At 39.1% G+C, this 115343-nt stretch carries 123 protein-coding genes and 3 pseudogenes (2 of these 126 running past the window's edge); 40 read left to right on the top strand and 86 right to left on the bottom strand.

Features of this window, described 5'->3' with window-relative positions; translation table 11 throughout:
* From MMY79_RS02280 to MMY79_RS02270, 3 genes are all read right to left on the bottom strand, one after another.
* Nucleotides 1-169, bottom strand: partial view of a hypothetical protein gene (locus MMY79_RS02280; RefSeq protein WP_111855003.1) — the start only. Its footprint begins 920 nt before the window's first position; only the first 169 of its 1089 coding nucleotides appear in the window; the start codon lies at nt 167-169; the stop codon falls past the left edge of the window.
* Between the two features lie 769 nt (nt 170-938).
* Complete coding sequence (locus MMY79_RS02275) at nt 939-1328, bottom strand: hypothetical protein (RefSeq protein WP_252611690.1); 390 nt, start codon at nt 1326-1328, stop codon at nt 939-941.
* A 6-nt stretch (nt 1329-1334) separates the two neighbouring features.
* Entirely contained in the window at nt 1335-1592 is a 258-nt protein-coding gene (locus MMY79_RS02270) for a succinate dehydrogenase assembly factor 2 (RefSeq protein ID WP_252611688.1), read from the bottom strand.
* A 189-nt stretch (nt 1593-1781) separates the two neighbouring features.
* Between MMY79_RS02270 and MMY79_RS02265 the strand changes: the two genes are divergently transcribed.
* Nucleotides 1782-2954, top strand: coding sequence for an acyl-CoA dehydrogenase family protein (locus MMY79_RS02265; RefSeq protein WP_252611686.1), 1173 nt, complete (start codon nt 1782-1784; stop codon nt 2952-2954).
* A 51-nt stretch (nt 2955-3005) separates the two neighbouring features.
* On the opposite strand, the gene MMY79_RS02260 is transcribed toward MMY79_RS02265, so the two are convergent.
* The 30 genes and pseudogenes from MMY79_RS02260 to MMY79_RS02115 form a co-directional block, all read right to left on the bottom strand.
* Nucleotides 3006-4496: an NAD(P)/FAD-dependent oxidoreductase gene (locus MMY79_RS02260; RefSeq protein WP_252611684.1), complete on the bottom strand. Its 1491-nt coding sequence runs from the start codon at nt 4494-4496 to the stop codon at nt 3006-3008.
* A 181-nt stretch (nt 4497-4677) separates the two neighbouring features.
* The gene (gene rplQ, locus MMY79_RS02255) at nt 4678-5055 is read right to left on the bottom strand and encodes a 50S ribosomal protein L17 (protein ID WP_002049717.1); all 378 of its coding nucleotides are present in this window, start codon (nt 5053-5055) and stop codon (nt 4678-4680) included.
* Between the two features lie 18 nt (nt 5056-5073).
* On the bottom strand, nt 5074-6081 hold the full coding sequence (gene rpoA / locus MMY79_RS02250) for a DNA-directed RNA polymerase subunit alpha (protein WP_252611682.1): 1008 nt from the start codon (nt 6079-6081) through the stop codon (nt 5074-5076).
* A 17-nt stretch (nt 6082-6098) separates the two neighbouring features.
* Nucleotides 6099-6725, bottom strand: coding sequence for a 30S ribosomal protein S4 (gene rpsD / locus MMY79_RS02245; RefSeq protein ID WP_005301294.1), 627 nt, complete (start codon nt 6723-6725; stop codon nt 6099-6101).
* A 12-nt stretch (nt 6726-6737) separates the two neighbouring features.
* Nucleotides 6738-7124: a 30S ribosomal protein S11 gene (gene rpsK, locus MMY79_RS02240; protein ID WP_001040166.1), complete on the bottom strand. Its 387-nt coding sequence runs from the start codon at nt 7122-7124 to the stop codon at nt 6738-6740.
* Nucleotides 7125-7143: 19 nt separating this feature from the next.
* Nucleotides 7144-7500 (bottom strand): 30S ribosomal protein S13, encoded by a 357-nt coding sequence (gene rpsM, locus MMY79_RS02235; RefSeq protein WP_003653646.1) that lies wholly within the window; start codon nt 7498-7500, stop codon nt 7144-7146.
* A gap of 105 nt (nt 7501-7605) precedes the next feature.
* On the bottom strand, nt 7606-7722 hold the full coding sequence (rpmJ, locus tag MMY79_RS02230; protein WP_000867907.1) for a 50S ribosomal protein L36: 117 nt from the start codon (nt 7720-7722) through the stop codon (nt 7606-7608).
* A gap of 20 nt (nt 7723-7742) precedes the next feature.
* Nucleotides 7743-9062 (bottom strand): preprotein translocase subunit SecY, encoded by a 1320-nt coding sequence (gene secY, locus MMY79_RS02225; protein WP_252613411.1) that lies wholly within the window; start codon nt 9060-9062, stop codon nt 7743-7745.
* A gap of 45 nt (nt 9063-9107) precedes the next feature.
* Nucleotides 9108-9548 carry a 50S ribosomal protein L15 gene (gene rplO, locus MMY79_RS02220; RefSeq protein ID WP_003653650.1) on the bottom strand — a complete coding sequence of 147 codons (441 nt, stop codon included), beginning with the start codon at nt 9546-9548 and terminating at the stop codon, nt 9108-9110.
* A 3-nt stretch (nt 9549-9551) separates the two neighbouring features.
* A complete protein-coding gene (rpmD, locus tag MMY79_RS02215) occupies nt 9552-9728 on the bottom strand; it encodes a 50S ribosomal protein L30 (RefSeq protein ID WP_003653652.1) in 177 nt (58 codons plus the stop codon).
* A 6-nt stretch (nt 9729-9734) separates the two neighbouring features.
* Nucleotides 9735-10232: a 30S ribosomal protein S5 gene (rpsE, locus tag MMY79_RS02210; protein ID WP_003653653.1), complete on the bottom strand. Its 498-nt coding sequence runs from the start codon at nt 10230-10232 to the stop codon at nt 9735-9737.
* A 2-nt stretch (nt 10233-10234) separates the two neighbouring features.
* On the bottom strand, nt 10235-10585 hold the full coding sequence (gene rplR / locus MMY79_RS02205) for a 50S ribosomal protein L18 (RefSeq protein ID WP_005043857.1): 351 nt from the start codon (nt 10583-10585) through the stop codon (nt 10235-10237).
* Nucleotides 10586-10599: 14 nt separating this feature from the next.
* Nucleotides 10600-11133: a 50S ribosomal protein L6 gene (gene rplF / locus MMY79_RS02200; protein ID WP_003653655.1), complete on the bottom strand. Its 534-nt coding sequence runs from the start codon at nt 11131-11133 to the stop codon at nt 10600-10602.
* Nucleotides 11134-11146: 13 nt separating this feature from the next.
* Complete coding sequence (rpsH, locus tag MMY79_RS02195) at nt 11147-11542, bottom strand: 30S ribosomal protein S8 (protein ID WP_005038490.1); 396 nt, start codon at nt 11540-11542, stop codon at nt 11147-11149.
* A gap of 11 nt (nt 11543-11553) precedes the next feature.
* Entirely contained in the window at nt 11554-11859 is a 306-nt protein-coding gene (rpsN, locus tag MMY79_RS02190; RefSeq protein WP_016140109.1) for a 30S ribosomal protein S14, read from the bottom strand.
* A 9-nt stretch (nt 11860-11868) separates the two neighbouring features.
* On the bottom strand, nt 11869-12405 hold the full coding sequence (rplE, locus tag MMY79_RS02185; protein WP_003653658.1) for a 50S ribosomal protein L5: 537 nt from the start codon (nt 12403-12405) through the stop codon (nt 11869-11871).
* 15 nt (nt 12406-12420) lie between these two features.
* A complete protein-coding gene (gene rplX / locus MMY79_RS02180) occupies nt 12421-12738 on the bottom strand; it encodes a 50S ribosomal protein L24 (RefSeq protein ID WP_002116820.1) in 318 nt (105 codons plus the stop codon).
* A 9-nt stretch (nt 12739-12747) separates the two neighbouring features.
* On the bottom strand, nt 12748-13116 hold the full coding sequence (gene rplN, locus MMY79_RS02175; protein WP_001982634.1) for a 50S ribosomal protein L14: 369 nt from the start codon (nt 13114-13116) through the stop codon (nt 12748-12750).
* Nucleotides 13117-13208: 92 nt separating this feature from the next.
* Nucleotides 13209-13466: a 30S ribosomal protein S17 gene (rpsQ, locus tag MMY79_RS02170; RefSeq protein ID WP_001291845.1), complete on the bottom strand. Its 258-nt coding sequence runs from the start codon at nt 13464-13466 to the stop codon at nt 13209-13211.
* On the bottom strand, nt 13463-13660 hold the full coding sequence (gene rpmC, locus MMY79_RS02165) for a 50S ribosomal protein L29 (RefSeq protein WP_000849928.1): 198 nt from the start codon (nt 13658-13660) through the stop codon (nt 13463-13465). The genes rpsQ and rpmC overlap by 4 nt, the downstream gene beginning before the upstream one ends.
* On the bottom strand, nt 13660-14073 hold the full coding sequence (gene rplP / locus MMY79_RS02160) for a 50S ribosomal protein L16 (RefSeq protein ID WP_002049688.1): 414 nt from the start codon (nt 14071-14073) through the stop codon (nt 13660-13662). The genes rpmC and rplP overlap by 1 nt, the downstream gene beginning before the upstream one ends.
* Nucleotides 14013-14829 (bottom strand): annotated as a pseudogene (gene rpsC, locus MMY79_RS02155) (30S ribosomal protein S3). The gene rplP and the pseudogene rpsC overlap by 61 nt, the downstream one beginning before the upstream one ends.
* 1 nt (nt 14830) lies before the next feature.
* Nucleotides 14831-15160, bottom strand: coding sequence for a 50S ribosomal protein L22 (gene rplV, locus MMY79_RS02150; protein ID WP_004639524.1), 330 nt, complete (start codon nt 15158-15160; stop codon nt 14831-14833).
* A gap of 11 nt (nt 15161-15171) precedes the next feature.
* A complete protein-coding gene (rpsS, locus tag MMY79_RS02145; RefSeq protein ID WP_001138119.1) occupies nt 15172-15447 on the bottom strand; it encodes a 30S ribosomal protein S19 in 276 nt (91 codons plus the stop codon).
* Between the two features lie 13 nt (nt 15448-15460).
* Nucleotides 15461-16285, bottom strand: coding sequence for a 50S ribosomal protein L2 (gene rplB, locus MMY79_RS02140; RefSeq protein ID WP_004789629.1), 825 nt, complete (start codon nt 16283-16285; stop codon nt 15461-15463).
* A gap of 11 nt (nt 16286-16296) precedes the next feature.
* A complete protein-coding gene (gene rplW, locus MMY79_RS02135) occupies nt 16297-16617 on the bottom strand; it encodes a 50S ribosomal protein L23 (protein ID WP_003653662.1) in 321 nt (106 codons plus the stop codon).
* Complete coding sequence (gene rplD / locus MMY79_RS02130; RefSeq protein WP_003653663.1) at nt 16614-17216, bottom strand: 50S ribosomal protein L4; 603 nt, start codon at nt 17214-17216, stop codon at nt 16614-16616. Before rplD ends, rplW begins: the two co-directional genes overlap by 4 nt.
* Before the next feature lie 11 nt (nt 17217-17227).
* Complete coding sequence (gene rplC, locus MMY79_RS02125; RefSeq protein WP_004639526.1) at nt 17228-17866, bottom strand: 50S ribosomal protein L3; 639 nt, start codon at nt 17864-17866, stop codon at nt 17228-17230.
* Between the two features lie 58 nt (nt 17867-17924).
* Entirely contained in the window at nt 17925-18236 is a 312-nt protein-coding gene (gene rpsJ, locus MMY79_RS02120; protein WP_000070912.1) for a 30S ribosomal protein S10, read from the bottom strand.
* Nucleotides 18237-18488: 252 nt separating this feature from the next.
* Nucleotides 18489-19217, bottom strand: coding sequence for a type 1 glutamine amidotransferase (locus MMY79_RS02115; protein ID WP_252611680.1), 729 nt, complete (start codon nt 19215-19217; stop codon nt 18489-18491).
* A gap of 168 nt (nt 19218-19385) precedes the next feature.
* Between MMY79_RS02115 and MMY79_RS02110 the strand changes: the two genes are divergently transcribed.
* The 7 genes and pseudogenes from MMY79_RS02110 to MMY79_RS02080 all read left to right on the top strand — a co-directional run bounded on the left by MMY79_RS02110 (nt 19386) and on the right by MMY79_RS02080 (nt 25553).
* Nucleotides 19386-20576: a PLP-dependent transferase gene (locus tag MMY79_RS02110; RefSeq protein WP_252611678.1), complete on the top strand. Its 1191-nt coding sequence runs from the start codon at nt 19386-19388 to the stop codon at nt 20574-20576.
* Nucleotides 20577-20618: 42 nt separating this feature from the next.
* The gene (locus MMY79_RS02105; protein ID WP_252611676.1) at nt 20619-22166 is read left to right on the top strand and encodes a helicase HerA-like domain-containing protein; all 1548 of its coding nucleotides are present in this window, start codon (nt 20619-20621) and stop codon (nt 22164-22166) included.
* Between the two features lie 15 nt (nt 22167-22181).
* A pseudogene (locus MMY79_RS02100) lies at nt 22182-22309 on the top strand (hypothetical protein).
* A gap of 2 nt (nt 22310-22311) precedes the next feature.
* Nucleotides 22312-23076, top strand: a complete 765-nt coding sequence (locus tag MMY79_RS02095) for a globin domain-containing protein (protein WP_174766511.1) — start codon at nt 22312-22314, stop codon at nt 23074-23076.
* Nucleotides 23077-23164: 88 nt separating this feature from the next.
* Nucleotides 23165-23602 carry an Rrf2 family transcriptional regulator gene (locus MMY79_RS02090; protein WP_252611674.1) on the top strand — a complete coding sequence of 146 codons (438 nt, stop codon included), beginning with the start codon at nt 23165-23167 and terminating at the stop codon, nt 23600-23602.
* Between the two features lie 100 nt (nt 23603-23702).
* Nucleotides 23703-24479, top strand: a complete 777-nt coding sequence (gene yihA / locus MMY79_RS02085) for a ribosome biogenesis GTP-binding protein YihA/YsxC (RefSeq protein ID WP_252611672.1) — start codon at nt 23703-23705, stop codon at nt 24477-24479.
* A 123-nt stretch (nt 24480-24602) separates the two neighbouring features.
* A complete protein-coding gene (locus MMY79_RS02080; protein WP_252611670.1) occupies nt 24603-25553 on the top strand; it encodes a metal-dependent hydrolase in 951 nt (316 codons plus the stop codon).
* Nucleotides 25554-25600: 47 nt separating this feature from the next.
* Here MMY79_RS02080 and MMY79_RS02075 read toward each other — a convergent pair whose 3' ends face one another.
* Together MMY79_RS02075 and MMY79_RS02070 are read right to left on the bottom strand one after the other, a co-directional pair.
* The gene (locus MMY79_RS02075) at nt 25601-26866 is read right to left on the bottom strand and encodes a dicarboxylate/amino acid:cation symporter (RefSeq protein ID WP_252611668.1); all 1266 of its coding nucleotides are present in this window, start codon (nt 26864-26866) and stop codon (nt 25601-25603) included.
* Nucleotides 26867-26974: 108 nt separating this feature from the next.
* Nucleotides 26975-27847 (bottom strand): acyl-CoA thioesterase II, encoded by an 873-nt coding sequence (locus tag MMY79_RS02070; RefSeq protein WP_003653674.1) that lies wholly within the window; start codon nt 27845-27847, stop codon nt 26975-26977.
* Nucleotides 27848-28123: 276 nt separating this feature from the next.
* Between MMY79_RS02070 and plsB the strand changes: the two genes are divergently transcribed.
* Nucleotides 28124-30697, top strand: coding sequence for a glycerol-3-phosphate 1-O-acyltransferase PlsB (plsB, locus tag MMY79_RS02065; protein ID WP_252611666.1), 2574 nt, complete (start codon nt 28124-28126; stop codon nt 30695-30697).
* A 46-nt stretch (nt 30698-30743) separates the two neighbouring features.
* Here the strand turns inward: plsB and MMY79_RS02060 are convergent, their stop codons facing one another.
* A complete protein-coding gene (locus MMY79_RS02060; protein ID WP_252611664.1) occupies nt 30744-31727 on the bottom strand; it encodes a putative solute-binding protein in 984 nt (327 codons plus the stop codon).
* Between the two features lie 79 nt (nt 31728-31806).
* Nucleotides 31807-32622 (bottom strand): NAD(P)H-binding protein, encoded by an 816-nt coding sequence (locus MMY79_RS02055; protein ID WP_252611662.1) that lies wholly within the window; start codon nt 32620-32622, stop codon nt 31807-31809.
* A 20-nt stretch (nt 32623-32642) separates the two neighbouring features.
* Here MMY79_RS02055 and recG point away from each other — a divergent pair, with 20 nt between their 5' ends.
* Nucleotides 32643-34688 (top strand): ATP-dependent DNA helicase RecG, encoded by a 2046-nt coding sequence (gene recG / locus MMY79_RS02050; protein WP_252611660.1) that lies wholly within the window; start codon nt 32643-32645, stop codon nt 34686-34688.
* On the top strand, nt 34681-35310 hold the full coding sequence (locus MMY79_RS02045; protein WP_252611658.1) for a phosphoribosyltransferase family protein: 630 nt from the start codon (nt 34681-34683) through the stop codon (nt 35308-35310). Before recG ends, MMY79_RS02045 begins: the two co-directional genes overlap by 8 nt.
* A gap of 5 nt (nt 35311-35315) precedes the next feature.
* Here MMY79_RS02045 and MMY79_RS02040 read toward each other — a convergent pair whose 3' ends face one another.
* Nucleotides 35316-35714, bottom strand: coding sequence for an NUDIX domain-containing protein (locus MMY79_RS02040; RefSeq protein WP_252611656.1), 399 nt, complete (start codon nt 35712-35714; stop codon nt 35316-35318).
* Nucleotides 35715-35728: 14 nt separating this feature from the next.
* A complete protein-coding gene (locus tag MMY79_RS02035; RefSeq protein WP_252611654.1) occupies nt 35729-36310 on the bottom strand; it encodes a TIGR00730 family Rossman fold protein in 582 nt (193 codons plus the stop codon).
* 158 nt (nt 36311-36468) lie between these two features.
* Between MMY79_RS02035 and MMY79_RS02030 the strand changes: the two genes are divergently transcribed.
* Complete coding sequence (locus tag MMY79_RS02030) at nt 36469-37482, top strand: CorA family divalent cation transporter (RefSeq protein ID WP_004789661.1); 1014 nt, start codon at nt 36469-36471, stop codon at nt 37480-37482.
* 72 nt (nt 37483-37554) lie between these two features.
* On the opposite strand, the gene MMY79_RS02025 is transcribed toward MMY79_RS02030, so the two are convergent.
* From MMY79_RS02025 to dxs, 9 genes are all read right to left on the bottom strand, one after another.
* A complete protein-coding gene (locus MMY79_RS02025) occupies nt 37555-37842 on the bottom strand; it encodes an STAS domain-containing protein (protein ID WP_252611652.1) in 288 nt (95 codons plus the stop codon).
* A gap of 10 nt (nt 37843-37852) precedes the next feature.
* Nucleotides 37853-38494 (bottom strand): ABC transporter substrate-binding protein, encoded by a 642-nt coding sequence (locus MMY79_RS02020; protein WP_252611649.1) that lies wholly within the window; start codon nt 38492-38494, stop codon nt 37853-37855.
* Nucleotides 38495-38520: 26 nt separating this feature from the next.
* Nucleotides 38521-39204, bottom strand: a complete 684-nt coding sequence (locus tag MMY79_RS02015) for an outer membrane lipid asymmetry maintenance protein MlaD (protein WP_252611647.1) — start codon at nt 39202-39204, stop codon at nt 38521-38523.
* Nucleotides 39204-39983 (bottom strand): lipid asymmetry maintenance ABC transporter permease subunit MlaE, encoded by a 780-nt coding sequence (mlaE, locus tag MMY79_RS02010; RefSeq protein ID WP_252611645.1) that lies wholly within the window; start codon nt 39981-39983, stop codon nt 39204-39206. Before mlaE ends, MMY79_RS02015 begins: the two co-directional genes overlap by 1 nt.
* Entirely contained in the window at nt 39980-40798 is an 819-nt protein-coding gene (locus MMY79_RS02005; RefSeq protein ID WP_252611643.1) for an ABC transporter ATP-binding protein, read from the bottom strand. Before MMY79_RS02005 ends, mlaE begins: the two co-directional genes overlap by 4 nt.
* A gap of 90 nt (nt 40799-40888) precedes the next feature.
* The gene (locus tag MMY79_RS02000; protein ID WP_252611641.1) at nt 40889-41098 is read right to left on the bottom strand and encodes a hypothetical protein; all 210 of its coding nucleotides are present in this window, start codon (nt 41096-41098) and stop codon (nt 40889-40891) included.
* Between the two features lie 106 nt (nt 41099-41204).
* Nucleotides 41205-43139, bottom strand: a complete 1935-nt coding sequence (locus tag MMY79_RS01995; protein WP_252611639.1) for a DEAD/DEAH box helicase — start codon at nt 43137-43139, stop codon at nt 41205-41207.
* Between the two features lie 407 nt (nt 43140-43546).
* Nucleotides 43547-44377 carry an inositol monophosphatase family protein gene (locus tag MMY79_RS01990; protein ID WP_005038449.1) on the bottom strand — a complete coding sequence of 277 codons (831 nt, stop codon included), beginning with the start codon at nt 44375-44377 and terminating at the stop codon, nt 43547-43549.
* 118 nt (nt 44378-44495) lie between these two features.
* Nucleotides 44496-46400, bottom strand: a complete 1905-nt coding sequence (dxs, locus tag MMY79_RS01985) for a 1-deoxy-D-xylulose-5-phosphate synthase (protein ID WP_252611637.1) — start codon at nt 46398-46400, stop codon at nt 44496-44498.
* A 303-nt stretch (nt 46401-46703) separates the two neighbouring features.
* On the opposite strand from dxs, the gene ribA reads away from it, so the two are divergent.
* From ribA to aroE, 3 genes are all read left to right on the top strand, one after another.
* The gene (ribA, locus tag MMY79_RS01980; RefSeq protein ID WP_252611635.1) at nt 46704-47315 is read left to right on the top strand and encodes a GTP cyclohydrolase II; all 612 of its coding nucleotides are present in this window, start codon (nt 46704-46706) and stop codon (nt 47313-47315) included.
* 118 nt (nt 47316-47433) lie between these two features.
* On the top strand, nt 47434-48384 hold the full coding sequence (hemF, locus tag MMY79_RS01975) for an oxygen-dependent coproporphyrinogen oxidase (RefSeq protein ID WP_252611633.1): 951 nt from the start codon (nt 47434-47436) through the stop codon (nt 48382-48384).
* A 180-nt stretch (nt 48385-48564) separates the two neighbouring features.
* Nucleotides 48565-49353 (top strand): shikimate dehydrogenase, encoded by a 789-nt coding sequence (gene aroE / locus MMY79_RS01970; protein WP_252611631.1) that lies wholly within the window; start codon nt 48565-48567, stop codon nt 49351-49353.
* Nucleotides 49354-49402: 49 nt separating this feature from the next.
* On the opposite strand, the gene MMY79_RS01965 is transcribed toward aroE, so the two are convergent.
* Complete coding sequence (locus tag MMY79_RS01965; RefSeq protein ID WP_252611629.1) at nt 49403-51736, bottom strand: hypothetical protein; 2334 nt, start codon at nt 51734-51736, stop codon at nt 49403-49405.
* A gap of 255 nt (nt 51737-51991) precedes the next feature.
* On the opposite strand from MMY79_RS01965, the gene MMY79_RS01960 reads away from it, so the two are divergent.
* The gene (locus MMY79_RS01960; RefSeq protein ID WP_252611626.1) at nt 51992-53815 is read left to right on the top strand and encodes an acyl-CoA dehydrogenase C-terminal domain-containing protein; all 1824 of its coding nucleotides are present in this window, start codon (nt 51992-51994) and stop codon (nt 53813-53815) included.
* A 73-nt stretch (nt 53816-53888) separates the two neighbouring features.
* Here the strand turns inward: MMY79_RS01960 and MMY79_RS01955 are convergent, their stop codons facing one another.
* Nucleotides 53889-54536, bottom strand: a complete 648-nt coding sequence (locus MMY79_RS01955; protein WP_252613408.1) for a hypothetical protein — start codon at nt 54534-54536, stop codon at nt 53889-53891.
* Between the two features lie 251 nt (nt 54537-54787).
* Here MMY79_RS01955 and MMY79_RS01950 point away from each other — a divergent pair, with 251 nt between their 5' ends.
* Nucleotides 54788-55042 (top strand): PspC domain-containing protein, encoded by a 255-nt coding sequence (locus MMY79_RS01950; protein WP_009388059.1) that lies wholly within the window; start codon nt 54788-54790, stop codon nt 55040-55042.
* A 63-nt stretch (nt 55043-55105) separates the two neighbouring features.
* On the opposite strand, the gene MMY79_RS01945 is transcribed toward MMY79_RS01950, so the two are convergent.
* From MMY79_RS01945 to MMY79_RS01925, 5 genes are all read right to left on the bottom strand, one after another.
* A complete protein-coding gene (locus MMY79_RS01945; RefSeq protein ID WP_252611624.1) occupies nt 55106-56206 on the bottom strand; it encodes an HPP family protein in 1101 nt (366 codons plus the stop codon).
* Between the two features lie 132 nt (nt 56207-56338).
* On the bottom strand, nt 56339-57136 hold the full coding sequence (locus MMY79_RS01940; RefSeq protein ID WP_252611622.1) for a TIGR03915 family putative DNA repair protein: 798 nt from the start codon (nt 57134-57136) through the stop codon (nt 56339-56341).
* 2 nt (nt 57137-57138) lie between these two features.
* Nucleotides 57139-58401: a putative DNA modification/repair radical SAM protein gene (locus tag MMY79_RS01935; protein WP_252611619.1), complete on the bottom strand. Its 1263-nt coding sequence runs from the start codon at nt 58399-58401 to the stop codon at nt 57139-57141.
* Nucleotides 58402-58510: 109 nt separating this feature from the next.
* A complete protein-coding gene (locus tag MMY79_RS01930; RefSeq protein WP_252611617.1) occupies nt 58511-58927 on the bottom strand; it encodes a lysozyme inhibitor LprI family protein in 417 nt (138 codons plus the stop codon).
* A 561-nt stretch (nt 58928-59488) separates the two neighbouring features.
* Nucleotides 59489-60274 carry a tetratricopeptide repeat protein gene (locus MMY79_RS01925; protein ID WP_252611616.1) on the bottom strand — a complete coding sequence of 262 codons (786 nt, stop codon included), beginning with the start codon at nt 60272-60274 and terminating at the stop codon, nt 59489-59491.
* Nucleotides 60275-60411: 137 nt separating this feature from the next.
* Between MMY79_RS01925 and MMY79_RS01920 the strand changes: the two genes are divergently transcribed.
* The 4 genes from MMY79_RS01920 to MMY79_RS01905 all read left to right on the top strand — a co-directional run bounded on the left by MMY79_RS01920 (nt 60412) and on the right by MMY79_RS01905 (nt 65092).
* Entirely contained in the window at nt 60412-60894 is a 483-nt protein-coding gene (locus MMY79_RS01920) for a hypothetical protein (RefSeq protein WP_354669035.1), read from the top strand.
* A gap of 91 nt (nt 60895-60985) precedes the next feature.
* Complete coding sequence (gene glyQ, locus MMY79_RS01915; RefSeq protein WP_002044989.1) at nt 60986-61963, top strand: glycine--tRNA ligase subunit alpha; 978 nt, start codon at nt 60986-60988, stop codon at nt 61961-61963.
* On the top strand, nt 61963-64032 hold the full coding sequence (gene glyS / locus MMY79_RS01910) for a glycine--tRNA ligase subunit beta (protein WP_252611612.1): 2070 nt from the start codon (nt 61963-61965) through the stop codon (nt 64030-64032). The genes glyQ and glyS overlap by 1 nt, the downstream gene beginning before the upstream one ends.
* Nucleotides 64033-64261: 229 nt before the next feature.
* On the top strand, nt 64262-65092 hold the full coding sequence (locus MMY79_RS01905; RefSeq protein WP_252611611.1) for a hypothetical protein: 831 nt from the start codon (nt 64262-64264) through the stop codon (nt 65090-65092).
* Nucleotides 65093-65150: 58 nt separating this feature from the next.
* Here MMY79_RS01905 and MMY79_RS01900 read toward each other — a convergent pair whose 3' ends face one another.
* Together MMY79_RS01900 and MMY79_RS01895 are read right to left on the bottom strand one after the other, a co-directional pair.
* The gene (locus MMY79_RS01900) at nt 65151-65435 is read right to left on the bottom strand and encodes a YciI family protein (RefSeq protein ID WP_252611610.1); all 285 of its coding nucleotides are present in this window, start codon (nt 65433-65435) and stop codon (nt 65151-65153) included.
* Between the two features lie 67 nt (nt 65436-65502).
* Nucleotides 65503-66405 carry a DMT family transporter gene (locus tag MMY79_RS01895; protein WP_252611609.1) on the bottom strand — a complete coding sequence of 301 codons (903 nt, stop codon included), beginning with the start codon at nt 66403-66405 and terminating at the stop codon, nt 65503-65505.
* A gap of 108 nt (nt 66406-66513) precedes the next feature.
* Between MMY79_RS01895 and MMY79_RS01890 the strand changes: the two genes are divergently transcribed.
* A complete protein-coding gene (locus tag MMY79_RS01890; RefSeq protein WP_252611608.1) occupies nt 66514-67380 on the top strand; it encodes a LysR family transcriptional regulator in 867 nt (288 codons plus the stop codon).
* A 234-nt stretch (nt 67381-67614) separates the two neighbouring features.
* Nucleotides 67615-68325, top strand: a complete 711-nt coding sequence (locus MMY79_RS01885) for an amino acid racemase (protein WP_252611607.1) — start codon at nt 67615-67617, stop codon at nt 68323-68325.
* Nucleotides 68326-68360: 35 nt separating this feature from the next.
* Here the strand turns inward: MMY79_RS01885 and MMY79_RS01880 are convergent, their stop codons facing one another.
* Nucleotides 68361-69257, bottom strand: a complete 897-nt coding sequence (locus tag MMY79_RS01880) for a LysR substrate-binding domain-containing protein (RefSeq protein ID WP_252611606.1) — start codon at nt 69255-69257, stop codon at nt 68361-68363.
* Nucleotides 69258-69428: 171 nt separating this feature from the next.
* On the opposite strand from MMY79_RS01880, the gene MMY79_RS01875 reads away from it, so the two are divergent.
* Together MMY79_RS01875 and MMY79_RS01870 are read left to right on the top strand one after the other, a co-directional pair.
* On the top strand, nt 69429-69848 hold the full coding sequence (locus MMY79_RS01875) for a hypothetical protein (RefSeq protein WP_252611604.1): 420 nt from the start codon (nt 69429-69431) through the stop codon (nt 69846-69848).
* A 92-nt stretch (nt 69849-69940) separates the two neighbouring features.
* Nucleotides 69941-70375 (top strand): hypothetical protein, encoded by a 435-nt coding sequence (locus tag MMY79_RS01870; RefSeq protein WP_252611602.1) that lies wholly within the window; start codon nt 69941-69943, stop codon nt 70373-70375.
* 103 nt (nt 70376-70478) lie between these two features.
* On the opposite strand, the gene MMY79_RS01865 is transcribed toward MMY79_RS01870, so the two are convergent.
* Nucleotides 70479-71834 (bottom strand): S8 family serine peptidase, encoded by a 1356-nt coding sequence (locus MMY79_RS01865; protein ID WP_252611600.1) that lies wholly within the window; start codon nt 71832-71834, stop codon nt 70479-70481.
* Nucleotides 71835-71869: 35 nt separating this feature from the next.
* On the bottom strand, nt 71870-72178 hold the full coding sequence (locus MMY79_RS01860) for a hypothetical protein (RefSeq protein ID WP_252611598.1): 309 nt from the start codon (nt 72176-72178) through the stop codon (nt 71870-71872).
* A 585-nt stretch (nt 72179-72763) separates the two neighbouring features.
* Between MMY79_RS01860 and MMY79_RS01855 the strand changes: the two genes are divergently transcribed.
* Nucleotides 72764-73597 (top strand): hypothetical protein, encoded by an 834-nt coding sequence (locus MMY79_RS01855; RefSeq protein WP_252611596.1) that lies wholly within the window; start codon nt 72764-72766, stop codon nt 73595-73597.
* A 60-nt stretch (nt 73598-73657) separates the two neighbouring features.
* Here MMY79_RS01855 and astE read toward each other — a convergent pair whose 3' ends face one another.
* The 8 genes from astE to MMY79_RS01815 all read right to left on the bottom strand — a co-directional run bounded on the left by astE (nt 73658) and on the right by MMY79_RS01815 (nt 85304).
* Complete coding sequence (gene astE / locus MMY79_RS01850) at nt 73658-74632, bottom strand: succinylglutamate desuccinylase (RefSeq protein ID WP_252611594.1); 975 nt, start codon at nt 74630-74632, stop codon at nt 73658-73660.
* Nucleotides 74633-74644: 12 nt separating this feature from the next.
* Nucleotides 74645-75988, bottom strand: a complete 1344-nt coding sequence (astB, locus tag MMY79_RS01845; protein ID WP_252611592.1) for an N-succinylarginine dihydrolase — start codon at nt 75986-75988, stop codon at nt 74645-74647.
* A 17-nt stretch (nt 75989-76005) separates the two neighbouring features.
* Nucleotides 76006-77475 carry a succinylglutamate-semialdehyde dehydrogenase gene (gene astD / locus MMY79_RS01840; protein ID WP_252611590.1) on the bottom strand — a complete coding sequence of 490 codons (1470 nt, stop codon included), beginning with the start codon at nt 77473-77475 and terminating at the stop codon, nt 76006-76008.
* Complete coding sequence (gene astA / locus MMY79_RS01835; protein WP_252611588.1) at nt 77475-78506, bottom strand: arginine N-succinyltransferase; 1032 nt, start codon at nt 78504-78506, stop codon at nt 77475-77477. The genes astD and astA overlap by 1 nt, the downstream gene beginning before the upstream one ends.
* Before the next feature lie 18 nt (nt 78507-78524).
* Nucleotides 78525-79739 carry an aspartate aminotransferase family protein gene (locus MMY79_RS01830; RefSeq protein WP_252611586.1) on the bottom strand — a complete coding sequence of 405 codons (1215 nt, stop codon included), beginning with the start codon at nt 79737-79739 and terminating at the stop codon, nt 78525-78527.
* Nucleotides 79740-79873: 134 nt separating this feature from the next.
* Nucleotides 79874-81148, bottom strand: a complete 1275-nt coding sequence (locus MMY79_RS01825; protein ID WP_005038387.1) for a Glu/Leu/Phe/Val dehydrogenase — start codon at nt 81146-81148, stop codon at nt 79874-79876.
* Between the two features lie 1031 nt (nt 81149-82179).
* Complete coding sequence (locus MMY79_RS01820) at nt 82180-83613, bottom strand: amino acid permease (protein ID WP_252611584.1); 1434 nt, start codon at nt 83611-83613, stop codon at nt 82180-82182.
* Nucleotides 83614-84026: 413 nt separating this feature from the next.
* On the bottom strand, nt 84027-85304 hold the full coding sequence (locus tag MMY79_RS01815; RefSeq protein ID WP_252611582.1) for a hypothetical protein: 1278 nt from the start codon (nt 85302-85304) through the stop codon (nt 84027-84029).
* Nucleotides 85305-85431: 127 nt separating this feature from the next.
* On the opposite strand from MMY79_RS01815, the gene MMY79_RS01810 reads away from it, so the two are divergent.
* Nucleotides 85432-86220, top strand: a complete 789-nt coding sequence (locus MMY79_RS01810; protein ID WP_252611580.1) for a class I SAM-dependent methyltransferase — start codon at nt 85432-85434, stop codon at nt 86218-86220.
* A 26-nt stretch (nt 86221-86246) separates the two neighbouring features.
* Nucleotides 86247-86780 (top strand): hypothetical protein, encoded by a 534-nt coding sequence (locus MMY79_RS01805; RefSeq protein WP_252611578.1) that lies wholly within the window; start codon nt 86247-86249, stop codon nt 86778-86780.
* A gap of 50 nt (nt 86781-86830) precedes the next feature.
* Here MMY79_RS01805 and MMY79_RS01800 read toward each other — a convergent pair whose 3' ends face one another.
* Complete coding sequence (locus MMY79_RS01800; RefSeq protein WP_252611576.1) at nt 86831-87394, bottom strand: hypothetical protein; 564 nt, start codon at nt 87392-87394, stop codon at nt 86831-86833.
* 139 nt (nt 87395-87533) lie between these two features.
* Nucleotides 87534-88001, bottom strand: a complete 468-nt coding sequence (locus MMY79_RS01795) for a Holliday junction resolvase-like protein (protein WP_002116954.1) — start codon at nt 87999-88001, stop codon at nt 87534-87536.
* A 158-nt stretch (nt 88002-88159) separates the two neighbouring features.
* Here MMY79_RS01795 and MMY79_RS01790 point away from each other — a divergent pair, with 158 nt between their 5' ends.
* The 4 genes from MMY79_RS01790 to yccS all read left to right on the top strand — a co-directional run bounded on the left by MMY79_RS01790 (nt 88160) and on the right by yccS (nt 93095).
* Nucleotides 88160-88804 (top strand): ParA family protein, encoded by a 645-nt coding sequence (locus tag MMY79_RS01790; protein ID WP_013196737.1) that lies wholly within the window; start codon nt 88160-88162, stop codon nt 88802-88804.
* A gap of 124 nt (nt 88805-88928) precedes the next feature.
* On the top strand, nt 88929-90047 hold the full coding sequence (locus MMY79_RS01785) for an AI-2E family transporter (protein WP_252611574.1): 1119 nt from the start codon (nt 88929-88931) through the stop codon (nt 90045-90047).
* A 125-nt stretch (nt 90048-90172) separates the two neighbouring features.
* Nucleotides 90173-90742 carry a superoxide dismutase [Cu-Zn] SodC gene (gene sodC / locus MMY79_RS01780; protein ID WP_252613406.1) on the top strand — a complete coding sequence of 190 codons (570 nt, stop codon included), beginning with the start codon at nt 90173-90175 and terminating at the stop codon, nt 90740-90742.
* Nucleotides 90743-90944: 202 nt separating this feature from the next.
* Nucleotides 90945-93095, top strand: a complete 2151-nt coding sequence (gene yccS, locus MMY79_RS01775; protein WP_252611572.1) for a YccS family putative transporter — start codon at nt 90945-90947, stop codon at nt 93093-93095.
* A 37-nt stretch (nt 93096-93132) separates the two neighbouring features.
* Here the strand turns inward: yccS and MMY79_RS01770 are convergent.
* Together MMY79_RS01770 and MMY79_RS01765 are read right to left on the bottom strand one after the other, a co-directional pair.
* Nucleotides 93133-94362, bottom strand: a pseudogene (locus MMY79_RS01770) (MFS transporter).
* Between the two features lie 371 nt (nt 94363-94733).
* Nucleotides 94734-95099: a hypothetical protein gene (locus MMY79_RS01765; RefSeq protein WP_252611570.1), complete on the bottom strand. Its 366-nt coding sequence runs from the start codon at nt 95097-95099 to the stop codon at nt 94734-94736.
* Nucleotides 95100-95341: 242 nt separating this feature from the next.
* Between MMY79_RS01765 and MMY79_RS01760 the strand changes: the two genes are divergently transcribed.
* Both MMY79_RS01760 and MMY79_RS01755 read left to right on the top strand, forming a co-directional pair.
* On the top strand, nt 95342-95929 hold the full coding sequence (locus tag MMY79_RS01760; protein WP_252611568.1) for an NAD(P)H-dependent oxidoreductase: 588 nt from the start codon (nt 95342-95344) through the stop codon (nt 95927-95929).
* 13 nt (nt 95930-95942) lie between these two features.
* Nucleotides 95943-96257 carry a putative quinol monooxygenase gene (locus MMY79_RS01755; RefSeq protein WP_252611567.1) on the top strand — a complete coding sequence of 105 codons (315 nt, stop codon included), beginning with the start codon at nt 95943-95945 and terminating at the stop codon, nt 96255-96257.
* Between the two features lie 45 nt (nt 96258-96302).
* Here MMY79_RS01755 and MMY79_RS01750 read toward each other — a convergent pair whose 3' ends face one another.
* A complete protein-coding gene (locus MMY79_RS01750) occupies nt 96303-96671 on the bottom strand; it encodes a hypothetical protein (protein WP_252611566.1) in 369 nt (122 codons plus the stop codon).
* Nucleotides 96672-96857: 186 nt separating this feature from the next.
* Here MMY79_RS01750 and MMY79_RS01745 point away from each other — a divergent pair, with 186 nt between their 5' ends.
* Nucleotides 96858-97646, top strand: a complete 789-nt coding sequence (locus MMY79_RS01745; protein WP_252611565.1) for a xanthine permease — start codon at nt 96858-96860, stop codon at nt 97644-97646.
* A 66-nt stretch (nt 97647-97712) separates the two neighbouring features.
* On the opposite strand, the gene MMY79_RS01740 is transcribed toward MMY79_RS01745, so the two are convergent.
* Nucleotides 97713-99122 (bottom strand): FAD-binding oxidoreductase, encoded by a 1410-nt coding sequence (locus tag MMY79_RS01740; protein WP_252611564.1) that lies wholly within the window; start codon nt 99120-99122, stop codon nt 97713-97715.
* A 378-nt stretch (nt 99123-99500) separates the two neighbouring features.
* On the opposite strand from MMY79_RS01740, the gene serA reads away from it, so the two are divergent.
* The 3 genes from serA to MMY79_RS01725 all read left to right on the top strand — a co-directional run bounded on the left by serA (nt 99501) and on the right by MMY79_RS01725 (nt 102672).
* Nucleotides 99501-100733, top strand: a complete 1233-nt coding sequence (serA, locus tag MMY79_RS01735) for a phosphoglycerate dehydrogenase (RefSeq protein WP_004789759.1) — start codon at nt 99501-99503, stop codon at nt 100731-100733.
* A 98-nt stretch (nt 100734-100831) separates the two neighbouring features.
* Nucleotides 100832-101716: an EamA family transporter gene (locus MMY79_RS01730; protein ID WP_107880578.1), complete on the top strand. Its 885-nt coding sequence runs from the start codon at nt 100832-100834 to the stop codon at nt 101714-101716.
* Nucleotides 101717-101808: 92 nt separating this feature from the next.
* Nucleotides 101809-102672 carry an EamA family transporter gene (locus MMY79_RS01725; protein WP_252611563.1) on the top strand — a complete coding sequence of 288 codons (864 nt, stop codon included), beginning with the start codon at nt 101809-101811 and terminating at the stop codon, nt 102670-102672.
* 7 nt (nt 102673-102679) lie between these two features.
* Here the strand turns inward: MMY79_RS01725 and MMY79_RS01720 are convergent, their stop codons facing one another.
* The 3 genes from MMY79_RS01720 to truB form a co-directional block, all read right to left on the bottom strand.
* Nucleotides 102680-103123, bottom strand: coding sequence for a hemerythrin domain-containing protein (locus MMY79_RS01720; RefSeq protein WP_252611562.1), 444 nt, complete (start codon nt 103121-103123; stop codon nt 102680-102682).
* A 212-nt stretch (nt 103124-103335) separates the two neighbouring features.
* Nucleotides 103336-104112 (bottom strand): TSUP family transporter, encoded by a 777-nt coding sequence (locus MMY79_RS01715; protein WP_252611560.1) that lies wholly within the window; start codon nt 104110-104112, stop codon nt 103336-103338.
* 19 nt (nt 104113-104131) lie between these two features.
* Nucleotides 104132-105037, bottom strand: coding sequence for a tRNA pseudouridine(55) synthase TruB (gene truB, locus MMY79_RS01710; protein ID WP_252611558.1), 906 nt, complete (start codon nt 105035-105037; stop codon nt 104132-104134).
* A 153-nt stretch (nt 105038-105190) separates the two neighbouring features.
* Between truB and MMY79_RS01705 the strand changes: the two genes are divergently transcribed.
* Both MMY79_RS01705 and MMY79_RS01700 read left to right on the top strand, forming a co-directional pair.
* Nucleotides 105191-106222, top strand: a complete 1032-nt coding sequence (locus tag MMY79_RS01705; protein ID WP_252611556.1) for a lipase secretion chaperone — start codon at nt 105191-105193, stop codon at nt 106220-106222.
* 116 nt (nt 106223-106338) lie between these two features.
* Nucleotides 106339-107280, top strand: coding sequence for a triacylglycerol lipase (locus MMY79_RS01700; protein WP_252613404.1), 942 nt, complete (start codon nt 106339-106341; stop codon nt 107278-107280).
* A gap of 52 nt (nt 107281-107332) precedes the next feature.
* Here the strand turns inward: MMY79_RS01700 and rplS are convergent, their stop codons facing one another.
* From rplS to MMY79_RS01655, 9 genes are all read right to left on the bottom strand, one after another.
* Nucleotides 107333-107701 (bottom strand): 50S ribosomal protein L19, encoded by a 369-nt coding sequence (gene rplS, locus MMY79_RS01695; RefSeq protein WP_016140014.1) that lies wholly within the window; start codon nt 107699-107701, stop codon nt 107333-107335.
* Between the two features lie 219 nt (nt 107702-107920).
* Nucleotides 107921-108676: a tRNA (guanosine(37)-N1)-methyltransferase TrmD gene (gene trmD / locus MMY79_RS01690; protein ID WP_252611554.1), complete on the bottom strand. Its 756-nt coding sequence runs from the start codon at nt 108674-108676 to the stop codon at nt 107921-107923.
* A 42-nt stretch (nt 108677-108718) separates the two neighbouring features.
* Nucleotides 108719-109267 carry a ribosome maturation factor RimM gene (gene rimM, locus MMY79_RS01685; protein WP_004789777.1) on the bottom strand — a complete coding sequence of 183 codons (549 nt, stop codon included), beginning with the start codon at nt 109265-109267 and terminating at the stop codon, nt 108719-108721.
* Between the two features lie 20 nt (nt 109268-109287).
* On the bottom strand, nt 109288-109539 hold the full coding sequence (rpsP, locus tag MMY79_RS01680; RefSeq protein WP_000260334.1) for a 30S ribosomal protein S16: 252 nt from the start codon (nt 109537-109539) through the stop codon (nt 109288-109290).
* Nucleotides 109540-109685: 146 nt separating this feature from the next.
* Nucleotides 109686-110150 (bottom strand): type IV pilin protein, encoded by a 465-nt coding sequence (locus tag MMY79_RS01675; protein ID WP_289781522.1) that lies wholly within the window; start codon nt 110148-110150, stop codon nt 109686-109688.
* The gene (locus MMY79_RS01670; protein ID WP_252611553.1) at nt 110144-110620 is read right to left on the bottom strand and encodes a type IV pilin protein; all 477 of its coding nucleotides are present in this window, start codon (nt 110618-110620) and stop codon (nt 110144-110146) included. Before MMY79_RS01670 ends, MMY79_RS01675 begins: the two co-directional genes overlap by 7 nt.
* A 13-nt stretch (nt 110621-110633) precedes the next feature.
* The gene (locus MMY79_RS01665) at nt 110634-114305 is read right to left on the bottom strand and encodes a PilC/PilY family type IV pilus protein (RefSeq protein ID WP_252611551.1); all 3672 of its coding nucleotides are present in this window, start codon (nt 114303-114305) and stop codon (nt 110634-110636) included.
* A gap of 15 nt (nt 114306-114320) precedes the next feature.
* A complete protein-coding gene (locus tag MMY79_RS01660; RefSeq protein WP_252611549.1) occupies nt 114321-115103 on the bottom strand; it encodes a pilus assembly protein PilX in 783 nt (260 codons plus the stop codon).
* Nucleotides 115100-115343, bottom strand: partial view of a PilW family protein gene (locus tag MMY79_RS01655; RefSeq protein ID WP_252611547.1) — the 3' end only. It continues 794 nt past the right edge of the window; only the last 244 of its 1038 coding nucleotides appear in the window; its start codon lies beyond the right edge, outside the window; it ends in the stop codon at nt 115100-115102. Before MMY79_RS01655 ends, MMY79_RS01660 begins: the two co-directional genes overlap by 4 nt.

Genomic DNA, 115343 nt, shown 5'->3' with positions numbered 1-115343 from the left:
AAACCATTTCAGCATCTTGCATTGCCAGAATAGGCGGAACGACGTGCTTTTCCGTAAAACCTAAAGCAACATTTGCTCCGGTTTTCACGACGTATGAACAACCTGATAAAACTGAAGCTGCAAGAAAACTCATCGCCAAACCTTGGCTTATTTTTTGGACTTTAGACATCTTCCTGTCCTCTATGTAATTTGTTTTTTCCTTTTCAGATGTACATTAGCAGATGCATATCTTGAATAAAAGAGTAATTACTCTAATTGTAGCGCTTATACTTTGACACACTTCACAACAGATAAAATTGACAGTTTTTCAGGGAAACAGAAATTTTAGGCAAAAAAAAGTAGCATTGCGACGGTTCAGCACATGCTACTTATTAACTGAGATAAGCTTTTAACGGCTTATATTATTTTTGTTCTATATAATCCTTAAGTAAAGTTCCTGCTCTTCCTACTACCACAGCCATAACCACTGCAATTAACAGAAACATCCACATTGAAATCTCCATGAGAGACCTCCTTACTACAATCGCACCCAGTCATAAACTAGACACTTGATGGAATTAATCGACTAAACAATTTAATAATTGACTGATCGACGACCTTGCATCCTCTGTCTCTTAACTTTGTTAAAATTAACTCTGTTAAGATGTTCCCTGAGTAAAGTTCCTGCTCTTCCTATCACCACTGCCAAAATTACGGCAATGACCAAGAACGACCATGTTGGCATCTCCATTTTGAGACCTCCGACACACTTTACGTTGGTGTTTGTACTTTAACCGATCAAATTGATACCCATAGGTGAAATTGTCAGACAATTGTATTTCCTTAGCTTTTTTCTATATTTTAATTAGACAATCTTGAACTCGAGCAAAAAAATAAAGACTAAATTATTGTTTCTTATTTATTTTTAATAAATATACAAATGTAGAATTGTCTAACAATTAATGAAGTTTCTGTAAGATTTTTAACTTTTTCCAATGCTGCAAAGAAAGTTGATCAAACCAAATTATGGCTACTTTCATGGGTGCTCCCTCAAAATAAATAACCATAAATATCTGATAATCAATTATTTTAGTAATTTCTAAACGAGAAATAATCTTTTGCGAAGAGTAAGCTACTGACCAAAAATTTTGATCTAAATATGCAATTTGAGAAATTCGTGATTGTTTTAAAAATATTAGAAAACTAATAGAGAAAAGGATGAGCGCTACCAACCACCAGATTGGCGATAACAATTGATAAAGTAGGATTGCTAAACTCAAGCCAATAAAAAGCTGAAATATTATCGAGAAGCGACTATATTTCAGCTCAAAATTCAATTCTTTTATCAAAACAGTTTAGCCATGCACATACTGTTTTAATTTATAAATAAATTCACGTAACTCTGTGCGTGGAGGTTCAGAAACTTCCATGAACCAATCTAGTAAATCTGGATCTTCTTGTTCCACTAATTCTGCAAATAAAGCCTTCTCTGCCGGATCCGCTTGTAGATAATAGTTTTTTACATAAGGGTCAAAATAGACGTCAATTTCTTTCAAGCCGCGGCGTGCTCGATAAACTACTTTACGTTCTTCCAAGGTCATTTCGTCAGACATTTATTTCCCCATCTGCGTTGATAGTGGGCTTAGTTTACCTGATCACATTCCAAAGATCGCTAAAAATATCAAATTGACCAAATTTATCATCTTGTCCTCATAATTGAGCATTCATCACATTGTTAGCCCTGAAATGCTTCCGTATGTTTAAGGAAATAACATCACACCTGAACCAAGGAAGAAATACAAATGCAATCTGGTGCCATCCGTCCTATTCCAAATATGTTACCGAGACAATTATTCAATGAAGAGCATGAGGCTTTTCGCGAGACAGTACGTAAATTCTATGAAAAAGAAGTTGTTCCCAATATTGAAAAATATGAAAAACTGCAACATGTTGACCGAGACCTTTGGAATAAGGCCGGAGAATTGGGCCTCTTGTGTACCACAATGCCAGAGCAATATGGTGGGTCTGGAGTAGACCGTTTGTACAGCATGATCTTAATTGAAGAGCAAGCTTATGCTATGGACTCTAGTACGGGTTTTTCCTTGCACTCAGATATTGTTGCCAATTATGTAAATAACTTTGGTAATGAAGAACAGAAACAAAAGTGGTTACCGAAAATGGCAACAGGAGAAGTGGTCACCGCTATTGCCATGACTGAGCCTGGTACCGGTTCTGATTTACAAGCAGTAAGAACCACAGCCGTACTTGACGGTGATGATTACGTCATTAATGGTTCAAAGATTTTCATTACGAATGGCTACTTATGTGACATGGTCGTAGTCGTTTGTAAAACGGGTAATAACGAGAAAGGTTCAGCGAATTTATCACTTATTATTGTTGAAGCAGACAGAGCTGGTTTTAGCAAAGGTAAGCCTCTTAATAAGATTGGAATGAAAGGCCAAGATACGTGCGAATTATTTTTTGATAACGTTCGTGTTCCTAAAGAAAATCTCTTAGGTATGGAAGGTATGGGCTTTATCATGCTCATGAAAGAGTTGGCTTGGGAACGAATGCTGGTCGCTATTATTTGTCAGGCAGGCGCTGAGGCAGCATTTGCACATACTGTCCAATACACAAAAGACCGTAAAGCATTTGGCAAACCTGTTAGTGCATTTCAAAATACGCGTTTTAAACTTGCTGAACTGAGAACAGAAATAGATTTCTGCCGTACTTATTTAGATCGTTGTATGGAATTACAACTTGAAGAAAAATTAAGTGTAGAAGCGGCCGCAGCTGCTAAATATAAAATTTCAGACATGTTCTCAAAAGTTGTAGATGATTGTCTTCAATTACATGGTGGTTATGGTTACATGCTTGAATATCCAATTGCACGTGCCTACATAGATCACCGAGCAAATCGAATTTATGCAGGTACCAATGAAATTATGAAAGAATTAATCTCTAGAACACTTTAATAACTCCATTATAAAAGGGGCATTACGCCCCTTTTATTTATCTAATATCTATTAAGATACCAGTTTTGGTTTACGCTCATTCGTTTCTGAACGTTTATGAAAATGTAAAACACCATCTTCAAATTTTGAATTTTTTAGTGACTTTCTATCTTCTAAATAGTTATTAGTCACTTGCCATGGAGCATGCTTACCTTGTTTTGGAAGTTCATGTGCCGCACGGCTAATATAACCTGAAGACAGTTTACCCATTACAGTATCTTCTTCCATTTCAGTTTTATCACCAGACGGAACTACTTCATCATAACTATTTTTGTCCATATAGTTTAACAAGCGACAAATATATTCCGCAGCGATATCAACCTTAAGGGTCCATGATGCATTTACATAACCAATAATCATGGCCATGTTTGGTACATCACTCAACATTACACCGTTATAAAGCATATGTTCAGATGAGTTAACAGCTTTACCATCAATAGTAGCCTGAACACCACCCATAATCTGAACTTGCAAACCAGTTGCAGAAATCACGATATCTGCATCAAGATGTTTACCAGATTTAAGTAAAATACCTTTTTCCGTAAATTTCTCAACTTGATCTGTTTCTACACTCGCTTTACCTTCACGCAAAATCTTAAATAAGTCACCATCAGGTACCACGCATAGGCGCTGATCCCAAGGATTATATGAAGGCGTAAAATGCTTCATATCAACTTTACCCTTTAACTGCACTTCAATTGCTTTTAAGAGTAAACGACGTACAGTTTTTGGATGTTTCTGTGATAATGCATAAATTGCACGCTGCATACCAATATTACGTGCGCGAGTAAATTTATAAGCGGCTTCTTCAGACATAAATCTACGCGTTTTTTCATAGATGAAGTCGATAGACGGTACGCTAGCAATATATGTAGGTGAACGCTGCAACATGGTTACATGACCTGCTCCGCCCTTCGCCATTGCTGGTACTAAAGTAATTGCAGTTGCGCCACTACCAATAATAACGACTTTTTTACCCGTATAATCTAAATTCTCAGGCCAATGCTGTGGGTGAATAAGTTGCCCTTTAAATGCTTCTTGATTTGGGAAAGAAGGCGCATATCCTTGATCATAATTATAATAACCAGTACACCCTACAACAAAATTAGCAATCCAAGTCTGTTGTTTTTTCTTACCATCTTCAATTACAACCTGCCATTTCTTTGATTCAGAATCGTAATTAGCAGAAAGCACACGATGACCAAAGTGAATTTTTTCTTTTAACTTATACTCATCAATTACTTCACCTAAATACCCTTTAATAGAAGCACCATCAGCTAATACATTCGCTTTACACCATGGCTTAAAATTAAAACCAAATGTCGACATATCTGAGTCTGAACGAATACCTGGATAACGGAAAAGATCCCATGTTCCGCCAAAAGATTCACGACGCTCTAAAATTTCAAATTGGCGTTGTGGAGAGTTTTTTGACAAATGGGCAGCAATTCCAATTCCTGAAATACCTGCACCAATAATTAAAATATCAACTTGCTTTTCCATTTTATTTTTATACCCATTGTTGAGAATATAAGTTTATTAAAGCACAATTTTGACAATACGCAATGTCAAGTTTGACCGTTTATCCGTTTTTTTATGTCACTTGGGGACATTTTTATAATTTTATCAATTAACAGAAATAAAAAAGACCGGTATAAAACCGGTCTTTTTTGAATAAAATCAATTATTCAGCTGAAGTATTCACTTCACGATCTACAAGCTCAACGTAAGCCATCGGTGCTGCATCACCAGCACGGAAGCCCGCTTTAAGAACACGTAGATAACCGCCGTTACGTTCTTTGTAACGAGGGCCAAGTACTGTAAATAATTTACCTACAGTTGCAGCATTACGAGTACGAGCAAATGCTAAACGACGATTTGCTACAGTATCGTTTTTTGCTAGAGTGATTAAAGGCTCAGCAACACGACGTAATTCTTTAGCTTTAGGCACAGTTGTTTTGATCAACTCGTGTTCAAATAAAGAATTAGCCAAGTTTTGGAACATCGCTTTACGATGGCTGCTTGTACGGCCTAATTTCACACCACTATTACGATGACGCATGGTGATAGTCCTACTTAATTAACGGCTACGATAGGCAAAACGGTCGTCCATACGAAGACTAGCTGGTGGCCAGTTTTCAAGACGCATACCGAGTTGTAAGCCTTTCGATGCCAAAACATCTTTGATCTCTGTTAACGATTTTTTACCAAGGTTAGGAGTTTTTAACAACTCAACTTCAGTACGTTGAACAAGATCACCAATGTAGTAAATATTTTCTGCTTTCAAACAGTTAGCAGAACGAACAGTAAGCTCTAGATCATCTACTGGGCGAAGCAAGATTGGGTCAACTTCTTCACGAGGCTCTTGAGCAACTGGAGTTTGGTCTTTCTGAAGATCAACAAAAATTGCAATTTGTTGTTGCAAGATAGTTGCCGCTTTGCGGATTGCTTCTTCAGGATCAACCGTTCCATTTGTCTCGAGGTCGATTACCAGTTTATCTAAATCAGTACGTTGTTCTACACGCGCATTTTCAACGGTGTAAGAAACACGCTTAATCGGGCTATAAGAAGCATCTAATTGCAAACGACCAACAGGACGTGTTTCACCTTCAGGGAAACGAGAATCAGATGTTTCATAACCACGACCTTGAGAAACCTTCAAGCGCATTTTTAATGAGCCTGAAGCACTCAAAGTACCAATTAGATGCTCTGGGTTAACCACTTCAACATTATGAGGTAAACGAAGATCAGCAGCAGTAATTTCGCCTGGACCTTGTTTCTCTAATGTTAAATATGCTTCATTTTGATCGAACAGCTTAATAGACAATCCTTTTAGGTTCAGCAAGAGCTCGACGATGTCCTGCTGCAAGCCTTCTAAAGTACTGTACTCGTGCTCGACACCTTCTATCTCTACTTCAACCACAGCAGCGCCAGGTAAAGAAGACAATAGAATGCGACGTAAAGCATTACCTAGAGTATGGCCAAAACCACGCTCTAAAGGTTCTAGAATCACTTTTGCCGAGGTCCCGCTAACCGCTTCGACCTTGATCGCTTGCGGAGTTAGAAACTCGTTTGCAGTACGCGTCATTATTGCTACCTCAAGGATTATTTAGAATACAATTCTACAATCAAGCTTTCATTGATTTCAGCAGGTAAATCAGCACGATCTGGTGCAGCTTTAAACGTACCTTCAAGCTTAGAATGATCAACATCGATCCAAGCTGGAATACCACGTTGTGCAGCTAACTCAATCGCGTTTTTAATACGCAATTGTTGTTTAGCACCTTCGTGAACCGCAATTACATCACCAGCTTTAACTTGAATAGATGCGATGTTTACACGACGACCATTCAAAGTAATGCTACGGTGACTTACTAACTGACGAGCTTCTGCACGTGTAGAACCAAAACCCATGCGATAAACAACGTTATCAAGACGGCTTTCAAGCAATTTCAACAAGTTCTCACCTGTTGCGCCTTTAACACGAGCTGCTTCTTTATAGTAGTTACTAAATTGACGTTCTAACACACCGTAAATACGACGGACTTTTTGTTTTTCACGTAATTGTAGTGAATACTCAGATTGCTTACCACCGCGTGCCTGACCATGTTGACCAGGTGCTTTGTTAGCTTTTTTAGTTTTGACGTCAAAAGGTTTAACGCCAGATTTAAGTTGCAGGTCTGTCCCTTCGCGGCGAGAGAGTTTGCATTTTGGACCAATATAACGAGCCATGAATGTTTCTCCTTACACGCGACGTTTTTTAGGTGGACGGCAACCGTTGTGAGGAATTGGCGTCACATCGGTAATGCTGTTAATTTTATAACCCACTGCGCCTAATGCACGAACCGCAGACTCACGACCTGGACCAGGACCTTTTACAAGGACATCCAGATTTTTCAAACCGTAATCTAAAGCTGCTTTACCAGCAACTTCAGCAGCTACCTGAGCAGCAAACGGAGTTGATTTACGTGAACCACGGAAGCCTTGTCCACCAGAGGTGGCCCAAGCCAATGCATTACCTTGACGATCAGTAATCGTAACAATGGTGTTATTAAAAGACGCGTGAATGTGTGCAACACCTTCAGAGACGGTACGAGTGACCTTCTTGCGTGTGCGAGTATCTTTAGCCATCTTTTAGCTTCCAGAAATCTTACTTTTTAATCGGTTTGCGCGGACCTTTACGGGTACGTGCGTTAGTTTTGGTGCGTTGACCACGGACAGGCAAGCTGCGACGATGGCGAAGGCCGCGATAGCAACCCAAATCCATTAAACGTTTAATGTTCATGGAAATTTCGCGACGTAAGTCACCTTCGGTAGGAACCTTAGCAACTTCTGCACGAATCGCATCGAGCTGAGCATCGTCCAACTCACGGATCTTAGTAGTTTCAGTAATACCAACTGCAGTTAAGATATTCTTAGCAGTATGGCGACCGACACCAAAGATGTAAGTGAGGGAGATAACAGCATGCTTGTTATCCGGAATGTTTACACCGGCAATACGAGCCATTCACTTTCTCCAAAAAGGCAGTAGAGATAATCAACCGCCCCACAAAATCTTGAGGGGCGGATATTAACCCAATTCGCCTACTGAAATCAACAGGTCTTGATTAGATTAACCTTGACGCTGCTTATGACGAGGTTCTGCGCTACAAATTACGCGAATAACCCCATTACGACGGATAACTTTACAGCTACCACAAATTTTCTTTACAGAAGCTTGTACTTTCATGATGAAACCTCTAAGTGCGCTTATCCCTTAGGATGAGCAGTCGTTTTTCTCATTAATGTTTGATTATCATATTGATGAGATGTTAAGTGCGCTTGTAGCTGAGCCATAAAGTCCATAACAACGACAACTACGATTAGTAATGATGTACCGCCCAAAGAGAATGGGATTCCAAAAGAACTTTGTAGAATCATTGGCATTAAACAAATGACCGTAATATAAATCGCACCAATAAACGTCAAACGATTAAGAATATGATCTAAGTAACGAGCAGTTTGCTCACCTGGGCGAATACCAGGCACATAAGCTCCGCTGCGTTTTAGATTTTCTGATACTTCCTTAGGGCTAAATACTAAAGCCGTATAAAAGTAACAGAAAAAGATAATTAACGCACCAAAGAGCACCAAATACAAAGGCTGTCCAGGCGACAATACTAAAGCTAAGTCTTGTAAGCTACGCTTAATTAATCCAGCATTTGCATCTGCACTTCCTACCCATTGACCAAGACTTGCTGGGAACAATAGTAAAGAACTTGCAAAAATCGCAGGAATCACACCAGCCATATTAATTTTCAATGGTAAATGTGTCTGCTGTGCTGTAAATATACGACGACCTTGCTGCTTTTGTGCATAGTTTACTGGAATACGACGTTGTGCTTTTTCAATAAACACAATCGCAGCCAATACACCTAAAGACAAGAGACCAAAAATCACAAGACCAATTAAGCTTGTCTGACCATTATCTACTGATGAAACTGATTGCATAATTAATTTAGGCAAACCAGAAACAATACCAGCAAAAATAATCATTGAGATACCGTTACCAATACCTCTTTCAGTGATTTGTTCACCTAGCCACATTAAGAACATAGTTCCAGCGACAAGTGATGTAACTGCTGGCACATAAAACTCAAGCCCAACTGACAGAGTGATACCCTGACCAATCAAACCTGCGCACATACCAACTGCCTGAACCACTGCAAGCAATAATGTACCCTGACGCGTATATTGATTAATTTTACGCTTACCTTGCTCACCTTCCTTTTTCAAGGCTTCTAGTGACGGAATTACCGTAGACATTAACTGCACAATAATTGATGCAGAAATGTAAGGCATGATTCCTAAAGCAAGAATAGACATTCGCTCTAAAGCACCGCCAGAAAACATATTGAATAGCCCAAGAATAGTTCCTTGGTTCGCATGAAATAAATTTTCTAACGCAGCATTATTAATGCCTGGTACTGGAATATGCGCTCCTAGTCGAAAGACCAGCAATGCACCGATTAGAAAACTCATCCGGCGAATAATTTCACGATATTTCACATGAAATGGCTGACCTTTCATCATGTTGACATGACCTGAAGAACTAGGAGACATAGACACTCGAGATTACTCCTCGACTTTGCCGCCAGCTGCTTCAATCGCAGCTTTAGCGCCTTTAGTCAATGCAACACCTTGAACAGTGAATGCACGAGTGATTTCACCAGAAAGCACGATACGAGCACGAATTTGGTCACGACGAACAACATTCGCAGCTTTCAAAGTTTCTAGGCTAACGATGTCGCCTTCAACTTTGCTTAACTCAGATAAACGTACTTCAGCAGTTTTTAAAGCGATTTGGCTAGTGAAACCGAATTTAGGTAAACGACGATAAATCGCTGTTTGACCGCCTTCAAAGCCTGGACGAACGCCACCACTTTTACGTGATTTTTGACCTTTGACACCACGGCCACCGGTCTTACCAACGCCAGAACCGATACCACGGCCTAAACGACGGTTTTCACGTTTTGCACCTTCCGCAGGCGCAAGCTCATTTAAACGCAGAGTCATGGCTTATTCCTCTACACTAACCATATAGTAGACTTTGTTGACCATACCACGGTTAGAAGGCGTATCTTGCACTTCTACAGTATGACCAATACGACGCAGACCTAAACCTTGTAAGCAAAGCTTGTGATTTTTCAAGCGATGTGAAGAAGATTTAGTCTGGGTAACTTTAATCGTTTTCATGATTGATTACCCTTGAATTTCTGCTACTGATTTACCACGTTTCGCAGCGACTTTCTCAGGAGAAGTCATATCACGCAAACCTTTGAAAGTTGCGTTTACTACGTTTGCAGCATTAGTAGAACCATAACATTTAGCAAGTACGTTATGCACGCCTGCAGCTTCTAGAACGGCACGCATTGCGCCACCAGCGATTACGCCAGTACCTTCAGAAGCAGGTTGCATGTATACACGGCTTGCACCATGACGAGCATTCACAGGGTGTTGTAAAGTAGTACCAGCAAGGTCTACAGTAATCATGTTGCGACGTGCAGCTTCAAGTGCTTTAGAAATAGCAGCTGGAACTTCACGTGCTTTACCACGACCAAAACCAACACGACCATTACCATCACCCACAACAGTTAATGCTGTGAAAGAGAAGATACGACCGCCCTTAACAACTTTGGCTACACGATCAACGGCAACCAGCTTTTCAACAAGACCTTCGTTTTGTTCAACTTTAGCCATGATTAGAACTCCAAGCCGTTTTCACGAGCAGCATCAGCCAAGGCTTTGATACGACCATGATATTTAAAACCAGAACGGTCAAATGCAACTTTAGTTACACCAGCTGCTTTCGCGCGCTCTGCGATTAAAGTGCCTACTTTAGTAGCAGCATCAACATTACCTGTAGTACCGCTACGTAAAGATGCATCCAAAGTTGAAGCTTGTGCTAAAACTTTGCCACCATCTGCTGAAATAACTTGAGCATAGATGTGACGCGGAGTGCGGTTTACACACAAACGAGTCGCACCCAATGCACGGATGTGCAAGCGTGTGCTTTTCGCACGACGCAAACGGGTTTGTTTCTTTTCGTTCATAAGAACCTCGCGCCTTATTTCTTCTTAGCTTCTTTACGAAGAATGACTTCATCCGAATAACGAACACCTTTACCTTTATATGGTTCAGGAGAACGATACGCACGGATTTCTGCCGCTACTTGACCTAACAACTGCTTGTTTGCTGATTTCAAAATGATTTCAGTTGCAGTTGGAGTTTCCGCTGTTACACTTTCAGGTAAAGCGTAGTCAATTGGGTGTGAAAAACCAAGGTTAAGGTTTACAACAGTACCTTTAACCGCAGCTTTATAACCAACACCAACTAGCTGCAACTTACGTTCGAAGCCTTCGCTAACCCCTTTTACAAGGTTATTCAATACAGCGCGAGCAGTACCAGCTTGCATCCAAGCATCTTTCGATTCTTTAACTGGAGCAAGTTGAAGTTTACCTTCTTCCTGTTTTAGCTCGACCAGCGCATGCAGGTTGAAAGACAACGTACCTTTGCTGCCTTTCACTTCGACCTGCCGGCCGTTCTGAGTAACTGTTACACCATTCGGTACAGTTACTGGGGCTTTAGCCACACGAGACATGAGGAATCACCTATTAAGAAACAAAAGCAATAACTTCACCACCAACGCCCGCAGCACGTGCAGCGCGATCAGTCATGATGCCTTTGCTTGTAGAAACAATTGCAATACCTAAACCTTGCTTAACGCTTGGAAGTTTATCTTTACCGCGGTATTGGCGAAGACCTGGACGGCTTACGCGCTTAACCACTTCGATAACTGGTTTGCCTTCGAAATATTTTAAAGTAATTGTCAAAGTAGATTTTGTCTCTTCTTGAGCAACTTCTACATTTGAAATATAACCTTCTTGTTGAAGAACGTTTGCAATTGCAACTTTCAACTTAGAAGAAGGCATAGAAACAGTTTGTTTCTTAGCCATTTGTGCGTTACGAACACGTGTTAGCATGTCGGCAACGGTATCTTGCATACTCATTTAGTCGCTCCTTACCAGCTTGCCTTAACAACGCCTGGTACATCACCCTGCATTACTGTTTCACGTAATTTGTTACGGCTTAAACCGAACTTACGGAAGTAACCATGAGGACGACCAGTTAAACCACAACGGTTACGAAGACGCACCGGAGATGCATTACGTGGCAATGCCTGTAACTTTAACGTCGCTTCGAAACGCTCTTCTTCACTTGCGTTTACGTTTGCAATAGTAGCTTTTAATTCAGCACGTTTTGCAGCGTATTTCGCAACTGTTTTTTCGCGTTTCAATTCGCGATTAATCATACCTTTCTTAGCCATATCGACCTCTTATTTGAACGGGAAGCCGAATGCACGCATAAGCGCACGGCCTTCGTCATCGGTGCGAGCAGTCGTAGTAATAGTAATATCCATACCACGAATACGATCAATCTTATCGAAATCGATTTCAGGGAAAACGATTTGCTCTTTCAAACCCATTGAGTAGTTACCACGACCATCAAATGATTTCGAAGAGAAACCACGGAAGTCACGGATACGAGGGATTGCGATTGAGATCAAACGATCCAAGAATTCGTACATTTGGTCGCCACGTAAAGTAACTTTACAACCAATCGGCCATCCATCACGGATTTTAAAACCTGCGATAGATTTACGAGCTAGTGTAATTACTGGTTTTTGACCAGCAATTAACTGCATGTCGACTACAGCACCATCTAATAATTTCTTATCAGTTGCAGCTGCGCCCACACCCATGTTTAGGGTGATTTTTGTGATGCGTGGAATTTCCATCACGTTCTTAACGCTAAGTTCTTCTTTTAACTTTGCTTTAAGTTCATCATTGTAACGTGCTTTAAGTCTGGCCATCGCCTTTTCAACCTATTACTTCGCTACCGCCACTGATTCACCATTTGATTTATAAACGCGAGTTTTCACGCCATCAATCACTTGGTAACCAACACGGTCAGCCTTCTGGGTTGTAGCATTTAAAATTGCCACGTTTGAAATATGAAGCGAAGCTTCTTGAGTAACAATACCGCCTTCAGCGCCAGTTACACGATTCGGCTTTTGATGCTTCTTCACTAAGTTAAGGCCTTCAACCTTAACGCGGTCTTCAGAAACAGACAATACAGTACCCTGTTTGCCTTTTTCTTTACCTGCGATCACGATAACTTGATCGCCTTTTTTAATCTTAGCCATGATTGCCTCTTATAGAACTTCAGGAGCCAATGAAATGATTTTCATGAACTGTTCAGTACGAAGTTCACGAGTCACTGGTCCGAAGATACGAGTAGCAATCGGAGCTTTGTTGTTGTTCAAGATAACTGCAGCATTATCATCAAAACGGATCACAGAACCATCTGGACGACGAATGCCGAATTTAGTACGAACTACAACCGCATTCATCACGTCACCTTTTTTAACACGTGCGCGTGGGATTGCTTCTTTTACAGTAACTTTAATAATGTCGCCAACAGAAGCATAACGACGATGTGAACCACCAAGTACTTTAATACATTGTACGCGGCGAGCACCACTGTTGTCTGCTACGTCGAGCATAGTTTCGGTTTGAATCATTGCCCTACTCCAAAACCGAGCATCACCGGTCACAATTTCGAAAGGCTCAAAGAGTACTCGAAATTGACCGATGATGCAACAAGAACGTCGAATTACTCAGCAGCTGCTTCAACTACTTCCACTAAAGTCCAAGCTTTAGTTTTAGAAATTGGGCGGCTTTCTTTAATGGTTACAACATCACCAATTTTAGCAACGTTATTCTCATCATGAGCGTGTAACTTAGTTGAACGGCGAATTGACTTGCCATACAACGGGTGTTGAACGCGGCGTTCAATAAGTACAACAATAGATTTATCCATTTTGTCACTTACGACTTTGCCGGTTAACGTGCGGACTGTTTTTTCACTCATTGTCCGTTCCCCTGTTTTTCGGTAAGGAGTGTCTTAATACGAGCAATTGTCTTACGAGCAACTTGCACTTCGTGCGATTTACCCAACTGACCAGTTGCTTTCGCCATACGAAGACGGAATTGGTTAAGCTGTTGCTCATCAAGCAAAGCTTTCAACTCTTCTACCGACTTTTCACGTAAATCTTTAGTTTTCATTACATTACCGTCCGAGTCACGATAGTGGTTTTAAACGGAAGTTTAGCAGCAGCTAAAGCAAATGCTTCACGCGCTAATTCTTCGTTCACACCTTCAATTTCGTACAGGATCTTGCCTGGTTGGATCTGGCAAACCCAGTATTCCACGCTACCCTTACCTTTACCCATACGCACTTCAAGAGGCTTTTGAGTAATCGGCTTATCCGGGAATACGCGAATAAAGATTTTACCACCACGCTTAATACGGCGGCTAATAGTACGACGTGCAGCTTCAATCTGACGCGCAGTCATACGACCACGTTCAGTTGCTTTAATTGCAATCGAACCAAATGATACTGTACTACCACGATGCGCTAGACCAGTATTACGGCCTTTGTGCACCTTACGGAATTTGGTACGTTTAGGTTGCAACATGGATTATTCTCCCTTGTCAGCAGCACGGTCACCGCGACGACCACGACGCTCTTGACCTTCACCACGACCACGACCACGTTTAGCTGGACGATCTTCAGCAGGAGCAGGGTTCATGACTTGTTTCATGCCACCTAAAATCTCACCACGGAAAATCCAAACTTTAACACCAATCGTACCGTAAGTTGTTTCTGCACGCACAGTAGCATAGTCAATGTCTGCACGTAATGTATGCAAAGGTACACGACCTTCACGATACCATTCTGTACGAGCAATCTCTGCACCACCTAAACGGCCAGACACTTCAACTTTGATACCTTTAGCACCAGCACGCATAGTGTTTTGAACCGCACGCTTCATAGCACGACGGAACATTACACGCTTTTCTAATTGAGAAGCGATTGCTTCAGCAACTAAACGCGCATCTAAGTCTGGGCGATCAATTTCATTGATACTTACTTGTGCAGGAACACCCATAATGCTGGTAAGTTCGCGCTGTAATTTCTCAATATCTTCGCCTTTTTTACCGATTACGATACCAGGACGAGCTGTGCTAATTGTTACTTTAGCAGCGCCTGATGGACGTTCGATAAGAATATTGCTGATCATTGCATTCTTAAGTTTTTTAGTTAAAAACTCACGAACTTGAAGATCTTTAAGCAAGTATTCAGCGTATTGTTTCGGACTCGCATACCAGTTAGCGTTATGACGTTTCACAACACCTAGGCGGATACCGATTGGATGAACCTTCTGACCCATATCAAACCCCTACCTTAACGGTGATGTGACAAGTACGCTTCGTAATACGATCTGCACGGCCTTTAGCACGTGGCATAATACGTTTAAGGCTAACACCTTCATCAACGTAAATCGTAGAAACTTTAAGATCATCAACATCTAAACTGTTATTGTGTTCAGCGTTTGCAATCGCAGATTCCAATGCTTTTTTTACTAAAACAGCAGCTTTTTTATTGCTGAAGTTTAAGATATTTAAAGCATGCGCAACAGATTTGCCGCGAATAAGATCTGCAACCAAACGTGCCTTTTGTGCCGAGATAGCGGCACCGCGTAATTTAGCAGTTACTTCCATCATGACACCTATTAACGTTTAGACTTCTTGTCAACACCGTGACCACGATAGGTACGAGTTGGCGCGAATTCACCGAGTTTATGACCAACCATATGCTCAGTAACAATTACTGGAACGTGATTACGACCATTATGAACAGAAATTGTTAAACCAACAAAATCTGGAAGGATCATCGAACGACGAGACCAAGTTTTAATCGGCTTGCGAGAGTTACTAGCAACAGCCGCTTCAACCTTAGCGAACAAGTGCGCATCGACGAATGGGCCTTTTTTCAGAGAACGAGGCATTAGTCAGATTCCTTTACTTGACGCGACGGTCGCGAATAATCATCTTAGTCGTACGCTTATTGGTACGTGTCTTGTACCCTTTAGCTTTTTGACCCCATGGGCTTACAGGTTGAATACCTTTATTACGCCCTTCACCACCACCGTGCGGGTGATCAACTGGGTTCATCGCCATACCACGTACGGTAGGACGAACACCACGCCAGCGCGCAGCACCAGCTTTACCCAATGAACGAAGGTTGTTTTCTTGGTTAGAAACTTCACCAATTACAGCGCGGCATTCAACATGAATTTTACGCATTTCGCCTGAACGAAGACGAACAATCGCGTAAGAACCATCACGACCCAACAACTGAACAGAAGCACCAGCAGAACGCGCTAATTGCGCACCCTTACCAATTTTAAGTTCAACGTTATGAAGTGTAGAACCGATCGGCATGTTACGAAGTGGCAAGCAGTTACCTGGACGAATTGGAGCATCGTTACCAGATTGTACTTTATCACCAGCACGTAAGCCTTTAGGTGCAATGATATAACGACGCTCACCATCAGCATATTTCAACAAAGCAATATGTGCTGTACGGTTAGGATCGTATTCAATGCGCTCTACAACAGCTGGGATGCTGTCTTTATTACGTTTAAAGTCAACGATACGATAGTGTTGCTTATGACCACCACCAACGTGACGAGTTGTAATGTGACCGTTATTATTACGACCACCAGTACGTTTTTTTGCTTCAACCAACGGTGAGTAAGGCGCGCCTTTGTGAAGGTGATCATGAACCACTTTCTCTACAAAGCGACGTCCCGGAGACGTTGGCTTACATTTTTGAATCGGCATAATTTTCGTCCTTATTCCGCTGCGCTTTCAGCGGTATCGCCCAAGTCAGCCATTTCAACATCTTGGCCAGCTTTCAGGGTGACGTATGCTTTTTTAACATCAGAACGACGTCCTAATGTTTTACCAAAGCGCTTAGTTTTACCTTTAGTAATAGTAGTGTTAACTTTAACAACTTCTACACCAAAAAGTTTTTCAACTGCTTTTTTAACTTCAAGTTTAGTAGCGTTGATATCTACTTTAAATACTTGAACGCCAACAGTATCACCTAAAACTTGTGCCTTTTCTGAGAAGACTGGTCCTTTAAGGACTTGATAGATACGTTCGTTGTTCATCCGAGTTCTACCTCAATTTTCTTAGCAGCAGCTACAGACATCACAACTTTATCAAACGCGATCAAGCTTACAGGATCGATTGCAGTTGCATCCACCACATCTACATGCGGAAGGTTGCGTGCTGCAAGATATAAGTTCTCATCTACAGCTTCAGTAACGATCAATGCACGAGCGGCATTTAAATCGCCAAGCTTAGCAAGCAATTCTTTAGTTTTTGGAGCTGCAATAGCAAACTCTTCAACTAATACAAGACGATCTTGGCGAACAAGTTCAGCTAAGATACATTGCATTGCACCGCGGTACATTTTGCGGTTTACTTTTTGAGACCAATCTTGTGGACGAGCAGCAAAAGTTTTACCACCACCAACCCAGATTGGGCTACGAGTAGAACCCGCACGAGCACGACCAGTACCTTTTTGACGGAATGGTTTTTTACCACCGCCAGAAACGTCTGCACGTGACTTCTGAGCACGAGTACCTTGACGACCACCTGCTAAGTAAGCAGTAACAACTTGGTGTACAAGGGCTTCGTTAAATTCACGTCCGAAAGCAACTTCAGACAATTCAACAGCAGAGCCGGAAACAGTTTTCAAATTCACGGTATTTCCCCTCAGGCCTTGATGGTAGGACGTACAATCACGTCACCGCCAGTTGAACCAGGAATTGCACCTTTAACAACTAAAACAGAACGTTCAGCGTCAATAGATACGATTTCAAGACCTTGTACTGTTACGCGTTCATCACCTAAGTGACCAGCCATTTTTTTGCCTTTGAACACGCGACCAGGAGTTTGGTTTTGACCTGTAGAACCTAATACACGGTGAGAAACTGAGTTACCGTGAGTAGCGTCTTGGGTACGGAAGTTCCAACGTTTAACACCACCTTGGAAACCTTTACCTTTTGATTGACCAGTTACGTCAACAACTTGACCAACTGTGAACAAATCAACACCAATAGTACCGCCAACTTCACGACCTTCAAGCTCAGCTTCAGTAACACGGAACTCTTTAACCAAACGACCAGCAGCAACACCAGCTTTCGCAAAGTGACCTTTCTGAGCGTTAGTTACGCGAGATTCGCGACGTTCACCAGTAGTTACTTGAACAGCTTGATAACCATCAGTTTCAAGTGTTTTGATTTGCGTAATGCGGTTTGGATCGACTTCGATGACTGTAACAGGTACAGAAACACCTGCATCTGTAAAGATGCGAGTCATACCACATTTGCGACCGACTAAACCAATAGCCATGTGCATAAACCTCTAAAAAAGCGGCCTAATTAACTTAAAAGTTAATCAACCGAAAGCCTTAACCCAAAGCGATCTGAACATCAACACCAGCCGCAAGATCTAATTTCATCAATGCATCAACAGTTTTATCTGTAGGTTGAACGATATCGATCAAACGTTTATAAGTGCGGATTTCGTACTGGTCACGCGCATCTTTGTTAACGTGCGGTGAAGTAAGAACGTTGAAGCGTTCGATGCGAGTAGGCATCGGAATTGGACCACAAACTTGTGCGCCAGTACGCTTAGCGGTTTCTACGATCTCTTGAGCAGATTGATCAATCAGACGATGATCAAAAGACTTCAAACGGATACGAATTCTCTGGTTAGACATACCAGTAAACTCCAAGCCAAACATATAAAGAATCACCCTTGACGCATCTCACCTATCGGTAAGTGTCAAAGGCAGTGAAAATCACTAAGGTCATGATCGATGCCACGACTGTAATGCACATTTACCACTTTCTTCGCAGCAAATGCCCCTCCTCTTGAGGGTCGCTCATTATAACGATTGTTTAAGTCTTATGCAATTCTCTTTTTCTATTTTCTCTACAAAACCTGTTTTAACTGAGTATTGTGAGTTCATCTAGGCACTTATTACAAATTCAATCGCCTTATTTAGAAGTTGATTACCTTGTTCAAACTTTTGTGCTTCGAAATGGTGTAGTTCACGCGTAGATTGAACATATTCCCCATCAAAAATAGACAACTCTTCTTCGTCTTCAAGTAAAAGCGCTAAAGTTGACGGTGTCATCTCTGGATGGAACTGAAAACCCAGCACATTTTTTCCAATCTGATACATCTGATTGCGACAAGCCTGACTTTGAGCCAAATGTATAGCGCCTTTAGGTATTTCAAATGTCTCGCTATGCCATTGCATCACCCTCATCTTCTCTGGTAAAGGAAAGCTTTCTTGAGGTAAATTTGCCACTCGCTGAACTGTTGACCATCCAAGTTCCTGATAGCGATTACGGCTCACCGCCGCACCCAACGCATTAGCAATTAGCTGCCCTCCCAAACAAAGGCCAATAGCTGGTTTTCCTGCTGCTAAATAACGACGCAACCATCTTTTCTCTATTTTTAACCATGGAAAATTCGCCTCATCATTTACACTCATGGTTCCACCCATGACCAATAGCAAATCAACCTCTTCAATTTGAGGTAAAGCTTCTATTTCTAGTGCCCGATCAACCGGAAGTGCAAAGAACTCCGTAGAGCTAATGGTCGCGTGGTGAGCCTTTAAAAATGAATGACAACTCCCAAACCCTTCACCAGCAATGTGTTGAAAATAGTGAACTCGTAAATGCGACTTCATGCGCTTAAACCTATTGTTGTTAGAATGTTGTAGTGGTCTTTGCAAAAATAAAGCCAAGTTTTTATTTTATGGGTCTACTGTAACGAAACGTCTTATAAAACTTCGTAAATCTAGCGAAGAATCTAAATTTCTCTTAATCTAACTTTATTATTTAAAATGCAACGCACTATGAAAAAGCATAACGACTTCCAGACTCGCCTCATTCATGCACCAAGAAAGGCTCCACAATTTATTGAAACCGTTCAACCACCCTTATTTCGTGCATCCACTATTATTTTTAAATCAACTTCGCACCTTTTTGACCGCCATTGGACGGATGATTACGACTATAGTTATGGGACACATGGCACCCCTACTACCTTCACCTTAGGCGACAATATTGCGCAAATTGAAGGTGGATCGCATTGTTTACTTGCACCAAGTGGCTTATCAGCAATTAATGTTGTGAACTCAGCATTTTTAAGCACCAATGATGAAGTTTGGGTACCAGACAATATTTATGGACCCAATCTAGAGCACTTAAATCATCTGCAAAATCAATATGGCATTATTGTTAAAGTATATAACCCTATTGACGCCTCAAGCTTTCAACCAACTGAGAGAAGCAAACTGCTATGGTTAGAGGCCGCAGGTTCAGTGACATTGGAATTCCCTGATCTTAAAAATCTAGTTAAAAAAGCTAAAGAACATGGTGTATTAACAGCCCTAGATAACACTTGGGGCGCTGGCCTTGCGTTCAATGCTTTTAATTTTTCCGATGAACACCTATCAGTCGATTTAACCGTTCATGCTCTCACCAAATATCCAAGCGGTGGCGGTGACATCTTAATGGGCAGCATTGTAACCCGTGATGATAAACTCCATCATCGCCTGTTCCGCACACATGCTACTTTAGGTATTGCAGTTTCAGGAGACGATGCAGCTCAAGTTCAACGTAGTCTTGCTCATATGTCTTTACGTTATGAACAACAGTCAGTCAATGCTCAAACTTTACTCAAATGGTTAAAAGATCAACCTCAATTTGCGCAAGTCCTACATCCAAGCGATGAGACTGCCCCTGGCCATCAATATTGGCAAGAAATCTGCACAGATGGCCAAAGTGCTGGTTTAGTCAGTGTTATTTTCAAACCAGACTATGACATTACAGCAGTACGTCGCTTTTGCGATGCATTAGCGCTATTTAAGCTTGGTTTTAGCTGGGGAGGACCAGTTAGCCTAATTATGCTTTATGATTTAAAAATGATGAGAAAACTTGAAAATACACATTTACAACAAGGATTATTGGTTCGCTTCTGCATAGGACTAGAAGATCCGCAAGATTTAATACAAGATATCGAAAATGCTCTGAAACAACTGTAAAACGACAAGATCATAGTGACTCGAACCAAAGGATAAAAATATATGGGTACACCGATTGTTATTGCTAAAAACATTAATGACACATCCAAAGAAATTGTTTTACTTTCCCAGTTTGCTAACCGTCATGGACTAATTGCAGGCGCCACGGGTACAGGTAAAACAGTTACGTTAAAAGTTCTAGCAGAGAGTTTCTCTCGAATTGGTGTACCGGTATTTCTTGCCGATGCTAAAGGCGATGTTTCGAGTCTCGCAAAAGCGGGAGAAGCTTCAGACAAATTTGATGAACGACTAAAGCTTTTGCAGATTGATAGCGTTCCTTTCGCAGCCAATCCTGTCGTTTTTTGGGACTTGTTTGGTCAACAAGGCCACCCTATTCGCACAACCATTTCCGAAATTGGGCCAATTTTATTAGCTCGTATGCTCAACTTAAACGACACACAAGAAGGCGTTTTGGCAGCAGTTTTCCGGATTGCCGATGACCAAGGTTTGCTATTAGTCGACTTTAAAGACTTAAAAGCCATGATCACTTTTGTAAGTGAACATGCAGCCGAGTTTAAAGCAGAATATGGCAATTTATCTCCAGCAAGCTTAGGCGCTATTCAGCGCAATTTACTAGCCCTTGCCGATCAAGGTGGAGAGCAATTTTTTGGTGAACCCGCCTTAAATATTCTAGATTTTATTCAAACCGATGCAAATGGGCATGGCTACATTAATATTCTTGCGGCTGATAAGCTCATGAATACACCTAAGCTCTATGCCACTTTCCTTTTATGGATGCTTTCAGAACTATTTGAACAACTTCCAGAAGTCGGTGACATGGATAAACCTAAACTTGTGTTTTTCTTTGATGAAGCACACTTGCTGTTTGACAATGCCAGCCAAGCACTCCAAGACAAGATTGAACAAGTTGTACGCTTAATTCGCTCTAAAGGTATTGGCATCTATTTTATTACTCAAAACCCACTCGATTTACCAGAAAGTGTTCTTGGTCAGCTTGGTAATCGTGTTCAACATGCGCTACGTGCATTTACGCCTAAAGACCAAAAAGCGGTAAAAACTGCAGCTGATACTTTCCGTGCCAATCCAGACTTTAAAGTTGATGAGGCCATAACCGAACTTGGTGTTGGTGAGGCACTCATTAGCTGCCTAGATGAGCAAGGTACTCCACAAATTGTAGAGCGTGGTTGGGTCATGCCTCCTTACTCTGCATTTACACCAATTACTCCAGAAGAACGAAAGAATGTTATTTCCCAAAGTATTATTGCTGGCATTTATGAACAGGTCGTAGATCGTGATAGCGCCTATGAAATGCTACAAAATAAAGTCGCTGAACGAGAACAGCAACAACAAAATGCTGAACTTGCCAAACAGCAGGAAAAAGAGCAAGAAACTTTAGCCAAACAACAAGCAAAAGAACAAGAACGATTGGTACGCGAGCAACTAAAAGAAGAAGAACGAGCAGCTCGTGAACGGGCGAAGCTTACGCAAGATATTGTTGGTACTTTTGCAAAAAGTGCTGCACGAAGTTTAGGAGGAAGTACAGGCCAAAAATTAGTGAGAGGTCTGCTTGGCTCACTTTTTGGCAAGTAATTTTCTTAGAGATATATCACTTTTAAATTAGGGAATTGTATATTCCCTAATTTTTTTATGGTTTTTATTAAAAAGCTATTGCCATTACTTTTTTAAAGATGTATTTTAAATACATCTTATATAGCCAGATAAATAAGGTCTAGCCATGACTCCACAACAAATTGAACTCGTTAAATCTACTGTACCTGTTTTACGTGAACACGGTGTTACGCTGACTACATACTTTTATAAGCGTATGCTCAATAACAATCCTGAATTAAAAAATGTTTTTAACTTAGATGACCAAACCAGCTTACGTCAGCCGCGCGCGCTTGCAGCTGCCGTTCTTGCATATGCAGAAAACATTGAGAACCCTACGGTTTTAGCCAAAGCTGTTGAACGTATCACCACTAAACATGTGAGCTTGGATATTCAGCCTGATCAATATGCAATTGTTGGTGACAACCTACTTCACTCAATTAGTGAAGTGCTCAACGTTCCATTTGAGTCAGAGCTTATCGAAGCATGGAAACAGGCTTATCTACAATTGGCAGATATCTTGATTGGCGTTGAAAAACAAAAATATGAACAACTTGAGAGCTTAAAAGGCGGATGGGCTGGCTGGCGTTCATTTGAAATTACACAAATTGATCCTCTTGAATCTGGCAAACGCTTCACGTTAAAAGCGACTGATCATGAGGACGTACTAACTGGTCCAGCAAATGCTTTTATTTCAGTTAAAGTACAAGTTCCAGAGCAACAGCTTGAACAGCCGAAAGCTTTTAAATTTACAGAAGCTCAAGAAAACAACTCATATCATTTTGAAGTTCAGCCTGAAGAAAACCATACTGAATTCTCAGTTTCGAACATCTTGCTTGAACATTATAGAGTTGGCGATCAAGTTCAAGTTTCAGCACCTTTAACGCTCTAATATAAAAACCTCTTGCCTGAAAGTTTTCTTATTTAGACTTTCAGGCTAAGATGATCATCCTTTTTATTCTCTTCCATTTTTGGTGATCATGCAGCTTAATAAATTTACCGATTATGCATTACGAATATTAATGTATGTTGCACGCCCAAGTGATGCACCCTACACGATTGCAGAAATCGCGAAAGATTTGCATGTTTCACAAAACCATCTGGTTAAAGTTGTTCACTTTATGGGCAAACAAGAATGGATTATTACCATTCGCGGTAAAGGCGGTGGAATTCGCTTAAACCCAGATGCACTTCACTCAAATTTAGGTTCAATTGTTCGAATATTGCAGGGCGACAATCAAATTGTTGAATGCAATACACCACCTTGTGTGCTGCGCGCTCACTGTGGTCTAAAAGGTATTCTTGACCAAGCTTTAGAAAGCTTTTATCAAAGCCTAGACCAATACACACTCGGAGAAGTTTTACAGCAATCAAAATCTGCTCCTGCTAACTCCCCTATTGCCTTTTTACAAATCTAGCCTCTATTGATTTTCATAAGTTGATTTATTGAAAATTAGCAAGAATACCCAAGCTCCTTTATACTAGGCGCGAGCCCTCTCATTTAAAAAGTTATTTTTTATGCGTCGTAGTGAAAAATCGAAAGACACCAAAGCCAGACTCGCACCCAAGCAAAAGATCAGCTATGAAAAAGCACCAGATCCAGCGATCACAGCCTATGCTGTGCAATCATTAAACTGGTTGCGCCAAGCTGAGTTTCTAATGAGTGCACCTAAATTGGCACTTTGTGTTGAAGATAGTGGCTACGAAATTGCTTTTGCAGGACGCTCAAATGCTGGTAAGTCTAGTGCCATTAATGCATTAACTAATCAAAAACAACTAGCACGTGCCTCTAAAAAACCAGGCCGTACTCAGATGATTAACTTCTTTAGTCTAGGCAACCCCGATCAGCGTTTAGTCGATCTTCCAGGTTACGGTTATGCAGCTGTACCTGAAGATATGAAAAGGGTGTGGCAAAAAGAATTAGAAAACTACCTAATCCACCGCCAAAGCTTACAAGGCTTAGTTTTACTGATGGATATTCGCCATCCTCTACAGCATTTTGACATGATGATGCTAGAGTGGGCTTATTCGCGTCATCTATTTGTTCATATTCTATTAACAAAAGCAGACAAACTTAATCGTGGTCCTGCAAATAAAGTATTACTTGAAGTTAAACAACAACTTAAAAAAATGAAGCTTGATTTTTCCATTCAGCTTTTCTCTTCACTTAACAAATTAGGTTTGGAAGAGCTTGCAAGTGTCATGGGTGGACGTCTGCATTTTACGCTAGATCAACAGCCAGAATTTGATGTCGATTCAATCCCTGAAGCGACAGATGAAGATGCTGAGAGCTAAATTGTCATAATAGATACAATTTTTTCATTAAATTTATACTCAATTGTCCCCTATTGCTAAACACAAATGTAGGGGCTTTTTTTATACTCGTTATAACTTCATCGAGTTAAAAATCAGGACTAAATGATGAAATTGTTATCTTTTTTGAAGAACAAGGCTTTAGGTTCTTCTATTGATTATAAAATTCTTCCACGTAAAGTGAAATTTGACTGGAAAGATACCCCTGTCGACTGGATTCCTAACCAGCCTTTCGCAAGTTATTTTATTAATGAAATTAATAATATCTTGCCTGCTGGTGAGTTCTGGTTTTGCCGGTTGTATAACAAGGTTTTACCGCAAATCACAGATGAAAAACTCAAGCAGGATGTACAAGCCTTTATCCGTCAGGAAGCTATGCATGCCAATGCACATACCTCTGCAAACAAAGAATATTTAAGCGTACGTAATATTGATATCCAGAGAAATCTGGACATTATGAACTATTTATTTACGACAGCTTTGGCAGATAAACCTTTTGATAAAGAAGTTCCAAATTTCTTACAAGGCCAATGGGATTTATTCCGTTTAGGCGTTGTTGCCACTGTTGAACATATGACCTGTGTATTAGGTAAATATGCACTATATAACAAACGTTGGGAAGAATTAGGCGCTGATCCTGAAATGGTCGATCTGGTTAAATGGCACGGTTCAGAAGAAATTGAACACCGTACGGTCGCCTTTGATTTATATCGTCATCTTGGTGGTGGCTACATTCCACGCTACTATTTAAGCCTTGCAGTGATTGTACTGGTACTTGGTTTATGGGTAGATGGTGCTGCACACATTATGAAACAAGATCCACGTTTTTCAGATGCCGCTAAATCTAGATTTTTCCCAGTGAAGATTGCTTTAGAATGGTACAAAATTAGCCGAAAGGATAATCAGGTTTTACCAAACCCAATCTGGTTAATTGCCCAACAAATTGATTACCTCATGCCTTGGTATGATCCAGTCAAAGAAGGTAGCACTGAAGATGCGGTTAGCTATTTATCGCAATCTCCAGCAGCAAAAAGAGCAGAGCTTCAAGCCGCTTAAAATAAAAAAAGCAGGATTTAAAATCCTGCTTTTTTTATTTAGAGGTATTAAACACTGATATCTTTATCTTTCGTATAACGATCTACGACCACACTAATCATCATATCCCCTTGCACATTTACCACCGTTCTTACCGTATCTAGTAAGCGGTCAATTGGCAGTAGAATAGCAATTGCCTCAGCTGGTAAACCCACCGACTGTAAAACCATAATCATAGTCACCATGCCCGCACTAGGTATTCCAGGTGCGCCAAGTGATGCAATCATTGCTGTTAAACACACAATAATTTGCTGTGTCAGGTTTAAATCCAGTCCCACCAAATTTGCTACAAACAGTGCAGCTGCCGCCTCATATAAAGCGGTACCATCCATGTTTAACTGAGTGCCAAGTGGGATAACAAATCCCGCTGTTTGAGGGCGCACGCCTAAGTTTTCTTGTGCACACTTCATACTAAGCGGCATCGTGGCAGAGCTAGAACTGGTTGCAAATGCTGTAATTAATGCTGTACGTGTCCCTTTGAAAAAAGTCCAAGGGCTCATGCGACCAAAAATCCAAAGTAAGAGGGGTAAAACAACAGCACCATGAAAAATGGTTGTGCCTGTTACAACAACTGCAAACTCAGCCAAGCGACTTAATACTGAAATATCTTCCGTTGCCATTAGTTTTGCTAATAAAGCAAAAATACCTAAAGGCGCTAATTTCATGACCCAGCCAACCAGCAGCATCATCATTTCAAAAAACTGGTGACTCAATGCACGAATACTTTTGAAACGCTCCCCACCCTGCACCAAAGCAACACCAACAAATAAAGCAAAGACCACAACGGCTAAAACGTTACCATCACTAAATGCTTTAAATGGATTGATTAAAGTATTTTGAATAAAATTAGTGAAAAAACTTGCTGGGTTTAAACTATCTGGTGCTTGATAATTTTGCATAGATGTCTGGAAAATAGAAATATCTATGCCACGTCCAACCTCAAATAAATGAGCACAACTGATGCCTAAAATTAAGGCTAAAGTCGTTGTAGTTAAACAGCATAAAAATGTGATTTTCCAGACTGGCCCTAACTGCCCACCCGCTTGTAGGTTTGATACACCTACAACAATCGAACTAAAAATTAAAGGCACCAAAAGCATTTTAAGAAGCCCGATAAAAACACTACTTAATATTCCAAGCCCATACAAACTATGTTTTACAAAAGCTGTATCTGGATACATGGTGAGTAGGAAACCAAAGGCTAAACCTAAAATGGCGGCAATCAGAATTTGTGTATTTAAGTTCATATCAGCATTATTTTTTTCAGTTGGCATACCTATTTACAATATGACATGAGGTTGCTTTTCATTCGAGCAATTTTTTGTCACATCGTTCCCATTAAAAATAAAAAAGCCATCTGATTAGATGGCTATTCAAGAGGTCTATTGGGTTTCAATTTCCCGTAAACGGATTAAACCCTCTTGTACGGTACTGCATACAAGTTGGCCATTTTGCCACATACGACCGAAATTGAGACCTCTTGAAGCCGCACTCACTGTAGCTTCCATGTCATAAAGCATCCACTCATCAGCACGCAATGGGCGGTGAAAATAAATTGCATGATCAATACTTGCACATTGCAAACTTGGAGAAATATAACTTAAACCATGCGGTCTTAAAGCTGTTGTCATTAAGGTAAAGTCTGAATAAAACGCAACAATTGCCTGATGCAAGGCAATGTCATCTAATTGTTTTGGAATACGATCATGGGTGCGGATATAATGCGCATTATAGGGAGCTTCAGGTTGCGGCTGAAACGGATTTACCGGATCAATTGGGCGAATTTCTACATGACGCTCACGCATGAAACTAGCACGTACATTTTCAGGTACAAAGTTTAGAATACCTTGTTTCAGCTCATTTTCAGATTTAAGCGTTTCTGGTGCTGGATACTCAGGTTCTTGATGTTGATAGTTCAAACCTTCTTCTGGATTGGCAAAAGAAACCATCGCTGAAAATATGACTCGTCCATGCTGAATCGCACGAACTTGACGACTTACAAAGCTTTTTCCATCTCGTAAACGGTCTACTTCATAGATAATTGGGGCATTAATATCGCCACCATACAAAAAATATGCATGTAAAGAATGCGCTGGGCGATCAGTTGTATAAGATGCTGCACGTAAAGCCTGACCCAAAACCTGTCCACCAAAGACACGTTTACCGACAAGATTACGGCTCATGCCACGGTAAATATTTTCTTCTAGCTTTTCTAAAGTGAGCAGCTCGACTAGTTCTTGGGTTAACGCATTCATGAGAGATACCTTCATATTTCAGGTAAAAAATCGTATTAAAGGACAGATGTGTATAATCTATTGTGCCATAAAAAACTATTTGAACATGGAACAATCAGTCAACTTCTGACGAACATTGCCCTTAAAACAGCTAAAAATACGATTTTTAACGATAAAATATGCCAAAAGCATTATAATTTATAAGCTATTAGCATATTGTTTTTTTCAATAAATGCCTCAAAATGATTACCCTCCGCATTTGGTGCTGGGATTTATCTTTAAGAAGTAGGAGTTCTTATGTCCAAGAGTGGGTTTGGTCAAATGTATCGTCGGCTTTCGAGTAAGTTACTTGACCTCGTGGTAACACCACATGTTCTTGGGGAAGTTCCTACTGAACCAGTATCAGAAGCAATAGAAACAGAAGCAAAGACTGACCGCCAAAAAGTGGTGTGCTATGTCTTACAAAACCATTCTCGAAGCAATGCTTTGGTGGTAGATGGTGAAACGCGTCGTTTAAATTTAAAACCTGCGTTAGACCCATTAGTTGTTGGCACTCATCAGGAAAAAGCATCAGTTTTATTTTTACAGCACAATGATGAAAATAATTTACTGAATCCGCCTCCTCATGCTTTTCCACCACGCTTATTAAAATTAATTGAAGTCTTACAAGAAAATCCTGAACTTGATATAGAGCTTGTTCCAGTTACCGTTTTATGGGGCCGCTCACCAGACAAAGAAGACTCTTGGTTTAAGCTATTATTTTCAGATACATGGGCTACACCAAGCACTGTTAAGCAATTGGTCAACATTGGCTTACATGGCCGCCAATCTTATTTAGAGTTTCATGAACCGCAATCACTACGTGAACTGGTTGAATATGCGCAACAGCATTATCCAAACCTTTCACCTGCCACTTATATTGTAAGTACGTTAAATGATTACTTAGATCGTCAGCGTGAAGTGGTCTTAGGTCCCGATTTATCGGATCGCCGTAATGTCATGCAGTCAGTTGTGAAGTCTCGCGATGTTCAAGAAGCAATCCGCCGTGAAAGTATTCGCGGGAAAGTCAGTATGCTCGAAGCTGAACGTCGTGCGATTGGCTATGTCAATGAAATCGTATCGGATTATTCACACTCAGCAGTCCGCTTTGCCGATCTTGCTTTAACGCGCTTATGGACCCAGCTTTATGACGGCGTAGATGTGCATAACTTCAGTACCGTTCGTGAACTGGCAAAAGATTATGAAGTGGTTTACACACCTTGTCACCGCAGTCACATCGACTATTTATTATTGTCTTATGTAATTTATAGACGGGGCCTTATGGTTCCGTATATTGCTGCAGGTGATAACCTAAACTTGCCTTTCGTTGGTCAGCTTTTACGTGGTGGTGGTGCCTTCTTTATTCGCCGTTCTTTCCGTGGCAATGGCCTTTATACAACCGTATTTAAAGAATATTTATATAGTATTTTGTCACGTAACACGCCACTTGAGTACTTTATTGAAGGTGGACGTTCGCGTACAGGACGCCTATTACCGCCTAAGACTGGCATGCTTGCTATGACGGTTCATAGTCACTTACGTGGCCGTACAAAGCCAATTGTATTTGTACCAACCTACATTGGTTATGAACGCCTCATGGAAGGCTCAACCTACGTAGGGGAAATGCAAGGTAAACCGAAAGAAGCTGAATCAATTTTTGGTATTGTGAAAACCTTACGAAAAATTGAACGTATTTTCGGTAAAGTCCACGTGAACTTTGGTGAACCTGTTTTTCTTGATGACCTGCTCAAACAACATAATGCAGAAAATGTTTTTATCGAGAAAAATGACGACCCAATTCCTCAAGCGGTTTCAGATGCAGTAAATAGCTCTGCACATGCAATTTTAGAAAATATTAACCGAGCTGTGGTGATTAACCCTGTCTCTTTACTTTCTATTATTCTGCTTGCAACTCCAAAGCATACGCTTGATGAAGAAATCTGTATTAAGCAGCTTGAAGCTTACCGTGATCTGGCATCAAACTTCCCATATGACCAACGTATGGAAGTAACTCCACTTTCTGGTAAAGAAATTATTGCTTATGGTTTAAAGCTTAAACTCATTAAACGAGTTCAGCATGCACTCGGCGATATTATTGCAATTGAAGACAACCAAGCGGTTCTTCTGACCTATTTCCGTAATAACATTTTGCACGCCTTTGTTTTACCATCATTGGTTGCATCACTTGTTGAACATAATGGAAAAATCAGCCGTTCAGATTTAACCAATGTCATCTATACGCTCTACCCATTCTTAAAAGCAGAGTTATTCCTTAAATGGAAGAGCAGCGAACTTAAGGAACAAATTGAGCAATATGCAAATGCATTGGTTCAATCAAACCTTATTCAGCAAGATGATGAAGGTAACTTAATTAGCTCTGCACCAAATACTGAAGAGCATAATCAGCTTGTTGTTTTAGCTACGCCTGTTAAACAAAGTCTTGAGCGTTACTACATGACGCTTGCACTCATTACTCAACGTGGTTCGGGTAATATTTCTGCTAAACAGGTTGAAGAATTAAGTCATTTACTTGGACAACGTTTGTCAGTTCTATATGAATTTAATTCGCCTGAGTTCTTCGACAAAGCTTTATTCCAAAGCTTCTTAAAAGTACTTACACAGCAAAATTACATTCGAACCAATGACCAAGGCCAAATTGAGTTTGATGATAATTTCCGTCAAATGGCTGCTGGCGCACAGTTGGTACTTGATGAAGTAACCTTACAAATGTTGCAGCACATCACGACCTTTACCGACGAAGAGCTAAAAGATGCACTAGAAGCTATGGCATCTCAACAAGCAAAACGACGTTTGAAACGTAAAAAATCTTAAGATTTTGAGCCAAAATAAAAGGCAACTTCGGTTGCCTTTTATTTTATTAGCGAATTGGGCATTCAAAATAGCGCGGATCATCCATACAACGCAGACGCTTCATAAGTTGAACAAAATAAGCATCGTAATAACCTGAAAGAACGTACTGATTACGTATTTTTGCAACCATAACGTCATAGCTCTGCTTTTCATAAAAAGAAACGTCCACCCAGTAATAGGCAGGCAAATGATTTTCCCACTGGGTCGCACGGTTAGTCAGCAATTGGCTATTTTGAACAAACCATCCTCGAATTTTTCGGCCGAAATTAGCAGGATAAGCTTGCGGCTTAATAATTAAATTAACGCCAAAATATGCCAAAGGAAAGTTAATGACTTGGACATCGGGTCCAAATTCTTTTTGTAAGTTATATGGCAATAGTCCATATATGGGAGCTGGAACAATATCGATTTTATTTTGCTTAAACTGAACAATCGCATTAGATAAATCAACATAAACTGGCTGACCACCCACACTTCGTACCAATGCTTGTTGTGGTGGATTGTTGGGTAACACCCCAATACGCTGATTTCTTAATTGAGCGACTTTAGAGATTTTCTTATTTTTTAGGACCATATAGGCAGTGCCGACAGGAATCATTCCTACCGCTTCATAGTCCTTAGAAATTAATCTTTTCTCGACTGTTGGATGATTCAAAAGCTGTAATAAGTTTTTAGCAGTACGATTATTAGGAATAAGCCCGATACCAGCGGTACTCCCCATAAACTGGTTATAACGATAAGTATTAAAATTGGATGCTGCTAAACCTGAACATTTACCACCATCAAAAGCTTGTATGGCCTGTTGTTCTTTTTGATAGGTCACCACTTTAAATTTGACTTGATATTGCAGGGCATATAACCGAATGTCATTTAAACGACGTGTAATATCCCCTTGGGAACCAATCGGATCATATGCACACCACACCTGATCCTCAGCCCAACTCGCAACAGCTGTTATGCTCAAAATAAGAGCTAAACAAATTTTTTTCACTTTCAACCTTTTTATCTTTATCGGCAATTTGACTGCCTCATCAGGTATTTCTGTTCTTATTTAAATTTTAATCAAAATTTTATTTAGTGCTATGAACATTTAAACATAATAAATAGTCATTAAAGCAAATTGGATGCTCTAATTGAAAACCCGTTTCAGGCAAATGTTTCGCATAAATTCGTTTACCTGAAACTTGGTTTGATTCTAAAGTTAACTCTGGCAATCCCAATTGTTTTTGGAACCACATGATAACTTCATGCAAAGGCAATGGTTGGTTATTAGTCACAATATAGCTGGCCTGATAAGTTTCATAGTCTGCCATAAAAGCCAAAAATCTTGCTAAATCATTAATATGTATTCGATTGCTATAATGTATATTTGGATAACTTTGACTATTTTCAGCCATTTTCTTCAAGCGGGCAACGGAAGTTCCATAAATCCCAGTTGGGCGAACAATTACACATTGTGTTGGATAATGTTTTTGCCAAAGGAGTTCCATATTACGCAATATATGGCCTTGTGCATCATTTGGCTGAATTTCACTAAAATCATCAATGATCTCCCCTGCATTTTCACCATATACTCGCGTAGACGACACTACGATTATTTTTTTTACTGGATGTATTTTTAATGCATCTCGAATCGGTTCAATACTATCTACATACGTGTGCTGGTAGCCCTCAACCGTACTCTCGTTTGGAGAAAGTAAAATATATACGACATCCACAGGTTCAATTTTACTTAAATCGAGTTTAAAGATATCTTGAACAAGATGTGTTGCGTAACTATCCGTTTTTACACTACGGCTGATTGTGGTAATTTGATGTTCTTTCTCAAATAGTTGTTTAGCAACACGCTGAGATGTTTTACCATAACCGATAAATAATATATGCATAGAAAACTCGTTGAGGGGACATGACTTCAGTCCATCAGTTACAAGGCGTTGGATCGGCTTCAGCAGCCCTACTCGAAAAACTAAATATTTTTACCACAGATGATTTACTGTTTCATCTGCCACGTGATTATGAAGACCGCAGTACGATTATTGCAATGAATCAACTTGTGGTTGGGCGTAGCTATTTACTTGAAGGTGAAGTCAGATCAATTGATTTTCCTCCGGGAAAAAGAAAATCTATGGCGGCCTTGGTTCAAGATGAATTCGGTAAAGTCACCTTACGCTTTTATCATATTTATAAAAACCTGACTGACAAAATAAAACCGGGTCATCGCTTACGTATTTTTGGTGAAGTTCGTGTCGGCGCTCGCGGGCTTGAGATGTATCATCCTGAAATTCAGCTCATCCATGAACATACACCTCTACCAAAAACTCAGCTTACAGCAATTTACCCAAGTACGGATGGGCTAACTCAACTCAAACTGCGCGAATATGTAAAACAAGCTTTAAAGCATCATAGTGATGCTTTACCAGAGCTACTCCCAAAACAATATACTAATGGCTATGCACTTAAAGAGGCTCTGTATTACATTCATGAGCCTCCTGTTGATGCCAATATGCTCCAGTTGGCCCAAGGTTCACACCCAGCCCAACAACGGCTTATTTTTGAAGAACTGGTTGCACACCAAATTAGTTTACTTAATCGTCGCGCTTATATCCGTCAAATTGCATCTCCTGCTTTTTCAAGCAGTAAAATCTTAGCTAAAAAGCTTTTAGAAGCTTTACCCTTTCAAATGACCAATGCACAGAAACGTGTATCAAAAGAAATTTTGAACGATTTGAAGCAGAACCAACCAATGCTTCGATTAGTCCAAGGTGACGTAGGTGCTGGAAAAACATTGGTTGCAGCTATAGCTGCTTGCCATGCTTTAGAAGCAGATTGGCAAGTTGCATTAATGGCCCCTACTGAGATTCTTGCAGAACAGCACTATCTGAATTTTAAACGTTGGTTTGAGCCTTTAGGTATTACTGTCGCATGGTTGTCTGGAAAACAAAAAGGTAAAGCGCGTGCTCAAGCAGAGCAGCAGATTAAAGAAGGCCACGCTGAACTTATTATAGGTACACATGCTTTATTTCAAGATAACGTTGGATTTGCAAAATTAGGTCTAGTGATTATTGATGAACAACATCGTTTTGGCGTAGATCAGCGTTTAGCTCTACGTAATAAAGGTGCTGAGCAGTTCACCCCGCACCAACTCGTCATGACAGCTACCCCTATTCCAAGAACACTAGCAATGAGTGCGTATGGAGATTTAGACACTTCAATTATTGATGAGTTACCACCGGGTCGTACCCCAATTCAAACGGTTACGATTCCCCTTGATCGTCGTGAAGAAGTACTTCAACGAATTGCTTCAAACTGTAGAGATGGGAAACAGGCATATTGGGTATGCACACTGGTTGAACAATCTGAGACTTTAGATGCTCAAGCCGCCGAAGCCACCTATCAAGAAATGAAAGAGCGCTTTCCTGAGCTTAATATTGGTTTAGTGCATGGCAAAATGAAAGCTGACGAAAAGCAAGCGGTCATGCAAGCGTTTAAGAATAATGAATTACAGCTTCTTATCGCAACCACGGTAATTGAAGTTGGAGTAGATGTTCCCAATTCCTCTATTATGGTCATTGAAAATGCTGAACGCCTAGGGCTTTCTCAGTTACACCAATTACGGGGTCGCGTAGGTCGAGGCGCTCAAGCCAGCTTTTGCGTACTTTTATACAAAACACCTCTTTCACAAAATGGGCAAGAGAGACTTTCTATTTTAAGAGAAAGTAATGATGGATTTGTGATCGCAGAAAAAGATCTTGAGTTACGCGGACCAGGTGAATTACTAGGTACTAAACAAACTGGGGATATGGGGTTTAGAGTTGCTCGTTTAGAACGAGATGATCACTTACTCAGTCAAGCTCATTATGTAGCTCAGCAAGTCTTAAAAGACTACCCTGAACAAGCAGATGCATTATTAAAACGCTGGCTTCCAGAAGCGCCTCGCTACGCGTATGTTTAATTTCTTAAATCCGCAGCATCTTATTCAATTGCTCTCACCTTGTTTGTTATGTGAGTCAGGTGTCCGAGAAAAACATTCTCTCTGTAAGGACTGTTGGAAGCAGTTACCTTGGCTTAAACAAACAATTCAACGTAATAATCAATCAGTTCTTGTGGCCTGTGATTATGCTTATCCAGTGAGCCGGATCATTCAGCAGTTTAAATATGAACAAAAACTACATTATCAAATCCTGCTAGGTGAAATTTTACAACAACTCAAATTTTCCAAGGCACAGGCTATCGTACCTATGCCTATTTCGAATCAACGTTTAATCGAACGTGGTTTCAATCAGTCGTTGTTACTCGCAAATATTTTAAGCAAACAATTAAAAATACCTGTTTGGCAGCCGGTACAACGTCTTGCTGAACATTCGCAAAAAGGGCTTTCTCGACTGGAACGCTTTGAGAACATTGAACAACAGTTTATTGCGCTTACTCAAGAAAAACAACGTTATCGCCGCGTTCTTATTATTGATGACGTAATAACCACGGGAAGCTCTATTCATGCGCTCAGTCAAGCACTTAAACAATTAGGCTGCACATCCATCCATGCCGCTTGTGTAGCGGCAACTTTGACTAGTTAAAATGATTAAACGGTAGATAGATGCTGCTCACACCAAGGAATAACAATTTCACGGGTTAATGGTGCGAGGTGCGTTTCTGAATCATTTAAATCAACCCATTTCATTTCTGCAATTTCGGCTGCAATTTTAGGAGCCTGATCGAGCTGGACAAGATATAAATGACTGACCAGAATATGGTCTGGCTCATTCGCTGTGGCTGTTTCGAAACGACCAAGAAATTGCTCAATTACACAAGAACTTCCAACTTCTTCTAAAATTTCTCGCTGCATTGTGACATCTGGCGCCTCATTGGGTTCCAGTTTGCCACCCACTTGCATAAAAGCATGGGTATTACGCTTTCTTACAAGCAACAACTGATTTTGCTCGTTCAAGATCACTGCAGCAGCAACCGTAATTGTTTTCACTTATTTAACCTCGTTTATGGTTGAACATCTGCATTTATCCATTTTGGAGCAGGAGCCTGATATTGCTCAAATTGTTGAAGAATATCTTCAATTTTGTCTGATGCGATCAATTTATCAACGAATCGCGCTTGGCTAAATCCATTATCTACCGTTCCTTGAATCATTTTAAGTAAATCTTCATAAAAGCCAGCTACATTTAAGAAAGCACATGGCTTTTGATGAATACCTAATTGCGCCCACGTCCATTGTTCAAAGATTTCTTCCAATGTACCCGCACCGCCAGGTAAAGCAATAAAACCATCAGAGAGGTCTGCCATTTTAGTTTTACGCTCATGCATATTTTCGACCACATATAATTTAGTTAAGCCCGGATGAGCTAACTCACGATCGACCAAAGCACGAGGAATCACGCCAATGACTTGTCCACCTGCTTGCAAGGCACTATCAGCGACAACACCCATTAAGCCTGAACGACCACCACCATAAACCAAGGTTTTACCCTGCTTTGCGATAGTCTCACCTGCAATTTTGGCAACTTGTTGGAAAATTGGGTTTGAACCAAGAGATGAACCACAGAAAATACAAATTGAATTCATAGTGTAAAAAACCGTTTTATTGAACTGTCATGCTGACAAACTAAACTATCGATAGAGTTTTTTTTTGCAAAATAGCGTATTGGCAAGTGTTTTTCGGCAAATCCTTGTCTAAAATACACCCATCCATTTCCATCAGACTGCGTGAGGAAAAAAGACACATGCTTGAAGCCTTTTATGCCACAGAACGCGGAAGTCTGGAAGATGCCACCATCAATGGTGGATTTGATCTACATCCCGAATTAGTCTGGCTTGATCTTATTGCACCCTCGCAAGAAGAGCAACAATGGGTACTAGATGCCTATGACCAAAATTTACCTACACTGAAATCGCTTGAAGATATTTCATCCTCAGCACGATTCTACCGTGATGATGATGGTATTTTGCATATCAGTACTTATTTTTTAACGAAAAATAAAAACTATCAAGTGGATGGTGATGCAGAAGATTCATCACACATTTTAGCGATGGTACAAACAGTCGCATTTATTTTACATAAAGACCGTCTCTTTACGATGCGGGGAGAAAAATTAGTTGCCTTTCGTGCCTTTCGTGCCCGTGCTCGCCGAAATGACTATGACATGGACTATAAAGATCCAACATGGATTTTATTAGGCCTTCTTGAAGCAAAACTCGATGAGCTTGCGGATATCTTAGAAGATATCCACAAAGATTTAGAAAAATACTCTACAGAGGTTCTTAACAATCACCAACGTGAACAAATTCTAGATCTAGATGACATGATTACACGCCTAGCTCAACAAGAAGACATGCTAGGAAAAGCTCAGCTCTGTTTAATTGATTTACGACGCGTACTTACTTTTTTATCACGTCCACGCGCATTAGGCAGTCATATTTACGATGCTGATATTCGAGAACTGAGTGAAGATGTTCGCTCACTCGTAGAACATGATGCATTCCTATTTCAAAAAGTACGATTCTTGCTAGATACGACGTCTGGGTTCATTAATACCGAGCAGAATGACACGATCCGTCGATTCTCGATCTTACCAAGTATGTTAGCTCCTCCAATGCTTATTGCCAGCATCTATGGGATGAACACGGATGTATTGCCATTTGCACATGGTACGACTAGTTTCATCATTGTTTTACTGATTATTATCGGTTTCTTTATTGGCCCTATTATTTATTTCCGCTGGAAAAAATGGATTTAAGCTTTGTAATAAAATGCTAGTCCAAAGCATAAAAAAGCACCTATATTTAGGTGCTTTTTTATATCTTGCATATCAGATCAAATGTAGATCTTCCTGCAAATGGCAGGCTTGAATGATCTTCAGCATTTTTTCGGGTACATTTTTAAAATGCAAACCAGCTTTTTGTGGAGTCACTCGTAACCATTGAACCAAAACAGCCAATGCCAAGGTACTCCCATGCTCAAGCTCTGCTAAATCTACCACTAGAGGAAAGCTTTGTTGCTTCTTGATGATAGCTAAACCTGCTTGATACTGTTGTTCCGCATTTTCAAAATCAATTTTTCCCGAAACAACCAATTGTTGGTTGAGATACTGAACCACTCTTCACCTACTATTTTTGTTTGTTCTGATTAACGGCAGCGTCTGCATCCGGTTGGAAGGTTGCAATTGCTTTATTCAAATCGCCGCCATTACGTTTCACTGTAGCAGCAAATTGATTACGGAACTGTAACCCCAAATCAATACCAGAAACATTGATATTACGGATTTTCCATTGAGTACCTTTATCAGCTAACTGGAAAGATACAGGAATTTTGTCGCCGTTATGAGTGAAGTCCAATGTCACTACTGGGTTTTTACCCGCAGTTGCCTTGTAAGGGCGCATGGTATAGCTTTGGTTCGTATATTTAGCAAATGCGCTACCGTAATTTTCAATTAATGTATTACGGAAGTTAGTTTCGAACTGAGCACGCTGTGCTGCTGTACTATACTGATTTGTTGCATAAGTACCCATTACAATGCGAGTAAATGCTTGTGAATCGACATACGGGTCTAAATTCTGACGTACGATACTCTTCACTAATGCTGGATTACTTTGCAATTTTGCATGATCAGCTTTCAAACGAGTAATCAAACCATCAGCAACACGCTTGATAAAATCAGGTGGTGCTTCTGAAGGTGCAGCAAATGCTGTACCTGCAATCATGGTAGACAAAAGACTTGCTGTCAGGGTTTGTTTAAACAACGTATTCACCAGGAACCACTCCTTCAAATAATCTTTTACTCAACAAATGAGGCTTGTGCACTATCTTTATCAGTGCTTGCAGGAGCACTCGCTTCTGTTGAGCCTGAACCGGCAGCAACTTTACCAGCCCCACCACCAGTAATAAATTTACTAATTAAATCTTCTAAATCCATAGTTCCTTGAGTGTTTGAAATTGTGTCACCTCGTTTCAAGTAGTTCACACCACCACCAGGTACGACTTTCAAATATTTCTCACCCAACAAACCATTGGTTGCAACCATTATATAAGCATCTTCATCAATACTTGTGATGGAGGTCATGTTACTGGTCAGTTGCTGTTCCATTGCTTTTTGTTGCTCTGGAGAAGCCTGCGTATAATCCGAGCTATAACGCAATTCTTCCAATGCATTTTTCTGAACTTCTTTTAATTGTTCAGGATTGAAACTTGTCAACTTTCCATCTAAACCAAATGTTACGGTAGCCAAACGCGTAACAGGATCAAGCGTAATTGAATCGACACGACCAATTGTAACACCACTCATTGTTACTTTAGCGCGCGGCTTTAGCCCATTGACGTTATCAAACTGAGCTTTCATGGTATAACTATCACTTAAGTTCGTACCAACAAGACCACTGACTTTCATCGCTAAAAAAAACAATGCAATACCGAAGATAATAACAAAGACACCAACGGCCAGTTCACTACTACGTGATTTCATTAAATCCCTCCGAACATGACCGCAGTCAACACGAAATCAAAACCTAAAACACATAATGAAGAATACACAACCGTCCGGGTCATTGCCGTTGCAATGCCTTCTGGTGTCGGATCACAGGCATAGCCTTGATAAACAGCGACCCATGTACAAATCAAAGCAAAAACAATACTTTTAATAATCGTGCCATTGATAATGTCATGCCCGAAACGCACAGTATTTTGCATACCACTCCAGAAGGAGCCTTCATCAGCACCTAAAAAGTCAACACCGACCATCTTGCCACCAATAATACCAATGGCTGCAAATATCACAGTTAACATTGGCAAACTGACAATACCTGCCCAAAGACGTGGTGATACGATTTGCTTTAAAGGGTCAACACCTATCATTTCCATACTGGCAAGCTGTTCGCTTTGCTTCATTGAACCAATTTCGGCAGTCAATGCAGAACCTGCTCGTCCTGCAAATAGCAATGCAGCAACTACAGAAGCAAGCTCACGGAGTAGGGTTAACGAAATCGCTGTACCCAACATCGACTCAGCACCAAAAGTGACCAAAATGCTATACATCTGCAAGCCAAGAACTGCGCCAATAAACAAACCAGAAACGGTAATAATAAGTAAGGACATCACACCTACGCGGTGCATTTGGTAACCAAAACGACCAAAACCACCCTTGGTAGGAAATGAAAAAATAATCTGCAAGAGCATATGTGCCGCTGCACCAATGCCTCGAATCCGCTCAATAACGAGTCTACCTAACCAGGCAATCGTATTCATGGACGAACCTCGTTATTTAAATAAGCTTGATGACTAAACTGGTATTCAACGGGTCCTTCTTCCGAACCTGTTAAGAATTGGTGCACAAATGGAGAAGCATGTTTTTGCAACTCTTCAGGTGTACCCTCTCCCTGAATTTTTCCTTCAGCTACCACATAGATGTAGTCAGCAATCGATAATGTTTCTGCAACATCATGCGAAACAATAATTGTTGTTAAATCTAACGCTTCACGTAGGGAACGAATTAAACGTGTCAAAACGCCTTTCACAATTGGGTCTTGACCAGCAAAAGGTTCATCGTACATGATTAAATCGGGATCAAGTGCTATCGCGCGAGCCAATGCCACACGACGATTCATACCACCTGAAAGTTCTGTCGGCATTAATTGTTCAGAACCACGCAAACCCACCGACTCAAGTTTTAATGCAACGAGTTCAGCAATGAGATTTTCAGGAAGCTTTGTGTGCGCTCGGATTGGAAACGCCACATTTTCATAAACGGACATATCCGTAAATAGAGCTCCACTCTGAAATAACATTCCCATACGTGCACGAGCGGAAAAAAGTTCCTGACGAGACATTTTGGCAATATCTTTAGCGTCGAGTAAAACTTCCCCCTGATCTGGAACTAACTGTCCACCAATCAGACGTAATAAAGTTGTTTTACCTGTACCAGAAGGTCCCATAATGGCCGTAATCTGGCCTCGACGTATATTTAAACTAATATTGTCATAAATGACGCGTTCCCCTCGATTAAAACTCAAGTTCTTCACTTCAATAAGCGGTTGAGTCGAGAGAGGAGTTTTATTATTCATAATGGCAATCGTTCCTGCACTTTTATGCACGCATACTATAACACTGAAAATTAGCAAACTTGTTGTAATTTTGACAAAAGCAAATCTAACTTACTTAATAGAAGTCGAAGAAGTATGCTCGTAAAAAGAGGTCAATTCAGAAGCTTGGAATTGCTCAACAGAACTTCCATTTATAAAAGCGTAGGCGAAGTAAACACCATTACACAAAACGAGTGCAATAAAAAGATAAGGCAATCCATGCTGAACCAACAGGTTCCTCAATTGTGCCATTACAGTCTCTTTTCGCTTACTTTTACGCATTATTTAATAAAAAATTGAACCAATTCACATTTTGTTAGTTTATAACAAAACTGAAAAATAAAAAAGGCCAGTATTTTTACTGGCCTTTTTTTAAACTAAATATTGATTAGCGGTCGAATTTACGACGCGGCGGCTTGTCATCAAAACTACGACGCGGACGATCTTCACCACCAAAGCTACGTTTTGGACGATCTTCACCAAACGCTGGACGTTCACCACGTGGTTTATCATCGAAGCTACGACGTGGCTTATCGCTGAAACCACCTTCACGACGTGGACGATCTGAGTTGAACTCGCGACGCGGACGATCTTCACCACCGAACGCTGGACGTTCACCACGTGGTTTGTCATCAAAACTACGACGTGGACGATCTTCACCACCAAACGCTGGACGCTCGCCACGTGGCTTGTCATCAAAACTACGACGCGGACGATCTTCACCACCGAAGCTACGTTTTGGACGGTCACCAAAACCACTTTCGCGACGTGGTTTATAATCTACGCGATTACCACGGTTGTCATCATTCGAGTCAAAACGCGGTTTATCATTGAAACCACCTTCGCGACGTGGACGATCTGAACCGAACTCACGACGTGGACGATCTTCAAAACCACCTTCACGACGTGGGCGGTCTGCATTGAACTCGCGACGTGGACGATCTTCACCACCAAATGCTGGACGCTCACCACGTGGTTTATCATCGAAGCTACGACGTGGACGGTCATCACGACCACCTTCACGGCGCTTGAAGTTGCTTTCGCCTTCAAAACGACGACCGCCACCGAAACCGCCGCCACTACGACGACCATCACGGCTACCGCCATTACCACCACGACCACGACCGCCGCCATCACGACCTGAACGAGCAGGAGGTGGAGATGGCTCTAAGCCTTCAATTTCAGAAACACTTAAACGAGCTTCTAAATATTCTTCAAGTGCACGAATCTTACCGCGTTCACGATAAGTCGCTAAAGTAATTGCTTGACCAGTACGACCAGCACGACCTGTACGACCAATACGGTGTACATAATCTTCATGCTTCATCGGAAGACCGAAGTTAATTACGTGAGAAATAGTGGGAACGTCAAGACCACGAGCAGCAACGTCAGTTGCAACTAAGATTTTTGCGCGACCTTCACGAATACTACGTAAACGACGGTTACGAACTGTTTGTGGCATTGCACCGTGAAGTGCAACAACAGAGTGACCTGCTTCAGCAAGTTCTTCTGCCAACATATCTGTATCTTCTTGCGTGCTAGCAAAAACAACAGCTTGATCTAAGTTTTCATCACTTAACCAATGGGTAAGTAATTTTTTCTTATGTTCAAAGCCATCAGTCCAATGCAATGTTTGCGTAATATCTGTATTGGTTGAATGACCTGTTTCAATTGCGATACGCATAGGATCCTTCATCATGCATGATGCAAGACGAATGATACGATCAGCAAATGTTGCAGAGAACATTAATGTTTGTTTACGGTTAGCCGCTAATTCGCTAATTGCTTCTAAGTCTTCAGAGAAACCTAGGTCAAGCATACGGTCAGCTTCATCAACGATTAAAGCATCTACTTGATCTAATTTAATTTGACGACGATTTACCAAGTCAAGTAAACGACCAGGTGTTGCAACAACAACTTGCGCGCCTTTTAATTGTTGAATTTGTTTTGCAAATGGCATACCGCCCATAATGGCAGCAATACGAACACCTTTCATGTGACGTACAAATGCAATTGCATCTTGACTTACTTGCTGAGCCAATTCACGAGTTGGTGAAATTACCAAGATATTCGGTTGAGTTACTGCTTTCATACGGTCTTTGAACGGTACAACAGTCTCTTGACCAGCTAAAGCATTTAATGTTGGGAGTAAGAATGCAGCAGTTTTACCAGAGCCAGTTTGGCTTGATACGAGAAGGTCTTTACCTTCTAAAGCAGCAGGAATTGCTTGTTCTTGCACAGGAGTCGGGGCAGTAAAACCTAAACCTTCAAGCGCTTGTTGTAAGGTTTCATGCAAAGAAAATTCGGCAAAAGTTTTGCTCATAGAGAGTTTCACCCTTGTGGGTGCTCCATTTTTAATAAATACAAAAAAATAGACATCGGCAAAAAGCGGCAAAGCAAAGTTAGCTGAAACGTTTTTTCAGCAGCAATCCGAGTAACGACGATGTGGACTAAACGCACGCTTGATTACGGCCGAACCTGAAGAATCGCTGAGCGATTGGGGCGCAAGTAATGGTCCTCTCTATGGACAGCGTGCGCTTACAATGAATAGAACAGAATGTTCAGGTAATGAACGGAAATTTAAGTGCGTTGGCGGATTATAGCAGAAATAATTTAAAAGTCACCTGTTTTAATCAACTTTATGCATCTTTCTTGAATTAATTTAATTTACTCTTCACTAAAAACATAAAACCCTCTGATTAAAGAGGGTTTTATTTAGAATAAGCTAAATTATTTTGCAGCTTTATCCCAAGCAGGAACAACAGTTTGCATTAAAGGTTTTAACAGTTTAAGCGAACATGCGAGTACTTGACCATTTTCAAATGAGTTATTACCGCCACGCGCGTCAACAACTACACCGCCCGCTTCTTTAAGAATAAGTTCACCGGCAGCAATATCCCATGGCTTTAAACCAAGCTCAAAGAAACCATCAAAACGACCTGCAGCAACATATGCTAAATCTAGAGCAGCTGAACCACCACGACGGATTTGTGCACCAGCTTCAGTAACAGCTAATAATGATGCGAAATGCTGCTCTGCATAAGATACGATTTCGCCAGCACGTTTAGCACGGTAAGGATGGCCTACTGCTAAGAATGTATTTTCTAAACTATCTTTTACATTTACACGAATACGGCGTTGATTCATAACTGCACCGCGACCACGGCTAGCAGAGAATAACTCATCACGTACTGGATCGTAGATTACGCCGTGTTGAGTAACACCTTTATGCTGAACTGCAATTGAAATACAGAAATGAGGGAAACCATTAATAAAGTTTTGTGTGCCATCAAGCGGGTCAATTACCCAGCACCACTCTGCATCATGGCCTTTGCCTTCTTGTAAACCAAACTCTTCACCTAAGAAGCTATGGTTTTTATAACTTTTACGCAACGTATCAATCGCTAACTGTTCTAAATAACGATCTACACGTGTTACTGGGCCATCAATGCCTTTCTCTTCAACTTGCAAATCGAGTTTATGACGATTTTGATGCGCTTTTAAAAGCTCTTGACCAACTGTTTGAGCCGCACGCGCAGCCATAACCACCATAGGTTCCATTGAACACCCACTAGACAAATTTGAAGATTTTGACAAAGAATAATGCATAAAAGCGCAGATATTTTAGCAAATATATGCGCTTTTAGGGGGAAAATGTTTCAAAAATTTTATTGGAAGTCTAAACCACCTGATTTAGCTTAAGCCAAACTTTCTCAATTGAGCTCAAAATACCTTTAGCATCTAACCCACAATCTTGTAACATTTGTCCGTGTGAAGCCTGTTGTAAGAACAAATCTGGTAAGCCTAAATTAATGATAGGTTTCACAATTTGTTCTTGCGCCATGAACTCATTTACCGCACTTCCGGCACCACCCATAATGGCATGCTCTTCAACAGTGACAAATAAATGTGTGTGCTCAGCCAAATCACGAATCATTTTTTCATCAAGTGGTTTCACAAAACGCATATTTACAACGCGCACACCCACATCATGTTTTTGTGCAAATTGCTCAGCAGCTTCTATGGCAACCATAACGCGACTACCAAATGCCAAAATTGTAATTTGTTCATCACAAGTAGATTTAATTTCAGCAACGATTTCAGCTTTCCCTAATTCAATAGCGGTCAACTCTTGCTGAATTTCAACACCCACCCCTGCACCACGTGGGTAACGCACCGCAGCTGGTCCATTATAGGCATAGGCTGTATGAAGCATCTGACGGCATTCATTTTCATCTTTTGGTGCCATGATGACCATGTTTGGAACTGTACGCATGTATGCATAATCATATGCACCTGCATGAGTTGGACCATCTTCACCAACTAAACCTGCACGGTCAATTCCGAAAGTCACATCAAGGTTTTGTAATGCGACATCATGAATAAGCTGATCATAACCACGTTGCAAAAACGTTGAATAGATTGCAACAACAGGTTTTAAGCCCTCACAAGCCATTCCTGCTGCAAGTGTTACTGCATGCTGTTCAGCAATCGCGACATCAAAAAATCTCTGCGGAAATTCTTTAGCAAACTGAACCATACCTGAGCCTTCACACATCGCTGGTGTGATCGCAAGTAGACGCTCATCTTGTGCTGCCTCATCACATAACCACTGACCAAATACATCAGAATATTTAGGTGGTGTCTTACCTGCTGAAGTCGCATTAATTTTGCTAATTGCATGATAGGTAATCGGATCCGCTTCTGCTGGAGTGAAACCTTTACCTTTTTTAGTATAGACGTGGACTAACCGTGGGCCTTTACGCTTCTTCAGAGCATTGAATACTTGGGCCAGTTGATTTACGTCATGGCCATCGAATGGGCCAAAATAATCAAAACCAATTGCTTTAAATAAATTATCTGCCGCATCTGTTGCTGATTGATGCAACCGGGAGTTATACGTCCATTTTGGATGTGGCTGGATATAGGCTTCGCCATCTTCGTTAACGTTAACTAAATGGCCTTTTTCCCAAATTGCAGCCAAATGTTTAGCAAAACCGCCTGTGCTACAAGAAATTGACATGTCATTGTCATTCAGCACAACAATTAAATCAGCATCATGTGCAACAGCATCGTTCATGGCTTCAAACGCCATACCTGCTGTCATTGCACCATCACCAACAATACAAACGACTTCACATGGATCGTTTTGATAGCGACGTGCTAACGACATTCCTAAACCAGCTGAAATTGCTGTTGATGAATGCCCTACGCCGAATGTATCAAAAACGGATTCTTCTCTGGCTGGAAATGCTGCTAAACCATTTTTAGAACGAATCGTCGTCATTTGCTCACGACGGCCTGTCAGGACTTTATGCGGATACGCCTGATGTCCCACATCCCAAACTAATCGGTCATTTGGTGTATTAAAGCAATAATGCAGCGCAACCGTCAGCTCAACCACGCCGAGATTAGCACCGAAATGGCCACCACTCTGGCCTGCTGCATATAAAATATATTGACGCAACTCATCAGCCACTTGAACCAATTGGCTATGCTCGAGCTGACGTAATTGTTGAGGATGATCAATTGCATCTAACAATGGCGTAACAGGGCGTTGAGTTGGAATTTCGGTATACAACATATGTGGCAAAGCCTTTATAAGCCTGGCAAATCCTAAGCTGGGTCAAAATGGGTCGATCATACAATCGAATGAAGTCACCTTCAATCAGCCACATTTGCGAACGAGGTCATGCAAAGCAGTCTCTCATACATCATGGGTATGGTTGGCAGATTATCCTGAATAATCTGACTATTTATCAACTATTATCGTCATCTTTATACAAAAAAGAAAACCTTAGTGTGCAAAATGATTATGACAATTCGACCAATCTCCCAGCATTACGCTATACTTTAAACCGTTTTCGGTTAAAAGATGAGTTAATCTGTGCCTATAGAGTTCATTGCAACATCAAAACTCCCGACCGCTTTTGGTGAATTCAATATTTCTGTGTTTCAAGATCCAGTATCAGGTGAAGAACATGTGGCACTTTCTAAAGGGTTAGAAAATCCACCTACAGGCCCTGTTTTGGTTCGTGTACATTCAGAATGTTTAACAGGTGATGCTTTTGCGTCATTAAAATGCGACTGTGGTCCTCAATTGCAGGCAACTCAAAAGCTCATTAACGAGGCAGGTCAAGGCATTATTTTATATTTACGTCAAGAAGGCCGTGGTATTGGGCTTACAAATAAAATTCGCGCCTATGCTTTACAAGATCAAGGTCATGACACCGTAGATGCTAATTTACTTTTAAATTTACCTGCCGATGCACGTCGTTACGACATGTGTAGCATCATGCTCGATCATTTAGAAGTAAAAGAAGTTAAATTAATTACCAACAATCCTTTGAAAATTCAGGCACTCAAAGATCAAGGAATTAATGTTGTTGACCGTGTTCCATTAACGGTTGGACGTAACCCTTTTAATGAACAATATTTAAAAACTAAACGTGAACGTATGGATCACCTTTACCAAAAAGATGATTTTTTAAAAAAATAAATATTAAAAAAGCAATCGCAAGGGATTTTTGAGACATTTCTTAAAAATCCCTTACTTTTTTTATGGTTTTGTGTTTTGATGTACCTATCTCCTATCTCAATCATCTTTGAGGGTCACTATGCAACATCCGACTTCCACAGATATTCAACGTGTCCACGAATTTCTCCTCGATTTACAAGCTCGTATATGTGCTGGTTTAGAACAACAAGAAAAAGCTGGCGGCGGTACGAGTGAATTTATTATTGATGATTGGGAACGTCCTGAAGGCGGTGGTGGGCGTTCACGAGTACTGCAAAATGGTACAGTGATTGAAAAAGGTGGTGTGATGTTCTCTCACATCAACATTAGTAAACTGCCCGCTTCTGCTACAGAAAGACACCCTCAAATTGCTGGAGCTAAAGCTCAAGCCCTTGGCGTGTCATTGGTGATTCATCCTAAAAATCCAAATATTCCGACTTCTCATGCCAATGTACGTTTATTCGTTGCAGAGCCTGAAGGACAAGATCCAATTTGGTGGTTTGGCGGTGGTTTTGACTTAACTCCTTTTTATCCAGATGAGCAAGATGTTATTGATTGGCATCAAGCCGCTCATGACTTATGTCAGCCTTTTGGTGACCATGTCTATGCTGAACATAAAAAATGGTGTGATGACTACTTTTATTTAAAACATCGTGATGAACAACGTGGCGTCGGCGGTTTATTTTTCGATGATCTCAATGGCTGGGATTTCGAAACTTGCTTTAAATATATTCAGGCTGTAGGTAATGGTTATTTAAATGCCATTCTGCCAATTTTTGAAAAACATCGTGAACAGCCTTACACCGAAGCTCAACGTGAGTTCCAAATTTACCGTCGTGGTAGATATGTCGAATATAACTTAGTCTATGACCGCGGAACATTGTTTGGCTTACAAACAGGTGGACGTATCGAATCTATTTTAGTCAGCCTCCCTAACCTTGCAGGTTGGTCGTATCGTCCTGAATGGGATGAAGACTCGCCAGAGAAACGTTTAACTGACTATTACCTAAAACCACGTGACTGGCTAAATCTAAAAGAAAAAGTCGCTTAATTTTTTTGCTTTTTGGAGATTCTTTGGCTTCCACCCTAAAGAATCTCCTTTTTTATTTTCATTTTTTGAACCTCATTCAAATATTTTTTCTTATTCCAATTTGACTTATAGTGAGGCCTGCTGAATATTCAGCACACGTTTTTAACTGCTTCATGCCATTTTAAAATTTTGGATATAAGAATGACCAAACAGTTTGCAGTAATTGGCAACCCAATCGAACAATCGCGCTCTCCTGAATTGCATCATGCCTTCGCTGAAAAAACAGGTGTTGACCTCGATTATCAAAAACGTCTTGCCCCTCTTGATGGTTTTGAACCGAGTATGCGTAGTTTCTTTGCAAATGGCGGCACTGGCATGAACGTTACCGTACCGTTTAAAGAACAGGCTTTTGCTTTGTGTGATGTGTTAACTGAACGTGCTCAGATTGCGAAAGCGGTTAATACATTATGGATGCAGAATGGCAAATTGCACGGCGATAATACTGATGGCCAAGGCTTAGTGGCCGCAATTCAAGCCTTAGACTGGAACCTAGAAAATACAGCTATTTTAATTTTAGGGGCTGGCGGTGCAACTCGTGGTGTTATTTACCCACTGGTACAGGCTGGCGCTAAAAAAATTGTGATTGCAAACCGCACTTTAGCGCGTGCTGAACAGCTGGTAGATGACTTAAAAGCAGCAGTTTCCCAAGCTCAATTACAAGCAATTTCTCTAAACGCGTTAGAAGGGAATTTTGACATTGTGATTAATGCAACTTCTGCAAGCCTTTCAGGTGACGTATTACAATTACCTGAAAATTTAGAGTTCAAATATGCCTATGAAATGGCTTACGGAAAACCATCTAGCTTCCTTGACCAAGCTAAACAACGCAATGTGCCTTATGCAGAAGGTTTTGGGATGTTAGTGGGTCAGGCCATTGAAGCTTTCTATATCTGGAATGGTGTGAGACCTGAATTAAAAGATTTTCTATAAAGCAAAAAGAACCTACTTTAAGTAGGTTCTTTTTTGACTGTATTATTTATTACTTTTTAGTTGTAACCATTTGCTGGTAAACATCGCGGAAAATCTCATAATCAATAAATTCATTATGTTCAGGTTTTAAATTCTGAATTGTCTTTTCCGTAAGTTGCTGTTTACGTGCAGCAGCATAAGCCTTACCTAAAATATCAGCTGTTTCTGACAACAATTGTTTTTCTTCAGCAGAAGCACCATTTTGTTGTTCAAATTTTAATTGATATTGTTTCGAGAAAAGCTGCTCAGGCTGCTTATATTGTTTCTGTAATTTTTGCCATGCTTCACGCCCTGCCTCACCTTGTATTGTCGTAATCACAATATGGTCCACAGCACGACCTAAATCATTATCAAATTGCTCTTCTTGCTCAAGGTGATGCTTTTTCTGCAATGCCTCTATACGCTCTAAAGCCTTACCTTGAGGATTATAGGTTTCTTCTTCAGAGAACCAGTAAGCATAAACTTCGGCAATTTCTTGCAACTGTTGAACTGAATAATAATTAATATATGAGGGTTTTTCGGCAGTCAATTTTGCAATAAACACAGCCTTATACGTTTTATCATAGGCACGTGTTGCATCATAAGTTTGGTTAGCCAACAGCGCCAGACTCGAATCTAAATCTTGTACATCACTATGTAAGCCAACCGGATGTTCAGAAACATCACTCTGCCCAAGTTTTTCACTAAAGACTTTTACAAAGTTTTCAAATAGCGAACCTTTGCTTGCTTCAGCAACTGATTTAGCTTGTTTAAGCTGCTGCTGGTCAATTGAAGTGGCTTTACCATAATTTAGAATTTGCATGTCTGCTTTAATATTAAAGCGATGGTTAAATTCAGCTGGTGTATATGCAACATCGTAATCTGCGTTGACTAAACGGCCTTTTTCATCAAGTCCAACATCAATCGTAATTGGATTTCTTTGTTTTGGTAAAGCTTGATCAATCTCTGCTTTATGTTTTAACCATAAAGCTTTGAATGCATCATCATTCACAAACTGGTTCTGATCATAAGCTGCAAAAGTTTGTTTTAATGCAGCTCGACGAGCTTTAATCTGAGTTTTTTCGGTATTTACAGCGCTCCGATCAAGTACATCAATACCGTAAATTTGGCAGTAATTAATATCGCCTAACGCAACTGGTTTATTAAGAGCCTGTAATTCAACACATTGATCTTCTGTAAGTGAAGCGACTTCTGCGGTTTGCTCATCATCTGCTACAGCAACGTCTTCGGCTTGAGCTGAATCAGAGGCTGCTTCTGCTGCTGCCACATCTTGAGCTGCACTTGCTTGGTCTTCATCACCTTCCTCAGAAGCCAATGTATTGCCAAAATGAGCATTAATAAGCGAATAAAGTTGCTGACTGACAGCTGCGGCATCCTCAGAAGAAACTTTCTGCCCCTCAGCACTGCCCGCTTTTTTCTTAGCTTCCGAAGCAGCTAATTCTGTTGCTATAGATTCAGCAATCTTTTGGTCGTCAAACCCTAAAACACTTTTTTGCAAATATTTTTCATTAACTTGACCATAAAGTTCCGATTGCAGCAATAACTCCTCAACCGTATCTTTTAATCGAATTTTCTCTACAATTCCGGCTTTACGCTCAGCATCACTAACGGATAAACGTTGTAAATTTTGTGGTTCAGCTAAACGATAAGACACAGCACCAGAAGCTTTTGCATATTCAACAAACTTCTTCATATCGACGTTTGTAAACAGATTTTTATACTTTGAAAAATCGACATATGCCAAGTTATTTTGATTGTCTTTATTGACCAGATAAGGCATTAATCCGAAATAATTAACGTAAAATTTATAGTCTTTCAGATCAAGTACCATTGGCAATTTTGCCTGTACCAGTAAGGTCGGTTTCTCATATCTTGCAGTGAGATTTAACGACCCCACTTTTTGTCGGTAATGAACTGAACCATCGTAACTAAATTGGAGATCATTTAATAAATTAATTAATACGGCATTTACTTTTTCTGAACGTGATTCGTCAGATACACCCGAAACAGATTGCTCATTTGCAATTGCGGCATAAAGCGCCTGCTTCTGTTTTTTATTCAAATTAGTTTTTTGTTCACGTAAATATTGATCTACTTTTTTTTGCACTCCAGCATCAAGCTGAGCCGTTTTCTCTACAGCGCTTATTTTCTTGGGCTGATTTTGATCAACATTAACTTTAAAATGCCCACGGTAGTCATAGCTTGGGTATTCATACATTGCATTCATACCCTGAATGACTTTTTGATCTAAGTTGGCAGATGCCACTGATGGACGTAGGTTATGCTGCGCACACGCGGTCAAACCCAAACTAAATAAACATAAACTGAGATATTTTAAATGCATAACCTTTTTTAAAACCTTATAGCTTTATCTTTTTAGCAAAACTTGCTAAAAATAAAAAATAGTTGTTTTTTCACATAAAAGTATAAGTCCTGAATGTAGCAGAAAATGTATTTTCAGGTGTATTTATTTTCGACAAAATTCGCTTTTCTGACATTTCTTTCGGATGTGATTATCATTGTATTTTTATCAGGTGAGTGAATAATCAAATCATCGATTCAGATAATCCCACAATGATTCAAAATTAGGATTAAAGCCATGCCAGCATATAAAGCCCCGCTACATGATATTCGTTTCTTAATGAATGAAGTATTAGATTACCCTGCTCACTATAAAACTTTATCAAATGGTGAAAATGCAGATCCAGATACAGTTGATATGATTCTTGAAGGTGCGGCAGATTATTGTGAAAACGTATTGTCACCACTTAACCAATCTGGTGATGAAGAAGGTTGCCATTTTGACAACGGCGAAGTAACCACGCCTAAAGGCTTTAAAGAAGCTTATGACCAATTCGTAATGGGTGGTTGGCAAGGTCTTTCTTATCCAGAAGAATTTGGTGGTCAAGGCCTACCAATGTCATTAAATCTGATTAAATCGGAAATGATGGGTACTGCAAACTGGTCATTTACTATGTACCCTGGCCTAAGTTCAGGTTGTATGAATACTATCTTACAATTCGGTACTGATGAGCAAAAACAAACCTATATGCCTAAACTTGTTGAAGGAACTTGGAGCGGCACAATGTGCTTAACCGAACCTCAATGTGGTACGGACTTAGGTCAAGTTAAAACTAAAGCTGAACCTCAAGCAGATGGCACTTATAAAATCTCTGGTACAAAAATCTTCATTTCTGCCGGTGAACATGACTTAACTGAAAATATTATTCACATCGTCCTTGCACGTCTTCCAGATGCTCCTGCTGGTACTCGCGGTATTTCATTATTTATCGTGCCTAAATTCATCCCTACCGCTGATAGTGGTATCGGTGAACGTAATACAGTGACCTGTGGTTCAATCGAACACAAGATGGGTATCCGTGCTTCTGCAACTGCAGTACTCAACTTTGATAATGCAACTGGTTATTTAATCGGTGAAGTTAACAAAGGCTTACATGCAATGTTTACCTTCATGAACACAGCACGTATTGGTACTGCTGTTCAAGGTATTGCACACGCTGAGTTATCTTTCCAAGGTGCTTTACCTTATGCGAAAGATCGTATGTCTATGCGTGCACTTTCAGGCAAAAAAGATCCAGACAAAGTTGCTGATGCAATCATTCATCATGCTGACGTACGTCGCCTATTGTTGACTCAAAAAGCAATTGCTGAAGGTGGCCGTTCAATGATCTATCATGCTGCAAAACTTGCAGACAAAATGACAGATGCATTAACTCGTGGCGACCAAGCTGCTTACGAAGACTACGATGACAAACTTGGTTTCTACACCCCAATTTTGAAAGGTTTCTTGACTGAACTTGGTTTAGAAGCTGCAAATAACGGTATGCAAGTTTACGGCGGCCATGGCTACATTAAAGAATGGGGCATGGAACAAATCGCTCGTGATGCTCGTATCTCAACGCTATACGAAGGTACAACAGGCATTCAAGCACTTGACTTGATTGGTCGTAAAGTATTGCTTAGCTCAAAAGGCAAAGTGGTTCGTGACTATACTGCTGAAATCTTAAAATTCTGTGCTGCACACGCACGTAATAAATACTTACGTCGTTTTGCTTGGGACTTAACTAAGCTTTGTGCTCAGTGGAACACTTTAACTGTTCGTATCATGCTTGCTGCACGTAAAGACCGTGACATTGTATCTTCTGCCTCTGTAGACTTTTTAATGTTCTCTGGTTACGTGATGATGGCTTACTTCTGGGCTCAACAAGCAGTCATTGCTTCTGAGAAACTTGAAGCAGGTGACGGCGCAGAAACACCTGAATTCTATAAAGCAAAAATCAAAGTTGCGGACTTCTACTTTGACCGTATGTTACCTCGTACCCAAGGTCATGCAGAGTCAATGGTGACAACCTCTCGCACCTTAACATCATTACCAGTTGAACACTTCAGCTTCGACTACTAATGATTTTTAAATAGAGAAATGAAAAGAGCGCAATTTATATTGCGCTCTTTTTTATTCAAGTAACATTTAATATTTATTCTTTAGTTAAAACATAAGCTTGGTTTGGAACAAAATAATTTTGCTCTAAAAATTCACGATTTTTACCATAATCGCTATAAAACAGTTTTTCCAGATTCATAACCAATCTTTTATTTGAATCAAAATTAAAATAAAAATTAACTTTAGATAGAGGACATTGAATGGTTAACTCATGCTCTTTTTCATCTACTTTCCAATTTAAAGAAGGACACAATTCATTTACAGCGGCACTTTTCGCCCCATCTTTACTTCCCACGCGGCCAAAATGAACAACATTCCAATAAGCCGATCCATTGGGTAATAGATTTAAAATGTACTCAGCTTCACCCGATTCACAATCGGCAAAAGCATCCTCACATGAAATTCGAGTGTGATATCGTCCTACATATTGCAATAAGGTTCCGCTTAACTTTTTGGTTTGATCTAAACTTTCTTCGGGTAAAAAAGTACGCCCTGCCACATAATCTAATGTTTTTGTAGATGTACTATTTTTTATTAGATTTTCTTCATGCGTAGAATTAGAGCTCGCACTAGAGTGATCTTTTGAGTTGGCATGGTTTATGTCGCAAGCACCAAGTGTCAGGCACATCATAGCCCCTAAAACTAAATGCTTAACTAAAAACCTAGACCGCTTCAAAGACATATACATTATTCACAGATAACAGCAATAGCCATGTTTATATTCATTTTTCAGGTCTAATTAATTGCTGCAAGAAAGCTTTAAGCCCTGAAAAGGTGCATTTTAGTTGATGTTGGTTTCCTTCATTCCAATCCTTTACATATTTTAACCATTTTACTTCTGCGAGGACTTTAAACCTTTTATTTCACCTCCATATTTTTATTAAGCAAGAGCACAATAGCTTCTTGTAATTATTTATCTTTAAGGAGAATTAGATGGCCAGTTCTGGTTTATATCGCTCGAACCGACACAGCATGATCGCCGGTGTAATGGGTGGTATTGCTGAACGTTTTGGTTGGAACGTGACTTTATTACGCATCATTTTTGTTGTTATCTCAGTTATGAGTGCGGCCTTTCCAGGAATTTTAGTTTACTTAGTTTTATGGTTAGTCATTCCGAAAAAACAGCCAGAACATATTGAAGGCTATAGCTCCTCCGTTCGAACAGTAAATGAAGAACGAGTACGTTAATTAATAACTTTGGTCGCTACGGTTGCATCCCCTAATCAACCGTAGCTTTTTTTATTCTACAAATTATAGCTTTCGATTTAACTGTTGTTGTAATGCAGCAATCATATCTGCTCGGCTAATCATTCCAATAAGTTTCCGCTCTTCAACCACTGGAATATAGTTAAACGATTTTTCCACAAAATACGGCACCAGATCTTGAATAGGTTGTGTTGGCAGTACCGTGACCACTCGATGACTCATAATTTGTTTTACATAGTGCTGCCAAGAGTTTCGTGGGTCGGCTGCACCTTTAAACCACTCTACGACTTCATATAACGCTAAAGTTCCCACCAAATGGTTTTCTGCATTTACAACAGGTAGGCTCATCAAGTTCACTTGTTTAAACTTATCTAGTGCCTGATGAATATCATCATCTTCATGTAGTTTGAGGACATCACGGCTCATAATATCCTGACAGGTATATTGATTGACTATTCGTTCATTGGCATGTTCTTGAGCTTCTAAAATGATCTTTTCTAAGTCGTACTGACTAATATCTAAAAGCTCAGTGTGATGCCCTAATGCGTACTCAATATCTTTCGGCTGAATTGATACTTTTTGAGTCGGTGTAGGATCTTTACTACGGTCATTAAGATGAGCAGTAACCGGATAATGCCGCCCAATTAATCTATTAAAAAAGACGGCGAAACCGAGTAAAAGAAGCGAGTTGAGTAAAACTGGATAAAAAATAAAATAAAAGCCTAATTTATGAATTGCCGCCCCACCTAATACCGCCGTTATGGCTACAGCGCCACTTGGTGGATGCAAAGAGTCGGTGGTCATCATTAAAAATATGGCAAGTCCAACAGCCACACTAAAAGCCGTGGTTAAATCAGGAATCCACTGCGCACAGGCAACACCAATAATTCCAGCTAAGGTATTACCAACAATCACATTCCATGGTTGAGCCAAGGGACTGGTCGGCACAGCAAACAATAGAACAGATGAGGCGCCCATTGGGGCGATATACCAAGCATTAATTCCACCCAGAACATACCAGCTAATTAAGGAAGAAATTGCTAAACCACACAACGCTCCAATGCCGCAAAGCAACCTCTCTTTTAAAGGTAAAACCTTAAAATTCGGCTTTAAAATCTGTAACCATTCTCGCTGTATAACACTCACAGTACACCTTTGGGGATATGCCGTTATTTATAACGGGCAAAAGTATACGCGCAAAGCCACATAAAGTGCATTTAAATTATATCTTTAAACAACAAGAAAACTTGCTGAACTATTTTTTTTGATTTTAAAACTTTAATATTCCATCAATTTTTCATTTAAGTAACGCCAGTAACGTTTTGGTAAATATTGCACATGAAGTTTTATATTCTGGCGTTCAGTAATATTAACGCTGTTAAAATAATCTTTCCAAAGTTGGTCATACAAAACTTCCTGCTCATCTAGTTCAAGTTGAAAGCTTTGACTCATTCCATTTTTTAAATTACGGTCAACTTTCGAGGCTTCGAGCAAAACTTCATGCATTTCTCGCAAGTCATAATATAGCCCCAATTTACGTTTCTCATCATAAATGAGCCAACGTTGATCTTGATAACGCCGTTTAAAATGCGGCTGAATAAGCGGTAAAACATTAAAATCAGGACGAACTAAACTCAAAAAAAGCTCATCTTTGGTTTTCTTAAACCGAATAAAAGCTTCCATTCGATGCTTCTCTCGCCCGACCTTTTTCGTCCACTGTGAAATTGCTAAAACACTTGGGTGCAAATAATCTTTTTCTACTGATGAATGACTAGTAAACACATAAATACAGTAGTTAAATAAGTGTTGATAAGCATCTAAAGATTCAGATAAATAAGCAAAATAAAATTGTTTTAACGAAGAAGATGAAAGCTTTTTTTGTAGTGCAGACCAAACACGCTCGGCGTGTTGCTCGTTATTTGAAACCTCAATTTTATCGGCAAATAAACCATGTTGAGCCATATCATTCAAACAAAGCCTGACCTGTAATTCTTTAAATTGAAATGCACGAAAAACACAGCTCAGTAGCCCAACCATTGAACCATCAAAGTAGTAAGCCACTTCATTATTAAACATGGCTAAAACCCAAGGCTTAATTGTGGCGAGAGTTGCTGCCCATATTTCGAAGATCCCTGCGTTAAAATCTGCTGCCGAATGTAGCCAGAAGATAATTCTTTTTGGAATTTCGGACTGTCTTCACAGCGAATAAAGAATTTTGCACGCTGGTAAGCCACGCCTAACTTTTTAAGTAAATCGATATGAATTTTTCCAAAACGGCGAGCCTGCACAATTTTCTTCGCCGATTTCACCCCAATACCGGGCACACGTAAAATCATTTGATAATCAGCAAGATTTAAATCTACTGGAAACTGTTCAGGATGCCTTAAAGCCCAGCTTAATTTCGGGTCTACATCAAGATCTAAGTTTGGGTGTTTTTCATTGACGATTTCATTGACCTGAAAACCGTAAAAACGCATCAGCCAATCGCTTTGATAGAGTCGGTTTTCTCGCAATAATGGCGGTGCAGAACCCACTGCGGGCAAGTAATTATTTTCGGTATTAATTGGAATATAACCCGAAAAATAAACGCGTTTGAGCTTAAATTCTTTATAGTGCTTGTCCGCCATAAACAAGACATCTTGGTCTGACTCTTGATGAGCGCCCACTACCATTTGGGTGGTCTGCCCTGCTGGCACATATTTCGGCACATGCTTAATGATTTGTCGCTCATCTTTAAGCTGAATGAGCCTGTCACGGACTAAACCTAAATCTTTTTGCACTTCCTGATGTGATTTTTCTGGTGCAAAAGTTTTTAGGCCAACCTCGGTCGGCATCTCTAAATTAATACTCATACGGTCAGCATATAAACCTGCTTCATGGATAAGCTCAGGCGATGCCCCCGGAATAGTTTTTAGATGAATATAGCCATTAAAATTTTCTTCAAGGCGCAGCTTCTTTACGACTTGAAGCATGCGTTCCATCGTATGATCCGCAGATTTAAAAATGCCCGAGCTTAAAAATAAACCTTCGATATAATTACGACGGTAAAAATTAATGGTTAAGTCTACGACCTCTTGTACCGTAAATGCCGCACGCTGAACGTCATTAGAACGACGTGAAACGCAATAGGCGCAGTCAAAAATACACACATTACTAAATAGAATTTTTAAGAGAGACACACAGCGGCCATCTTCGGTATAGCTATGGCAAATACCTGAATGGCTGGCATCGCCTAGGCCTTTATCTTTATTTTTACGGTCACTGCCACTTGATGAACAAGACACATCATATTTAGCAGCATCAGCAAGAATCTGTAATTTTTCTCGAATGCGATCAGACATATCAAACGACTCATTTATGGCATCGTTTAAAAAATATCATTTTACATTCTTAAATTTAATCCAGTGAAGTACGCTCGGCGTCATGAGGTGACGTTTAAAATAATCCGTCTTAATTAACGTACTCTTCAAGTTGCTTTACACGCGCTGCATACTCTTGCATTGGGCAATATGAATACATCGGCGAGCCAATATATGAGCCTGCATTACTACATTCCTGATCTACATAAGCTTTCCAAAGTCGCTGAGATTTTAAAATATCTTGGTAACATTTTGGCTGTTTGTATTCTTCGCTTTGTGTACGAATTTGATCAATGAGAGCCACAATTTTTTCTTCATAAGTCTTTTTAGCTTTTTCAGAACAGCTATGCACGACCATGTTATTAATGCTTTCAAGCTGCATTTCCTTAATGGTCTGGTCTACACATTGATTATATTCATCTTGCTCATCAGTTTCGGTCTGCGCATAAAGCCATGTACTACAAAAAAGACTGGATAAAACAATGAGTTTGCAGCAAAATTTCAGCATAACTAATTCTCGATTCTATAATTTTTAATATGCTTCAATATAACAAAAATTCTGTAACGATTTCCTATCAGTATTTAGACATTATAAAAAGTCTGTTACTCGCGCCCATACCAGTACTCATTATTTTAATTTCAACAAATCCTATACTTTATTTTTTAATCATTATATATCTGTTCTTTTCACCATTCTTTATTGCAATATCCTTACTACTAAATAGATTTAAGCTATTAAATTCTCTAACAATACTATTAACGACATTTGGGGTACTCATTTTCTTTAAAGAGCTGATTTATATACCTTTAGAATCCTTCTTTTCTGAGTTGGTTTTTAGTTGGGTTGGAATCTCTACCTTAATTACAGCTTTTAATTTTTGGGCATTATTGACTTGGTATAACTACAAGGATAATAAGGCCAAAGAGCAGAACATTAACATTGAATAAACGTTCTGCTAATTGAATATAAAACCCTTATAAGTTGAACTTTCTTCAGCAATAGAAAACTATTCATTTCTTTTATTTATGAAATAGTCCCAACCATTCTATATGGTGGCAGCTTAAAGTTTTACTGATTTTTACAGGTATTCGGATAGGTTTCATCAACTTTAAGATCAATATTATAAACTGGTTGTATTGGTATCTCCTCTGTACGGTAAGAGCACATATCACGCCATTTCATTGCTTCCTCTTTATCCTGAGGTAGCCCATTTAACCCAGAATAATAATTTTGAAACATATTTTCTTGACCATCCGCATAACCAAGATTGGCGGCTTTAATATACCACTCTGTTGAAACCTTACCATTTTCTGTTACGCCTAACCCTTGTTGATAAAGAACCCCTATATTATTCATTCCTGCTGGATTACCTTGCTCAGCAGCTTTTGTATACCAATACATTGCTTTTTTATAATCTGTATCTACACCATAACCTAGATGATAAAACGTACCTACCCTGAACTGAGCATCTGCATTGCCTGCTTGCGCTGCCTCTTCAGATAGTTTGAACATCTTAGGTACAAAAGTACTTAAGTCTTCTTTCCGATAATAAAGCGTAGTCAAATTCAATTTAGCTAAAGCACTCCCTTGTTCAGCCGCTTGTTGAAAGAGCTTTTCAATTTCTAAGGCTTTTTTTGCTTCAGTGGCCTCACCACCCTCTTTACTTCGAATCCAATCATTTCTATTTTTATAATATAATAATGCAGCATAATTATTCAGCTCATCTGCATTTAACTCATTGAAATTGTAATTATATTTAGCTGAATAATAAATCCAATTATTCTTTAAGTAGTAAAAACCAATAAAGCCTAAAAATAATATTAAAATTCCAAAATAATATTTTTTCAAATTCATTCTAAAATAATCTAATTCAAACTATGAAAAATCATCCTATCAAAAGATGTATTAAATACAAAAGATAATAATCTTATTTTAATGGTTCATGGACATTATCAACAGATCATTTTAGAATTTAAAAAACATAACCTACTATGATTAAGATGAATCCGACAACTCCAAATATCGAATACCAGCCTAAAATTGCTCTTATTATTACCCCTCTTATCCCGATCAGCATCTTAATTTTATTGTCCGTAGTTACTGGCAAGTTTGGACTTGATCTCCTCTATATTATTGGAATCTTTGTCGGTACTTATTATATTGTCTTATTCCCATTACTACTTTGGATATGCCAAGTACTCATTACTAAAAACCGCTTTATCTTTCCATTAATGTGGTTAGGTGCACATGTATCATTTAGCTTGATTTATTTCTTCTTAGCGATCTATGAAAATATGTCTCATAATTTACCAATATTTGATTATGTATTCCCAACAGTTGGACGTACTTTGATCTCAACCTCTACATTCATTGTAAGCTTTATTCTTAGCCTCATTTTTTGGTTTTTTGCATCATTTCAACCTCGATTAAAAGCAAAACATGCAGGAAAATCCCAACTAAATGACAGCCAATAATTTTTTATAGCTATAGAAACTAGTCTTTGCCACTCCCCCACAAAATCCTTATACTTAGGGGCAATTTTTCTCATAAATTCGTGGATGCTACATGAGTCGCGCCATCTCGCACATTGATACATTTCAGGGTTTAATTCTTGCCCTACAAAACTATTGGGCCGAACAAGGCTGCGTCGTACTACAACCGTACGACATGGAAATGGGCGCTGGAACATTCCACACCGCAACATTCTTACGTGCTTTAGGGCCTGAAACTTGGAATGCTGCATACGTTCAACCTTCACGTCGTCCAAAAGATGGCCGCTACGGTGAAAACCCGAACCGTTTGCAACACTACTACCAGTTCCAAGTGGTACTTAAGCCAAATCCAGACAACATCCAACAGCTTTATCTCGATTCTTTAAAAGCAATCGGGATTGATACGCTTACTCACGACATCCGCTTCGTAGAAGACAACTGGGAATCTCCGACGCTTGGGGCTTGGGGCTTAGGTTGGGAAGTTTGGCTTAACGGTATGGAAGTGACTCAGTTTACTTACTTCCAACAAGTCGGTGGTGTTGAATGTTACCCAGTAACAGGCGAAATCACTTACGGTTTAGAACGTCTTGCGATGTACCTTCAAGGCGTTGACTCGGTTTATGACCTTGTTTGGACCAAAGGCCAATTTGGTACTGTGACTTACGGCGACGTATTCCATCAAAATGAAGTTGAGCAATCGACTTATAACTTTGAATACGCTCCAGTTGAAAAACTATTCGAACTGTTTGATTTTTACGAATCAGAAGCAAACCGTTTAATTGAAGCAAAACTTTCTCTTCCTGCTTATGAGCAAGTTGTTAAAGCATCTCATACCTTTAACTTGCTTGATGCACGTGGCGCAATTTCCGTGACTGAGCGTCAGCGCTACATTTTACGCGTACGTACTTTGGCACGCGCAATTGCACAAAGTTATGTACAAGCACGTGCAGAGCTTGGCTTCCCAATGGCAGAACCACACTTACGTGATGAAGTATTGGCACAGCTAAAAGCACAAGCTGAAAGTGAAGCAGCAAAGGCGGAGAAAAACTAATGAGCAAACATACTGTTTTATTCGAACTTGGCTGTGAAGAACTTCCACCAAAAAGCTTGAAAACTTTACGTGATGCATTACAGGCAGAAACGGTAAAAGGCTTAAAAGATGCGGGCTTAAACTTCGCATCAATTGAAGCTTATGCAGCTCCACGTCGTTTAGCACTTAGAATTGTTGACATCGATGCTGCTCAAGCAGACACACAAAAACGTTTTGACGGCCCTGCAGTTCAAGCAGCTTACGATGCAGAAGGCAAACCGACTAAAGCACTTGAAGGCTTTATGCGTGGTCAAGGCATTACTGTTGATCAGCTTTCTACTTTCCAAGCAGGTAAAGTTGAAAAAGTTTGCTATTTAAAAGATGTGAAAGGACAAAGCCTTGACGCTTTACTTCCACAGATTTTACAAACTGCATTAGACAATTTACCAATTGCTAAGCGCATGCGTTCTGCTGCAAGCCGTACCGAATTTGTACGTCCAGTGAAATGGGTTCTCTTACTCAAAGATGACCAAATTGTTGACGCAACTATTCAAGATCATAAAGCTGGCAATGTGACTTATGGTCATCGTTTCCATGCACCTGAAGCTGTGACGTTAGCGCATGCAAATGACTACTTAGCTGCTTTAGAAAAAGCTTACGTTGTTGCGAACTTTGAAAAACGTCAAGCAACCATTCAAGAACAAGTGAAAAAGTTAGCTGATGAAGTTAACGCGACTGCAATTGTTCCAGCTGACTTACTTGATGAAGTAACAAGCCTCGTTGAATGGCCAGTTGCTCTTCGTGCAAACTTTGAAGAGCGCTTCCTTGCTGTTCCTCAAGAAGCACTCATTACGACAATGCAAGACAACCAGAAATATTTCTGCTTGATCAATAGCGAAGGTAAATTACAGCCTTACTTCATTACTGTTTCAAATATTGAGTCTAAAGATCCGATTCAAATTATTGAAGGTAATGAAAAAGTTGTTCGCCCGCGTTTATCTGATGCTGAATTCTTCTTCTTACAAGATCAAAAGCAACCGCTTGCATCTCGTAAAGAAAAACTAGCAAATATGGTATTCCAAGCACAGCTTGGTACGCTTTGGGACAAATCAACACGTATTGCTAAACTTGCTGTTGCGTTGTCTCCAATTACTGGTGCAAACCCAGCAGATGCAGAAAAAGCGGCATTACTTGCTAAATGCGACTTAACCTCAGAGCTTGTTGGTGAGTTCCCAGAACTTCAAGGTATTGCAGGTACTTACTATGCACGCATTGAAGGCGAAAACACTGAAGTTTCAGAAGCTTTAGGCGAGCAATATTTACCAAAATTTGCTGGTGATGTTTTACCAAAAACCAAAACAGGTACAACGATTGCTCTAGCTGACCGTTTAGATACGCTCGTTGGTATTTTTGGTATTGGACAAGCGCCAACAGGTTCTAAAGATCCGTTTGCACTTCGTCGTTCAGCAATTGGTATCTTACGTTTAATCATTGAAAATGAATTAGATGTAACGATTGAAGAGTTAGTAAATCTTGCACTTCAAGGTTATGGCAACATCGTTAAAGATCACGACAAGACTCGTACTGATGCTGTTTCATTCTTGGAAGGTCGTTACCGTGCCAAGTATGAAGACCAAGGTGTTGCTGTTGACGTACTTCAAGCAGTTCAAGCACTTGCACCAAAATCTCCACTTGATTTTGATAAGCGTGTAAATGCTGTAAACCACTTCCGCGCATTACCTGAAGCTGCCGCACTTGCTGCTGCAAACAAGCGTGTTGCTAACATTCTTGCAAAAGAAGCTGCACCAGAAGGTTCTGTAGTCGAAGCGAACTTGGTTGAAGATGCTGAAAAAGCATTATTTGCCGAGCTTCAAGCAGTTACCCCTGCTGTTGAACCATTACTTGCAGCAAAAGACTACACAGCTGCTCTTTCTAAGCTTGCAGCACTTCGCGCGCCGATTGATGCATTCTTTGATGGCGTAATGGTAATGGCAGATGATGCTGACCTGAAGGCAAACCGTTTACGTTTATTGGCTCAGTTGCGTAACTTGTTTACCGCTGTGGCTGATGTGAGTGTGTTGCAGGGTTAAAATTATATAGAAATTAATTTTTATATAATTAAGCTTTTTTAAAACCATGTTTTCGATCTAGATTGGAAACGTGGTTTTTTAATGGTTTTAATTTCTAATTTTATTTAAAATGACAGGTGATTAATTTTTGAACATTTAATAAATAACGATTATTTACTTTTATTTAAGTTCATCCATAATTCAGTCAGCTTTAACAAATAATTACCAAACTTAATAAAGAATGATTGCAATGAAAAACTTAAATTTATTACTCATATCAACATTACTATTTACTGGGTGTGCAACCACTAAATCGATTCAATATCCAGCTACGGGTAAACAAACCTCTATTTCTGTTTCTTCAGAACAACTTTCTTCAATGACTGAATCAGGTGCAGGCGATTACTTTGTAAAGGAAAGTCAAATATTAGTTGGTGATGCAAGTAGTGCTTCAGCCAGCCCAGTTTCTGGAATGTTTGGCCTTATCGGGGTAGGTGTTGCAATGGCAATTGACAAAAATGCCAATAGTTCAGCTATTGAAAAAAGTTCTTTAAATCAACCTATTAAATTTGACCAGCTAATACAACAAAAAATTACCGACTCTTTCACCCAAAATAAAGCAGATCCTACACTCAAATTGCTAGGTTTAAATCAGACATCTGAAATTAAAATTGTGCCTTATTCACGTCTTTCTTTCCGTGAAAAACCAATCGTAAAAGTAAATTTTGGTTTAAAAACTCAATTCAAAAATGCGGCAGACAATAATGCAGATACAAAACGCCTATATCACTATGTAAGTAAGGAACGTATTTCTTTATCTGAATGGGATTCTCAAAATAATTTATTATTTATGCAAAAAGCAGATCAGGCATTTAGCGCTCTTAGCCAAGTATTCACTTTAGATTTACAACATCAATTAAATTTAACAGCATTTGATGAGAACAAACAAAAGAATTGTAAAACTAATGCAGATACATCTCTAGTTTCTTTTATTCAAACTCCTGACAATTTATGTGTTGGTGTAGTTAAAACAAGTAAAGGAGATGTATTCCAAAATAGTATTTATATTGTTGAGCAGTAATAAATATTAACTGAATAGATTGGAGAACTACTTAAATTTAAGTAGTCCTCCAATGTAATCAAACAAACGCTTTAATTTCTTCTAAACTTTTCGATGGCTCAAACCACATAAAATCATAATCAGCTACATCATGAATATAAAACGGATCATTTTTCATGATTTCTTCAGCTTCTTGAACCGAAGAACTTAGAACTAAAATCACCCCACCCGCTCTATTTTCTCGACGTCCTGATGCTAGAAACTTCTTTTGCTCATAGTAATGATCTAGAAATGCAATATGCTCTTTTAGTACTGCATCAACTTCGACTAATGGTTTTTTATAGGTCAGGGTAACAACAATCATCTCATTCTCTTAAAGCAAGTAGCGCATGACGTAGCATCAATCTACAGATCGTTTAATTATCTATAGCTTACTCGATAGTACGCCTATTCCCCCAATTCATCCACACCAAACTCCCCACAATAATTACTCCACCTAACAACACAATCATTGATGGTTTTTCATTTAAGAAAAGAACTGCCAAACTCATAGCGACAATCGGCGAGCAATACAAAAAATTCGATGCAATCGTTAACGGCATATTTTTAAGTACATAGCCCCAAAGTACATAAGCCATCGCACTTGGGAAAATACCCAACAAGACAACCGACATATTGGCTTGCCAAGTGGCATGTAGAATTTCACTAGGCAAATGAGCACTATAAAATAGTAAAGGAATGGTCCCGAACCAAATGATGTAGCACATCATGCTCAAGGCATCATAATTTAAGGCAAATTTTTTATATAAATTAAAATAAAGGCCCCAGGCAATTGCGGCTAAAACAATCAACAAACTATAAGGACTTGGTACACCAAAACCATGATCTCCACTGACTACCAATACGGCGCCACAAAGTCCCAGTAAAATACATAACCATTGTTTGAAACTGATTTGTTCCTTAAAAAGCAAAGCTGAAATAATAAAAGTGAATAGCGGAATAGATTGACTCAAAATACTAGAAGCGACTGCACTCACATACTGCTGTCCTGTATTTATAAGCAAATGATGTAGCGTTACAGAGAAAAATCCTAATACAGCAAGTGCAGGGACATCTTTCCACTTTAAAGGCTGAATGCCTTTTTTCATGACCAAAAGCAGTAAAAAAACCGATGCGATCAAAAAACGGAGCAAGGCAATATGCTGCGGTGTATATGAATGTAAAGCACTATGTATACCAATAGGTGAATAGCCCCAACAAAAGACAGTCACTGCAATACATAAATAGAGTTTAAATGCGGGAGGTTGGGTTTCGGCAGCAAGAGAAATTGCCATGTTAAATCTGCACTAATGAAATGGAACTCTTTCATCATATGCGCATGGATAGTTGAATAAAATTAACTTATATTGAGTTAAATATTCATTAAAAGTGAATGATAAAATATGGATATCGCACAGCTAAAAATGTTTCAGACCGTGGTTGAGTGCGGAACAATGGCTAAGGCATCAATGCAACTGCATTGCGTACCATCTAACATTACGACACGCATTAAACAACTTGAAGAAGAACTAGGATCACCGCTATTTTATCGTGAAGGAAAAAGTTTGAAACTCACTCCCTCTGGAGAAATTTTTCTCAATTATTGCCATAAAATTTTGGCGTTGTGTGATGAAGCAAAACGTAGTATTCACCCTGATGCTCCTCCATCTGGCCCATTAAAAATTGGGGCTATTGAATCTTCCGCCACGACTCGCCTACCTAACTTACTGGCGAAATATCATCAACGCTATCCTGAGGTTTCCATTCAAATTATTACAGGTACATGGAAGCAACTATTAGTCGATATTTCTCAACATAAACTCGATGGTGCGATTGTCGCGGGAAGTATTGAATTTCCCATGTTAAATAGGCTTAGTATTTATCAAGAAGAAATTATTTTAATTGCCCCTGAATCTTTCGGTGAAATCCACTGCCAAGAAGACTTGATTGGTAAGGAAATTTTTATGTGGACAGAAGGCTGCCCTTACCGAGCTGCTCTTGAAGAATGGCTTAAGCTCAAAAATATCTCGCTTCCAATTACGAGTATTACTAGTTATGCCACTATTATTGGTTGCGTAAGTGCAGGCTCTGGTGTGTCTTTAGTACCGAAAAGTCTTTTTGAACAATATAAAAATTTAACCAATATTCGAGGCTATAAATTTGAACACCTTGCCTTTATGCAAAATCAATTTTTTTGGCACAAAAATGTGAGTAACCATAAAGCTCGAGATATGTTTTTAGAATTGATTAAATCTGAATTTATCATTTAGATTTTTGCCTGCAACAAACCATCTATGCAAAAATCTATGCTTTATATAAAACAATGATGCATGAGAAGCATAGCTAAATTTAAGTTTTTTAAATTTTATTAATATAAAACAATATTTTAAATAAATACCAACTATAATTTTAGAAATAAAGTCTGCATAAGCCATCCGTTTTTTGCAACGACCTCAATAAAAATACGCTCATTCTAAGCATATAGTTTTTTTGAGTCGCTCAACATGAATAAAGCAATTGGAATCCTAGGTGGCATGGGGCCACAAGCTACGATTGATGCTATGAATAAAATTATTAAAAATACACCAGCACATTGCGATCAGGAACATATTCCTGTCGTTACAGTTTCTATCCCAGATATTCCTGACAGAACTCAATCGATTATAAATCAGGATAATAAACCACTCGAAAAAATGGCTGAATATCTTAAAATCTTAGAAGCAGCAGAAGTCGGTTGTATCATTATTCCTTGTAATACTGCCCATTTCTGGTTTAACCAATTACAAAAGCGCACCCAGACCAAAATGATCAGTATTATTGAATCTGCGGTTCATTTTATTCAAGATCGCCAAATTGATGAGGTGTGTATTCTTGCTACATCTGCCACAATAAACACCGAGCTTTATCAAAGCCAGTTTATTGAAAATAGTATTGGTTTCTCTACTCCTTCTGCTGAAATGCAAAATAAAGTAATGCAAAGCATTTACCAATACAAATCTGGAGATATTCAAAAATCTAAACAAACGATGAAGGAAATTATTAATTTTTACAAGGAAAACAAAAACATAAAATTTTTATTGGCTTGTACAGAAATTCCACTCATTTTAGAAGAGAGTATTGAGGCTTACCCTGAACTATTCATAGATACAACTGATGTACTCATTAAAAATGCAATTGCGTGGTATCAAAATGCTCCCACAGCAAAAGTTGCATAATTAAATAAAATATAATGCGATTTATGCATAAAAATTTAGGCAATTGTCCAATCAATTGCCTTCACAAAACTCCATAAACTTTCAGAAGCTGTATTAAGCCTCGCACTGCTACGATATAAGTAAATATCTACAGATAAGACTGAATCTTTCATAGGCACAATCATGAGTTGATTTTTTTCAAGCTCATCCTGAATACTGTAATGAGGTAACCACCCTACTCCATACCCCCCTTTGATCATGTCTTTAAGCAGTAAACTCATTGAAGACACAAAGTTTGTCTCAAATTTGCCTGAATGATGCTCTTGTAGAAACTTATTTACTTTTTTACCCATGTAACTGTCGTCGGTGTAATTCATGAGCGGAACTGAAGCATCTTCAAGTGAATATTTAGGACGACCTAAATGATTAGGTGCGGTGACTAAATAAAGCTTTGCTGAAAATAATTTATGACACAAAAACTGTGGATTCATAAGATCATCATCATAAAAAGATGCAATAAAGTCACATTGGCCATTTTTAAGAGAATCTACGGTTTCATTTACGTTAATGGCTTCAACATGAAAAATCTTTTCTTGATAGTTTTTTAAATTCCCTAAAATTTTAGGGAAAATATAACCCGCCAATGAGTGAGCAGACGCAATAGTGACTTTACTTCTAACATGATTATCACCTTTAATTCGATCTATATTGAACTCAAAATCATCTAGCAAATTTCTGGCGTGTAGAACAAAAAGCTTACCCTTTTCTGTCAGCTGTAACGGCGAAGTTTCTCTGTCAAAAACCTCGAACCCCAAACTATTTTCTAGAGCCTGAATACGGCGACTTAGTGAAGATTGTGAAATATTTCTAATATCAGAAGCTATTGTAAAATTTCGGTATTTTTCTAGAATGATCAGATCATATAACCATTTTAATTCTATATTTTGTATCACCTGAAGCTCCAGATCATTCTAGGAATTTAGATATGCTATTTCATTATATTTGAAATGATGATTTATCGTAATCAAATCGTATGGGTTTTATCTCATTGCAGTACAAGCTTTATTTTTAACAGTAAGATCACCACTTCATCTTTTGATTCTGGTTGGGGAGATTTATCCAAAATGAAAACCATATACATTTTATGTATTGCGACCTCTATGTTGGCTTCATCAACCTTATTTGCAGAAACGACGCAACCACAACAAGTGGCTGAAACAACGTCTAAAGCACAACCTTATGGTGATAACCCAAGTTTAGGTCGTGTATTGTTATATAAAACAGGAAAAGGTATACAAAATTTAGGAGACTCTATTCAAGGAGCTTCTGAAAAGACCTCAAATAAAATTAGTGAAAAATGGCAAAACACCAAAGAATTTACGGCTGAAAAAGCAGAAGTCGTTCAGCAAAAAGCAGATACAGCCAAAGCTTTTACAGAAAATAAAATAGATCAGGCGAAGCAAAATATTACCAGTAGCCGAAATGGTGAAAATATTCCGATAGAGCAAGGTCAGTTAAGTAAATCGAGCACAACAACTAACTAACTTGGACAGCGCGATAAATTCGCGCTTTTATAAATACAAATATTCATCTAAAACTAATGATCATCAACTATAAAGAGCTAGGAATCTGCCTTATGAATAGTCAAAAACTTCTCTTTTCATCACTATGCTGCTTAGCATTAACTGCATGTGCGACCTCTGCACCTCCTTCTTCGTCTTATTCTTCGGCACAAGTTTTAGAGCAAGATACGAATATTGAAGCTTATCCATCGACTACAGGCAATGTAGCCAAACTCATTAAACAAGATAAGCAAGCTTGTATGATTGAATTTACGGGATATTTAGGGGGTGGACACGTTACTGAACACTGGGTATTTAATGATAAAGGTCTAATTTCAGCCACATCATTCACCCAACAATACCCTGATGATTCAGGCATATTAAATCAGGCAACTAACTCTACAACCAAAAGCTCGACCACTTTTAACATTCAAGATCCAGAAATTCAGAGTAATTTCAAAAAACTTCAAAATAACTTTAATCCAGCAAATTTAGAAAAGTGCCATTAATACTTATCCATAGAAAACCCGTTGCAGAAGCTACCTGCTGCAACGGGTTATCGCTATTTTAAAAATTTCTTGGACCTAATTTAAAAAATTATAAATAAGCTATTTAATTAATGGTTAAACCATTTGTTGCTGCCAATAAATCAATACGCGGGAAAACCAAGCCCGTTCTTGAGTCAGTAATTGGTTTACCTGTCGTTTTTAAACGGCTGATGGTTTGATCAATACTTTCCGTTGGACTCACACTATTTGCTCGCAACGAAGCAATTGCACCTGCCACATGTGGTGTCGCTTGAGATGTACCTCCCATGGTGTAACCACCCGCCGTAATCATTGCACCCGGTGCCAATAAAGTCACAAGGCTACCACCATTACTAAAGCACGCCACTTTGTCTGCTGCTGTTGTTGGGTCAGAACATTTCACAGGATTCCCCCATGACACACCACCAATATTACTGTCATAAACAGCACCCACTCTTACTGCGCCAGCAACACAAGCAGGAGATGATATTCCATCTGAAAATGCATCATTACCTGAAGCTACAACCGGAACCACACCAGCAGCTCGCGCATTAGCAAATGCTGTTGCATAACTGCTATTACTACATTCTGAAGTGTATTTAACTCCTGGTACACCAAGGCTTAAATTCACTGCTTTAATGTTATAAGTCTGGGCATTATTTGCAGTCCAGTTTAAAGCCGCCAAAATATCGCTGTCATAAGCAGTACTCCCCCACTGACCATTCACCCGAACACGTCGAAAGGTATCAATACCAATAATTTTGGTCTTGGTGGCAACCTTGGACACAATACCTGAAACATTACTACCATGCCCATCATCATCTAAAGCGCCATCATCTGGTGCACTATCAAATGAGTAAGCAACCCGACAAGTATTTGATGGTGTATTTACTGCCGTACACCCAAAATCAGAATGAAGATAATTCACCCCTGTATCAATCACTGCCACACTAGAGCCTTCACCTGTGAAACCATTATTGTTGGCTTGTGGTTGGTTGATTAAAGGTAGACTTTCATTGGTCGTGGTTTGATTAATACGATTTGGATATACCGCTTTAACATTAGGGTCATTGAGTAAAGAGACCAAAGCTTCGCGGTTACTAATCCGATAAAAAGCTAAAGGCAAATTATTGTAGTCCCGAAGTACTTGAACACCACCAGCACGGTTAAACCTTGCCTGTAAATTTTTCTTATTTGTTGCAATAAAACTTCGCCGTTCTAAACCGGATGGGACGCTCACCGAAGAAATATTGTATTCAACAATTAAATCATTCGAATCATTATTAACCAAGGCATTTAAATCGATTTTACCCTGAAATACTTTTTGTTTTGCTGCCTGATTTAATCGCTGTTTAGCACCTTTAGAATCTAAAGGAAGAGCTGATGCAGTTGTACTTAAAATCGTACATAGACCTAATAGAAATAACGTTTTACTTTGCATTATTTTTCTCCGTAGTTTTTCAACTAACAATTTACTTATTTCGCTTTTATTTCATTTGCTGGATCTTTTTCTGGATCAATCGGTTGAATAGAAAGATCACTTTTTGTGTCATAAAAAGGAACAGTATCAGCTGATACCGATTGTGGATGAGTTGAATGTTGAGATAGATTTTTAGGTTGAGTAGGCTCCTTAAGTTTAGAAAGAAAAGACGATGTGTCTGGTTGTGGCGAATTCGACTCATGTAAAGCAGAATCAAACACATCAGATGCACCACTTGTGTGCTTTAAATAAAGGACAACGGCGACCAAGCCGACTAGTACAAGAAGGGAAGCAATAATTTTCATCTCTCATATCTCTGTTTTTTTGTTTATAGATATCTATTTTTATTTTTGATTATTTGAAATAAAGCAGCATTTCTTTATATATTTTTCATGTGAAAAATCTATTTAATGAAATACATAAGCACTAAAAAGTTAAAATAACTTTATCCCGAATAAGCAAAAATACAGTTCTGCCCTTTACGTTTATATTTCTGGCAGAAGATGGTTCAAAAGAGTGCTAAAAAGCGCCTTATTCTCATAATAAGCAATAACTATGCCGTTTACTCTAATAAATAATGAGATTTACATCGCATTTAAAGATATAGAGGGAAAACTAGAGAACTCGAAATGGACAACATTAAAGGACATTTTTAGAAAAGATAAGACGAAGATTAATTTAGTTAGAATATCTAACAAATAAATGTTCTTTTTCACTTTATTATTAATTTTTATTCATCTCCACAATTCATCCCTAATGTGTTTAATCAACGTAACACTGTTGTAACATTTTGCTGAAGTTAGTTCCCAACGCTATATTCCCTTGGCTATGATTCGTTTGCGTTTATGAAATACCTCACTAAAAAGGTATATTCTTTGAAGGATATCGCAATGAAAATGATGAAAACAGCTATCGTTACTGCAAGTGTTCTTGCTTCTGCTTCTATTTTTGCACAAAGTGCGGGTGTTAATGCAGATGCTTCTGCTCAAGTAAATGTACAACCGGGTGGTCTTGTTAGTGGCGTAGCCAATACAGTCAAAAATACTGCATACACTGTAGGTAACACAGCAAAGCATGCTGGTCATGTCGCTGCTGACACTACAGTTAAAGCAACTAAAAAAACAACAGGAAAAGTGACTGAACTTTCTTCTAAAGCTGCAAATGGTACAAAACATATAGCAACTGAAGCTGCAACGGGTACCAAACACTTTGCTACCGAAGCTGCGACAGGTACTAAAAATGTAGCGACTAAAGCTGCAACTGGTACTAAACATTTTGCTACCGAAGCAGTAACAGGTACCAAAAATGTAGCAACTAAAGCTGCAAACGGTACTAAAAATCTAGCAGTTGAAGCTAAAGCTGATACAAAAGCAGGTTTTGATGCTGTAAAAACTAAAGTTGCTGGAAACCAAGCTGACCAAAAAGAATTTACTGCTGAAAAACAAGCTGATGCTCAAGCGCGTGTAGATGCAGTGAAAACTCGTGTAGCTCAAAATCAAGCTGAGCAAAAAGAATTGGTAGCAGACACTAAAGCTGATGCCCAAGCACAGTTGAATGCAGCTCAACCAGCACATGCAATTAATGCTCAAACAGGCGTAAATGTTGGTGTTAACGTTGGCCCTGTTGGAGTTAACACAAACGCAAATATAAACGCTGGTGCTCAAACATCTACACAAAAAACTGAAAAGAAATCTTGGGTTAAAGGTCTTTTCGGTACGAACTAATATCTTATAAATAAAAAAGGGCAATTCATTGCCCTTTTTTTATTTCTTAAAATCAAATATTCAGCTGGTTTCAGTTAAAACCAAACCTGCACGTAAACCAAGTTTCACATTTGGATTTGGAAATAAAATCCAGACTTGATCTTGCTCAACAACATAATTACCAGAAGGCTGAACCGCAATGATTTCATCTTTGGTAAAAGTCGAAAAATTTGGTGCTTCAGCCGATAAGTTCATCTGAAAATCTTCGTCTTTTTTAATTAAAGAGTCCGATACTTTAAAGACCCGAATTTTTGTTTTACTACGTGGTGGCAAGGCTTGCTTAGAAACCACATGACGAATAACTTCATCAATTGCAGCAAACTGGCTCAAATCATTTTGTCCAAATGGTAAGGCTTTGCCTAACTCTAAAGTTGCGCTCGCAGCTTTAAAATTTTCACTGGTAAAATGCGTAAATGTTTTACCCACTGCATTGTGATAAACCAAAGCGTCCAAGTCAGCTGCTTCAAGGCTCGCTGTCAAATCTGCATCATAAGCATGTGTTTGATAGGGAAATAAAGCAAACGTTGGCAACAAAGAGGCACGAATGGCGGTATGCAAATCATAGTGATAACGTTTTGCTTGGCTTGAACTTTCCTGAAAAAAAGTCGTGACCACTTGCTCTAAAACTTCAGCACGTTTTGATTCGTCAGTCACGGGTAGAGTTTTATATCCACCACAAAACATACGGTTTACATCATCATGCACATAGCGTTTACCTTGACGCATTGCATAGGGGTTACCCAATACAAACAGCAACCTCACAGCAAGGTTTAAACGTCCCGCAAATAAATCTGTGCAAAGATGAGATAACAATTCAATTGGTGCTGTTTCATTACCATGTACTCCAGCTGACAGTACGACAGCTTTGTCGTACTGTGCGTTTGGCGTACATTCAAGAAGTCCCTCACCTAACCAACGCCAAGAAAAATTATCTTGTTTACCTTCACGTGTTATAGGCTGCTCACCTTGTAAGGTTAATGCTAGAAAATCTTGCATGTCACCTCCTCATTATTTTTGGAAAGGATAAACCGAACCTAAACCTAAAATTTTAGTAAGCTCATCAAGTGCCATACGGCTTTCCATGAGTAAATGCGGATCAGCTAAATCTTCTTGTGCTAAACGATCACGATAGTGTTTATCGACCCATTGATTGAGTGTGCCAAACAATTGATCATTCATTAATACTTTTGGATTTACAGCATTTAACTCAGTTTCGTTTAAAGCTACGCGTAAACGTAAACATGCCGGACCACCACCATTACGCATACTTTCACGTAAGTCATATACCTGAATAGCATCAATTGGTGTACCCATCTGAACCATATCGTTCAGATAACCCCAAACTGCCTTATTCTGGCGAGACTCTTCTGGCACCACAATGGTCATTCCACCATCTGGACGAGTTAAAATCTGGCTATTAAATAAATAAGTTGCTACGGCATCATCAACAGTAACGCGGTTTTCAGGAACTTCAATCGAGATAAAATCTTCACCGATGCTTGCCATCTTTTGACGAATTTCAGCAAAAGCCTGATCTTGATTTAAAAATGCATGTTGATGATGGAATAAAACCTGTTGGTTACTTACCGCAATCACATCGTTATGGAAAACGCCTTGATCAATTACATCCGGATTTTGTTGAATAAAAACGGTATGCGCATCATCTAAACGATGCAAACGAGCAATTGCTTCACTTGCTTCACGTGTCTGACGAGCTGGATAGCGTTTTGGTCCCGGTAAGCCATTGTTTAAATGCTGTTGACCATAAACAAAAACTTGAACTCCACGTTTAGCATAATCACCACCTAAACGGTTGTGGTTTGCTGCACCTTCATCACCAAACAAAGCCACTTGTGGCAATGCTTCGTGGTGTACAAAGTGGCGTTCATTTTTAAAGATGGCTTGTAAAACTTGACTTGTAGTTTCAGCTTCAATTGAACGGTGAAACTTATTATTCAAGTTCGCTGCGGTAAAATGCACGCGTTCATCTTGGCTATCTGCCGAAGGTGAAACTGTTGCCGCATTTGCAGTCCACATTGGCGAAGCCGAACTTAGCGATGATAATAGTTCAGGTGAATGACGCATTGCTTGAGCAACTACGCTAATGTCATCTCCTGTAAAACCTAAACGGCGTAACATTGGAACATGTGGACGCTCATGCGGAACAAGCACGCCTTGTTTCATTCCCATGTCAGCCAAAGCTTTCATCTTTAGCAAACCTTGTTTGGCTGCTAATTTTGGATTCGAGGCATTATTACGGTTTTTTGTCGATGCTTCATTACCAAACGACAAACCCGCGTAGTGATGTGTTGGCCCCACTAAACCATCGAAATTTACTTCATATCCTTTCATTTTTCTTTCCCTAGTGTTTAAGGCAACACAATCCCTGGAGATAATTTTTCTGGTAAGGTTAAGCTGTCACTTTCAAGTGAAGCCATTGGCCAAGCACAATAATCAGCTGCATAAAAAGCACTTGCGCGGTGGTTACCAGATGCTCCCACACCACCAAACGGCGCAGCACTTGAAGCACCTGTTAATGGCTTATTCCAATTCACAATACCAGCACGCGCTTCAATAAGTACTTGATCAAACAGTTCACGTTTTGGTGAAACCAGACCAACTGACAAGCCAAAGCGAGTTGCATTCGCAATTTTTAATGCTTCATCAAAGTGGTCATAACGCTGAATGGTTGTAAGTGGACCAAAATATTCTTCATCTGGAATATCTGTTACGCCTGTTACATCAACAATGCCTGGAGTAAGTAGCGAACTGTCATCTTGTGGACGCGTCATTGGCAACAAACTTTTTGCACCAAGCTCAAGTAATTTTTGCTGAGCACGTATCATGTTTAATGCAGCAACCGACGAAATTACGCCCCCCATAAATGGTTGTTGTTCATCGTTCCAGCGACCAACTTTTAGATTTTTAGCAACTTCAACGAAACGTTGAATAAATGCATCACCTTCTGCGCCATTTTTCACCAAGATACGGCGTGCACATGTACAACGCTGACCCGCCGAAACAAAGGCTGATTGAATAGTGAGATTAACCACAGCATCGACATCAATAATTTCATCAATAATCAATGCATTATTGCCGCCCATTTCAAGCGCAAGGATTTTCTCAGGAGCACCCGCCATTTGCTTATGCAAGTGATAACCTGTGTTTGCACTTCCGGTAAACAATAAACCGTCAATTTCATGTGAGGCAGCTAGCGCTTCACCAGTGGTACGACCACCTTGCACCAAGTTCATCACACCATTTGGCAAACCAGCTTGCTGCCAAAGTTTCACAGTTTCTTCAGCAGTCCAAGGCGTTAATTCACTTGGTTTAAATACCACGGTATTTCCTGCAAGTAATGCAGGAACAATATGCCCATTTGGTAAATGGCCCGGGAAGTTATATGGGCCAAAAACTGCGAGCACACCATGTGGGCGATGACGTAAAGATGCTACACCATCGGCCATTTCAGTTGAGCTTTCACCTGTACGCTGGTGATAAGCACGGATTGAAATTGTAACTTTGCCAATCATTGACTGAACTTCAGTTAATGTTTCCCAAAATGGCTTACTGGTTTCTTGGCTAATCACTTCTGCTAAATGCTTTTTATTTTCTTCAAGCAAAGCCGCAAATTTCTCAACAATCGCTACACGCTCTACAAGTGGTAAACGTGCCCATGCTGGAAATGCAGTTCGCGCTGCTTGGCAAGCTTGCTCTACATCAGCAGCAGTTGCCTCAGCACCTGACCATACAGTTTGGTTATCAACTGGATTTGTTTTTTCAAATGTTGTGCCGCGGCCTTGTAACCAGACACCGTTTATAAATAAAGAATTTGACATCAGGATACTTCCATTGGATTTAGTGATAGCACACGAACGACGTGACCTTCTTGTACACCGAGTTTTTCAGCTTGTTCATGTGTTAAATTTATAGTTTTATCAACAAGATCAAGCTTCATTAACATTGCCTTATAGTCATGATAATTATCATTAGCAATGAGATATTGGGTCTTACCGACCGCAGCTTCACTTGTAATTTTGACGTTTAAGAACTGACTTTCTTTTACTGCGCGTAATTCATCAATATTGGCTTCAATGGTTGGACCCGCATCAAAAATATCGACATATCCTTGATAGCGTAAGCCTTCCGACTCAAGTACATGATAAGCAGGCAAAGTTTGTGGATGCATTTTTCCAATCACCTCTTGCGCATCTTTTGGCAAGAGATCTACATAGACTGGAAAACGTGGCATAAGCTCTGCAATAAATACTTTTTGCCCAATTCCACTCAAATAGTCTGCTGTCGAGAAATCCATATTGAAGAAATGGTGACCAATCGCATCCCAAAATGGAGAACATCCATTTTCGTCTGAGAAACCACGCATTTCAGCAATTAACTTTTTCTCGAAATATTGCTTAAAGGCAGCAATAAACATAAAACGGATTTTCGATAAGAACTTACCGTTTTGATTTTCACGACGCTCTGGATCTAAAAATAATGTACAGAGTTCGCTACTACCCGTTCTGTCATTACTCAAAAATAAGGTAGGTAGTGACTTATAAACGTTTAATGCTTTTGAAGCGTGTACTTGAGTACCAACATGAAAGTTGTACCAAGGCTCAATGAGTCCTACAGCAACTTCAATTGCGCTTAAACCAATAACACGTTGAGCTTCTGTATCTTCAAGAACAAACAGATAGCCTTGTTCACTTTTATGGACATTGCCATTTAAAGTATTGCGAGTACGTGAAATTCGAGCCGAAAGTGTATCCATATTTTGTGGCAAGGAAGTCAGGCCTACACCCGACTTACCCGCTAATTTATAAATATCTTCAAGGTCTCGAAACTCGGCATGACGGACGATCATCATGGCTAGCTTTCCTTTTTTTTATTTAGCCAATTTTGCCAATGCTCTTTTTAAACGAGCAATCCCTTCATCAATATCTTGTTCAGGAATGATAAGCGACGGAGTAAAACGAACCACATTCGGGCCTGCAATTAAAGCAAGTAAACCTTCTTCACCCGCCCAAGTCGTAATATCTTTAGCTTTTCCTGCATACTCAGCTTTTAATTCACAACCAATCAATAAACCTTCACCACGAATTTCTTCAAAAATCTGATGTTCAGCGTTTAATGCATTTAGTGCATCGAGGAAATATTGATGACGATGCTTCACACCCTCAAGTACTTCAGGGGTATTAATAAATTCAAATACCGCACCTGCAACTGCACTTGCTAACGGGTTACCACCGTAAGTCGTACCGTGCGTACCCACTGAAAAATGCGGAGCAAACTTATCTATTGTTAACATTGCACCCACTGGGAAACCGCCGCCTAATGCTTTTGCAGTGGTTAATACATCTGGAATAACGCCAGAGTTCATGTAAGCATAAAGTGCGCCTGTACGGCCTACACCCGTTTGCACTTCATCAAAAATAAGTAAGGCACCAAACTCATCACACAGTGCACGCAAACCTTTTAAAAATTCAATGTCAGCAAGAATAACACCGCCTTCACCTTGTATTGGTTCAACAATGACTGCACATGTTTGCTCATTAATCACCGCTTTTGCAGCGTCTAAATCATTAAAAGCAACGTGGTTAATGCCATTTGGAAGTGGTGCAAAGTCTTGTGAATATTTCGGTTGACCACCCGCTGAAACGGTAAATAAAGTGCGGCCATGGAAAGCATTATTAAATGCCACAATGCCACTTTTACCAGCAACGCCACTGTCTAGACCGACTTTACGAGCTAGTTTTAATGCAGCTTCATTCGCTTCAGCACCTGAGTTACAGAAGAAAACTTTATCTGCAAATGTATTTTCAGTAAGTTGTTTTGCAAGACGTAGAACGGGTTCATTTGTATAACCATTGCCTACATGCCAAAGTTTTGTTGCTTGTTCTGTTAAAGCATTTACTGCCACTGGATGCGCATGACCTAATGCGTTTACTGCAATCCCGCCTGCAAAATCAATATATTCTTTATTTTCTTGATCCCAAATACGTGAACCTTCGCCACGTACCGGAATGAAATTTGCCGGTGCAAAAACTGGAACCATCCAGTCATTAAAGTTGCTTCGAGTTACAGAAATTGGCTGTTCCATGCTTACCTCAGTATTTATTTAATATATTCGATATCACTTGAATTTTAATAATTCAGAAAAGGGGCTGAACAAATAACCCTATAACATCCTTAATATTTGTTCAGACCACTTTTTCTAAAAGTAATTTCCGCAGATTAGCCCGGGAAAATACCACGCTCTTTACGAGCTTTTAAAATACGCTCACATGCCAAGATGTAAGCTGCTGTACGTAAAGTACAAGCGTTGCTGTTCGCTGTATTCCAAACGTCATCCATAGCCTGAACCATCAATTTGTCTAAACGCTCATTGATTTCTTCTTCAGTCCAGAAGTAGCTCGCCATGTCTTGAACCCATTCGAAGTAACTTACAGTTACACCGCCGGCGTTACATACAACGTCAGGTACTACAACAATGCCACGCTCAACTAATACGTCTTCAGCTTTAGGATAAGTCGGGCCGTTTGCGCCTTCTAAAATCAACTTAGCTTTAAGTTTTTGAGCACGCTCAACAGTGATTTGACCTTCCAATGCAGCAGGAACAATAATGTCAACTTCTGCTGTCCAGAAATCTTCATCAGCAATTGATTGCGCGCCAGCGAAACCGCCAATACCGCCTTGATTTGCATTTACGTGATCACGTAACGCTTCAAGATCAATACCATCAGCATTGAAAATAGTGCCTGTATGGTCTTGTACGTGTGTAACTTTTGCTTTTGATTCAACAAACAAGAAAGCAGCTTCACTACCTACGTTACCAAAACCTTGAATAGCGACTTTCGCACCTTCAATTGGTAAATTGATTTTTGCAGCTACTTCACGACCTGTAACGAATACACCACGACCAGTCGCTTTTACACGACCTAAAGAACCACCTAAGTGAACTGGCTTACCAGTTACAACACCAGTTACTGTGTAACCTTGGCTTGTAGAATAAGTATCCATCATCCAACCCATGATATTGGCATTTGTACCAACGTCTGGAGCCGGGATATCTTTTTGAGGCCCGATAATGTGACCGATTTCAGTCGTATAACGACGAGTTAAACGCTCTAATTCACGATTAGATAATTTACGTGGATCAACACGGATACCACCTTTCGCACCGCCAAATGGCAAGTTCAAAACAGCAGTTTTAATTGTCATCCATGCAGACAACGCCATAACTTCGTTTAAATCAACATTTGGATGGTAACGAACACCACCTTTACCAGGACCACGAGACAAGTTGTGTTGTACACGGTAGCCTTCAAAGTGCTGAATAGAACCGTCATCCATTACAATTGGCACGTCTACAATAAGTGCACGCTTTGGACGTTTTAAAGTATCGATAAACTCAGCTAAGTGGTCTAAGTACGGAGCAACACGGTCAATCTGTGCCAAGTAAGTTTGCCATGCATCGCTGTGTTCGTTTACGTATGAAAGATCTGACATCTTTTTTCCTATATACCTTCATAGATTCAGATTTGATAAATCTGCAATCTTTATTATTTAGCAACTAAAACCCTGAAATAACAGTATCTTAGTTTATTTACTAAATCTTTTGCTCTTCTAAAGCATCAGATTTTTTAAATTCCATTTGTTGATACTAAAAGTACGATCTACTTTTATATACCGATATCTTTTACAAGTTTTCTTTTGTCTAAATTGCTTTTATAAAGAGAGCTTTATGAAAGCAAAAACTAACCACAACCAACTAAAACCAGCCGGCTGAAATATAAATACAAAAGAAGTGACATAACCGTTTGGGAGTTAAAAAGAACTATGATTTACAAAAATCATGAGTCCATAAAATTATTTTTGACTAATCGATAGATCCCTCCATTAGTCTTTTTAAAAATAAACTTTGTTCAATAATCCTACAGATTAATTATTTCCACACATACTGCTTAAAATTAAGCCGCAACATAGATATAAAATCTTCCAATGAATATAGCATAGAGCACGCTCATTTAGAACATTTTAAAATAAATAAGCAGAGAAAAAATAATCAAATCGTACTAACACTTATAATAAAAAAACAACAAATATTAAAAAACCCTTAACTCTAATAAAAAAAATTTATATAAATTAAACCACCATAAATACAAAAAATGTAAATATTTTAAATGTTATATAACAGCAACTTAATAAATTTATTTTTCTAAAAAATCATCAAAAAACTATCTACTCTCCACATTAAATCCATATTAAGCCCATTCCACTCCTCTATTCTAAAAAAACAAAAACAGCTCCTTATTAAATAACAAGACTAAACATAGACTTAATCAAATAGTTATAATAAAAAAATATTAATAAAAATCCGATCAATGGTGAATTTATAAAACAATATTTGTTTTTATGATTAAAAATAAAAATTCATTTTAAAAAAAAATATATAAAATCCATTCTTCTTAATTTACTACAAACCACAAAAAAGGCCCCAAATGGGGCCTTTAGACTACGCATGAGAACACATACTTTAGTTAGTTCTGCACCACATCTTTCTTGTGATAAAAAATGAAGTAGCTCGCATAACACAAAAGAATAAAAACAATACAACAAATAAAGCCTACCTGCATCGAAGGATCAAATACCATGCTAATGCAAGTAATGGCGCAGAACAGACCGCCCACAATTGGAGTTAAAGGAAATAATGGAGCAGCAAAACGCAAATCTTTTGCAGTTCTACCAGATTTATACCACTGTCTACGGAAATTAAATTGAGATACGCAAATTGCAATCCACACGACAACCATAGTGAAAGCAGCAACACCCAATAAGTTTTTAAAAATAGTTTCAGGTGCAAATTGTTCTGAAAGTAAACCTGGTATAGCGCCCAGCATTGTGACCACAATAGCTACAATCGGTGTTCCGGAAGGTGTAAGTTTTGAAAATATTTTTGGTAATTGGTTTTTTGCTGAAAGCGACCACATCATACGTGAAGCAGCAAATAAACCTGAATTTGCAGCAGAGAGTAAAGCCGTAATAATTACAAAGCGAATAATATCTTCCGCATATGGAATACCAATGTAATTAAACACAGTCACAAATGGACTATTACTCACCTCATTACCACTCAAACCAGCAAGCTGGAATGGTAACAATGAACTAATTACAACAATTGTGCCGACAAAGAAAATCAGTAGTCGCCAAATAGCAGCATTGATTGCTTTAGGAACAGTTTTTTCAGGATTTTCAGTTTCACCAGCAGCTACACCAATTAATTCTGTACCCGAAAAAGCAAAATTAACAATCAGCATGGTTGCAAAGATTGGGAATAAACCATGTGGGAACCAACCTTGAGCGGTTAGATTACTAAATAACGGTGCAGTTTCGTGTCCGTGATAAGGAATAAAACCAAAAATTGCCAACAAACCTAAACCAATAAAACAGATAATCGTAACAACCTTGACAAGTGACAACCAAAACTCTGACTCGGCAAATAATCGTGTTGAACTAACATTTAGAAAAAAAACCAAGGCACCAAAACACAGTGTCCAAGCCCAAACAGACGTAGAGGGAAACCACTCTCGAACCAGTAAAGCTGCGGCGGTAAACTCAGTTCCTAAAGTCGCGGTCCAAGTTAACCAATAGAGCCAAGTGATCATATAACCTGTACCCGGACCAATATAACGACGAGCATACTCACCGAATGATCCTGATTCTGGTACATGTACTGCAAGTTCACCCAGACATAACATCACGGTATAGGCAATTAAACCGCCTAAAAAATAAGAAATAATTGCGCCAATTGGGCCAGCTTGGGAAATTACATCACCCGACCCTAAAAAAAGACCTGTTCCTATAGCACCGCCAAGGGAGATCATCACCAAATGCCGAGTACTCATTGCTCGTTTCAAAGGTGCAGAACTTCCATGTTGCGATGCATCATTATTCCGATAATTTAATGATTGCATATAAAAAACTGTAACGACAATTTAGTAAAAAATCATTTTAGGATAAAAAAATAAATATGCAATTATCTTTAAATAGTGAACTTATTTTAAGCAGGTCTTTTCACACCAAATAAAATAAACAACAAAAACAAAATCTTATATAAAAAATTAGTTATTTATGTATTTTAATTAACCTCACACTATTTCTATAATTTATATATCAATAAAACCCATTTATTTTAAAATATAGTATTTATATTCACCATTAGTTATATCAACTTTTAATACAACAAATATTCGCAGAATAAACACACCATTTATTTAAATAATGAATTTCAAATTAATATACAAATAAGTTTATGAAAAAATATTTTTTTAGCAAAAAATAAAGCTCAAACCTAAAGGTCTGAGCTTTATTTAACCACTATAAAGTTTTAAAAGCTGATAGAGGTTAGTTGTTCAGTCGGCTGAATTGAACCTTCTATAAATTCACACATCCCGTGTTCATCACAAGATAAATTTAATTGCTTATAGCTGATTGCAAAAAATTCGGAATATTTTTTGATTACAAATGGGTTCATATCAGATGTTAAAGGCTGTTCGTACTTAAACAATTTAATGACTTTGCGATCATTCATTCCTAACAAATAGGTTTCATCATTTAATTCAATGTGAACTACACCAGTGTGTTCAGCCACAATTGGAATCAAATAAGACTTATTTGCCAACAGAACATCTAGAGCATAACTCTCAAACTTTGAATTAATGAGGTTAAATACCAAAATTGAGCCAAAGCTATTCTGTAACCCTTCTGTATAACTCGCCTCTTGCTGAGTTTGTTGTACCTTAATACCCAGTTTTTGAAAGTCTAACTCAGTTGCCTGCTTTGCTTTCATAAGGCTACGAGTAATAGCCTGTTTAAGTGGGTTATCAAAATAACGCTCATCAAGCTGAAAATCATTTTGGCGTAATATTTTTAACAGCATGTCATCATGATGCGAAAGAACATGCGCAAGTACATTACGGAAATAAAATTTACTTTGCTTTTTGACCTTTCGAACCTGTTGATAAAAATAAATTTCATCAAAGTCATGTTCAATAAAATCATGCAATAAACTTGAGCTTGCCAGTACAGACAATGCTTCATGACCAGTAAATGGCAAATGAATCGTATGTAAGTTTGGTAATAGCTCTTTTATTTTTAGATAATGTTCACGGTCGGTCGAAAAATAAGGGTCATAAACAATGACGTATTCACGTGCTGCATCCACATCTTGCGTCTGGATCTGCATCTCTTTATTTGCTACAGCATCGAAAAATTCAGCATAGCGTCGATCCTCAACTTGATCAGGATCAATTGAATATTGAGGCACAAATGCAATCACACGGTTCATATTCAATAAATTAGAATATTTGATTGCTGCATAGCCGCCCATCGAACCGCCATAACCCACAATATTTTTAAAACCCTGAAGAACAGACGAAATTGTTTTCGCCAGCTCAATCATGCTCGCTTGAGGAAACCATGATTTTTGTTTTGGCATTATTCCAATAACATTGTATTGGTATTTAATTAGGGACTTTTCAGCATTGATAGATAAGCCACTCGCTCGGGTAATCAAATCGCCAAAAGAGAGAACCAATGTATTAGAATCGCCTGGTAAAAAAATGGCTCTAATGTGTTCGTCTTCAAAAATAATTTGCTTATCCATGCTCACACCGAAAGAAAATTTACTCCCACATACAACGTCAAAAATGAAACAAAATAGGTGTTTTGCCAATTTATGATTGCGGAGTATCTTATTTTATAGATGCCAGTCAGATTAAAAAGCGCAAAATATGACACAATCCTTACATCCTGCCGCTCAAAAAGGCTTCAGCTCAGCTGCTGAACTTTATCAGCAAGTTAGACCTAATTATCCCGCAGAAATAGTGAGTTGGCTGCAAAATTGCCTACAAATACAGGAAAACTCTGCTGTTATCGATCTTGGATCAGGTACTGGCAAATTCTTACCCTACTTAAAACAAACACATGCAGATGTTATTGCGGTTGAGCCAATTGGCGAGATGTTACAGCAGCTGCAACATGTTTATCCGGATATCAAAACATTACAGGCTTTTAGCCATTCAATTCCTGTAGCAGACCATAAAATTGATGCCATTATTTGTGCGCAATCTTTCCACTGGTTTGACAACACAGACACCCTAACAGAAATGTATCGGATATTAAAACCACAAGGGCATTTAGGCCTTGTTTGGAATCAACGCGATGAACATACAGACTGGGTCAAAGCCTTAGCTGATTTTCTGCTTCCACTAGAAGGAGACACACCTCGTTACCATAGTGAAAATTGGAAACGTGTGTTTGAACAACAAGATTTATTTGTATTTGATAGCCTACAAACTTTTACTCAGTCACAACGCGGCCCTGTCGAACAAGTTGTGAGTAAACGTTTGCTCTCAACAAGTTTTATTGCTGCAATGACCGAAAAAGATCAACTACAACTCAAAGCACAGTTTGAAAAAATTGTTTATGATTTTACTGGATTGGGTCCTCAAGATCATATTGATTTTCCATATGTCACATATGCATATCACTTTCAGAAAAGTACGTTACCCGTTAAATAATTAGTGAATAGGTTTGGTTGAAAGTTATGAAGAAGAAAACACCTCAGGTCATATTAATGTCTTTGCTTTGCTCTAGCCTATTACTTACTGCTTGTAAAAAAGCGGATGAGCCTGCAAAGACTGAGCAAAACTCAGCGACATCATCTACCGATCAGGTTTTAGAAAAACTAAATGAAAGACCTGTTAAGACATTCCCTGCCACTGCTGATGATGTACACGACATTGCGCTCTTAGAGGACTATGACCGACGCTTTACAGAAATGAGCGATGAGATGGAAATTGAATTAGCAAAAATGCATGAAGCAGGAACGCTAACTACAGAGTTTGAGCAACAGCGTACGCTTGATAATGTGCGCTCTGCTCTTACCATGTTAAAAGATCTAGATTTAAAAACTGAGCAAGGCCGTTATGTACAAGGCCTACTTTATCAATATTGGGAAAACCAAGAAAAACACTATAGTGATAAGCATGCGACTAAAGATGAGCAGATCAATGATCTTGCTGACTATTTACAAGCACAAAATCAATTAAAATATTGGAAAGCATCGCAACAGAAATAAGAACGGCATTGCTTACTAAAAAGCCTTCATATTCATGAAGGCTTTTTAAATTATATATTTTGCTTTTCAACCCAATGAATAGATTGCACACGGAATAGTTCACAAGCACCATCGCCTGTATCGGTTGGTGTAAGTGAAGATTTCCAGACTAAGTTTTTATCCTTAATCTCGACAAGATCACCTTTTAAATAGACTAAATCACCACGTTTAACCTGTTTAATCTGCTGAGCAATTTCAGGGTTTGCAGGAATGATGTGCATGTTAGACACCATTTGCATTGCTTGCTCTGCCGGAACAGGTAATCTAGGAATTTTCCAGTTTAAATAACGGTCATATTGTTTCACTGAAATATGGCGTGCAATTTCAGGCTGTGCAAATAATCCCCAACTTACAGCATAGTCGATAGGAGAAAACTTAGCTTGCTCATCACTGTGATATATTTTTGAACCAAGTATTCTGAAATTCCCCTGAAAAGGTTGCAATACAGAAATTGACTGGTCTTTTTCAACGGGGCTCAAACCTTTGGCAATATTATATTCACTTGAGGTCGATGCAAATGCTGAACTCATGCTAATAGCAGCTAATAAGCCCATCATTAAACGTTGTTTTTTCATCGCTTTATACCTCGAATATTGCTAGATCAAATTAAAAAGATCTTCAATTTATAGTAGCCATAAGTGATGAAAAAAATATCGGAATTTAGTAACAATACAGATCAATTTCGTCTATTTTTGTGCTGAATTAAATAGCTTCTTAATCTTCAAAATCGATTCTCAAAGTTTCAAAACGAACCTTACCTTGCTGTACAGCTTGCGCAATGGCCTGCTGGCCTTTCGTGAGTCTTGCACCACCACTTTTTACATCAAGTAAAATAATATTGATGTCTTCTGCCGTACCATCACCATCACGAAAATCGGTATATCCATCAAAGATAATATAGTCCACCGGATCGCCCATGAATTTGGCATCGCTTGGTAGATACTGAAATTCAGGCAAAACTGGAGCAAATTGTTCTGCCATTTTTCCTTTCAACACAGCACGGCTTGTATTTACACTTCTCTTTTGTGCTTGAGTGAGGGCTTGTTGATGCTCTAATTCAAGTTCAGCAATATATTGCTCATATTCAGCTTTAATTCGGCCATTCCGAGTGTTTGATAAAATAAGAGTAGTGATAATGATGCCAATTCCAGCCCCAATAAGCATGGCAAGCCATACAGACATAAATTTTCCTTAAAAAGCGCGAATCAAGATTACAGATCTAATCATATCTAAAATAACGAAACAGCTTAAACTTTTGTCAAATGTGGTCATCTCCTTCACATAAAAAGATGCTAAGGTATAAAACATAAACAAATGTGCTGCTGAAAATAATTGGATTTATGAAAACGATACTTATTGCAAATCAAAAGGGCGGATGCGGAAAAACCATGACGGCCATTACGTTGGCAACAGCATTGGCACAAAAAGGATATAAAGTAGCATTAGCAGATTCGGACAATCAAAAATCGGCTTTACAGTGGTTAAAACAGCGCCCCGATGGCGTCGCAAAAATTCAAAGCCTCGACTGGCGTCATGAAAAATCAATTGGTGACGCACCTAAAAATCTGGATTATTTAATTATTGATGCGCCTGGTGCACTTTCAGGTGAACATGCTGAGCAACTCATTAGTGAAGCTCATGCCATTATTACCCCACTTCAGCCTTCATTTTTTGATATAGACAGTACTCGTCGCTTTTTGAAGCATTTACAAGATATTAAACGTATTCGTAAAGGCAAAGTTCAGATTTTACTTCTTGCTAATCGTGTAAAACCGAATAGTGCTAGCTCAAAAGATATTCAACAGTTTTTTGAAAAAATTGAACAGGAACCTGTTGCGTGGATTGCTGAACGTACGGCTTATGGTAGCTTAGCGATGCAAGGCTTAAGCATTTTTGATAAACCTCAAAAAAACTTTATTACGATTCAAAATCAATGGCAACCTGTTCTAAACAAGTTAGTTGAAGATAAAGCTGAGTGGTTTTAAAGAACTTTTAGTCTCTAAAAAGAGATGTATAAGGTTCTTTACATTACGGCCTTAAAATTTGCCTCAGGTTATTTTTCAGTTAATATGACTTTATTCTATGTAGAAAATTAGAGAAATATTGTTCGTGCATCCATACGCTCCTAATTTACAGCGCGTTTTATTGTTTGGGCTGTTTTTTATTTTGATTTTTTTAGGATTTAATATCCTGAAATACTTTATTGTTCCTGTACTTTGGGCTGCCATCATTGCTTATATGACTTGGCCTATTTATTTAAGAATTCAACGTTTTTTTGGAGAAACCCGTAATACTTTAAATGCAACTCTAATGATTAGTCTGGTCATTCTGGTTGTTGGCGTCCCTTTTACATGCGCTATTTTTATTTTGCAGCATGAAGGCCGCAATTTATATTTTGACTTGCAACGTCAGGTTTTTTCAGGTCATTTAAGTGTTCCTGATTTTATTCGCGAACTTCCTTTTGTTGGAAAAGAAATTTCTCGCACACTCAATGAAATAAATACTGATCCAAATAGCACTATTCAGAATATCGCAGCTTGGGTTCAAAGCCATTTAAGTTATGGTCGAATGCTGCTCGGTGAAATTAGTAAAAATGTTGTCAAATTTGGCTTTGCCGTATTTAGCCTATTTTTCTTCTATCGTGATGGTCAAATGATTTTATCTCAGGTGAGCAAAGCCTTAGAAATGGTTATAGGCCCTCGTATTCACCATTATCTCGATACGATCTCTGAAACGACTCGTGCTGTAGTCTACGGCGTGGGTTTAACTGCAATTGCTCAAGCTGTTTTAGCTGGATTAAGTTATTTCGTAGCAGGTGTCCCTAACCCAATGGTGCTTACCATTGCTACTTTCTTGTTAGCTTTAATTCCATTTGGTACACCAATTTCCTATTTAGGTGTCGGTCTATGGTTGTTCTCTCAGGGACAAACGATGGAAGCAATTGGTGTAGTGGTTTGGGGTGTAGTGATTGTGAGTAGCTCAGATAATGTGATTCGACCACTTGTGATTTCTGGCGCTACAAAAATTCCATTCTTATTAATTATGTTTGGTGTGTTAGGTGGTATTGCAAGCTTCGGATTAGTAGGTTTATTTATTGGACCTGTAATTCTGGCTATTTTACTGGCAATTTGGCGTGAATGGTTACATGAAACCATTGAGCCTGAACCTATGCCTAAAACGACTATGATTTATGATTCTGAAAGTGAATCTTCCAGCTATAAAGATTGACATATTTATTTAATTTAAAAATGTTTCTAGATACAAATTAACTATTTAAATTAACTTGTAGGCTAGACCTGCGTTTGTTTGAATCTAACAATCATATATATTTATAAGGACATCCAATCATGCAGATGTTTAATAAAATTGGCGCAGTCTGTGCGCTTACAGCTTTTTTTACGGTTGGCTGTAGTTCAGTCACAAAAACTGTATCTGATACAGCTCAAGCATTAACGACAATGCATACGAAAAAAGTAGTTGATGTAAATGAAGTAACTGCCGCTGGTATTGGTAAAAAATTAGGTACGATTAGCTTTCAAGATAGTGACAAAGGTTTAATTATTACTCCTGCTCTAGCTGATTTACCAAGCGGTACTCGTGGTTTCCATATTCATGAAAATGCCTCTTGTGAACCAGCTGAGAAAGATGGGAAAGCTGGTGCTGCTTTAGCTGCTGGTAGTCACTATAACCCGAATCAAGCCCCTCATCACGGTACTCCAACAACTGGCCACTTAGGTGATTTACCTGCTTTAGTGGTCGATAATACTGGTGTTGCAACGACTGCTGTGATCGCACCTCGATTGAAACTTGCTGATCTTCAAGGTCGAGCTATTATGATTCATGCGGGTGGCGATAACTACTCAGACTCACCTTTGCCTCTCGGTGGTGGCGGAGCACGAATTGCATGTGGTGTGATTAAATAATTTATGTCTTTTCAAATTGTGGGTATCTAAAAAGATATCCACAATTTTGTTAATTTATTGATCGTTACAACTTGATTTAAGCCTAATAAAATCTTAAAAAATGACTGACTTTTGTAGATAAAAAGAATAATATTTTTGAAGTAATAAAAATTTAAAGTTACATACTGCTTTCTCACGTATTCTCTAATTTAGAACAAAAGCCGTGAACTATCTGACCCAAATATTTAATAGTTTTAAGACGAACTCCATTTTAATTTATTGCCTGCAAATTTTGATTGTACTCACAGGCACAACTTTAGGTTTACTTTGGCTAGACCATAACGAGCTCATCGTTCCTGTAACTTTAGGCGCGATTGCAGCAGCGTTAACCGACTTTGATGATCGCTTAAGTATTCGATTACGCAACTTGGTTTATGTCTGCCTCCTCTTTTTTACAGTCAGTAGTATTCTGGGCTTTTTAGCCCCTTACAAAATTTTCTTTATTTTATATCTTTCTCTTTCGAGTGCTTTTTTCATTTTATTAGGCGCTTTAGGGCAACGTTACGCCACAATTTCGTTTGGCACTATTTTGCTTTCCATTTATAGCATGTTCGGTTTAGGAGAATATGTACACTGGTACCAACAACCCACCTACTTTGTTTATGGTGCTTTGTGGTATGGCTTCACATCTATCTTGTTTTTTATTATTAAACCGACACTTCCCTTACAAGATAAGCTTTCACAAATTTTTAAAGAAATTTCTGTTCTACTACAAGCAAAAGCACGTTTGTTTGATCCCGACAATAAAGAGAACGTAGAACAGCTTTTATATGAATTATCGCTACAAAATACACAAGTTGCCCAAAGCCTCAATCAAATACGCAGTTCCTTGCTCACTCGACTCAAGGCTTCACGCGTCAGCAATAAAAGTATCTATTGGCTAAATTTATATTTTTTTGCGCGGGACATTCACGAACAAGCAACTTCAAATTATTTACATTACGAACATATTCAACAGAACTTTAGCCGTAGTGATCTTATTTTCCGTTTCCAGAAAAATTTACGCGTACAGGCTCAAGCATGCCAAGATCTAGCTCAGTGTATTTTGCATAATCGACCATCTCAGCCATCGCAAGAAAGCCGGACGGTATTGAACCATTTGGAAAGTTCTTTAAAGGACTGGATACAACAGCATCCACAAAACTTTGAAGTTAAAAACTTAAGACTTATTTTTGATAATTTAAAAGGAATGCATGAACAGTTTGAACAACTACAATATGCACAGCCCTTCCCTGAAAATAATACCCAAACAAGACAAGAACACTTAAATTTACTTGATGATGATATTCAAGGGTTTTCAGATCTGATCTTAAAACTCAGGCAACAGATTACACCGCAGTCGGCCTTATTTAGACATGCCATACGAATTGCAGTCGTTTTCGCCGCAGGTTATGCCATTTCATTATTACCCTTTGCTCAGCATGGCTATTGGATTTTACTGACCAGTTTATTTGTCTGTCAGATCACTTATTTTGCAACTAAAAGCCGTCTTAAACTAAGAACTATTGGTACTTTGCTGGGTGTTTTATTAGGAATACCTATTCTATATTTTGTACCGAGTATTGAAGGTCAACTCATCATTACGATTATTTGCGGAGTCTGCTTTTTCTACTTACGGCAAAAGAAATATGCATTGGCTACGCTTATGGCCACCCTGATGGTGCTGTTAATTTTTAACTTAAAAGGTGCAGGCTACAGCATTATTTTGCCTCGCCTGATAGATACGCTATTGGGCTGTTTTATTGCATGGCTTGCCGTAAACTTTATTTGGCCTGATTGGAACTTCCGCAATATTCCTAACAATATTAAGAAAAGTAGTAAAGCGACCTTAGATTATTTCAATGTGATTGTTGAGCAATATCAATATGGCAAAAATCAGGATATAGAGTACCGTCGAATTCGTCGTGCTGCCCATAATGCTCAAATCGAGCTGTCGAACATGATCTCGAGTTTAAGTGCTGAACCGAATCCAAATCCTCAGCTCATTCATTACGCTTTTCGCTATTTAGTTTATAGCCACAGCCAGCTAAGTTATGTGGCAGCGTTAGGTAGCCAACGACAGAGAATTGATGAAGAGCAGGTTTTGCAATTATTACTACACTGCCAAGAAATTTTGAGCCAGAGTGTCCTTGAGCAAACCCTACCCGACCACACGCTCATTTCTCAAATATTAATAGAAATTCAGGACTTAACAGCTCAAGAACAACTATCTGAGAAATACACCCTAGTTTTAAAACAAATCAGTTTATTGTTAGAAACATTACCAGAATTGCTGATGCTTAAAGATAAGCTGTTAGAGCAAGAAATTACCTAATATTAAAAAAATACCGGAATATAAATTCCGGTATTTTTTAGTTGTTGCCCTGTTGTTGTCGCTCTTGCATTTCCTGCTTTAAAGCACTTCGCGGTTGAGTAAACCAAAGAGCAATAAAGGTAAATGCAGATAATACAAAGGCCAATAAATGAAATTGCGTATAGAGGTAACGTACCAGCTCAATCATTGCAAAAAAGCTCATCATCAATAGCATCGAAACTGCCGCTGCAACAGTTCCTTTTGATACTTCAGATGACATGAGTGCAAAGCGATATAAAACTGAAAAGCTAATTCCCTCACCAAAACAGATGAGCGTCATGCCTGTAAGCAAACAAGGAATTAAATAGGTTTGCCAAACTACACCTAATATTAAAATAATTGTTCCAATCAGCATAATCGGTAAGCCAATCAGGATGGTTTTACCTAAAGCGAGACGGTCAGTAATTTTAATTAAGACGATGTTGCCTACAATGAGACCAAGAAATACTGGAAATTGAGCCAAGCCATATTGCACACTGGAGAGCTTTAACTCATCTACCAAAATGATTGGAGATAAAGCAATCCAAAGCATTAAAGGCATGCCCACCAACGGTAAAGCAAGACTTAAACCTAAAAAACGGCGGTTAGTAAACACCTTTTTAAAATCATCAAAAAGATAACTAAAAGGTTGTCGAGTTACACTGGCCTGCTGACTTGGCATCTGTTTTTTCAAACCGACCCAACTGAGTAATGCTAATACAGCAATGGCGACAAATCCCCAATGCCAAGACACATAATCAATTAAAAAGGCTCCAAGTACAGGCCCCAGCAATGGTGCAAGCAATGAGATATTTGCCATGAGTGCCATAACTTTAATTGCATCACGCTCAGCAAAACTCTCTTGAATAGCGGCATAACCGACTGCGGAGATTACAGTTAAGCCAATTCCCTGCAAAAATCTTAATGCCAGAAACTGTTCTATTTACCGCGTTAGTAAAATTAAGAAGCAGCATAGAGCAAAAAACAAAACCCCTGCTAGCAGTACTTTTTTACGTCCGAGACGATCCGACAACGGTCCAAGTAACCACGCAACTGTAGCGCCACCTAATAAATAAAATGACATTGAAGATGGTGCCCAAGTTGCACTTACACCAAAATCTTCAGTAATTGCCAACATTGCTGGCTGAATAAGGTCATTGCCAATATAAACCGCAAATTCAAATAGCACTAAAGCCAAAGGAAACATCAACGTTGTACGGTTCAACGTTGTCGTTTGAATATTTTTCATGAGTTGTACACTTCAAAATAGCGGCCAAAATGTCTCAGCAACTACATATTGAAATAAATAATGTAGTCACGATGATGACAGTACGGTCTATCAATCTTTAGTTAAGTTTTTATATGCTGTGAGAGTGCATGTTTAGAATGTGAAACACCGTATTCACAAGGTGTCTAAAACGAGAAAAAATGTATGACGTGAGATTCGGTAATTTTTACCAATTGGCACAATTGCCGAGCGCAACAATAGCACTTTTTAAATTGATCAGCAATCACGCAATTTCAAGAAGCTTAAATTTCAGTTTTTTGCACAAAAAGACCTGCAAATTCTTGTTGTGCACAAACTCAAAGTTATCCACATATTCGATAAAAAATTAAGCATTAAGGACAAGGACTAACTTGAAAGTCTGGGGCATCTTGTCCTTGTGTACATTGATAGCTTTGCTTTTTATTTACAATTTTCCAGACTTGCTGGTCTCGTTTTAATAAATATTCTGTACGGACTTTTGTTATCGCATCTTCGCTCGGATCTGTCTGTAAAATAGTGACTTGAGCATTAGAGGGATCATCGGCAGCATTCATTTGCTGTGAAATATCCAAATTGTTTGCATCATTTAAAAGATCGGGCTGATCAAGTAATACCGCTTGTATCGGGCTATCAGCAAGTTGAGCAGAAGAGTTTTTAGTTGGTGCACAAGCCGTTAGCATTACAAGGCTAAAAGCAATCAGCAAACTCATTTTTCTCATACGTGATCTCTTAGATTTACTCAAACTTAATGCTAAAGAATACAAATACTTTTTTCCGTTCAACATTGTAAACGGATTTATAAATATAAAGTTTTTCTTCAAAGCAAATAACTCAGAATGAGATAGCAACCCAATATTATTGATTATTAGTCAACAATATTTTTCCAATTACTACATTTTTCTCTAAGAGTAAGTTCTTTAAAGTATGCATCAAATTTAGGAATTTAATTAGAGTAACTCTCATGAGCAATATTTTAGTGATTAATGGCGCCAAACAATTTGCCCATTCAAATGGTGAATTAAATGACACGCTCACGGCATTGGCAACTGACCATCTCACTGAACTAGGCCATGAAGTTCAAGTGACTCGTGCAGATAGTGACTACAATGCAGAAGCTGAAGTAGAAAAATTCTTATGGGCAGATGTTGTTATTTATCAAATGCCAGGTTGGTGGATGGGTGCACCTTGGACTGTAAAAAAATATATTGATGATGTATTTACGACAGGTCACGGTTCACTTTATGCAAGTGATGGTCGTAGCCGCTCTGATGCTTCAAAACAATATGGTTCAGGTGGTTTAATTCATGACAAAAAATATATGCTGTCACTCACTTGGAATGCACCAATGGAAGCATTTGACGATGCAGATCAGTTCTTCCACGGCGTAGGCGTAGATGGTGTTTATTTACCATTTCATAAAGCTAATCAGTTCTTAGGCATGGGCACATTACCGACTTTTATTGTAAACGACGTGATTAAAATGCCTGACGTTGATAGTTATGTTGAAGAATATAAAGCACACTTAAATAGTGTATTTGCAGCAGCCTAATAAGGAGAAATCCATGCTAACCATTATTGCAGAAATTCGCACCAAATCAGCTGGGCAGCATCGTCAAAACGTGTTGGATGCTTTTCAAAAAATTATTCCAACTGTTTTAGCAGAAGATGGTTGTCATGGTTATGAACCTTTAATTGATCACAAATCAAATGCGAGCTTCCAAACCCACGAACCTGACACAATTGTGATGTTAGAAAAATGGAAAAGTGTTGCTCATCTTGAGGCACATTTGGCTACACCTCATATGCAAGCACATCATGAAGCAGTTAAAGATGATGTCATGGATGTCAAAATTAAAATTTTAGAAAGCGGCGTATAATTTAGCCCATAAAAAAAGACGATATATTTATCGTCTTTTTTATTTTTAAGAGCAAAGCTGTGTTTGGAAACCTCTAGAGCCTTTCCCTCTCGCACACTGATAGCTCTTTTGCTTATTTTGCAATTGCCACTTTTCATCCACTAATTTAAATGCATATTCTGTTCGAATTGCAGAGACAGAGTCATCCATTAAACCTGTTTGAATGACAATAATACGAGAAACAGTTGGAGATTCTACTCGGTTAAACACTTGCTGAACTGAGGTGTTATTGTGCTCTTTTGCAATCTCTGGTTGAGCTTTAAGTACTTGTTGCATTGGGGTCTCGGAACCCACAAAAGGAATTAATTTACTGGTCGTTGCACACCCAGTGAAAAGTCCAGCACAGAGCGCTGAAATTAAAAATAAACGTTGCATTTTTATCACCAAAAACAAAAGGCATAGCTTTATGATGCTATGCCTTGCTCAGTTACTCTGTAGAAACTATGTAGTTCTAAGGATGGCTACCCTTTTACAGACCAAATAATTGTTCTTGCTCAATCAACTTTAACGACAATCGTTTGATAAAATTAATTTCTATTACACATAACAAATAGGACCATTATGCAACTGACTTATGCGGGGCAAGTTTTCTTGGTGGTCGTTGCAGTTTTGATGATTTGGTCATTTGTACTCACTAAGTTTTGGATCAAGCGTTTAGCTAAAAATCGTAAAAGTAGTAAGTTTGAATTCGCTTATTTATTTGCCGTGGTTTTTAGTATTAGTGCTTTATTTTTCCCATTTACTTACTGGGTTTCTCAGGCAGTCTACGGCTTAGCAACCAAACCAACTTACGATGCAACGGTAGTGAACTATACTTCTGAATGGGTAGATACTGAACGTACCGACTCAAATGGACGTAAATATAAAACTAAGACACTCATGCATACTGCTCAGGTTCAATTTAAAGATAATCAAAATAAAACTCAAACTTTAGATAATTCAGTTCGCTCTGGTGATGTGCCTGTAGTTGGGCAACATATTACTGTTGTTTATGAATCAGGTGATCACACCGCGCAAGAAAAGAGCTGGCGAACAATTCTATTATTTGCAGCCGCCTTATTTATGTTGTTTATTTTAGGTTATGTGTTGCTCATGATTATTGCTTATAGTCTAAAGCGCGACATGGAACCCTACAAAACATTTGCTAGCACGTTAATTTTTAAAGTCACACTTCCACTTGGAACAATGGCGATGTTTTCGATGTTGTCTTATTCTATTTTTGCCTATTTCTTTTTAGGTAATCCAAGGAATTTACCTGTGTGGGCCATTGGGCTTTGTAGCTTTTTTGCCCTTAGTCTTTTACCGTTGATTTATCATATTCTGACGGGCTGGAAAGCGTACAGGAAATAGAAATTTTAATAAAAAAGCGCATCTTATGATACGCTTTTAACAGAGATTCTTTTATTCAATCAAGCATTAAAGATCAAATAATTTACCTGGGTTCATAATCCCGTTCGGGTCAAACGTCAACTTCAAAGCTTTCATATATTCAATTTCTTCAGGCGAACGTGAATATTCCAAATATGGTTTTTTCGTCATACCTACGCCATGTTCAGCAGAGATTGAACCATCGTATTTTTTAACGGTATCGAACACATATTTATTGACGACCTGACACTTCGCAAAGAACTCATCTTTGGTTAAGTTTTCAGGTTTCAAAATATTTAAGTGCAAGTTGCCGTCACCGATATGACCGAACCAGCAAATTTCAAAATCAGGATAGTTTTCTTGAACAATTGCATCAATCTCACGAATAAATGCAGGCACGTGAGTAATTAATACTGAAATATCATTTTTGTATGGAATAAACGGAGCGATTGATTCAGAAATATCTTCACGTAAACGCCATAAACTTTCTACTTGGTCAAGACTCTGGCTCATTACCCCATCAAGTACCCAACCCTGCTCCATACAATGCTCGAAGATTTCCATTGCTTTATCGAGAATCGGCTCATATGGCGCTTCAAACTCAAGCAATACATAGAATGGACATTGAGTTTCAAATGGGCGTTGTACATGCCCATGATCTAAAACTTTTTGCATTGCAAGTTCACCAAAGAACTCAAATGCAGTCAAATCAATATCTTTTTGGAACGCATGTAATACAGGCATCACTGCGTCAAAATCAGGAACGCCTAAAACTAAAACTTGTAAGTTTTGTGGTTGACGCTCTAGTTTAATTTCTGCTTCAGTCACTAAACCTAATGTACCTTCACCACCAATAAACAAATGCTGCAATGCATAACCAGTTGCATTTTTAACCATGCCTTTGTTTAAACGTAAAATATCACCTTTACCAGTGACAACAGTTAAACCAAGCACCCAATTACGTGTCATGCCGTATTTAATGACTTTAATACCACCAGCATTGGTACCGATATTACCGCCAATCTGACTAGAGCCCGCTGACGCAAAGTCAACTGGATAATACATCCCTTGTTCTTCAGCATAGTTTTGCAATTGTTCAGTCACAACACCAGCTTGTACTCGTACCATACGATCTGCTGGGAAGAACTCAAGAATCTGGTTCATTTTGTCCATGCTAATGACAATTTCACCATTAGTTGCTACAGCACCCGCAGAGAGACCAGTACGACCGCCTGACGGTGTAATCGCGATATTAAACTGGTTCGCAAGCTTTACAACTGCCTGAACTTGTTCAGTGGTCGATGGAAAAACGATGACCGATGGGTTCGGATTAAAATGCTTGGTATGATCTTTACCCCAGTTTTCGAGACTATCAGCATCGGTTTTAATACGGTTTTCACCGACGATTGCTGTTAATTGGGTGAGTAACTCAGGTGTTAAAGCGACTGGAGCATTCATCGTTTGCAGACCTAGCAAGAAGTAAACTATGGTGGGACTATGGCTTCATATTTTCAGGTTTTTCACCTGAGCAAAGCCATAATGTCCAAGGAACTCCTATATTCTACATGCAACAGCTCAAGCGATAAAGTTCAGAATAGAGATACAGTCACTACAAAACATGTTTAACGCAAATAAATGCTTTTCTATGAGACTTTCAGAGAAAAAATACATTTAAATCCCATACGAAGCATATTTTAAAGTACTCACAAGCCATAAATAGAAGTGATTAGACATAGATAAAATTGCCATAAGACGATGGCGCAAACGAAATATCTATAGTACCGACCATTATGTTATGATAGCGCCACCAAATTTGGCCTTTGTAGCGGAGCCGTAATGAGCCAACATCTTTCACTACCTAAAGATAAAATCCGTTTCCTGTTGTTAGAAGGCGTTCACCAAAACGCAGTCGATACTCTAAACGCTGCGGGTTACACCAATATTGACTATCGTAAAACTGCTCTTGAAGGCGAAGCGCTAAAAGAAGCTGTTAAAGATGCTCACTTTATTGGTATTCGTTCGCGTACCCAATTGACTGAAGAAGTTTTCGAAGCTGCAAATAAATTGATCGCAGTGGGCTGTTTCTGTATCGGAACAAACCAAGTTGATCTTAAAGCAGCTATGGCACGTGGTATTCCTGTATTTAACGCACCATATTCAAATACGCGTTCGGTTGCAGAGCTTGTACTTGCTGAAACAATTCTTCTTCTTCGCCGTGTTCCTGAAAAATCGGCGGCTTGTCATCGTGGTGGTTGGGACAAGTCTGCTGTCGGTTCTTTCGAAACTCGTGGCAAAACTTTAGGTATTGTAGGTTACGGTTCCATCGGTTCTCAGCTTTCTGTTCTTGCTGAAAGCTTAGGTATGCATGTGATTTATTACGATGCAGTAACTAAATTACCAATGGGTAATGCTCGCCAAGTTGGTTCGTTAGACGAACTTTTAGCGACTGCTGATGTAGTTACATTACATGTGCCTGATGTTCCATCTACACGAAACTTCTTCACTAAAGCACAATTTGCAAAAATGAAAGAAGGCGCAATCTTCCTCAATGCTGCACGTGGTACATGTGTAGTGATTGAAGATTTAGCAGATGCAATCAAATCTGGTCATATTGCTGGTGCAGCCGTTGACGTATTCCCTAAAGAACCAAAAGCAAATGGCGAAGAGTTTGTTTCTCCACTTCGTGGCTTAGACAATGTGATTTTGACTCCTCACGTTGGTGGTTCAACCATGGAAGCGCAAGCAAACATCGGTTTAGAAGTTGCAGAGAAATTTGTTGCTTACTCTGATAAGGGTATGACGCTTTCTGCGGTAAACTTCCCAGAAATCGCGTTACCATTGACTGCTGGTCAACACCGTTTATTGCACATCCACAAAAACGTACCGGGCGTATTGTCTAAAATCAACAACTTGTTTGCTGAGCAAGGCATCAACATTTCTGGTCAATCACTCATGACTAAAGGTGACATCGGTTACCTCGTAATGGACGTTGACGCTTCAGCTTCTCACGAAGCTTTAGATATGTTGCATGAAGTTGAAGGTACAATTCGCGTGCGCGTATTGTTCTAATACGAACTGTAAATTTAAAAGCCACAGCATTGTCTGTGGCTTTTTTATGGACATTTACATTATCATGTGAAAAGTATACCAATCGATCAAATAATAAAATGTCCAGTTCGAACCAGAAATCTCAGCTACATGCGTTGGGTTTTCTTATTCTCGCTATGCTGAGCGTACAAAGTAGCGCATCTTTAGCTAAATTTCTGTTCCAGAGCTTTCCCACCCTTACCGTTTCAGCAATGCGCTTATGCTTAGGTGCAATTATTCTTGCCTTTATTTTTAGAATTTGGCGAATTAATTTTAGTCAGGTCCGCTGGAAAGCTATTTTAGCGTATGGCTTTGCTCTTGCAGGAATGAACGCACTTTTTTATCTGTCAATTGAACGGTTACCGATTGGTATTGCAGTTGCTTTTGAATTTATTGGCCCCTTAAGTGTGGCCTTATATCACGCACGCCAAAAATATGATTTTGTCTGGGTCAGTTTAGCGATTGTTGGCCTCATTTTACTTTTCCCTTTCAATCAGGCTCATAGTCTGGATTGGATCGGAGTATTATTTGCAGTTAGTGCAGGCGCGTGTTGGGCACTTTATATTATTGCTGGACAGAAACCTTCAGGTATTTCGGGCAATCACACTGTGTGTTTAGGAATGAGTGTGGGTGCATGCATCTTATTACCCATTACTTTTTTCTCAGGCTCAATAGGGCAAGTTATAGAGCTTCCCTATCTTTTTTATTTTATTGGTTTAGCAATTTTAGCCAGTGCATTACCTTTTTCTTTAGAAATGCTGGCCCTACGTAATTTAACGCCCTTAAGTTTCGGAACATTGATGAGCCTAGAGCCCGCAGTTGCTGCACTTTCTGGCTTTATCTTTTTAGGTGAATATTTGTTATGGAACCAATGGTTAGCACTTGCAACAATTATTGCAGCTTCGGTCGGTTGTACCATAACTACCCAAAAAGCACGTCAGGAACGTGAAAAAATAGTAAGTTAAATCGACTAAAACCACGAGTTAAAACATGGCATTCGCTATAATTAACCCTTGTTAGTTTTAAATAATATTAAATGAGGCCCTAGGGTATTTCCATGCAGAATCTTCCCATTATTGCTGTGCTATATATGATTCTGTCGATGGTCTCATATCAAATCAGTGCTTCATTTGCTAAACAGCTCATTGCAATATTAGACCCTCTTACCGTTACAGTTTTAAGGCTGAGTTTTGCAACGGTTATTGTCGCTATTATGTTCCGCTCATGGAAAATCTGGTCACGCTTACCCTATTTAAAATGGCGTGATTTATTGATGTACTCTGCATCTTTGGGTCTCATGAATATTTTATTCTATACGTCGCTTGGAAAGTTACCTCAAGGGATTGCCGTGGGCTTAGAGTTCATTGGTCCATTAGGTCTAGCTCTACTTTCTATTAAACAAAAGAGTGACTACATTTGGGTGGCATTTGCGATGTTAGGTATTGCATTGATGGTGCCTTGGCAAGACCCAACGCAGCACCACTTTTCCTATGTCGGTGCTGCCTGCGCGCTAGGTGCTGGATTTTGCTGGGCATTCTATATTTATTTTGGTCAGAAAGTTGTGACCCAAAATATAGGGATGCATGCTTTAACCATTGGAATTGGATTATCTGCTCTAACCTTACTACCGATTAGCATCTGGCATAATGCTCCTGCATTACTTGAAACACAGTATTGGGGTAAAGCATTAGTTATTGCTATTTTAGCGACGGCTATTCCATATGCACTTGATTTAATGGCACTCAAACAACTCAATAAATTAACTTACGGCACCCTAACGAGTTTAGCACCAGCATTGGCAGCATTAACGGGTTTCTTATTACTTCACGAAGAAATCAGCATGCTGCAATGGGTGGCTTTAGGTTGTGTAATGCTGGCATCAATTGGCGTGACTTTAAGAAGTACTAAAAAAGTAGCATAGTTAAATACTATTGCTGCTTTTTATACTTTTTATATTCCTTTAAATATTTATTACCCAACGTTTCTTTTTCACTGTCTTTAAGAATTTTTCCCGCTTGTTGGAAAAATTTATGCTCTTCTTCTTTTAAATGATGATGGACTATTTCACTCAACTGTTTGGCGATTGCTAACCAGCTTGGGCTACTCATATCGGTTTTTTCGAGCTGTTCGACTAACTCATCCATTTCATGATGTTCAGACAAAGCATGTCTTGTAATATCTAAACCGACATCATCAAACATTAAAGGAATATAGAGATAACGGTCTTCGGCAACGGAGTGAGCATATAATTCATTTTTTAATGCATCAAATAATTCTTTTCTTTCTTCAGTTAAACCATGTGTCTGAACAAGTTGTTCAGAAAGGTTACGTTGATTTTCATGGCTTTCTCTTAATGCTTCGAAAATATTCATTCTCTTCCTCATTTTTAGCTAAAAAATCTTTTTTATTTCAAGGTTTATCATACGTTGAAATTTATATTATTTAAGTAGCTTAAAATGAGACTGTTTTTTATACAGTTTTCTTTCTAGTAAACTTCTGTAATTATTTTTATATGCATGATTTTGAATCACAGCATAAAAAGTATGAACTCCCCCCTAAGATCAGCTCATACTTTTTATTTCATTTAGCCTGTTACAAACAGTTGATAGCCTAAACGACAAATTAAAACACTGACTAAAATTAAGAAGATGATACGAACAAATCCACTACCATATTTTAGAGCAGTTCTCACACCCACAATTGAACCCAATACATTCGCGACTGCCATCATTAAGCCGATGTGTAAAATAGCGTGACCTGTCGGGATAAAGAAACTCAATGCAGCCAAATTGGTCATAAAATTACCAATTTTTGACAAAGCTGAAGCATGTAAAAAGTCAACTTGTAAAAAGCGGATAAAGAAGAAAATAAAGAAACTACCTGTACCCGGACCAAAAATACCGTCGTAGAAACCAATTGCTAAACTACCAATACCAGCCAAAACCAGCATTTTATTAGTAATTTTTTGCTCAGTATGGACCTGTCCAAAGTTCTTTTTAAGTAACGTATAAACTGCTATCACAATCAACATTACAAATACGAAAGGACGTAATACAGATTGAGGAATTAACGATAAACAAGCAGCACCCGCAAATGAACTAATCAGCGCACAAACAGCAATGACTGCTAAAAGCTTCCATTGCAACTTCACTCTTTTTGCAAAAGTATAAGCAGCCGATGCTGTACCAAAAATTGAAGAAAGCTTATTCGTACCAATAACCGTTGCAGTTTGCATGGTCGGGAAAGTGCTCATAAGACCTGGAATCTGGATAAGTCCACCACCGCCAACAGCAGCATCAATCGCTCCCGCAGTAAACGCAAAAAAGATCAAACTCAGGATAACATCCCATTCCATGCCCATGCTCTATACTCTACATCTACTACAAATTTAAGATACGTTTAGGTACCAACCGTTTTTTATCGGTAATCTCGGCTAAACCTAAACAGCGCTCACCCGAAAAAACTAAAACTTCTGCTTCTGCAGAATGCTCAATATTGCTTTCTAAACCATTGCAGAAATACTTTTCACGCCCTTCAGGCACTTGAATTTTTAAGAAATGATCAACTGGAGCATAAACTGGGAGTAATAAAGCTTCTCTTTGCTCTTCTGTCAGGCCTTCCAGATATTCAATGGTATAACTCGGAATAAGCTCAAAATGTCCTGTTTGAGTCCGGTTTAACATCGTTAAATGCCCACCACAACCAAGTGCCTCACCAATATCTTCACCTAATACACGAATGTATGTTCCTTTAGAACAAGTTACGTCTAGGGTGATACTATTTTGGGTAAACTCAACTAACTCCAAGGCATAAATTGTGATTGGACGTGCTTCACGCTCAATTTCGATACCTTTTCGGGCAAGCTCATACAACGGCCTACCTTCTTTTTTCAAAGCCGAGTACATTGGAGGAATTTGTTGAATATCACCTCTAAATTTTTCTAAGGTTTGTTCAATAAGCTCTTGGTTAAGCACGGGGACAGAGCGCTCTTGTAGAATTTCCCCTTCCACATCACCTGTTGTTGTAGTTTGTCCCAATCGCACGGTGGTTTGGTAGCGCTTTGTTGAGTCCAGCAAATAATGTGAAAACTTAGTGGCCTCCCCCAAACAAATCGGGAGTAAACCTGTCGCCAAAGGGTCTAGCGCCCCAGTATGACCTGCTTTTTGGGCGCGATATAACCAACGCACTTTTTGCAAAGCCGCATTTGAACTGAGCCCTAATGGTTTATTTAATAAAAATACACCACTAATATGGCGACGAGAAATTTTTTGATTTTTTGTCGTCATTTTTACTGGAACACAAAGCTGGAAAAAAGTGCCGACATGTTAGCAAATTCGGCAAGATATTTTCACAATATTTAGGTGCCTTTTCACTTATTTTATGGCACATTAATGATCGAGTAAAAAAACAACAAATTAAAACTTAAGGAAGATATCTTTATGCAAGGGATGCAGAAGAAGGTATTGTGGTGTGTGCTCGGATTTTTTATTTTGAGCCTCATTGCATGTGTCTATTGGTTAAGCCCTGACTCAAAAAATACATCAGCTCAGATAAATGAAAATAAAGCTAAAAATTTAGCATCGGCTCCTCAGACAGATCATTCATCACGAAATGAAGATACTTACCATAGTAAAAGTCAGCAAGACACAGAAGTTAACTGCCAGTTAAAAATTGATAGTTCCCAGCATTTAGTCGTTAACAGTCAAACACGCGACTGCTTTGAATATTTCATTACTCAATATGGTGAAAATGATTTAGAACAGATCAAAAATCACTTTGGGAAATTTGTTCAAGGACAATATTTAGAGCCAGCCCGCTCACAGATTATGGATTTATGGGCTCGTTATTTAAAATATCGTGAACAGCTTGCTCAAATCCAAACACCTTCAGCAAAACAACAAGATAAAAATTATTTTCAAAAGATCTTTAATTCAATTCAAGATATAAGAAAACGTTTCTTTTCAACCTCTGAAATTGAAGGACTTTTCTCTAGCGAAGATATCTATCAAAACTACACGCTAGATCGAATGCAGATACTTGAGGACTCGTCTTTAAGCGAAATTGAAAAAGCACGAAAACTTAAAGAACGTTTTGAAGAACTTCCCGAAGACTGGCAACAAAACCTACAAGAACTTTCTAAACTTGATGATTTACATACGCTAACTAAACAAATTAAAGCTCGTAAGGGTTCAGCAGAAGAACTTCGGCAAATGCGTACAGCACTTGTTGGGGCCGAAGCGGCTCAAAGGTTAGAAACTTTAGATACACAACGAAATGCTTGGCAACAAAAGGTCACCAGTTACCTCGATGGTCGAGATGAAATTATTAAAAGCAATATGAGTGATAGCGCCAAAAATCAAGCCATACAGCAATTACGCCAACAACAATTTAACTCATCACAAGAACAACTAAGACTTCGAACTTATGAAACGGTCCACGATCAGGGAGGTGAACTGCCATTTAATTACTAAGCCATTCCTCTTTGGGAACTGGCTAAACATTCACTAGCAGTAAGAAGCTGCTTTTCATACAAAATAAAAATAGTGAGTAAAAAATGAAAAGGAAGTTAATGTTTTTATGTGCTGCAATGCTCTCAGGACTGAGTATTTCAGCGGCCCATGCAACAAATGCTGAACAAGTTAAAAGCTCGTTCGTATATTCATCTTATGCACAAACAAAATATCCAATGGTTTTTAACCATGGTATGGCGGGTTTTAACAGAATTGGAACCGATACGCTTGGTCTCGATTACTGGTACCAGATTCTTCCTGATCTTGCCCGCAATGGAGGAAATGTCTGGGCGACAAGAGTCTCACCATTTAACTCAACAGAAGTGCGTGGAGAACAACTTGCTCAGCAAGTAGAAGAAATTATTGCCATTACCGGCAAGCCTAAAGTTAACTTAATCGGTCATAGCCATGGGGGTCCAACAATTCGCTATGTGGCCGGTATCATGCCAGAAAAAGTTGCCTCACTTACCACGATTGGTGCACCTCATAAGGGATCACCCATGGCAGATGTCATTCTGAACGTTGAGGGTACTCCTCTGTCTGGACTGGCAACGTTAGTAAATTGGTTCTCAGCAGCAATTACCTGGGCAGGAGGCCTAGATCCAACGAGCTATCCGCACGACTCTTTAGCAGGTGCCCATAGCTTATCAACTAAAGGTTCAGCTCAATTTAATAGTCAATTCCCTATGGGTGTACCTACCACTTCTTGTAGCGAGGGAGCATATCAAGAGAAAGGTATTTATATGTATTCCTTCTCTGGAAATAAAGCTCTGACTAATCCATTAGATCCATTTGATATTGCCCTTACAGGCAGTAGTTTGGTGGTCGATCCATTTGGTGATAACGATGGACTGGTTTCCCGATGCAGCGCCAAATTCGGAAAAACAATTCGTGATGATTACAACTGGAATCATTTAGATGAAGTAAATCAAGTACTGGGAATACGTTCTATTTTTGCCTCAGATCCTGTCTCGGTTTACCGCCAACATGCAAACCGTTTAAAACTACAAGGACTATAGTTTTTAAACAAAAAAATGCGCCAAAAGGCGCATTTTTTTACTCGGTATAAGCTTACGCTTTACGAGCTGGTAATTTTTCACGAATACGTGCAGCTTTACCAGACAAGTCACGGAGGTAGTAAAGTTTAGCACGACGAACGTCACCACGACGTTTCACTTCGATTTTAGCAACAACTGGTGAGTGAGTTTGGAATACACGCTCAACACCAACACCGCTAGAAATTTTACGAACTGTAAATGCAGAGTTCAAACCACGGTTTTTCTTCGCGATTACAACGCCTTCAAATGCCTGAAGACGCTCACGCTCGCCTTCTTTTACTTTAACTTGGACAATAACAGTGTCACCAGGAGCAAAAGCAGGGATATCAGTTTTTAACTGTGCATTTTCAATAATTTGAACTAAAGGATGTTTACCACTCATTGTGGGAATCTCCAATATGTGCGGAGTCAGAAGAGGTCTGAGGTTCCGCTGGGGATAGAGGCTAAAGCGCATATCAACCCGTTTATCTTTCCCTTTACGACAACATGTCTATAAAGAGCCTTAGAATATACATAAAACTATTCATTAAATAGAATCATGCTTTAACTCGAAGCATTGCTTCTCGTCTTGTTGCAGAACTTTCGTTCCTGAGCATAGCGGTTAAGAATTACCACCATCCCCTTTAGCATCTTTTAGCCATTTTTTCTGCTGCTTATTCAACTCTACTTTTTCAGCCAACTCTGGTCGACGTTCTAAAGTTCGTTGATAGCGCTGTAAAAAACGCCACTTTTCGATATTGCCATGATGTCCAGATTTTAAAACTTCCGGTACATCCAGCCCCTCAAAATGGTCTGGCTTTGTATATTGTGGACAATCTAAAAGACCATCAACAAAAGAATCTTGTACTGCTGACTGTTCATCTGACATTACATTCGGCAAACGGCGAATAATACTGTCAAGTAACACCATAGCGGGCAATTCACCACCGGATAATACGTAATCACCAATTGACCATTCCTGATCAACATAATGCTGGATCAAACGTTCATCCACTCCCTCATAACGTCCACACAGTACAATTAAGCCGTCGTAATCAACAAACTGCTGTACTGCCTGTTCATTTAAGGTTTTGCCTTGTGGAGACATGTACACCACAGGAACATGAACATATCCTGCTTGTGAGGCAAGCTGTTTGGCATGCGCAATAGCTTTAGCCAAAGGCTCAGCCATCATCACCATCCCAGGGCCACCACCAAATGGACGTTCATCCACTCTTCTGTAGTTTCCCTCAGCAAAATCACGAGGGTTAATACAAGTAACTTGTACGATATCCCGTTTTGCCGCACGTCCGCTGATGCCATAGGCTGTAATCGCTTCAAACATTTCAGGAAAAAGCGTAATGACTGCAAAAAACATTACAGACTCCTCTATTTTCCTGCTGTATTAATCCCAGAAGGATTAATAATCTACGCCCCAATTGACGTAAATACGACCAGCTTCAAGATCAACACGTTGTACTACATCTTTATGCCAAGGAATCATGCGTTCTTCTGAATCAACGCTGTCTGGGGTAGCATGTACCACCATCACATCATTGGCTCCAGTTTCAAACAATTCATGAATTTTACCTAAGTTTACTTCCTGCTCTTCATCATCAAGACCAAACACTGTTAAGCCTTTTAAATCTGACCAGTAGTACTCATCTACATCTGCTTTTGGCAGTTGAGACTTAGCAATCCAGATATTAGCGCCAACCAAGTTTTCTGCTCCAGTGCGATCACTCACACCTTTCAAAGCAACAACTAGACCTTTGCCATGTGGTTTCCAACGTTTTACATCTATTGTTTGCCAACCGGCCTTGGTCTCAATGTACCAAGGCAGGTAGTCAAACATGTTGCTCATAGGTTCTGTATTTGAATACACCCAGAGCCACCCATTCAATCCATAAGCTGAACGTAACTGTCCAATCTGAATACGATCTTCGGGAACATTCTGTGTTGATGTCATGGGCTACCTACTACAAAAAATTATGCAGTAGCTTTTTTAGCTTGAGCAGCTAAAGAAGCAACACGTTCAGAAGGTTGAGCACCTTGAGAAACCCAGTGAGCAAAACGGTCTGCATCTAAACGAAGTTTTTCTGCTTGACCTTGTGCAGTCGGGTTAAAGAAACCGATACGCTCGATGAAACGACCATCACGTGCATTGCGGCTGTCAGTCACAACGATTTGATAGAATGGACGTTTTTTTGCGCCGCCACGTGCTAAACGAATAACAACCATGATAAAAGCCTTATAATTCTTACGGATTATCCCTGCGCCGACCATCGGCAACACTTCAAACCCCTTTCATAGAGGGCAACATTCTACGTGATTTCCGCCCTGAAAGAAAGATTATTTTTTGAGTTATCCGCAGTTTTGAATTTAAATTAGCGTCCATCCCAATTTGATGCTCCAGAAGGAACACAAGCTGTACCACTGTTAATATCGGTCTCCTTTGTCCAGCAGCGCTCGCCACGATAATTTAAAACGATATCTCCATCACCAGACTGTGAAGTTTTTACAATTGGTGTTGCAGTTAACACCCATGTTTCAGCAGTTAAAGCACCAGAAGTAACGGGTGCTAAATTGACCGCATATAGAGGAGTTCCCTGTTCTGGATAAGATTCTGCAATATTTAAATCAGAACTTGTTGCACCTGTGACTTTAAAATTTGCGATTTTGTAGCGTTGAATCTGCATAGCAATTTGTTGCAATGTAGTTTGCATCTCTACACGTTTGGTACGACGAATATGTTCCTGATAAGAGGGATAAGCTATCGCTGCTAAAATCGCAATAATCGCCACAACAACCATTAACTCAATTAAGGTAAAGCCTTTTGTTTTAATTACCACGACTCCCCTCCAGTACCACAAGTTGTATAAGTAACATTGTTAGTGGTTTTGTTCTTACATCGCAACCCGTTACTATTAAATAAAAAAGTAAAATTATTAGGGTCTGAAGCCTCTGCCCTGATAACCCAGTTTTGCCCTAAAGCAATAGTATCCGTTAAGTTTTTCGTCGTATCGTCACCATCTCGTACTGTTATTTGATATTTAACAGCACTACCAATCGCTCCAACAGGCAAAAGTACTGGTGCGGTAGCACCAGTAGAAAAACCTTTATAATTAAAATTTCTAGATTTCTGACGCGCGAGTTGTATGGCGATTTGTTGAATTTGTTGTTGTGCACGTGAAGCATCAGCGCGCAGAACATATGCTTGATATGAAGGGATTGCAACTGCCGCAAAAATCGCAACAATCACTACCACAACCATTAGCTCAATAAGAGTAAAGCCGAAAGAATATGTGAATTTACTTTTCATCACCCATCCCTTCTTAACGGACATACCAACGTTGTGGTATTAAACACATTTTACTACTATTGGATGCAATAATCCCCCCAATAGTTGTGACACCGCGATTTCCCATATTTACACAGTAATTTTTATTATTAGTACTTCCTCCACCATTACTGCCTCCACCGCCACTGCCGCTATTACCACTATCATCAACCACTGCAGTATCTTGAATACCTGCCCCCTGTGAGCAATCTGCACCAGGCGCACACTGAACACTACCATTTTCAGCTGTTAGGGTCGATTTACTACATTGTCCAAAAGGCATACAGAACTGAGTTAAAAAGCTTTCTCCTTTTACCCCCGCTCCACAATCTCCAGACATACCAGCTTTTCCGCCATCAAAAGTAGAAACGAAAATACGGTGATTTAATACGATTGGTGTTGAAAACACTTTTGCATCTTGAATATTGGTTGACTTAAATCGATAAATCCATCCACGGGTAGCAGAAAGTAAAGCAACTGCACCATCATCATAAGCATTCCAGTTTGAATTAGTAATTTCGCCCAATTGATTAGTATTTGTGATTGGGGTTTGATATACGAAATCAGTTTTATATAAATTTCTATCCGCTACATCTTTATCATAGATATTATATACCGCATCATAATTATAACCTTGGCCTGATGCATACTGAGCTAAGGGTTTACTACGATTACCACTACCAATAGAAACAACAGCAAACGTGGTGCCATTATAGTCATATACTGAAAATGCTGGCATTTCATAAAACCGTGGACTAGCAGCACCATTATTTAAATTCAATAACAATTTTGGGGGCTTGGCAAAATTTGCATTTGTTGCTGCAGTATTATCTAAATCAATACGGAATAATTGTCCACCTAGATCACCAAAATAAAGATGGTCAATCAAACCATCACCATTCCGGTCTTCCGTACGAATTTCACTGACGACACTATATTTTAAATTATCAGATTGAGTATAAGCTTCCGCACCTTGAGCTGTGGTTGCTTTAGCACTGGCCCACCAAAGCAACTTACCATTATCAGCGTCAAACATGTATACACCAGCACCCTGACTAATACTAGGGTTGTAGGTATCACTCTCATAGCCTTCATCATAGCCACCGCCAACAAACATTACTCGTTTGCGTTCAGTAGTTTTACCATCGCTTTTCTTCCAATTTACCCAGCCAATACTCGGTTTAGACCAACTTTGACCCATATTGTCTAACGCAGGATAAGTATTACTTGAACCGTTATAATAGGTTTTTTGTTCATCAGGGGATATTTGGAACAGCAACTTTGGATTACTCATATCTTGCAAATTGAGTGCATAATAACTACGCCCTCCCATTCGTAATCCGCCATATACGATCTGTTTACCTTCTTCAGAACCATAACCTTTACCGACAGTAAGTCCTTTTCGACTACTATCTAACACATACTGAGTATAGCTAGCCCAAGGTCCATCAACGCCATAATATAATTTATCGATGCCTCCATTCATGGCATCATTTTTCAAAAATGCTTCAGGTTGCTTTTCGATCATTTCATTTGGTACAAAGGTAAATATCTCTTTCCCACCGTCACTGTCCAAAGCAGTACTATCATTTTTGCCAGCTTTGACTAGATGCAAAACGCCTTGTGTTGTACCAAATAACACATAGTCTTCACGATTTTGTGTATCAATTACACCATTCGTATAAGTAATTTGGCCACTATTAGTAATTAATAGTGGTGAAGAATGCATTAACGCACCAACTTGACGTAAAGCTGTAGTTGCGGTGGCATTTAGAACTAAGTGGTCAGGATCCTTTGCTTGAGTCACAGTCATAGGATACCCTAGCAATGCCATTAAATAACCACGCTTACCATCATTTTGGTAAGTTGTGTCTGTTAGATCCGTCTTTTTAATTTGTCTTAGAGTTGTTGTCGTTGAACCGTCTGCACTTCGATTTGTAAAAAGTTTACGATTCTCTTGTGTTGTTTGATTCATTGTTAATAGTAGTTGTGACCATGCCCCCCCTTTAAAAGTATAACTATTACTTCCAGGTGTATTAGAATCAGCACTATCATTCGTACTATCACTATCGGCATATGCCCAAAAATCACGATTTGGAAGTATTTGTCCCTTTGTACTAGTTGCAGTACTAATTAAGGTATTATTATCTCGGTCTTTTAAAACTCCATTAACTACTGCATATTTTTTGAGGTTACCCGCCCAAAGTTGATAGTTTTTATCTGGGGTAGGTTGAAACTGAGGAAAATAAGCTTGCTTTTGTAATACAGCAGGGTTAAGACTATCTTTAGGAATCGTAGGTGAACCCGTAGTTACAGCTGGAATCTCAGATCCTAAATCTCCAAGAAATGCATTTACACTACTTACAACATCTTGAGAGCTTGAACCAGAATACCAACCACCACTGGCATTGACACCCCATTTTGCAGCTTCTTTTTGATTCGCTGATGCAGTAGAGTTATTAATATTTGCTAAATTTTCTGCTAAAGAAAGTGACCTATTAAAAGATGGAATAATATTAAAATCACTCCCAAAACCGACCACAGCAGTTTTAATCTTTAATCCAACAGGATTACTGCCATTATTTAGTAAAAACTGTGAAAACTGCTGAATACAATTCCAGCCTGTGTCACTATCTGTACAAGCAAATGATTTACCGCTTAAAGCTTTCGACATTAATCCTGATGCAGAAGAGTTACCATTTGGATCTCCATCAGTTAAAACATAAATACCTTGGCCACTACACTGTGTAGTAGTTCCTGTCATTTGTTTAGTAATACTATCGGGACGTACATAGTTTCCCCCACTGGTTGCACCTACACCAGCATAGTCAAAGCCACTATTAGTTAACCCTTGAGTGGTCGTCCCCATTAAAGAGGCTGCTGCCTCCGCATAAGCATTAGCCGTCGGGGTACCGCCTCTAGCACCAAGTTTTGCAATTTCTTCTATGAGTATTCTTCTTTGGGTTTTACCATTTATTACTGTATCCAAACGACGAGCAGGAATACGAACTTGACCTCTTAAATTATCTGCTGAGGTCGGCTCACCAGCACTATTAAATTGCGTTGGACGAGAGAAAGTTGTAAGACCAATCAATTTATCATCTGAAATAGGCAAAATTCCTTTACTACTATTACCGTTAAGCAAATCAATCATGCCATCTTTTACACGAGTAATACGGTCAGGATATTGTGTATCTGGGCCTGCTTTATAGTAATAAGTATTATAGTTTGACGATATTGAGGTCAGACCACTTGTAGATGGTTGACTCTTCAACTTAGTTATACAATCATTTTTCGAGTTAGAATTACCACAGCTATACCAAGATGTCCCAGACTTCATATAATAATAAGTTGGAGCTGTTGCGGTGCAGTAATAACGCTTATATTCTGCGACTCCATTACTAGATAACACATTACTATAACCAGTTTGCACAACATTGCTTGGGATGTCGCATGCACCAGTATCATTTTGAAGCTGTGGATACCCCATAGAACCAGAAATATCTAATACAAACATTAAAGAAATATCACCAGCCTTTGCTTTTTGATAAATATCAATATCACTGGCCTGACTTACGCTACTCGCTACTAAGCTTGTGCATAACGCGGCTACCGCACTTGTTAGAAGCTTTGGATGACATGAAAACCTTAAGTCTTTCTTATCCATTATTATTTCCCCCAATTAATTAAAATCTTGTGCAATAGTGTATTCAGTGACATTGGTGGTAAATGGAACATTTAAGCTGGTTAAGCACTCTGCTACTGACTTTAAAGGATTATCTAAGTCGGATTTATTGGTAACGTCTGGCGCTGCTGTTCCATCTGGAAGCGTAACTTCACTCATATGCTGTTGTAGACATTTATTAATATCAGCACGGTTAACGTTACTTAAACTTGGCATCAATGACACAGCAAAGACCTTGACTCGTTTAGCCTCTTGGACCTGTCCTTCTTTTTCATCGAGACCACGAGTTCGAGCATAAAATGGGTCATCCTCTCCTACAGTCGAAAATTTAACTGCAACCTGAGTCATTACTGTTTTACGACCACTTGTAAACCAGTTATTGTTTGTATCAACTGCATCGCAATATCCATCTGTACCTAATGCGTTATTGGTCGGTGCACTATTTCCGTCTACCCACTGCATTAAGCTGGCACGTCCAATATTAAAAAAGTCGCTTTGATCTCCGCGATAACAAAATACTAATTCCTTATTTTTGTCATTTGCATTACTGATATAACCAAAGAGACCTGTTGCACTTAAACTCTGAATCAGATTAGTTGGATTCTCTATTTGAAAAAAAGAGGCATCTGAATTTTGTAATACCAATTGTTGCACTTGACTAGTAGTTGCGATATTCAAACCAATCAAACCTTTACGAATCGCTATTGTGCCAATAATCATAATTGCGACTAAAAAAATTAGTACCATAATTAATGCTGAGCCACCCTGCTTCAGTTTCATTCACCACGCTCCCCGATTACATTACGCAAGGCAATGGTTTGTGATATCACTTGTCGCACATATTTTTTTGTCGAATTCTCAGGCTTTTTGACTGTGATAGTTTGATCCAATACTGAAAATTTCTGGTCATCTTTAATTGCTACTTCTGGGCCTACCGATTGCAATGAACGAGTTAATAATCCAATTTGTACTGAAACAATACGTGGTCGAGGAGCTGTTAAATTCAAATAATCATGTATT

Origin of the sequence: Acinetobacter sp. XS-4, from assembly GCF_023920705.1 — a bacterium.
Lineage (GTDB): Bacteria > Pseudomonadota > Gammaproteobacteria > Pseudomonadales > Moraxellaceae > Acinetobacter.
Note: the sequence above shows the minus strand (reverse complement) of the source record. Positions and strands in the feature narration are given on the sequence as shown.

Coding starts and splice junctions, on each gene's coding strand:
- MMY79_RS02270 (WP_252611688.1), bottom strand. CDS start 1,592: ATGTCTGACGAAATGACCTTGGAAGAACGTAAAGTAGTTTATCGAGCA.
- MMY79_RS02265 (WP_252611686.1), top strand. CDS start 1,782: ATGCAATCTGGTGCCATCCGTCCTATTCCAAATATGTTACCGAGACAA.
- MMY79_RS02260 (WP_252611684.1), bottom strand. CDS start 4,496: ATGGAAAAGCAAGTTGATATTTTAATTATTGGTGCAGGTATTTCAGGA.
- rplQ (WP_002049717.1), bottom strand. CDS start 5,055: ATGCGTCATCGTAATAGTGGTGTGAAATTAGGCCGTACAAGCAGCCAT.
- rpoA (WP_252611682.1), bottom strand. CDS start 6,081: ATGACGCGTACTGCAAACGAGTTTCTAACTCCGCAAGCGATCAAGGTC.
- rpsD (WP_005301294.1), bottom strand. CDS start 6,725: ATGGCTCGTTATATTGGTCCAAAATGCAAACTCTCTCGCCGCGAAGGG.
- rpsK (WP_001040166.1), bottom strand. CDS start 7,124: ATGGCTAAAGATACTCGCACACGCAAGAAGGTCACTCGTACCGTCTCT.
- rpsM (WP_003653646.1), bottom strand. CDS start 7,500: ATGGCTCGTATTGCCGGTGTAAACATTCCGGATAACAAGCATGCTGTT.
- rpmJ (WP_000867907.1), bottom strand. CDS start 7,722: ATGAAAGTACAAGCTTCTGTAAAGAAAATTTGTGGTAGCTGTAAAGTT.
- secY (WP_252613411.1), bottom strand. CDS start 9,062: ATGAAAGGTCAGCCATTTCATGTGAAATATCGTGAAATTATTCGCCGG.
- rplO (WP_003653650.1), bottom strand. CDS start 9,548: ATGACTCTGCGTTTAAATGAGCTTGCGCCTGCGGAAGGTGCAAAACGT.
- rpmD (WP_003653652.1), bottom strand. CDS start 9,728: ATGAAAACGATTAAAGTTACCCAGACTAAATCTTCTTCACATCGCTTG.
- rpsE (WP_003653653.1), bottom strand. CDS start 10,232: ATGGCTAAAGTTGAACAAAACGAAGGTCTTGTTGAAAAGCTGGTTGCC.
- rplR (WP_005043857.1), bottom strand. CDS start 10,585: ATGAACGAAAAGAAACAAACCCGTTTGCGTCGTGCGAAAAGCACACGC.
- rplF (WP_003653655.1), bottom strand. CDS start 11,133: ATGTCTCGTGTGGCTAAAGCCCCAGTAACTGTACCGAATGGTGTAACA.
- rpsH (WP_005038490.1), bottom strand. CDS start 11,542: ATGAGTATGCAAGATACCGTTGCCGACATGCTAACACGTGTTCGTAAC.
- rpsN (WP_016140109.1), bottom strand. CDS start 11,859: ATGGCTAAGAAAGGTATGATTAATCGCGAATTGAAACGCGAAAAAACA.
- rplE (WP_003653658.1), bottom strand. CDS start 12,405: ATGGCCAGACTTAAAGCACGTTACAATGATGAACTTAAAGCAAAGTTA.
- rplX (WP_002116820.1), bottom strand. CDS start 12,738: ATGGCTAAGATTAAAAAAGGCGATCAAGTTATCGTGATCGCAGGTAAA.
- rplN (WP_001982634.1), bottom strand. CDS start 13,116: ATGATTCAAACCGAAACTATGCTCGACGTAGCAGACAACAGTGGTGCT.
- rpsQ (WP_001291845.1), bottom strand. CDS start 13,466: ATGAGTGAAAAAACAGTCCGCACGTTAACCGGCAAAGTCGTAAGTGAC.
- rpmC (WP_000849928.1), bottom strand. CDS start 13,660: ATGAAAACTAAAGATTTACGTGAAAAGTCGGTAGAAGAGTTGAAAGCT.
- rplP (WP_002049688.1), bottom strand. CDS start 14,073: ATGTTGCAACCTAAACGTACCAAATTCCGTAAGGTGCACAAAGGCCGT.
- rplV (WP_004639524.1), bottom strand. CDS start 15,160: ATGGAAGTAACTGCTAAATTACGCGGTGCCGCTATCTCGGCACAAAAG.
- rpsS (WP_001138119.1), bottom strand. CDS start 15,447: ATGCCTCGTTCTCTGAAAAAAGGCCCATTCGTCGATGCGCACTTGTTC.
- rplB (WP_004789629.1), bottom strand. CDS start 16,285: ATGCCGATTCAAAAATGTAAGCCAACGTCTCCGGGACGTCGCTTTGTA.
- rplW (WP_003653662.1), bottom strand. CDS start 16,617: ATGAACAACGAACGTATCTATCAAGTCCTTAAAGGACCAGTCTTCTCA.
- rplC (WP_004639526.1), bottom strand. CDS start 17,866: ATGGCTATTGGTTTAGTCGGTCGCAAATGTGGTATGACTCGCATCTTT.
- rpsJ (WP_000070912.1), bottom strand. CDS start 18,236: ATGTCTAACCAGAGAATTCGTATCCGTTTGAAGTCTTTTGATCATCGT.
- MMY79_RS02115 (WP_252611680.1), bottom strand. CDS start 19,217: ATGAAGTCGCATTTACGAGTTCACTATTTTCAACACATTGCTGGTGAA.
- MMY79_RS02110 (WP_252611678.1), top strand. CDS start 19,386: ATGAAAAAGCATAACGACTTCCAGACTCGCCTCATTCATGCACCAAGA.
- MMY79_RS02105 (WP_252611676.1), top strand. CDS start 20,619: ATGGGTACACCGATTGTTATTGCTAAAAACATTAATGACACATCCAAA.
- MMY79_RS02095 (WP_174766511.1), top strand. CDS start 22,312: ATGACTCCACAACAAATTGAACTCGTTAAATCTACTGTACCTGTTTTA.
- MMY79_RS02090 (WP_252611674.1), top strand. CDS start 23,165: ATGCAGCTTAATAAATTTACCGATTATGCATTACGAATATTAATGTAT.
- yihA (WP_252611672.1), top strand. CDS start 23,703: ATGCGTCGTAGTGAAAAATCGAAAGACACCAAAGCCAGACTCGCACCC.
- MMY79_RS02080 (WP_252611670.1), top strand. CDS start 24,603: ATGATGAAATTGTTATCTTTTTTGAAGAACAAGGCTTTAGGTTCTTCT.
- MMY79_RS02075 (WP_252611668.1), bottom strand. CDS start 26,866: ATGCCAACTGAAAAAAATAATGCTGATATGAACTTAAATACACAAATT.
- MMY79_RS02070 (WP_003653674.1), bottom strand. CDS start 27,847: ATGAATGCGTTAACCCAAGAACTAGTCGAGCTGCTCACTTTAGAAAAG.
- plsB (WP_252611666.1), top strand. CDS start 28,124: ATGTCCAAGAGTGGGTTTGGTCAAATGTATCGTCGGCTTTCGAGTAAG.
- MMY79_RS02055 (WP_252611662.1), bottom strand. CDS start 32,622: ATGCATATATTATTTATCGGTTATGGTAAAACATCTCAGCGTGTTGCT.
- recG (WP_252611660.1), top strand. CDS start 32,643: ATGACTTCAGTCCATCAGTTACAAGGCGTTGGATCGGCTTCAGCAGCC.
- MMY79_RS02045 (WP_252611658.1), top strand. CDS start 34,681: ATGTTTAATTTCTTAAATCCGCAGCATCTTATTCAATTGCTCTCACCT.
- MMY79_RS02035 (WP_252611654.1), bottom strand. CDS start 36,310: ATGAATTCAATTTGTATTTTCTGTGGTTCATCTCTTGGTTCAAACCCA.
- MMY79_RS02030 (WP_004789661.1), top strand. CDS start 36,469: ATGCTTGAAGCCTTTTATGCCACAGAACGCGGAAGTCTGGAAGATGCC.
- MMY79_RS02015 (WP_252611647.1), bottom strand. CDS start 39,204: ATGAAATCACGTAGTAGTGAACTGGCCGTTGGTGTCTTTGTTATTATC.
- mlaE (WP_252611645.1), bottom strand. CDS start 39,983: ATGAATACGATTGCCTGGTTAGGTAGACTCGTTATTGAGCGGATTCGA.
- MMY79_RS02005 (WP_252611643.1), bottom strand. CDS start 40,798: ATGAATAATAAAACTCCTCTCTCGACTCAACCGCTTATTGAAGTGAAG.
- MMY79_RS02000 (WP_252611641.1), bottom strand. CDS start 41,098: ATGCGTAAAAGTAAGCGAAAAGAGACTGTAATGGCACAATTGAGGAAC.
- MMY79_RS01995 (WP_252611639.1), bottom strand. CDS start 43,139: ATGAGCAAAACTTTTGCCGAATTTTCTTTGCATGAAACCTTACAACAA.
- MMY79_RS01990 (WP_005038449.1), bottom strand. CDS start 44,377: ATGGAACCTATGGTGGTTATGGCTGCGCGTGCGGCTCAAACAGTTGGT.
- dxs (WP_252611637.1), bottom strand. CDS start 46,400: ATGTTGTATACCGAAATTCCAACTCAACGCCCTGTTACGCCATTGTTA.
- hemF (WP_252611633.1), top strand. CDS start 47,434: ATGCAACATCCGACTTCCACAGATATTCAACGTGTCCACGAATTTCTC.
- aroE (WP_252611631.1), top strand. CDS start 48,565: ATGACCAAACAGTTTGCAGTAATTGGCAACCCAATCGAACAATCGCGC.
- MMY79_RS01965 (WP_252611629.1), bottom strand. CDS start 51,736: ATGCATTTAAAATATCTCAGTTTATGTTTATTTAGTTTGGGTTTGACC.
- MMY79_RS01960 (WP_252611626.1), top strand. CDS start 51,992: ATGCCAGCATATAAAGCCCCGCTACATGATATTCGTTTCTTAATGAAT.
- MMY79_RS01955 (WP_252613408.1), bottom strand. CDS start 54,536: ATGTCTTTGAAGCGGTCTAGGTTTTTAGTTAAGCATTTAGTTTTAGGG.
- MMY79_RS01950 (WP_009388059.1), top strand. CDS start 54,788: ATGGCCAGTTCTGGTTTATATCGCTCGAACCGACACAGCATGATCGCC.
- MMY79_RS01940 (WP_252611622.1), bottom strand. CDS start 57,136: ATGTTTAATAATGAAGTGGCTTACTACTTTGATGGTTCAATGGTTGGG.
- MMY79_RS01935 (WP_252611619.1), bottom strand. CDS start 58,401: ATGTCTGATCGCATTCGAGAAAAATTACAGATTCTTGCTGATGCTGCT.
- MMY79_RS01930 (WP_252611617.1), bottom strand. CDS start 58,927: ATGCTGAAATTTTGCTGCAAACTCATTGTTTTATCCAGTCTTTTTTGT.
- MMY79_RS01925 (WP_252611616.1), bottom strand. CDS start 60,274: ATGAATTTGAAAAAATATTATTTTGGAATTTTAATATTATTTTTAGGC.
- MMY79_RS01920 (WP_354669035.1), top strand. CDS start 60,412: ATGATTAAGATGAATCCGACAACTCCAAATATCGAATACCAGCCTAAA.
- glyQ (WP_002044989.1), top strand. CDS start 60,986: ATGAGTCGCGCCATCTCGCACATTGATACATTTCAGGGTTTAATTCTT.
- glyS (WP_252611612.1), top strand. CDS start 61,963: ATGAGCAAACATACTGTTTTATTCGAACTTGGCTGTGAAGAACTTCCA.
- MMY79_RS01905 (WP_252611611.1), top strand. CDS start 64,262: ATGAAAAACTTAAATTTATTACTCATATCAACATTACTATTTACTGGG.
- MMY79_RS01900 (WP_252611610.1), bottom strand. CDS start 65,435: ATGATTGTTGTTACCCTGACCTATAAAAAACCATTAGTCGAAGTTGAT.
- MMY79_RS01895 (WP_252611609.1), bottom strand. CDS start 66,405: ATGGCAATTTCTCTTGCTGCCGAAACCCAACCTCCCGCATTTAAACTC.
- MMY79_RS01890 (WP_252611608.1), top strand. CDS start 66,514: ATGGATATCGCACAGCTAAAAATGTTTCAGACCGTGGTTGAGTGCGGA.
- MMY79_RS01885 (WP_252611607.1), top strand. CDS start 67,615: ATGAATAAAGCAATTGGAATCCTAGGTGGCATGGGGCCACAAGCTACG.
- MMY79_RS01875 (WP_252611604.1), top strand. CDS start 69,429: ATGAAAACCATATACATTTTATGTATTGCGACCTCTATGTTGGCTTCA.
- MMY79_RS01870 (WP_252611602.1), top strand. CDS start 69,941: ATGAATAGTCAAAAACTTCTCTTTTCATCACTATGCTGCTTAGCATTA.
- MMY79_RS01865 (WP_252611600.1), bottom strand. CDS start 71,834: ATGCAAAGTAAAACGTTATTTCTATTAGGTCTATGTACGATTTTAAGT.
- MMY79_RS01860 (WP_252611598.1), bottom strand. CDS start 72,178: ATGAAAATTATTGCTTCCCTTCTTGTACTAGTCGGCTTGGTCGCCGTT.
- MMY79_RS01855 (WP_252611596.1), top strand. CDS start 72,764: ATGAAAATGATGAAAACAGCTATCGTTACTGCAAGTGTTCTTGCTTCT.
- astE (WP_252611594.1), bottom strand. CDS start 74,632: ATGCAAGATTTTCTAGCATTAACCTTACAAGGTGAGCAGCCTATAACA.
- astB (WP_252611592.1), bottom strand. CDS start 75,988: ATGAAAGGATATGAAGTAAATTTCGATGGTTTAGTGGGGCCAACACAT.
- astD (WP_252611590.1), bottom strand. CDS start 77,475: ATGTCAAATTCTTTATTTATAAACGGTGTCTGGTTACAAGGCCGCGGC.
- astA (WP_252611588.1), bottom strand. CDS start 78,506: ATGATGATCGTCCGTCATGCCGAGTTTCGAGACCTTGAAGATATTTAT.
- MMY79_RS01830 (WP_252611586.1), bottom strand. CDS start 79,739: ATGGAACAGCCAATTTCTGTAACTCGAAGCAACTTTAATGACTGGATG.
- MMY79_RS01825 (WP_005038387.1), bottom strand. CDS start 81,148: ATGTCAGATCTTTCATACGTAAACGAACACAGCGATGCATGGCAAACT.
- MMY79_RS01820 (WP_252611584.1), bottom strand. CDS start 83,613: ATGCAATCATTAAATTATCGGAATAATGATGCATCGCAACATGGAAGT.
- MMY79_RS01815 (WP_252611582.1), bottom strand. CDS start 85,304: ATGGATAAGCAAATTATTTTTGAAGACGAACACATTAGAGCCATTTTT.
- MMY79_RS01810 (WP_252611580.1), top strand. CDS start 85,432: ATGACACAATCCTTACATCCTGCCGCTCAAAAAGGCTTCAGCTCAGCT.
- MMY79_RS01805 (WP_252611578.1), top strand. CDS start 86,247: ATGAAGAAGAAAACACCTCAGGTCATATTAATGTCTTTGCTTTGCTCT.
- MMY79_RS01800 (WP_252611576.1), bottom strand. CDS start 87,394: ATGAAAAAACAACGTTTAATGATGGGCTTATTAGCTGCTATTAGCATG.
- MMY79_RS01795 (WP_002116954.1), bottom strand. CDS start 88,001: ATGTCTGTATGGCTTGCCATGCTTATTGGGGCTGGAATTGGCATCATT.
- MMY79_RS01790 (WP_013196737.1), top strand. CDS start 88,160: ATGAAAACGATACTTATTGCAAATCAAAAGGGCGGATGCGGAAAAACC.
- sodC (WP_252613406.1), top strand. CDS start 90,173: ATGTTTAATAAAATTGGCGCAGTCTGTGCGCTTACAGCTTTTTTTACG.
- MMY79_RS01765 (WP_252611570.1), bottom strand. CDS start 95,099: ATGAGAAAAATGAGTTTGCTGATTGCTTTTAGCCTTGTAATGCTAACG.
- MMY79_RS01760 (WP_252611568.1), top strand. CDS start 95,342: ATGAGCAATATTTTAGTGATTAATGGCGCCAAACAATTTGCCCATTCA.
- MMY79_RS01755 (WP_252611567.1), top strand. CDS start 95,943: ATGCTAACCATTATTGCAGAAATTCGCACCAAATCAGCTGGGCAGCAT.
- MMY79_RS01750 (WP_252611566.1), bottom strand. CDS start 96,671: ATGCAACGTTTATTTTTAATTTCAGCGCTCTGTGCTGGACTTTTCACT.
- MMY79_RS01745 (WP_252611565.1), top strand. CDS start 96,858: ATGCAACTGACTTATGCGGGGCAAGTTTTCTTGGTGGTCGTTGCAGTT.
- MMY79_RS01740 (WP_252611564.1), bottom strand. CDS start 99,122: ATGAATGCTCCAGTCGCTTTAACACCTGAGTTACTCACCCAATTAACA.
- serA (WP_004789759.1), top strand. CDS start 99,501: ATGAGCCAACATCTTTCACTACCTAAAGATAAAATCCGTTTCCTGTTG.
- MMY79_RS01730 (WP_107880578.1), top strand. CDS start 100,832: ATGTCCAGTTCGAACCAGAAATCTCAGCTACATGCGTTGGGTTTTCTT.
- MMY79_RS01725 (WP_252611563.1), top strand. CDS start 101,809: ATGCAGAATCTTCCCATTATTGCTGTGCTATATATGATTCTGTCGATG.
- MMY79_RS01720 (WP_252611562.1), bottom strand. CDS start 103,123: ATGAATATTTTCGAAGCATTAAGAGAAAGCCATGAAAATCAACGTAAC.
- MMY79_RS01715 (WP_252611560.1), bottom strand. CDS start 104,112: ATGGGCATGGAATGGGATGTTATCCTGAGTTTGATCTTTTTTGCGTTT.
- truB (WP_252611558.1), bottom strand. CDS start 105,037: ATGACGACAAAAAATCAAAAAATTTCTCGTCGCCATATTAGTGGTGTA.
- MMY79_RS01705 (WP_252611556.1), top strand. CDS start 105,191: ATGCAAGGGATGCAGAAGAAGGTATTGTGGTGTGTGCTCGGATTTTTT.
- MMY79_RS01700 (WP_252613404.1), top strand. CDS start 106,339: ATGCTCTCAGGACTGAGTATTTCAGCGGCCCATGCAACAAATGCTGAA.
- rplS (WP_016140014.1), bottom strand. CDS start 107,701: ATGAGTGGTAAACATCCTTTAGTTCAAATTATTGAAAATGCACAGTTA.
- trmD (WP_252611554.1), bottom strand. CDS start 108,676: ATGTTTTTTGCAGTCATTACGCTTTTTCCTGAAATGTTTGAAGCGATT.
- rimM (WP_004789777.1), bottom strand. CDS start 109,267: ATGACATCAACACAGAATGTTCCCGAAGATCGTATTCAGATTGGACAG.
- rpsP (WP_000260334.1), bottom strand. CDS start 109,539: ATGGTTGTTATTCGTTTAGCACGTGGCGGCGCAAAAAAACGTCCATTC.
- MMY79_RS01670 (WP_252611553.1), bottom strand. CDS start 110,620: ATGAAAAGTAAATTCACATATTCTTTCGGCTTTACTCTTATTGAGCTA.
- MMY79_RS01665 (WP_252611551.1), bottom strand. CDS start 114,305: ATGGATAAGAAAGACTTAAGGTTTTCATGTCATCCAAAGCTTCTAACA.
- MMY79_RS01660 (WP_252611549.1), bottom strand. CDS start 115,103: ATGAAACTGAAGCAGGGTGGCTCAGCATTAATTATGGTACTAATTTTT.